Source organism: Arthrobacter sp. 05L417 (assembly GCF_056397865.1).
In genome coordinates this window covers 111,681-225,410 of sequence record NZ_JBFTOG010000003.1, presented here as the reverse complement: position 1 = coordinate 225,410, position 113,730 = coordinate 111,681, and the positions used below count along the sequence as shown (strand labels likewise).

Here is a 113,730-nt window from a genome sequence, read left to right as displayed (position 1 = left end):
TGATCGGTGGCGTGGCCCTGGTGCTGGGACTCCTGTTGCCGTTGGCGATCCCGGGCTTCGAGCGAGGGACGTTTCCGGTGGGTTCGCGGCTGAATCCCTGGGGCGTCTCCAACGGCCTGAACCCCATGATCACGCTCGGCAACAGCCTGCGGAATCCCACCGGCGATGGCAGCATCACCTATGCCACGAGTTCCACGGCCCCGGTGTACCTGCGCTCCGTCACCATTGACAAGTTCGACGGCGATACTTGGGCACCGGACGACCGCGAAGCCTCCCGGCGCATAGGACCGGGCCGCATGGCGCCGGACTACCCACTCCCCTCTGAGCTGGTGCGCCAATTGACGGTGATCGATACCGGGCAGTTCACCAGTCCGTACCTGCCGGTCCCGTATGCCCCAACCGCCGTCAACGGCCTGAGCGGACGCTGGTCGTGGGATCCCGAGACGCTTAGCATCCGCGGCGAGGACGGCACCACGAGGAACCAGCAGTACACGGTGTATTCCGCACTGCCCGCCCTGACGACCGCAACGTTGAGCCAGGACAACGCCAAGCCCACCTCCATCTCGCAGGATTTCATCCAACTGCCGAGCAATGTTCCGGACATCGTGAAGAACACCGCCAAGACAGTGACGGCCGGAGCCAACGGAAACTATGCCAAGGCGATGGCAATCCAGGACTACCTGCGCTCGTCCCAGTTCAGCTACTCACTGCAGGCTCCCGTCCAGGGCGGTTATGACGGCAACGGCATGTCGGTGCTGGCGGATTTCCTACAGCAGAAGAGCGGCTATTGCGTGCACTTCGCCTCCGCGATGGCCGTCATGGCGCGGCTCGAGGGAATCCCGAGCCGCATCGCTGTGGGCTATGCGCCGGGTCACGCCACAGGGGCGACAGTTGCCGTGGCGGGACAAGAACCCTTGCCGGAGTACCAGGTGGATGCACGTGACGCCCATGCCTGGCCCGAACTCTATTTCGAGGGAGTCGGTTGGGTCGCCTTCGAGCCAACCCCTTCCCGCGGCGTGGTTCCGCCCTATGCTGCCGAGCCTGTTGCAGCGGGCGGCCCGAGCACCAACCTGCATGACGAGAACCTGGTCCCGGGCCCCTCGACTCCCGCACCGAGCACGGCTGCAGTGCCTCCGCTTGCCGGTCCAGGGGCTGGATCGGGCACGGGCACCGTCTCCGCAACCGTTCTCTACGTCACCGCAGCCGCGCTTTTGTTGGCAGTGTTGGCGGCCTCCCCGCGGCTGGTCCGCTCCGGCATCCGGGCGCGGCGACTGAGGCCGGGTGGTCCGGTCCTTGCATGGGCTGAGCTCCAGGACCTCGCCACGGATTACGGTGTACCGCCCGTGCCCAGCGAGACCCCGCGGCATTTCGCGGCCCGGTTGAGCAACTCGACTGCACTCGGAGCGCCGGCGGCGGCAGCATCGCCGTCGGGAGCCGACGACGACGCCGGGCAGCGCGCGGTCGCTTCACTCACCGGCGACTTCGAACGGCAGCGTTATGGTCCCCCGGCGGGCGTCCCGGCGAATACCGCGGCGGAGCACGCGATCGCGGCCACGGTCCGGATCGCCGCAGTCCGTGCCGCGTTCCGGCACAATGCCTCGTGGTTCGCGGTCTTCCGTGCTGAGTGGTTCCCGCCGTCCTTGATGTCCAGGTGGTTCCAGCTGCTATGGTCGCCCTTCCGCCGGCTGGGTGGCATTTTCGCGGCGGCAGCACGCCGGGCGGCAGCATCGGTCCAGAGACTCTTCGAAGCCATCCGCTGGCGGCGCTGACCCAACTCACTAGCAGTTGTTGTCGTTATGGGCGCCTAAACGACAGTGAGGGGCCACGCCGCCAGGGTTCCCTGGCCGTGGGGCCCCACCGGCGAGGGCCCCGGCCTGAGCTTGCGAAGGCTGGGAGCCGGTGGGGACTTGCGAGGCGAGGGTGGCGGTGGGGATCAGTTGGGCTTGGAACGGCAAAGGCAGGGCACCGGAACCCGAAGGTTCGGTGCCCTGCCTTTCACTCAACGGCAGTTCCCCGTTGCGAGAGGTCCGCCGAAGTCCTGCTAGTCGGCGTAAGGGTCCGCGATGCCGACGTACTGCGTGGTGAGGTATTCCTCGATGCCTTCGAAACCGCCTTCACGGCCCAGGCCGGACTGCTTTACCCCACCGAAAGGTGCTGCGGCGTTGGAGATGACGCCGGCGTTGAGGCCGAGCATGCCGGTCTCGATCCGTTCGCTGACGCGCAGTCCGCGGTTCAGGTCCCTGGTGTAGACATAGGCAACCAGCCCGTATTCGGTGTTGTTGGCGAGGTTGATGGCCTCGTCTTCGCTCTTGAAGGTGATGATCGGTGCCACGGGTCCGAAGATTTCTTCCTTGAGGATGCGGGCGTCCGCGGATACGTTCTTGAGCACGGTGGGCTGGTAGAAGTAGCCCGGGCCGTCCACCGGGGCACCGCCGGTGACGGCGACCGCGCCGTTGGCAACGGCGTCGGACACGAGGGCGTGCACGCCGTTGCGGGCCTTGCCGTCGATCAGGGGGCCGACCGTGGAGTCCGGCTCGGTACCTCGGGCGGTGTTCAGTGCCGAGATCTTGGCGGCGAACTTGTCGGCGAAGGCGTCGGCGATGGAGTCGTGCACGATGAAGCGGTTGGCGGCGGTGCACGCCTCGCCCATGTTGCGCATCTTGGCTGCGACGGCGCCTTCGACGGCTTTGTCCAGGTCGGCGTCTTCGAAGACCACGAACGGGGCGTTGCCGCCGAGCTCCATGGAGCTGCGCAGGACCTTGTCCGCGGCTTCGCGCATGAGGGCCTGCCCGACGGCGGTGGAGCCCGTGAAGGAGATCTTGCGCAGCCGGCTGTCCTTGATGAGGGGCCCGGTGACGGCTCCGGCCGTGGAGGTCTGGATCACGTTGAGCACGCCCGCGGGCAGGCCGGCTTCCTGCATGACCTGGGCGAAGAGCAAGCTGGTCAGCGGGGTCAGGTTGGCGGGCTTGAGCACCATGGTGCAGCCGGCGGCAACCGCGGGGGCAATCTTGCGGGTAGCCATGGCCAGCGGGAAGTTCCACGGGGTGATCAGAAGGCACGGACCAACCGGCTTCTTCTGGACCAGGATGCGGTTCTTGCCGTCCGGGGCTGCGGAGTAGCGGCCGCTGACGCGGACGGCTTCCTCGGAGAACCAACGCAGGAACTCGGCGCCGTAGGCTACTTCGCCGCGGGCTTCGGCCAGGGGCTTGCCCATTTCCAAGGTCATGAGCAGCGCGAAGTCTTCGGCGCGTGCCGTGACGAGTTCGAACGCGCGGCGCAGGATTTCGCCACGCTCGCGCGGAGCGGTACGGGCCCAGGAGGCCTGCGCGGCGGCAGCAGCGTCCAGTGCCGCGGCGCCGTCCTCTGCTCCGGCGTCGGCGATGCTCATGAGCACCTTGCCCGTGGCGGGGTCCTCGACGTCGAAGGTCTTGCCGGATGCCGCAGGCAGCCACTGGCCGTTGATGAGCAGCCCCGTGGGAACGGAGGCGAGAAGTTCGCTTTCGCGATCGGCGGTAACAGTCACAGTGACTCCTTCGTCAGTCGGTGCACGTTGTAGAGATGCACCAACACTTGATTTTTGTGGAATTACTGTCACGGTACTGCCCGCCGCGAAGCAGTGTCTACGCCTTCACGCACTGCCGCGGGAGCAAGAGTTTGTGCAGTTGCACAGCCCCCGGGTTGGGCCTGAAGCTACCGCGATGCGAGCACGGCCCTACCGCGCCGCGAGCACGGCAGAGTACAGTTCGCGCTTGCTGATGCGGGCGTCTTCGGCCACTGCGGCCACGGCTTCCTTGAGCCTGACGCCCTTGGCGATGAGTTCATTGACAGCGGCAACGTGGTCTTCGGGCTTGCCCGGCGCCTGCTCGGGGGCGCCCGCCACGACGACGGCAATCTCGCCGCGAACCTCGTTGTTTTCAGCCCACTCGAGCAGTTCCCGGACGGTTCCCCGGATGACTTCCTCGTAGGTCTTCGTCAATTCGCGGCAAACGGCGATGCGGCGGTCCGGGCCGAACCGCTCGTGCAAGGCACGGAGCATTGGCTCAAGCCTGTGCGGGGCCTCGAAGAACACCATCGTCCGGCGTTCATTGGCAAGATCAGCAAGCCGGGAGCTGCGTTCTCCGGCCTTGCGGGGCAGGAATCCTTCGAAGCAGAACCGGTCAGTGGGCAGGCCCGATAGCGCCAAGGCAGTCAACACGGCGGACGGGCCGGGGAAGGCGGTGACGAAGAGCCCGGCTGCCACGGCTCCCTCCACGAGGCGGAAGCCGGGATCGGACACTGCGGGCATGCCGGCGTCGCTCACCATGATGATGGTCTTGCCGGACCGGACGTGATCCAGCAGTTCCTCGGTCTTGGCGGCTTCGTTGTGCTCGTGGTAGCTGATGACCCGGCCCGACACGGTGATGCCGAGCGACTGGACCAGCCGATGCAGGCGCCGGGTGTCCTCCGCGGCAACAATGTCGGCTGTCTGCAACAACTCGATGAGCCGGCTGGAGGCATCGCCTACGTTCCCGATGGGAGTGGCAGCCAGCACTATCCGGCCTACGCCATCGGGCAGGGCAGGAAGCGCCTGCGCCTCAAGGGCCTCCGCCGAGTCAGTAACGGTGGTTTCATCCGGGGAGCTCAGCTGTTCAGTCACCCAACAAGCCTAATGCCCCCGCTAGGGCTTTAAGGGAGCTCCCGGAGGCAAAAGGTAGCATGGGCTGAGTGACCGATACCTCCGTGCGCCCCGCCCCGCAAACCTGGCTGATACGGCCCCGGGAGGCTTTCACGGCCGAGGCCCTGCGGACGCGGCTCATTGGCAGCATCCAAAGCTGGCGCGATTATCCGCCGTCCTTGAGGCTGTGGTTCTGGCTGATCCCCACCGTCACGGCGGTCATCGGCGGGATCCTGCGTTTTGTCCGCCTCGATGACCCTCATAGCCTCGTCTTCGACGAGACGTATTACGTCAAGGATGCCTACTCGTTCCTGGTCAGCGGATACGAGCGGGCCTGGCCGGACAAGGCCAACGATGCCTTCAATGCAGGCAACCCCAACGTCCTGCTCAACTCTCCCGAGTACGTGGTGCATCCCCCGGTCGGGAAATGGATGATCGCCTTCGGGATGTGGCTCTTCGGTTCGGACAACTCCTTCGGCTGGAGGTTTTCCGCGGCCCTGACGGGCACTCTTTCCATCTTCCTGATCGCCTTGATCGCCCTGAAGCTGTTCCGTTCCCACATCCTGGGTGCGGCCGCGGGTCTGTTGCTCGCCGTCGACGGCCACCACTTGGTCCTGTCGCGGACCTCCCTGCTGGACATCTTCCTGATGTTTTGGCTGCTCGCAGCCTTTGGTGCCCTGCTGATGGACCGCGACGACGGACGGCGCCGTCTGGCGGCACGGCTTGCTGCCCTGGCTGGCGCCTCCAAGGACGGCCGACCGACGGCGTTGCACCTCGCCTCAGGGCCGTGGCTCGGATTCCGGTGGTGGCGGCTGGCGGCCGGTGTCTGCCTTGGCCTGGCGGTTGGAACCAAGTGGTCGGCACTGTTCTTCGTGGCAGGTTTCGGCCTTATGACGGTGTTCTGGGACATGAGCGCGAGGCGCATTGCGGGCATCCGGAGTTGGCCCAGCGCCGCGGTCATCAAGGACGGCATTCCGGCGTTCTTCACCATGATCCCTGTGGCAAGTGCCGTGTATCTGTCCACGTGGACGGGCTGGTTCCTTTCCAAGGACGCCTATTACCGGCATTGGGCCGATACGAATCCCTCTGCCGCGTGGGGATGGATTCCCGGGCCGTTGCGCTCCCTGGCGTACTACCACGTGCAGGCCTACAACTTCCATCAGGGCCTCAGCTCTCCGCACCCGTATTCGGCGAGTCCGTGGACCTGGCTCATCATGGGGCGGCCCACGTCGTTCTACTATGAGTCCCCCAAGCAGGGAACTTCCGGCTGCGATCTGCCCAACTGCACTTCGGCGATCCTGTCGGTCGGCAACCCGGTGGTCTGGTGGGGTGCCACGATTGCGCTCTTCGTGGTGCTGTTCTGGTGGGCAGGACGGCGCGACTGGCGGGCAGGAGCAATCTTGGCCGGGGTCGCCGCCGGGTATTTGCCGTGGTTCATGTATCCGGAACGCACCATGTTCTACTTCTATGCGCTTTCCTTCGAGCCCTTCCTGATCTTGGCTCTCGTCTATGGATTGGGACTAGTGCTCGGTAGGAGCGACGCTCCGCCGTGGCGCCGCCGCTCCGGCCTGTACCTGGTCGGCCTTGTGGTGGTCCTTGCCGTCCTGCTGTCGGCGTTCTTCTATCCGGTGTGGACAGCGGAAGTGATCAGCTACCAGGACTGGCGCATGCGCATGTGGATGCCGTCCTGGATCTAAGGCGCCTGCCCGGAAGGTCGGGACAGCACCCACACAAAAAGCGGCCCACCTCGGAATTGGAAATTCCCAGGCGGGCCGCTTTTTCCGTTGTAGGCGAAGCGTTACTTCTCGGGCGCACCGGCCTCCGCGCGGGCCTCTGCGTCTGCATCCTCAGCCTTCGCGGCGCCTTCCGCTGCGGCCTCGTTCTTCGGAGAAAGTCCGCGACGACGGCGGGTAGGCCAGGTGAAGATGAGCGTCAGCAGGGCAGTGATGAAGACCAGGGCACCGATCGCAATCCCGGAGTCCATCCAGTACTGTCCCGGGAACAATCGGATCAACGTGTCGTCGAGCGCGAATGTCCAGGTGCCGTTGGCGAAGAAGATGTGGTGAAAGTCCGTGAAGAACTGCTGCCAGCCCAGTGCGGCAAGCGTGCCCAGTCCCAGGATGAGCACCAAGGTGACGATCGAACCGGCAAACAGGCCGCGGCGGATCCCGCCCGTGCTTCGCTTGCGCAGATAGATCATTGCGATGATGCCGATGATGATCATGAGGGCCCCGGCACCGAACGCGGAGAGCATCACGGTCTTGACGTCGGCCATGTGCGAAACTTCGCCCTCCTTGAACAGCTTCTCGCCGTTCTGGTTGACAAGGTCCCCCAAGTAGCGTGGCCCGGACCAGTTGCTGAGATAGTCCAGGGCATAGGAACCATAGGTCATCCGGTCGTCGGCGTTGAAACCATAGCCGTCGCCGGGGAATCCCGGCCGGTAATACTCGACCCACAAAAACAGCGGACTAGCCACGGCGCGGATTGCCAGCACCAGGAGGACCACCGGGTAGAAAACGGCCAGCAGGACTTGGAAAATACGCGGCGCCACAGGCTTGGCGTTGGCGGCCTGCTCCCGCTCATGGTTTCGACGTTCCACCTCGGCCTCCGGCGGGCGGACCTGAAGGGCCGACGTCGGCAGAGGTTCCGCGAAGAGGGCCGGTTCCGGCCCGGCCTCCGCTGCTTCAGCGGCTTTGCGGTCTGCCCGGCTCTCCGGCTGTTGTCCTCCCGCAGGCTGTCCATCCACGGGCCGTGCGGCCCCGTCTGCAACTGCCCCTGAGGCGGACCCGGCTCCCGGCCTGCCCTCTTGGGGCATCCGCTTCGCCGAAGTGTCCTGGTCTCCGTCAGCAGCCCGTGCCGGGCGTGCGTCAGCGGCCGTGGACTTGGGAGCAGGCTTCATCCATTCGAAGGCCGGCTCATCGCCGTCGTCGTGGATATCCGCGTCCGGGTCTTTGGGGATGGGGCTCTTCTCGGTCACTTGGATTTCACTTCCGTAGGATTCACATGCCGGAGCAGGAACGGTCCGCTGGCAATCTTCTCTGCCTTCGAGCCTACCGTCAGCCCTCGCAGACAGACGATGAGCCACCCCGGCGAACGCCGGATTGCGGCCGGACCCGGGAGCCGTCAGGCGGCGATCTCCCGATAACCGGCGTCGTTTGCGTCCAGGTCGCCTGTAGCGCCGGCACGGAATGCCCGCCCGCCCAGCACCAAGGCATAGACCCAGTATGCCGCGAGAACGAGCGAACCGATCAGGATCTTGGCCCAAACCGGAAGCGGGCTGGGCGTCACAAAGGCCTCGACGAGTCCGGAAACGAACAGGACAAGCACCAGGCCGAGGGCCACCGTGATCAGCGAACGCCCCTCGTCCGCCACTGCCTGCATCCTGCGGCGCGGGCCTGGGGAAACCAGGGCCCAGAAAATGCGGAGACCGCCGGCGGAGGCGATGAAGACGGCCGTCAGCTCCATGAGGCCGTGCGGGAGGATGTAGCTGAAAAACACATCCATCTTGCCGGTGGCGGCAAAGACTCCCGCAGCGACTCCCACGCCCTGTGCATTCGAGAACAGCATGTACGGCACCCAGAAGCCGGTGATGCCCAAGGCCACGGCCTGCGCCCCGATCCAGGCATTGTTGGTCCAGACAGCACCTGCGAAGGACGCAGCAGGGTTCTCGGAGTAGTAGCCGACGAAGTCATGCTCGACGTACTGCTTCACGGCATCGTTGCTTCCCAAGGCCCTCAGGGCGTCCGGGGACGATCCGATCCAGAGCGTATAAGCCGCCGCCACAAGGCAGAAGAAAACCCCGCAGCAGACCGTGAGCCACCGCAAGCGGTAGAACGCGGCCGGCAGGGACACCACAAAAAAGCGGGCGAGGTCTTCCATGAAATTCGACCGTGCCCCGGTGAAGCGGGTACGGGCCTGGGCGAGGGCCGCCGACAACGAGGCGGAGAGTGCGCTCTCCGGGGCCACGGAGCGGATGAGGGACAAGTGTGATGACACCACTTGGTACAAACGCAGAAGCTCGTCGGCTTCGCCGCCGTCAAGGCGTCGTTTGTACGCGAGCTCGTACAAGCGGGACCATTTGGTCCCGTTCACGACAGAGAAGGCATCCATGTCCACGGCTCTACCCTAATCCCAACTCTCCCCAACAGTCCCGACATCCGAGCAACCCCTGCTCCGCATCCGTGGCCGCGGCTAGACTCGATCCAGCGGGAGCCGTCCGGTCCTGCAGACATCGTGGCAATGCTTGGGGGCGGGCTTGAGTTCGATCATTACCGGCGAGGCCGTGGTCCTTGAACTGCGGCCGGCATCGTTCGGGGCGAGGGCCCTTGGGCTCATGCTCGACGTCCTGGTTCAGATTGTTTTGCTGTTGGGTCTGTTGTTCCTGCTCAGTGCGGTGGCTCCGGATGTGGACGCGGCCGCGGGCCGTGCCATGGCCTTGTCCAGCGTGGTGTTGTGCCTCGTGGTGGTCCCCGTGGCGGTGGAGACGCTGAGCCGCGGCCGCTCGCTGGGCAAGCTGGCTACCGGGCTCAGGATCGTGCGCGACGACGGCGGATCCATCCGTTTCCGGCACGCGGTGATCCGCGGGTTGATCGGCTTCCTGGAGATCTACGCGACGTTCGGCGGATTGGCGATCGCCGTGGCGCTGTTCAACGACAAGGCGAAGAGGCTCGGAGACGTCGTGGCCGGAACGTATTCGCTCAGACAGCGGGTTCCTGCTGAACCCAAAATCCTCCCCTTCGCGCCCCCGCATTTGCAGGTGTGGGTGGGGCTCGCGGATATCGGCAGGGTTCCGGACGGCACGGCGCGGCGGGCATCACAGTTCATCCAGCAGGCCTCGCGGATGGCTCCCGACTCGCGCGCCCACTTGGCCGCGGCCCTCGCGACCGAACTGGCGGCTTACGTCGCCCCACCACCGCCGCCGGGAACGACGCCGGAAGGCTACCTGCACGCAGTATTGGGTGAGCGGCGAAACCGGGACCTGGAACGGCTGCGCCGCGCAGAACAACGCAGCGCCGTCGTCGGGGATCGACTCAACAGGCTCCCGTTCACGCGCTAGCCAAGCAGCCGGCACGCGAGGTGCGCGCCGCCGTCGGGCACCACTGCGGCAAGTCCCGGCAGCGCTCAGCGCTTCGCATAGCTGGCCCAGGCAATGTTCCAGTCGCCGAAGCCTTCAAGCGGTTCCACCGCGGGGGCTCCGGTGTTCAGGACCTGGACCACATCCCCCGTCCGCATGTTGTTGAAGAACCAGGCGGCGTCGGCCGGGAGCAAGCCAACGCAGCCGTGCGAGACGTTGTCTACGCCGACGGCCCCGTAGGCAGATGGAAGCGCTTGGTGCACATACACGCCGGAGTTCGTGAGCCGGTTGGCGTGCTCGACGACGAGCGGCGCGTAGTAGCCCTTGTCACCGGGTTTGAGGCCGATGCTGCCGGCGTTGAACTTGGAGTGGCGTTCCTGCTCCATGATCACGGCGTAGCCGGTGGGCGAGAGCCAGTCCAGGCTGCCGAGTGTGACAGGAGCGGTCTTGACGAGTGCGCCGTCGAAATACACGTTCATGGTCTTGGTGGCGTCGTCCACCACCGCAATCCGCCGCGGACCGGTCTTGAACGTGGCCTTGGTGTTGGAGTTGCCGATCATTCCGTTGCCGAAGTCCCTGCCGAACAAGGGCATGTCCACTGTGACGCTCGTGCCGGCGGCCCAGAATGCCTGCGGGCGGATCCGCACTTTCCGGTCCGAGTACCAGCGCCAGGCCACTTCCTGGCCCGAGGAAACACTGATCTTCACCGCCTGTTCCATGGCGGCTTTATCCGCCACAGGCTCGCTGAAGTTGATTTCGATGGGTTGCCCCGAACCCATGATGGAACCGTCGTTGGGGAACACTACGGCATTGGCCTCATTGGGCGTGGACACCGTGGTGAAGGATTGTGTCTTCCGGGTTACCCGGCCCGCGCCGTCAACAACGGAAAACCCGTAACGGTACTCAGTGTTGAAAGCCAAGGGACCCAGCGTGGACCAGGTGCTGCCGTCAGCGCTCATGGTTCCCCTGATGGCCTGGCCGCCCTTGGCCGGGACGAGTTCGACGTCCTTCAGCGTGCCGTGTACGGCTTTCACGGAAGGCCCGACGGCCGGATTCACTTCGCGCGCACCGTCAAGGGGCGTGATTCCCAGTTCCACTGCCTTCACAACCGCGGACGCCAGCCCGGCGTCGGTGCGCTGCGGCGATCGCGATTCGGACTCCACAGCTGTGCCCAGCCAATTCGGGGCGGTTGCAACACCGATTCCTCCGGCCGCAACGCCGGTAAACATCCCCATGATTCCGAGAATCTTCCCGGTCTTGCGTTTCCTTTGCGACGCCATAGTGCAACTCCACATCCCCGCCAGCCCCCAAGACTGACCCGCCAAGTCTACCGGGGTACTGATGCGTCCCGGGCCGTGCGGCTAGGCGCGCCCTATCAGTTGGCGTATTGCGCCCAGGGGATGTTCCAGTCGCCAAAACCGTCGTCGTAGTTGGCGTAGTCACCCTCGGTGTTGACCACTTGGACGACGTCTCCGGTTGTCATGTTGTCGTACACCCATTTCGCCCCGTCCGCTCCCAAACCGATGCAACCATGCGAGAGGTTCGTGACACCGACGTATGGCATAGCCGTGTCCGTGGCCTGGTGGATGAACTCGCCGCTCGGCGTCAGGCGCGTGGCGTAGTTGACATCAAGCTGTCCGTAGTAGGCCGGATCCCCCGGCTTGAGGCCAATGGTGGAGGCATCCATGTGTTCTACCCGGTACTTTTCCATGAGCACCAAGTAGCCGCGCGCGGAAGGGAACCTGGTGTCGCCCATAGTGTCCGGCCACTGGCCCACTTGCTGGTCGTTGACACTGACCGTGAACGTGTGGGCAACCGCGTCGGCCACCGCCACCTTCTTATCGCCGATCTTGAAGGTGTTCGTCTTGTTGAAGTTGCCGATCTGGCCGTTGCCGAAGTCCACCCCGAACAGCTTGAGGTCCACTGTCACAGTGCTGTTCGCTGCCCAGAAGTTTTCCGGACGGTAGCGCACCATTGTGTCGCTGAACCAGTGGAAGGCCCCGGCCTGGCCCGAGGTGGACGTGACCTTGATGGCCTTCTCGACGGCTGCTTTGTTGACCACGGGTTCACTGAACGTGAGCTGGAGGGGCTGCGCCACGCCTACCTTGGACCCGTCCAGGGGGTACATGGCGGCGTCTGCCTCGTTCTGGGTGGAAACCGTCGTGAAGGATCCGGTCTTCGACGTTGCGCGGCCGGCAGCATCCGCGACGGTGTAATTGAAGGTGTAGGAGGAGTTGAATTCGAGGGGCGTGGACGCGGTCCAGCTCAGCCCATCCGGGGTCAACGCACCGTCAACGGTCTTGCCTTGGGAACTCGTCAAGGAGACCCTGTCCAGGGTTCCGTCCTTGACGCTGATGGTGACGGGCGCAGCCGGGTTCACTTGCTTGGCCCCGCTAGCAGGCGATGCAACCACCGTGGCGGGCTTCACGACGGGCAGCACGGCTGCGGCCTCGCTGCGTTCACCTGAGGATCCCTCGGACTCGATGGCCGCACTGGCCGCATGCGGAGCCACTGCGGCGAACGTGCCACTGAGCGCGGCAATGAGGCAGACAACCACGATCCAGGCGACCTTGCGGAACCTGCTTCGCTTCGTCGGCGCACCATCCACATGCTCGAAAGTGTCCGCTTGCTCGCCGTCGGGATTAAGACCCATTCCTGTTTTCTCCAAAACTCACGCCCCCCAAGAAACCCACGCCCCCCAAAAAAACTCATGTCACAGCCGCATCCTAGAGGGTGCGGCTTGATATTGGCTGGGAGCCCGCCTGCAGGCGTGCTCCCAGCCGGTGCTCTCAGTACCGGTAGTGTTCCGGCTTGTATGGACCGGCCACGTCAAGGTCCAGGTATTCCGCCTGTTCCTTGCTGAGCTCGGTCAATTCCACGCCCAAAGCATCCAGGTGCAGCCGGGCGACCTTCTCGTCGAGGATCTTGGGCAGCACGTAAACCTGGTTCGAGTATTCGCGCTCGGCCTCGGGCTGGTCCTTCTTGGTCCACAGCTCGATCTGGGCGATCGTCTGGTTGGCGAAGGAGTTGCTCATGACGAACGAAGGGTGGCCTGTCGCGTTGCCCAGGTTCAGGAGGCGGCCTTCGGAAAGCACGATGATCGATCGCTCTTCGCGGCCGTCGGCTGCGGCGAACACCCACTCGTGCACTTGCGGCTTGATTTCGACCTTCCGAACGCCGGGAATTTTTGCCAGTCCGGCCATGTCGATCTCATTGTCGAAGTGGCCGATATTGCCCACGATCGCTTTGTTCTTCATGCGGAGCATGTCGGAGGCCATGATGACGTCCTTGTTGCCCGTAGTGGTGATGAAGATGTCGCCCTGTTCCAACACCGATTCCAGCTTGGCCACCTGGTAGCCGTCCATGGCTGCCTGGAGTGCGCAGATGGGGTCGATCTCCGTCACGATCACGCGCGAACCCTGGCCGCGGAGCGCCTCGGCGGCGCCCTTGCCGACGTCGCCGTAGCCGCAGACGACCGCAACCTTGCCGCCCATGAGGACATCCGTCGCGCGGTTGATGCCGTCCGGCAGGGAGTGGCGGATGCCGTACTTGTTGTCGAATTTGCTCTTGGTCACCGAGTCGTTGACGTTGATGGCCGGGAAAAGGAGCTTGCCCTGTTCGGCGAGCTGGTAGAGACGGTGCACGCCCGTGGTGGTTTCCTCGCTCACGCCACGGATGCCGGCGGCGATGCGGGTCCACTTCTTCGGATCGGCGGCAAGGCTCTTGCGCAGCACGTCAAGGACGAGTGCATACTCTTCGGGATCGTTTTCCGCGGCGGCCGGCACCGCGCCCGCAGCTTCGAACTCGACGCCCTTGTGGACCAGCAGCGTGGCGTCGCCGCCGTCGTCGAGGATCATGTTGGGACCCAACTCCGGGTTGGCGTCAGCGCCCGGCCAGCTGAGGATCTGCTCGGCAGTCCACCAGTATTCGTCGAGGGTCTCGCCCTTCCAAGCGAACACCGGAACGCCTTGGGGATCCTCGACAGTACCCTTGCCGACCACGACGGCGGCAGCGGCCTCGTCCTGCGTGGAGAAGATGTTGCACGAGGCCCAGCGCACCTCGGCGCCGAGGGCTGTCAGCGTCTCGATGAGCACCGCGGTCTGTACGGTCATGTGCAGGGATCCCGCAATGCGCGCGCCCTTGAGCGGCTGGCTCGGACCGAACTCGGCGCGCAACGACATGAGTCCCGGCATTTCGTGCTCGGCCAGGCGAATCTGGTGGCGGCCGGCTTCAGCCAGGGAGATGTCTGCAACCTTGTAGTCGAAAGTCATGGAAGTCCTTTGGAAGTACCGAATGGTCAAGTCAGGTGGGGCTCAGGCGTGGAGGGGGCCGTCGTGCTGGGCTCCGTCATGTTGGTCTGGGGCAGCGGCGTTGGCGGCGGCCAGCAGCTCCGGGGGCAGGAGCAAGGGGATTCCGTCCTGGATGGCATAGCGGAGCTTTTCGCCCGAGGCAGCCGCGGCCGTCGAGACAAGTTCCTCGCCGTCCTGCTCCAGCGGGGACCCGGTGACGGGGCACCGCAGGATGGACAACAATTCAGGACTGACCTTTGGCATGGTTGAAGCTCCCTGGATGGCATCTCGCGGACGCCGCTTTGGACAGATATGGCAGCTTCCAGAGTACAACCCGGCGGCGCAGGGAACGGTGTCACACAGCTTGTCACACAGGGAGCGTCGACACACGGCGTCAGACGACGCGGTTCCCGTTGCCCCGGGAGTCAGGAGGGATCGCGCAGGATGCGCAGGTGGCGCCTGGTTCCTTCTACGGGGGCCGGTCCGTCAAAGGGTGCGCGGACAGTGCGCTGTTCCGGTGCGGCCGGGGCGGACGCGGCTTCGCGCACGGCGTTGGCCAGGGCAAGGAGATCGTCCGGTCCGGGCTGTGGGGGCGAGGACGGCATGGCGAGCCGCATGACTTCCCAGCCCCGCGGGACGGTGAGCGACTCGGCATGCTGGGCGCACAGATCGTAGGAATGCGGCTCGGCGTACGTAGCCAACGGACCAAGCACCGCCGTGGATTCGGCGTAGACGTACGTCAAAGTAGCTACCGCGGATTGGCGGCAGGCTGATCTGGAACACTGACGAATGGCACCCACAACATCCCAGATTAGCCGCACTTGGCCGCGACGCGGTGCATTGCCTCTTTACGGGCATTATGTCGCGTTGGCGGAATCACGGGTCTAGAGTCGATATATGCAGTCACAGCACCACGTTCCGGGCTTCACAGTCCATTTGTCCGACACCGGGGACAGCCCGGAAACGACGACGGCGGGCACGTCCGCACGCGGCTTCAGGGAGCGCCGCAGGAACCGCCACGGGCGGGGCTTGCGCGGTGAAATCATCCTTCCCAACCTTCCCGGCTACCGGACGCGCGCCGAAAGGTTCGACGACCTCGTGCTCGATTCCGCGGAACGGCTGCAGGATATGTGGGGCAAACGGCTCGACGGCGTAGCGTTCGCCGTCGACGAGATCCCGCCGAACCTTGAGCAACTGGTGGCTGAGGGAACCGCGGCCCCGCTGGGCTCATACACTCCGGCGGCCCGCGGCGCAGGACCCGTCATCACCATCTATCGGCGCGTCGTCGAGCACACCACCGGCGGACGCGAGGACCTCCAGGACCTGGTGCACGACGTCGTCGTCGAGTACACCGCCGAAATGCTTGGAGTGCCTCCGGAGACCCTGGACCCCGTTTACCGCCGTCGTTATCAGTAACCCAGCGTGACCTGTACTTTTTCATGCCCCGCTGCGCCATCCTGGATGGTCAGGACCGAAACCCCGGGCTGATCGGCCTCGCCAAGCACGAGCGCGCCGTAGGCCGCGTCCCCTGCCGCCGACACGATGTAGCCGGAGACTGTGGCGCCGTCGGACTTATCCGGCACGCCGATGACCGAGGTGGTCCCCCCGGCGATGTCGACGGTTTCCGTCTTGTGGACCTTGCCGTCCGAAGTGACCGGCGTGTAACTGACCGTGGCCCGGCCCGTCGGCACGCCGAAGCTCAGGAAACGGGTGCCGCCTTGGGGCACCGCCATCACATGCTGGCTGCCCAAACGGACCGCGGCCGGAGACCAGGCGAAATCAACAGGATCCCCGGCTTTGAGCCCACGCGTTACGCGGGAGGACGCGGCGAAGGAAACATCCGAAGTAGCACTGACGGTATACATGCCGGCCGGGATGCCGGTGAGCGGCACTTCGGTAACCGAACCCGCTTTGGCAGTCACCGCTCCCCCACCGGGCAAGGCGCGCTGGCCGTTCGGCCCGTACAAGCGCACATCCACCACGGCGTCCACAGGACCGGGGACGGTAATCTGCAAGGCCGGAACGACGTCGGCAAACCCGGGCTTGTCCGCGAGTGACTTCACGGCGGCCGGATCCTGGACGTCCACCCCGGTCATGACCTGGGAATCAGCGGCGCCGGCACCGGGAGTAATGAGCTCGACGCCACCTGCGGTGAGGCCCCGGAGAACGCTCTGCTGGATGGTTGCCGCGACCGGGCCGCCGCTGCTGCGCAGATGCACCGAGAGCTGGCCCTCGTTCGGGGCCAGTCCGGCCAAGTTGATGGACCGCGTCGCTCCCGGCGAAACGAGCAAGCCACGGCTGTCCGGGGCTTGGATCTGTCCACGGGCACCGAACAGCTCAAGGTTGACGGTGGCCGGCGTGCCTGAGGCGTTGCTGATGTTCAAAACCGCTGTCCGCCCCAGTGCGGTGTTCGCTCCCAGGAGCCATGCATCGTTGACCGGCTGCTGGCAGGGTGCCGCCGCCAGTCCGCGGAGATCGCCGTCGCTGGCGGTGTAGCTCATCAAGCCCGCTACCGCCGCCTTCTGGCCGCTGATGGGATCGGCGCCCACGACGGTGACCTCGCCCGCGGGCCTCTGGGCCACGACGCCGGCGTTAAGCACCGGCGGCCCGGACGCAGGGGCTTGGGTGGTCGCGGGAGGCTTGGCAATGTCTGCGATAGCGGAGCCACCGAGCGAGGCCAGGTTGCTCCCCGGAACGGATCCGCTAGCGTCGCTGAGCACCACGGCATCCAGGAAGCTCTTTGCCGAACGTGAAACCGGGTTGAACTGGGTGTCGGTGCCCGCGGCGATTCCTTCGGGGAGGCGGGGAGGAGCCGGACACACCGCGGTTGTCCTGCCTGCGGGGACATCCGCAAGGGACATGTCCACCGTTTTGCTTCCCGACGGGGACGGCACGATCGATGCTGCCGACACCATCCCGGCCCCGGCAGCAAGGAGCAACGTTGCGGAAAGTGCTCCCAACACGACGGCCTTGTTCTTGTTTCCGGCTTTGCGCTGGCTGCGCTTCCTTGACCCCGCGCTGACCTTGGGTGCCGGGTCTTGGTTGTCAGACACTGCTGTACTCCTTACGGAGAGAGTTTTGTTCCTTCAGGAGGCCGGCCTTCGGCCTGCGGGCGGGCATGGGGATGGCCAGCACCGCGGTCAATCCGATGACGACGGCCTGCAGGATGCTGAGCCAAGGCTCCCAGACGGTGGTGTAGCGGATCTCGATCTGGCCGCCTGCGGAAGGCAACGTGAATGCCTGGGCCCATCCGGACGTCGTCGGGCTCAGTGGGCGGCCATCCAACCAAGCGCTCCAGCCGGCGTCTGCCCGCTCGGCGAGCACTACAAGGCGTCCGTCCCCGCCTGCCGGAATGTTGCCGGCGGCAGTGGTTCCAAGGGAGGGCAAGAGGGCAACAACGGCACCCTTGGCATCCACCACCCTGACACGGTGCGCCGTCTCGGCGTCGGCTGCGGCGGCCTGGTTGAGCGGAGTGACCCGCCACAGCCACCCGGAATCGGTCTTGCCCACTGCCACCAGGCCGGGAACGGAATCGATCCGGTTGGCCGTCAACTGGGCAGCGGTGTCGGCCGACTTCAGAACCACGAATCCGGCGCCGAGCTGCTCAAGGCCGGGCCGGGGGTCTACGCCTGATCCCGCGACAATCGTGGCCACGGCGTTCCGGATGGAGGCGGTGGCGTCGTCGTCGGCCACAAGGCGTTCCTGTCCGGGTGATCCCACGATGGAACGTCCCGCAGCGACAGTGGAGAGCGAGTCCAATGTAGTTCCGGCTCCGCGCATGAGGGATGACGTGTAGCCACCGTTCTCACCGGCGGTGATGACCAGCGTACGGGTCTGTTCCGGCCCCTGGCCGTGGTCGACGGCGGTGGCCGGCAATGTGCCCGGCCCTGAGGGCTGGACCAGGCGCGGCGTGCCAAGCGCGCCGCTGCTCGAAGTCGAGGTGTCTGCGCTGGCCAGGACATTCTGGGTTGCCCAGAGGCCCATGCTTGCAAGGGGTCCGGCAATGAGGAGAAGCGTCGCTACTGCGGAGACGATCCGCACTGCCGCGCGCTGGACCGGGCGGCCGTCTTCTGCCTTGGCCTTCAGCTGGAGGAGGTTGTCGGCGCCGATCAACGCCGCTCCCAGGAAGGCGAACCCGGCGGCGGAAACAGCCGGCCCGGTGAAGGGTGCGACTAGCACGTTGCCGTCGACGCCGGTTGCCACGTGTCCGGCAAGCCATGCCCATGCGAGGAACAAGAGGGCCCCGGCCCAGAGGAAACGCGTGACGCGGGACCGCCGTCCGGGCACAAAGAGTGCGGCAATGGACAGGAGCAGGACCGGCGCGCCGAGCAGCAGGGCAAGCGCCAGCGCCCACGGAATACCCGACGGGCCGAATAGCGCCAAGCCGGCCAAACCGCCGTTGGCATCGAATTTCAAGGGTTGGCCAAGCAGTTGCTGCCACAACGGTGCGGCTTCGAAACCCAGCGGCAGGCCCGGATCGGCCAGCATGGCGCGGGGCCGTTCCAGGACGGAGAGGACATATGGCGCAAAGAGCGCAGCGCTCGGAAGCAGCGACCACCAAATGGTCCGCCCCCGCCGCCCCAAGGCGATGCCGCAAAAAACAATGAGGACGGCAAAGGGAGGAAGCAGGGATGGCGCAGAGGCCGCTACGACTGCCAGCGCCAGGCCCGCCGCGGCAGCAGCCGTCCACGACGGAGTGCCGTTGACGCCCGGCTTGCCCGGCAACGGCTTGGCTGCGGCGTGGCCGGACGGCTGGATCTGGTCCAAGGTAGTGCCCCGCCCCAGCGCCGATCCCGTGGCTCGAAAGAGGGCCAGCACCAGCAAGGGCATCGCGACGTGGGCGAGAAGGGCGCCGGCCCTTCCTTGGTTCAAGGCGACTTGGAGGGCTGGTGCTCCGGCCCAGACCAAGGCCGCAATAAAACGGTAACGGCGCAGCGTGGTCATCGCGCCAGCGGCGAACCAGGCGCCCAGGCCAGACAGTGGCATGGCCAGCAACAACAGCCAAACGACGGCTGTGCTGGAGTCGCCTCCCCCGAGCAATGACACAAGCCACAGGAGGTAGGCGAATGGATCCCCGTGTCCGGGCAAGCCAGCGCCTAAGCTGATCCACCAACTGGACGCGGACCGCCAAATGTCTCCGGCGGCGGACAACGGCAACAGGCCTCCGCCCGTCACCCCGCTTGCCCCCAGGAGCCCCAGCAACCCGACGATGGAAGCGGCCAGCGCAACAAATCCGGCGGCGACTGCGCCCGTCCCTATCCAGCCTCGTTCATTCGTTTCGAGGGCCACGAAATCGTCACCGGCGTCACCGCTCGGTTCCGGAGCCAGGGAATCGGTCTCCTGGAATTCGTCCGCGCCAATCGCCTCGACGAGGGAGCGGCGGTGGGCCCAGACCTCGCGCCGCGGAGTCTGCAGGCCCTTGACCATCGAACGTCGCACGCGCCGCGTCCGGGCGGCGTTCTGCCTGGAACGCCAGATCGCGCGGGGACGGCCAATCGCCGCAAGGGTGGCGCCAAGTTGGGAGATCCCGTAACCCGGCTCCTTAACGAGGATGCTCAAGACGAGCCTGACCGTGCTCCCGAGCAACGCGCCGAGCGCGTGCAGCGGAACCTTCCACGGCGAAGCGTGTGTGAGCCTCAAGTGGATTTGGCTCTTGCGTGCGGCGGCGGGTGTCGCCAAGCCGTTGGGACGGTGCTCTACGTGGAACATGCGCGCCGCCGGAACCACCACAACCCGGTTGCCCGCGAGCCAGTTGCGCCAGCAGAAATCGACGTCGTCTCCCACGCCGGGAAGCGCCGGATCGAAACCGCCCAGCTGCTCCCAGGCGTCGCGGCGGATGAGCATGCCCGCGGAATTCACCGCGAAAGTGTCTGTGCGCCCGTCGTACTGGCCCTGGTCCAGTTCGTCGGCTTCAATGAGGGTCAGCCGTTCGGCCCAGCGGCTCGTGGACAGGCCGGCGTCGATGAGCCTGCGTTCCGCATCCCAGGCCAGCTGCTTGCAACCGGCCACAGTGACCGAAGGAGCGCGCTCGACTGCCAGAAGCAACTCGGCGAGGGCATCCGGGGCGGGAGCGGCGTCGTCGTGCAACAACCAGATCCATTCGACCGTGCCCGGCTCCTGCGAGGGGGTCGAACGGGCCAGGCCAGCCATCACGGCCGCGCCGAAACCCACTTTGTGTTCGCCTGTGCTGGTGACATTGGCCTTACTAAGAGCCCGCTGCAGCAACGCCGCTGACTTGTCGCGGGAGCCCGTATCAATGCCAATGGCGGCATCTGCCGGACGCGTCTGGTCCAGCAGAGCCGCCAGGGTTCTGGGGAGATAGCTACCGCCGTCGTGCGAGACGACGACGGCGGTAACGTGTACTGCCTTGAGAATCAGACCGCTCGCTTCCTCAGCCTGCGGCGTTCACGCTCGGAGAGCCCGCCCCAGATACCAAAACGTTCATCGTTGGCGAGTGCGTATTCAAGGCACTGCGAACGGACATTGCACGCACCGCAAACCTTCTTGGCATCCCGCGTGGAGCCGCCCTTCTCGGGGAAGAACGCCTCCGGGTCCGTCTGGGCGCACAAGGCGTCCGTCTGCCAACCAAGTTCGCCTTCGTCATCGAAGTCGCTTTGGCCCGGAAGCCCGATCCACACCGGCTGGGCCGGGTTGTCGAGCGGACGGCGCAGCTCCATGGGAGGATCGTCGAGATCGTCCTCCGGATCTGCCGGCGTGTCCCCCGCAAGAGCCTCGTGTGCAGCAAGAAAGGCTGTTGCCTGATCTTCCAGCGACTCCCGAGTGGTCTCGATATAGCGGTCCGCCGCCTGCGGATCTGCCGGGTCCACATACCAATCCCCCGGAACTTCGCGCGAGCGGTACTTCACCGACGCATATTCCGCGACGACTGCATCTTCCTGGATACGCAACGCTTGCCCCATGGCGTCCCTCCTGATGTTTGCAGCTGCTGCCGTGCTCATTCGGTACTCGGTTATGTACCCGATACTCCCGCAGCGGCGTTCGATATCTAATTACACGTGTGTAACTACCAAGCCGTCAAGCCGCGCCGGGATAATAATCAACTTTCCGCACTAACTCCCGCCGCGCCACGCCCGGGATTTTTTCGCCCCGCCCGCGCGACACCGCGAAAAACGGAAGCCTGACATCACTTAAGATGCATTTTCATTGAATTTCAGGGAAATCGCCCAGCCCTTCAAGAACCGCGGTAGTGCCGCCCCACAGCCCAATGTGGTGCAATTCACACGTTTTATACGGACCAATGCCGGCCGGGGCGCCCCGTGGCAAGATGTAGCCATGAACACCCCAGCGATGAACCTGATGGCAGCCCTGCGTTCCGGACACGCCACGTCCCCCCGGCTGACCTGGTACGGGCCGGACGCCGAACGGGTGGAGCTCTCGGGCCGGGTCCTGGACAATTGGGTGGCCAAGACCAGCAACCTGCTTCAGGACGAGTTCGACGCTGAACCAGGCATGAGCCTTCGCCTGGACCTGCCGGCCCATTGGAAGTCCCTCGTGTGGGCGCTGGCGGGATGGCAACTGGGCATGGAGTTGGTGCTCGACGGTGGAAGCGCCGACCTGCTTGTCACAGACACCCCCGACGTCGGTGCGGGAGCCGGCTTTGACGCCGTCGTCGCCGTGCCGCTCGCGGCACTCGCGATGCGCTGGCCGGGAGAACTGCCGGTCGGCGTCGTGGACTACGCGGCTGAGGTCCGCTCCCACGGCGACGTGTTCATGGCGCACGCCGAACCGGACGCCGCACTGCCGGCCCTGCGCCGCCCTGAAGCCGGACACTCGCACGGCGAACTGCTGGACGGCTTCGCCAAGGAACATGATGCCGGCGTACGCCTTCTGGTCCGCGCGGCCGACGGTTTGGAGTCGGCCCTCGCGGACGCATTGGGCGCGTGGAACAAAGACGGTTCAGTAGTCCTGGTGCACCCGGACGTTGACGTCACCCGGCACCTGCTGGACAACGAGCGCGTCAGCGGCGCTTGACCGCGTCTTCGCCTTGATCGGAGTCAGTCTCAACGCTGGCTGCATGCATGGCTTTGGCCTTGGCCCTGTGGTGGGCTTCGATGATCTCGTGGTCATGCGAGAAGGCCGGCTCTTCGTCGAGCTCCTTGTTGAACACCAGGAAGCGGTAGGCGAAGAAGCGCACCACGGTGGCCACGAGGATGCCGACGACTCCGGCAGCGAAGAGGACGTTCTTGTCCTGGATGTTCATGCCGTATTTTGCGATGGCAGTCAGACCCGTGGAGATTCCGATACCAATGCCGTTGATGATGATGAACATCACGAACTCGCGCACCACGTTCGCCTGGCGGCGGTGGCGGAAGGTCCAGAAGCGGTTGGCGATCCAAGAGAACACGGTGGCTACGGTGGCGCCGACGAAACGGGCCTTGGCCTCACTGTCCGACATCGGGCCGTGCATGAGGTAGTAGGTCAAGCCGTTATCTATGACGAACGCAACACCGCCTACAGCGCCGAACTTCGCTACTTCGCGCCAAAAGAGCGAGGCGAGCCCGCGCATGCGATCTGCAAGTGTGTTGATCATGACCCTCCATGGCCGTTGTTCTAGGGGGCCGATGGGCCGAAGGTTCCATTTTAGCTCCGATTCCTAGGAGCTTGCCGAATCATTCCGCGCTGACAGCCTCCCACCGACGCTGTACGGGACCGGGCAGGGAGCAGAATCTAAGAACCAGCTGCTGGTTCGGTAGGCTGATCCTTGTGACTTTTCCTGTAATTGGCGTGGTGGGCGGCGGCCAGCTCGCACGAATGATGGCCCCGGCCGCAACCGCCCTTGGCTTTGAACTCCGCGTCCTTGCCGAAGGTGAGGACGTTTCCGCGGTCCAGGCCGTGGCAACAGCCCCCGTTGGCGACTACAAGGACCTCGCTGCCCTCCTTGAGTTCTCGGAAGGCTTGGACGTCATGACGTTCGACCACGAGCACGTCCCCACCGAGCACCTGAGGGCACTGATCGAGGCCGGAGTCAACGTCCAGCCTGGCCCTGATGCCTTGGTGCACGCGCAGGACAAACTCGTGATGCGCGCCGCGATCGACCGCCTGGGACTCCCCAATCCAGCGTGGGCTGCAGTCCACGGCGTCGAAGACCTGGTCGCTTTCGGCGAGCAGACCGGCTGGCCGGTCGTCTTGAAGACCCCCCGTGGGGGCTACGACGGCAAGGGTGTGCGCATCATTCACTCCGCCGACGAAGCCCGTACCACCTCGGATTGGTTCGAAGCCATGAGCCCGCTATTGGCCGAAGAGAAGGTTGAGTTCAGCCGCGAGCTTTCCGCGCTCGTTGCAAGGACCCCCGACGGCGAATCCCGCGCCTGGCCGGTCGTCCACACCGTCCAGGTGGACGGTGTCTGCGACGAAGTGATTGCGCCGGCCCAAGACATTCCCGTGGAGGTCGCTGCGGCGGCCGAAGAGGCTGCGCTGCGGATCGCCAATGAACTCGGAGTCACGGGCGTCATGGCGGCCGAACTCTTCGAAACTCCCGGCGTCGGAGTCGGGTTCCTGGTCAACGAGCTCGCCATGCGGCCGCACAACACCGGTCACTGGACGCAAGACGGCTCGGTCACGAGCCAGTTTGAACAGCACCTGCGCGCAGTCCTCAACCTCCCGCTCGGTGCCACCGACGCCCTCGGCGCGGTGGTTGTCATGAAGAACTTCCTGGGCGGCGACAACGAGGATCTCTTCAGCGCCTACCCGAAGGCCCTCGCCTACGAACCGGCCGCAAAGGTCCACTGCTACGGCAAGTCCGTGCGGGCCGGCCGCAAGATCGGGCACGTCAACCTCGTCGGCAACTCGACAGCGGACGTCGATTCCATCCGACACCGTGCCACCGTAGTGGCCGACATCATCCGTGACGGCCGCATGCCGGCCGAGACCACCTCCGAGGAGACCGCATGAGCACAGAAACGATGGATGCCGACAACGCGGGCGCGGCTGTCGCAGCCCCGATCGTGGGCCTCGTCATGGGCTCCGACTCCGACTGGCCCGTCATGGAAGCCGCAGCGGACGCCCTGGCCGAATTCGGCATCCCCTTCGAAGCCGACGTCGTCTCCGCGCACCGCATGCCCACGGAAATGATCCGCTACGGCCAGACTGCCCACGAGCGCGGCCTCCGCGTCATCATCGCCGGAGCAGGCGGCGCAGCCCACTTGCCGGGCATGCTCGCCTCCGTCACCCCGCTGCCCGTCATCGGCGTCCCGGTCCCGTTGAAGACCCTGGACGGCATGGATTCCCTCTTGTCCATCGTGCAGATGCCCGCCGGCGTTCCCGTAGCCACGGTTTCCATCGGCGGCGCCCGCAACGCAGGCCTCCTGGCGGTGCGCATGCTGGCGTCCGGAACCGATGAGCTGGCCGTCCGGCTTCGCGGCGAGCTGCTCGAATTCGCCCAGGAGCTCAACAACACCGCCACCGAAAAAGGCGCCAGGCTCCGCGACAAGGTCGCCGAAGTCTTCTCCACGGCGAACGTCTCCGCCCGGAGCAGCCGCTAGGAGCCCGGGCAGCCGCTAAGAGGTCATCCCCGGCATTTTCGAATGAACCGTCCCGCAATGACAAGGATCCCCTGCCGTGTACCAGCTTGAGAATGTTCTCCGCCCCTATGCATGGGGATCGACGACGGCGATCGCCGCTCTGCTGGGAAGGCCCGCCTCGGGTGGTCCGGAGGCGGAGTTGTGGATCGGAGCGCATCCGGACTCGCCGTCCGTAGCCACCCGTCCGGATGGGTCTTCCGTCGCCCTGGACGCCCTGATCAGCGTGGATCCGGTGCACTTCCTTGGTGAAACGAGCGTGGCCGAATTCGGTCCCCGCTTGCCGTTCCTCACCAAGCTCCTTGCAGCGGACAAGCCCCTGTCCTTGCAGGTCCACCCTCGCCTGCAGCAAGCCAGGGACGGTTTCGCGAAGGAAAATGCCGCAGGCATGGCGGCGGACGCACCCGAGCGCAACTATCGCGACGACAACCACAAGCCGGAGATGATCTTCGCGCTGACCCCGTTTCACGCCCTTTGCGGTTTCCGTCCGGCCGCCGATTCGCAGCGTGTCTTCGAGCACCTCGCGAGCCTCCTGGACCTTGCCGCCGTCGACGTTCCGGACGTCATTACCGGCGTCATCGCGGACCTCTCCGGGTCCGATGAGCCGACAGCACTCAAAACTGCGTTCACCCGCCTGATTACCGGCGGGGATGCCGTCTCAGCTGCCACCGATCAGGTGGTTTCCATCCTGAGATCAGGCGCGCCGATGGGTCAGCACGCCGCGGAACTGTCCACCTTGGTGGACATCAACAGTGAGTTCCCGGGAGATCCCGGTGTCCTGATTTCCCTGCTCTTGAATCTTGTCTTCCTGTCCCCGGGCGAATCGGTGTACCTGCCGGGTGGAAACGTCCACGCCTACCTGAAAGGCCTCGGTGTTGAGGTGATGGCGGCTTCGGACAATGTGCTCCGTGGCGGCCTCACACCCAAGCACGTCGATGTCCCCGAACTCCTGAAGACCATCGAATTCGCTTCCCTCGGCGTACCGCGCATCGAGCCGAGGACCTCCGGATTCGGCCAGGATCTGTATGTGCCGCCGTTCAAGGAATTCCAGCTCCAGCGCATCGAGTTGGCTCCCGGAGCCGAACCGGTGCCGATGGCGCAAGCCGGCCCCGCCGTCGTCGTCGTGGTTTCGGGTTCCGTCGTGCTCGACTCCCCCAAGAGCGAGCTCGCCGTGGAGCGCGGCGGGAGTGCGTTCATCCCGGCATCCGAAGAACCCGTCATGGTGCACCCGGTCGCCGGTGCAAGCGGAACGAGCGTTGCCTTCGCCGTCACAACGGGCCTGGGGAACTAGAGGGTGGAGTACTTCCTGCAGACGCCCGCCTGGGCGGCCTTCCAGCGATCCCTCGGCCGTACCGTGCACGAGGAGTCCGGTCAGGGTTGGCGTTTCCTCGCCGTCGAGGAAAAGAACCCTGCGGGCAAGGTCATCTACACGCCTTACGGACCCGTGGCCGATTCGCTGGAGGCCTTCGACGATGCCGTAGCCGCACTTGTGGCGATCGCGCGCCGCAGCCGCGCGGTGTTTGTCCGGATGGAACCCGTCACCGCCGGGTTCGAAGCCGCCGACGCCGGTGCGGTGCTGAGGGAACGCGGACTGCAGCCGGCGCCGTCCAACCAGCAGCCGGAGTTGAGCTGGATTGTGGATCTGGACGGCGACTTCAAGGACGTCCTTGCGGGCATGAAACCCACCAATCGGAACCTGTACCGCAACATCCACAAGAAGGGTGTCACCTTCCGGTCCTCGCAGGATCCTGAAGAGATCTCGGTGCTTCTCGACTTCCTGCACATGACCGCCGCGCGCAACGGTTTCAAGCCCCAGAGCGATGACTACTTGAGCTCGGTGGCCCGCTCCCTCATGCCGGCCGGTGCCGGCACCCTGTTCATCGCCGAACTCGAGGGCGAGCCCATAGCGGCCGCCCTGGCGTACGACTCCGCCGACACACGCACCTACGCCCACGCAGCTCTCGATGACACGCACCGCAAGCTCAGCGCGGGCATTCCGTTGCTCGTGACGCTCATGGCGGATGCCAAGGACAAGGGACTCAAGCACGTCGACCTGTGGGGCGTGGCTCCGGAAGACGAGCCTGACCACAAGTGGGCCGGATTCACCGCCTTCAAGAAGTCCTTCGGGGGCCGCGAAATCGCCTACCCCGGCACATGGGACCTTCCCGTCAACAAGTTCCGGTACGGTGCCTACCAAGTGGCCCGGAAGCTGCGCGAAAAGCTCCGCTGAGTTTCCTCGGCGCGAACTGGCAGCAGATACCCTCAAATTCCGATTCTGCGGGCATTTGCTGCCAACTCGCGGCCTGTCCAGAGCGCCCGGCGAACCTTATCCACCACTTCCGGCCGGGGCCCGAGCAAATCGTCATGGTGGACCCGGACTTCGCGCCAACCCAGCCGTTCTGTCAGCGCCTGTCGTCTGATGTCTCTCTTGTATTGCTCAGCCTCCCCGTGATGGCCGCCTTCGTATTGGAGCGAGATCCGCTCCTTCACGTAAGCGGCATCGGGCCAAAGGGCAGGGGCACCCCACTCATTGAAGATGACGTGGTTTAGCGTGGGTTCGGGCAGCCCTGCATGCAGCACTATGAGGCGCATCTGCGTTTCCCGCGGCGAATCCGCTCCGACTCGAACCAGGTCCAGGGCCAGCCGGGCCTTGCGGACCCCTCGCATACCGGGGTGGGCTGCGACCATTGCCTTCAATTCGTCAACGGTCGCCAACGCCTGACGCGGCCTGGGATGGTTTTCGTCGTGCTCGACGACGATCGAGTCGCCCGCCGAGATAATGTCGTCGATACTCATCACATGGGCCAAGTCCAGCCACGTACGCGCAGGCGAGGTAAGCCGGACGCCGTCGAGCTCTATCACTTCACCCGGTTTGAACGTCAGTTGGTGTCCAACAACGTTGCGTCTCCGCGGTTTCCATTTCTCGCCAGGGCGGGCAAGGTGAATCCGCCAGTCCCCTTCAAGTGCTTTGGACAAACTGATGCCATGGACCCGCGCCGCGGATCCATGGCTAAGGCAGCACTCTGGATCGAGCTCGGTGTAACCCCGTAAATGCTCCGCCACCGTCCCTGTGCTGTGCAGCGGCAGGCGCAGTCCCCTCGACAACGTGACAATGCCGTCGCGGCGCAGTTGCTTCTGGCTCAGTCCGAGGCTCTCAGCGGCCGACGCCGGAAAGGAACCGTTTGGAAGCTGAGGGGGCATCGGAGTCCGGGACATGCTCAATTCTTGCCCGGCTTCGAGCCCTAAATTGAGTTATCCACAGGACGGATTCCGCTGCTTAACGCGAACTGGCAGCAAATGCCTCCAAATCTCGATTCAGAGGGCATTTGCTGCCAGTTCGCGCGGGAGCCTGGTCCTACTTGCGGGCGTAGCCCTCCCACTTGCTGGCCTGGTGCTCGCCTTCGACGAAGCGGATGGTGCCGGACTTGGAGCGCATCACGATGGACTGGGTCAGGACCTTGTCCTTGGAGTAGCGCACGCCCTTGAGGAGGTCGCCGTCGGTGATGCCGGTAGCTGCGAAGTAGCAGTTGTCGCTCGTGACGAGGTCGTTCGTGGAGAGGACGCGCTCGAGGTCGTGTCCGGCGTCGATGGCCTTCTGCTTCTCATCGTCGCTCGTGGGCCACAGGCGGCCCTGGATGACACCGCCGAGGGACTTGATGGCACAAGCGGCCACGATGCCTTCCGGGGTACCGCCGATGCCCATCAGGGCGTCGACGCCGGTGCCCGAACGTGCGGCGGCAATGGCGCCTGCAACGTCGCCGTCCATGATGAACTTGGTGCGCGCACCGGCTTCGCGGATTTCCTCCACCAGCGGGCGGTGGCGGTCGCGGTCCAGGATCATGACGTTGAGCTGGTTGACCTTGACGCCCTTGGCCTTGGCGATCAGGTGCAGGTTCTGCTTCACCGGCAGGCGCAGGTCCACCATGTCGGCGGCTTCGGGACCCGTGACGAGCTTCTCCATGTAGAACACGGCTGAGGGATCGAACATGGTGCCGCGTTCGGCCACTGCCAGCACGGCGAGGGCGTTGTTGATGCCCAGCGCGGTCAGGCGGGTTCCGTCGATGGGGTCGACGGCGACGTCGCACTCGGGTCCGGTGCCGTCACCGACGTGCTCGCCGTTGAAGAGCATGGGGGCTTCGTCCTTTTCACCCTCGCCAATGACAACGACGCCGTTGAAATGGACGGTGTGGAGGAAGGAGCGCATGGCGTCAACGGCGGCGCCGTCTGCCTTGTTCTTGTCGCCGAAACCAACCCAGTGGCCGCCGGCAATGGCGGCGGCTTCTGTAACGCGGACTAGTTCGAGGGCCAGGTTGCGGTCCGGCTCATCGGTCCCGACGGCGAGCGCCGGCGAAATCGTGGAATACTTCTGGGACATTGGCGCTGGAGACACGTGAACCTCTTCTTCGATGACGCGATTCGTGGGACCAGGAATGGCTGGGCTTGGCGGCCTGAATGATTCCTCTAGAACAGATCATAGTCGGGGCGGGGCGGCGCGGTCATGGGATGACCAACTCCCGGGACGCCCCTTGCGCGGACCGGCCGATGTGTATTAGCCGCTTGGATAGGAGACTATTGAAGCGTGAGTGAAACGCAAGACAAAGCAATTGCCGCCGCCCCCTCCGCCAGCGGAGGCACGGGCGCAGCTGGCGCCGACGACGCCGGTCAGCCTGCGGTGAAGCCCGTTATCGCGGCGAAAGCAGCCAAAAGGGCGAATGCGTCGGTGATCGGCATGCTCATCGCGTTGCTCCTCTGCGTGCTCGCGTTCCTGCCGATTGTCCTCATGAATCCTGCTCCAAAGAGCAACGGTTACAAGCCCAACGTCGATGTGGCGGCAACCGCAGCCAACGCGAAAGATGTGGCGGGTTTCACACCAGTGGCGCCGGATACCGGCGACACATTCAGTCCGAACTACGCTCGCTGGTCATCCGGAACCGGCGATGGCGTACCCACGTGGGAGGTCGGATACGTCACTCCCAAGCAGGCGTTCATCGGAATTGTCCAGACCCGCAAGGCCAATCCGACCTGGATTTTCCAGCAGACCGGCAGCGCTCCGGTGACCGGAACGCGCAGCGCCGGCGGCCACGACTGGGAGCTCCATGACACGGCAAAGGGCAACCGCAGCATGGTCCTCAGCTACCGCGGCACCACGATCATCCTGAGCGGCAGCGCAGGACTGGACGAGTTCTCCACCTTGGCCGCAGCCGTCGTGAAGGCAGCGGACGCAGCTCCGGTCGCTTCCGCGGACCCGAGCACGAAGCCGGGCGACACAGTTTCGCAGCCTGCAACCTCAAAGCCGTAAAGTAGCGCCGTGGCTACCTATCTGACTCCTGCACTTGCCTGGCGCCGCTTGCGCGAAGGAAACGAACGCTTCGTCGCCGGGGAATCCTTGCACCCCAACCAGGACGCATCCCGGCGGCATTCCTTGGTCGAGGACCAGCACCCCTTTGCCGTGATCTTCGGATGCTCGGATTCCCGCCTGGCCGCGGAAATCATCTTCGACCTCGGCCTGGGCGATGCCTTCGTGGTCCGCACCGCCGGTCAGGTGATCGACGACGCGGTCCTCGGTTCGCTGGAATACAGCATCTCCCAACTGCATGTCCCCCTCATCGTGATCCTGGGCCACGACAGCTGCGGCGCAGTGACCGCGACCAAGAGTGCCGTGGAGACCGGTGAAATGCCTGCAGGTTTCATCCGTTCACTCGTGGAGCGCATCACGCCTTCCGTGCTCACCGCGATGCGCAACGAGCAGACGGACGTCAACGAGATGGTCGTGGAGCACGTCAAGCAGACGGCCCGCCGCCTGGCCGACAGTTCCCGTGTGATTTCCGACGCGATCGACGACGGCCGGGCCGCCGTCGTCGGGCTTTCCTACAAACTGGACGAAGGCCGCGCGGCGCTGGTTTCCGGGATCGGCAAGCTCTAGGCCGGATGCCGGGCCGCCCCCAAAGGGCGGCAACCAGCGGCCGTAGCTTTGCTCCACCGGTTTTCGGTCAAGCGGCTGCTCGCCATAAGCTAGCCCCATGACTTCCACTCAAGAATCCAACACGGCCGAGTTCCGTATTGAACATGACACGATGGGCGAAGTTCGCGTTCCTGTGAACGCCCTGTACCGCGCCCAGACGCAGCGCGCCGTGGAGAACTTCCCGATCTCCGGCAAGACGCTTGAGCGCGCGCACATCGCGGCCTTGGCCCGCGTCAAGAAGGCTGCGGCCTTGGCAAACGCTGAACTTGGGGTGCTCGACGGCGAGCTCGCCGCGGCTATTGCCAACGCTGCCGATGAGGTTGCCACCGGGAAGTACGACGGCGACTTCCCCATCGACGTCTTCCAGACCGGTTCGGGTACGTCCTCCAACATGAACACCAACGAGGTCATCGCTGAACTGGCGACGCGTGCCCTCGCGGCGGCCGGGAGCGACAAAGTTGTCCACCCGAACGACCACGTCAACGCTTCCCAGTCCTCGAACGACGTCTTCCCGACGTCCGTCCACGTCGCCGCGACGTCGGCCCTGATCAACGACCTGATCCCGGCCCTTGAGTACCTGGCTGCTTCCCTGGACCGCAAGGCCGCGGAGTTCAAGGACGTCGTCAAGTCCGGCCGCACCCACCTCATGGACGCCACTCCGGTGACTTTGGGCCAGGAGTTCGGCGGCTACGCCGCGCAGGTCCGCTACGGCATCGAGCGCATCAACGCCGCCCTCCCCCGCGTCGCCGAAGTTCCCCTGGGCGGCACCGCGGTCGGCACCGGCATCAACACCCCGGAAGGCTTCCCGGAGCGCGTTATCGAACTCCTCGCGGCCGACACCGGCCTGCCCCTGACCGAGGCACGCGACCACTTCGAAGCGCAGGCCAACCGCGACGGGCTCATCGAGGGCTCCAGCCAGCTGCGCAACATCGCCATCTCCTTCATGAAGATCAACAACGACCTCCGCTGGATGGGCTCCGGCCCCAACACGGGACTTGGCGAGATCTCCATCCCGGACCTCCAGCCCGGCTCGTCGATCATGCCGGGCAAGGTCAACCCGGTCATCTGCGAAGCCTCGATCATGGTCTGCGCCCAGGTCATCGGCAACGACACCGCCATTGCCTGGTCCGGTACCAACGGCGCCTTCGAGCTCAACGTCGGCATCCCCGTGATGGCTGCCAACCTGCTCGAATCCATCCGCCTCCTGGCCAACACCAGCCGCGTCATGGCCGACAAGATGATCGACGGCATCACGGCCAACGTGGAGCGCGCCCGCTTCCTTGCCGAGGCTTCCCCGTCCATCGTGACCCCTCTGAACAAGTTCATCGGCTACGAAGCGGCGGCAAAGATCGCCAAGAAGGCTGTTGCCGAGGGTTTGACCATCCGCGAAGCCGTGATCTCACTTGGTTACCTTGAGCGCGGCGAACTGAGCGAAGAGCAGCTCGACAAGGCTCTCGACGTCACCACCATGACCCGCCCGGCCCACAAGGCCTAGTTTCCCGCCAGCCCGACTGGCCAGCCCGACGGCGGCCGGCACCTTCCCCACGGAAGGTGCCGGCCGCCGTCGTCGTTCCTGGCCGTGGAAGCTTTCTTGCACTACAAGACAAAAAGTGCAAAACTTTACTTTGTGGAAAATAGTGCAACTAACGACGGCGGACTCCGGGAGCGCAAACGCGCACAGACCCGCGCGGCGATCACCGCCGTCGCACGGTCCCTGACGTCCCAACGCGGACTCAACGGATTTACCGTCGAGGAGGCCTGCGAACAGGCGGGGATATCGCGGCGGACGTTCTTCAACTACTTCCACACCAAGGAAGACGCGGTGATCGGCTCATTCTCCGACGAGCTTCCCGAGGACGCTTTGGAGGGCTTCAGCCGCAATCCCGCCCGTGCCGACGGCACGATCTCCGACTCGCTGCTGTCCGCACTGCGGCACTTCACCCTGGCGGTCCTCGAGCGGTCCACCGTCAGCCCTTCGGAGATCCGCCAGCTCATCGCCGCTGTCACAGCCGAGCCCCAGCTCCTGGGCCGGTTGACCCGCGAAGGCGAAGTCCGCGAGCGCCAATTCGCCGAGCTGATCGCCGCCCGTGAAGGCCTCGCCGCGGACCACGCCGAGATCATCATGGCCGCCGCGGTCTTCGGCGCTGTCACCAAGAAGACAAGCCAACAGTTCTTTTCGGAGGAGAACACCGAGCCCTACCGGGAACTGCTGGATAGGAACCTCAACGCAGCCCGCACGCTCTTCGCCCAACCGCTGGACGCCAACCCCGTCGAACCCCAGAAGGATCAACCGTGAGTACAACTCTCAAGACCAAAGCAGCCGCACCGCTGCTCTTGACCCAGAAACGGATCTGGATCATTTTCTCGGCGTTGATCGCCGGAATGCTGCTCTCGAGCCTCGACCAGACCATCGTGTCCACGGCCATGCCCACGATCGTCGGCAAGCTTGGCGGCGTGGAGAACCAGGCCTGGATCACCACGGCCTATTTGCTCGCGACCACCATCGTCATGCCGATCTACGGCAAGTTCGGTGACATCCTGGGCCGGCGGAACCTGTTCCTTATTGCCATCGGTCTGTTCACCGCAGCTTCCATCGCTTGCGCCTTCGCCACCGACTTCTGGGGCTTCGTGATCTTCCGCGCCATCCAGGGCCTGGGCGGCGGCGGCCTGATGATCCTGTCGCAGGCCATCATCGCGGACATCGTGCCGGCCAAGGAACGCGGCAAATACATGGGCCCCCTCGGCGCCATCTTCGGCCTCTCCGCCGTGGCCGGTCCCCTCCTGGGCGGCTTCTTCGTCGATCACCTGACCTGGGAATGGGCCTTCTACATCAACATCCCCGTCGGCATTGCGGCGTTCACCATCGCCTGGTTCACGCTCACTCTGCCGAATAAGAAGGCCGAAAAGCGCATCGACATCCTGGGCGTGCTGCTGCTGTCCGCTGCCACGGCCTGCCTGATCTTCTTCACCGACTTCGGCGGCAAGAAGGACCAAGGCTGGGACTCCCCGCTCACCTGGGCCTTCGGCGCCGGCATGGTGCTTGCCGCCTTCCTCTTCGTCCTCGTGGAGCGCAAGGCCGAAGACCCCATCATTCCGCTGAGCCTGTTCAAGAACCGGATTTTCATCAACGCAACGGCCATCGGCTTCACCTTGGGCTTGGGCATGTTCGCCGCCATCGCCTTCGTGCCGACGTTCCTGCAGATGTCCTCCGGTACTTCAGCCGCCGTCTCCGGCTTGCTCATGCTGCCGATGATGGTGGGGCTCATGGGCACGTCCATCTACTCCGGTATCCGCATCTCCAAGACCGGCAAGTACAAGATGTTCCCGATCCTCGGAGCGAGCCTCACGATCGTTGCCATGTTGTGGCTCACCACGCTCACCGCAGCAACTCCGATCTGGGTCATCTGCATCCAGCTGTTCATCTTCGGCGCAGGTCTGGGCTTGATCATGCAGGTCATCGTCCTGGTGGTCCAGAACGCGGTTCCGGCCGAGCAGATCGGCACGGCAACGAGCACCAACAACTACTTCCGCGAGGTCGGGGCTTCGTTGGGCGTTGCCGTCTTCGGCTCGATCTTCACCACGCGGCTCGCCGAGTCCCTCACCAAGGCATTCACAGGCGCCGGTGCTTCCGCTTCACAGGCTGCTCAATCCACGAGCAAGCTCGATCCGCAGACGCTGGCCCAACTGCCGGCCCAGATCAAGGACGCCATCGTCAACGCCTATGCCGATTCGCTGGCACCCGTGTTCTGGTACCTCATCCCGTTCATCGCGGCCGCCCTTCTGCTCGCCGTCACCCTCAAGCAGATCCCGCTCTCCGACACCGCCGGAATGGTGGCCCGAGGTGAGGCTGTCGGAGGCGAGGAGGCCGAACGCCTCGAAGCCGAACGCCTCGGATCCGCGGACGGGTCCGTCGAAGGATCCGCCGGCGCAGACACTGAGCCGCACTCCTGTCCGGTGGGCGACAACGACGGCGAGCTCGCCCGGCGCTGAGCCCGGGACATGCCCGGCCTTGGCTCGGACCAGTGGACATATCAGGAATATGCCCAGTGCCTGGATGCAAAGCAGGGCATGTCCACCGGGCCTTGGGTTGTCCGGCCCAAGGGCGTCTGGCCTAGGCTGGAACCCATGAGTTCAGAGCCCGAAGAATCCGCGAACATCAGCCCGGCCGTTCGATGGGGATTAGGGGCAGTCCTTTTCGGCCTTCTGGCCGTCTCCATTGCCTCCGCCAGGGGCGAATGGTGGACCATCCTAGGCGCTATTGCCTGCGGTGCCGCCGCGTGCCTCTTCGCTGCCCGCGCGATCCTCGCGGCCCGTCAATCACGCTGATACGCGACGGCGGAGCCTGGCTCCAGAGCGAGCCGGATGGTTTCGCGGTGGCCGGCACTGATCTCAGGCAACTCGTCGAGGGCGAACCAGCCGACGGCGATTGATTCGTCGTCGTTGACGCGGGCCTCCCCTGAGACATAGCGGCATTTGAAGGCAATATCCAGGAAGTCGCACACGTCTCCGTTGGGATACGTGACCGGGCCGATCACTCCCACCACCAGGATCCGCTCGGTTTCGGCCACCACGGCAGTCTCCTCGAAGATCTCTCGGAGCAAACCGGGGGCGGGGTGCTCCCCGGGTTCCAGCATTCCCGTGATCAGGGTCCAACGGCCATTGTCGGCCCGTTGGCACAGCAGGACCCGGTTCTCGTCGTCCAGGACCACGCCGCGCACGCCGGGTAGCCACAACGGGTCGTTGCCGATCTTCTCGCGGATTTGCAGGATGAATTCCGGGACCGCCACTGCCTAGCCCGCTTTCGAATCGATCATCACCAACAAGAGCACTGCCTCCGCTTCAGGATCGGATCCGCCAGTAGGGCGAGTATCCCACCGGCGATGCCCGATTGACAGCGGCAGGCTGCTCGAACGGCCGTCTCTCGCGCCGCCTTGCTCGCTGCCGTCCTCACGCGGGCAGGGCGAACATCGCCGCAGCGGCACCCGCGAGCATGAACGGCCCGAAGGGTATTGATGATTTCAGGGTTCCCCGCCGGGCAGCCAGGACTCCCAGGCTCCACAGTCCGCCGAAGAGGAACGCAGCAAACGTTCCGGCGAAAATATGCGCCCAACCCAGATAGCCAAGGTAGAGGCCGAGGACACCTGCCAATTTGACGTCCCCGAAGCCCATCCCGGGCGGGTACACCAATCGCAGGATGAAGTAGAACACCCATAGAGTGGCTCCCCCGGCCACGATTCCCAGGGCGGGCACCCCGAGGAAGGAGGCACCGCCGTCGGGCGTGGACCCTGCCGCTCCGCCGCTGAGGTTCGTTGCCGCTCGGCCGGCCAGGGTGACAGATACTGCTGCGCCGAGCAGGAGCACACCGGCGATGGCATAAGACGGGAAGACGATCCGGTTGGGCAAGAGGTGGTGACGGACGTCGATGATCGTGAGGCGGGCAGCCATGATCGCAAAGTACACACAAGCTGCGAGCAAGAGCCAGAAGGCCGGGAAACTGGTCCCCCACAATTCGCCGAGTCGTCGGATCACTCTCGGATGCTATCGGTTTTCTCAAACCTGCGCCGGTCACGCACGCTTAGACTGTGGATATGGGGCGCTACAGTGCAGAAATCCAAGGCAATCCGGACGCCGACATGTCCTCCACCTTCCGAAACCTCTGCCGTTCCTCCCCGTGGAAATGGACCAGCCTGAGGTTCGAATACCTGGATCGGCCCGGCAACACGGACACCACAGTGCGGGCCTGGCTGCGTCGCCCGGGAGCGCTTCGACTCGAAACCATGGACGGCGCGTTGCTACATAGCACCACCGGCATCAACGATTCCCGCGATGGGCTTTACCTCGGTTCCAAGCGCAAGTCCTGGCTGTTGCCGGCCCACTTGGTGACCCCCGTTTACGACTCCGCAGGCTTGGTCCGCCGGCGTCCCGAGGCTGCTTACGGTGAACCGTCCTTCGGGAACGGTCGGCTCGCGGCAGCCCTCGATCCTGTGGAGCTCGCCGGGAATGCGCCGGTGCCGATGGAATTTCCCGAGTCCAACCGGGTGTCGTTCGGCCCCATTCGGGAAGTGGACCACGAGGGGCGTCCGGCGTTGGAAACCATCGCGACGCCGGGACACAGTTACGTGGCGTCTGATGCGGCAACACCGCTGTGCTTCCCCGGACGCACGCTCTTGCGGGTGGACTCAGGAACGGGCGTGTGCGTTTCCAGCCAATCGCTCGACGGCGATACCACTGGCCAGGGGCATTGGATGCGGATCCTGGGGGTGGACGAATACATGCTGGACGATCTGTTCCTCGCCGAATCGATGAACCTCACCGACGTCCGCAAGCACATCAGCTGGGACATCGGCCCCCGCGCGTAAGAGCCGTCCCGCCGCCCCCCCACCCCCCAAACGCCCGCTCACATGCAGCCCCCGTTGGCCAAACGCCCGCTCACTTATAGGCACCCTCCCGCCAAACGCTCGCTCACATACTGATGAGAAAGCGGTCCGGGCCGACACATGACAAGCTACCCCGGGCCGTCCGCTAGGCTTCCCGGATGAACGAGCTAAGCGCCATCTGGCCCCTCTTCGGCCTCACCCTGAGCACACCCCGTTTGCAGTTGCGCCCAATCCTGGACGCTGACATCCCCGCAGCGGTCAATGCGGCCCTCAGCGGCATTCACGAGCCTGGGAAATCGCCCTTCAGCAACCCCTGGACGGAAGTTCCCGAAGATGAGTTGGGTGCCAACATGGCCCGATGGTATTGGCGCTGCCGAGCAGGAATGACCCCCGAATCGTGGACGCTCCTCCTCGGTATCTGGCACAACAACGAGTTCATTGGCTGCCAAGATGTGGAGGCGAAGAACTTCGCATCGTTGAAGACTGTCTCCACCGGTTCCTGGCTCAAGAAGGGCGCGCAAGGCCGAGGCCTCGGCAAAGAGATGCGCGCGGCCGCCCTCAGCTACGCCTTCGATTACCTGGACGCAGAAATAGCAACCTCCGAGGCTGCCATTTGGAACAAGCAATCCCTGGGCGTTTCCACCAGCCTCGGCTATGAGTTCAACGGTGTCTATCGCGACCAATGGGGCGCCGACGTTGTGGAAGTCCAACGCGTCCGACTCATTCCGGAATCGTTCATCAGACCGGACTGGAAGCTAAAGGTAGAGGGCCACGAGACTACAGCCAACTTCCTAGGTACGTGAGCGAGCGTCAGCGGGAAAGCCGACAAACGTGAGCGAGCGTCAGCAGGAAACCCGACAAATGTGAGCGAGCGTCAGTGACGGAGGCACGAGGGCCGTGGCCCGGCGAACCCGGCCACGGCCCTCCGCGCACATGGAGCTTTAGATTTCCGCCCCTTCAAGCAATTCCGTCACGAGGGCCGCGATCGGCGAGCGTTCGGAGCGGGTCAGGGTGATGTGGCCGAACAGCGGGTGCCCTTTGAGGGTCTCGACGACGGCGGCGACGCCGTCGTGCCGGCCGACACGGAGGTTGTCCCGCTGGGCGACGTCGTGGGTCAGGACGATCTTGGAGTTCTGGCCGATACGGCTCATGACCGTGAGGAGCACGTTCTTTTCGAGCGACTGTGCCTCGTCCACGATCACGAAGGCGTCATGGAGCGAGCGTCCGCGGATGTGGGTCAGCGGCATGACTTCGAGCATGCCCCGGTCCATGACTTCTTCCACGACTTCCTGGCTGACGAGTGCACCGAGAGTGTCGAAGACCGCCTGCGCCCAGGGGTTCATCTTCTCCGCCTCGGAACCGGGCAGGTAGCCAAGTTCCTGTCCACCCACCGCGTACAGGGGGCGGAAGACGATCACCTTGCGGTGTTCCCGGCGCTCGAGGACGGCCTCGAGTCCCGCACACAAGGCGAGTGCCGACTTTCCAGTGCCCGCCCGGCCGCCGATCGACACGATTCCGACGCTGGGATCCATGAGCAGGTCGATCGCAAGCCGCTGCTCCGCTGAGCGGCCGTGGAGTCCGAAGACATCACGGTCACCCTTGACCAGCCGAACCTGTTTGTCCGCACCCACGCGGCCCAGGGCGGAGCCCCGGTTCGAGAGCAGCACCAGGCCCGTGTTGACGGGCAGCTCGGCTGCTGCCGGAATGAAAACCGGTTCGTGCCCGTACAGGGTGGTGATTTCGTCCTCGCTGGCTTCGATCTCCGCCATGCCGGTCCAGCCGGAGTCCTTGACGAGTTCATTGCGGTATTCGTCCGCGAACAGCCCCATCGCGGAGGCTTTGACGCGCATGGGGAGGTCCTTGGAGACGACCGTGACGTTGTGGCCTTCGTTGGCGAGGTTCTTGGCGACGGCCAGGATGCGGCTGTCGTTGTCCGGGCCGCGGAATCCTGCCGGCAGCACTTCGGTGGACACATGGTTCATCTCGACACGCAGCGTGCCACCGTCGGATCCGATCGGGATGGCTTGATTCAAGCCACCGTGCTCGATGCGCAAGTCGTCCAGGAGCCTGAGGGCCTTGCGGGCGAAGTAGCCCAACTCGGGATCGTGGCGTTTGCCTTCCAATTCTGTGATGACCACGATCGGGACAATGACTTCGTGCTCCGCGAAGCGCAACAGGGCGTGCGGATCGGAAAGCAATACGGAAGTGTCAATCACATAGCTTCGACCTGTCGGGGTCGCGGACTTTGCCGTCCGTCCACCGTTGGCCCGCTTGGTGCGAGAGGTAGCTGAACTTTCCCCGTCGGAAACGACTACGGGCAGTTGCTCAGAAATAGCCACATCGACTCCAGCCCCGGGCGAACCCGGCTTATTCGTGAGGCGGCTCGGCCGGAAGGCCGGGCGCGGCCCCCCACGTAACTGGTGCGATGATTCGCTCCATCTACTGGCCTCCCCGATCAGCAGGCGGTTTGCCTACTGATGGGATTAACGTATTCCCGTGCGATTACATTTCCGGTTAGCCCAAACGGCGATTCGTGTAGACAACATGTGAACTTCCCGTAAACGGGTGCTCACCGGGAAGTCACATGTCAGGAACCGAAACGGCGCTGGCGGCCTGCGTAATCCCGCAGGGCCCGCAGGAAGTCAACCTTGCGGAACGCGGGCCAGAGTGCCTCGCAAAAGTAGAACTCGCTGTAGGCGCTTTGCCACATGAGGAAACCTGACAAGCGCTGCTCGCCTGACGTGCGGATCACCAGATCGGGGTCCGGCTGGCCGCGCGTGTAGAGGAAACGAGAGATGTCGTCCACCGAAAGTTCATCGGCCAGTTCGGTGATGTTGCGGCCGTGCGCGACGGCGTCGTGCAGCAGTTCCCGCACGGCGTCAACGATTTCGCGGCGTCCGCCGTAGCCGACGGCGACGTTCACGTGCAGCCGCGAGCGGATCGGGGTGCGGGCCGTGAGCTTGTTCAGCCGCTCGGCGAGGTAGTCCGGAAGGAGCTCGGGCGCACCCATGGCGTGGACCGAGATGTTGGCGTCGTCATCCAAGCGATCGAGGGTGTTGGCGATGATTCCCATGAGCAGTTCGAGCTCTTCGCCGGAGCGGTTCATGTTGTCCGTCGAGAGCATGTACAGCGTGACGACTTTGACTCCAAGTTCCTGGCACCAGCCGAGGAATTCGTGGATCTTGTCCGCGCCTGCTTGATGGCCTTCGCTCGTGGGAGCGTTGAATTGCCGCGCCCAGCGGCGGTTGCCATCCACCATGACGCCGATGTGCCGGGGAATCTTCTCCTGCTCGAGCGAACGGAGCAGTTTGCGCTCGTAGAAGCCGTAGAGGAAGCCGGGCCACTCCATCCGGACACTCACCTGACTTCCTTTGAACAAAACGTGAAAAGCGAAACAAACAACGACGGCGGCTGGCCCGTTGGCAGCAGACCTTCCGCCGAACAACTATCGACGCCTCCGGACTGCTGCCGTAGGCGCACCACCAAGGCTACCTTCCCGAACTGGCCAGTCGGCACACCTGAGCAGCAGAAAACGATCGCAAAACTCATTACTCCGCAGTAACTTATCCGCGGCCGGGTTACGCTTTAACGATGTCGGAGCTGCTCACAATCAAGCCAAGGTGGCGCGGCTGGATACATGCTGTGGCCACGCCTTTCGCCGTCGCGGCAGGGATCGTCCTGGTGACATTGGCGCCAACGACAGATCGCAAAATCGCTTCCGCCATCTACGCTTTGACGGGTGTACTGCTCTTCGGCGTGTCCGCGGTCTACCACCGTGGCAATTGGGAGCCGAAGACCCGGATGGTCCTCAAGCGCCTGGACCACACGAACATCATGTTGGTGATCGCGGGCAGCTACACGCCCCTCGCTTGGTCGCTGCTGGAGCGCCCCAAGGCCGTGCTCCTGCTGTGGGTGATCTGGTCCGGAGCACTGCTGGGAGTACTCTTCCGGGTTCTTTGGACGGGCGCTCCACGTTGGCTCTATGTGCCCATCTACGTTGCACTGGGCTGCGGGGCGTTGTTCTACTTGCCGGAGTTCTTCGCGGCGAACGTTCCAGCCGCGATCCTGATCTGTGTCGGCGGGGCACTTTACATCGCGGGGGCGGTCTTCTACGGGATCAAGAAGCCCAACTTAAGTCCGTTGAACTTCGGCTTCCATGAACTCTTCCATGCCCTCACGGTGCTGGCCTTCGCTGCACATTTCGCCGCAATCATGATTGCCGTGCTGAGCTAGCCTGCGGCACCCGTCATGGCGTCCAGGCGCTGCACGAGTTCCTCGACAGAGCCAAGCGGCAGGTCACACACCATCCCCCGGCACAAATACACCTGTGGTGAGCCGTCCGCAGCAGCCGTGCGGGCCTCGAGCAGCGGCACCTCCGGTTCCGTGGCGCGGGACCCGGGCGGCGCGCCGTCGTCGGGCGCTTGTTCGACGGCCACACCGAGCTGGACCGCAACCACCATTCCCGGGCTCGACGACGCCAACAGCGCGCGGTGGAGTTCCCGTTGTTCGGGGCCTGGTGGGCCGGATACGGCGGCTTCTATGGGACCAGCCGCGGCTGCCTGGGCGGTCGCAAGCAGCCATCCCGCTACCCGTGGTGCCCGCCCGGCTATGGACGGCAGGAGCGAGAGGATGTTGCTTGCCATGGCCCTGTGCTCGTGCGAACCGGAGTAGGCCGCATAGCTCAGCAACACTCCGGCAAAGGCCGCTGCCCCGCTGGGGGCGGCATTGTCAAAGGGGTCCAGGCCCGCGTGCTGGCCCTGAGCGTTGAATACCTGGGCCGACTCCCCCACGGAGTCCGACAACCTGCCGTCCACCACGAAACGCGCGCAGGCACCGCTGATCAGCTCCTCCGCGAAGCCGTACCAACGCCGCTCGCCGGTCACAGCGTAGAGGGCCAGGAAGCCTTCCGCGCAAAACGCATAGTCTTCCAACAGGCCGCTGATCCCTCGCGCAACGCCATCGTGCGAAACCCTGATCAGCACCCCCGCGCCGGTTTTTGAGCCCGGCCGCCAATGCACCCGCGCTATGTACTCGGCGAGGCTTTCCGCTGCGGTCACCAGTTCCGGCCTGTCCAGGACCGCACCGGCTTCGGCAAGCGCCGCGATGGCCAGGCCATTCCACCCTGCCACGACCTTATCGTCCCGGGCCGGCCGGGGGCGCGCCGAGCGCGCGGCGCGCAAGGCGGGCCTGACGCGGTTCCACAACCGCGATTCCGCGCCGGACAGCTGGCGTCCGGGATGGAGCGGAGATCCAAGCTCCGAGACCGTCCCGGACGGCCCCACGTTCATCAGCCTGGCCACGGCCGCGCCGTCTCCCGGGCCGAGCACGGCTTCGAGGCTCGCGGGAGTCCACAGGTACGACGCCCCTTCGTGATGCACTCCGTCCACTACGGTATCGGCGTCCAGCGAGGAAGCGAGTCCGTCCGGGATTGCGGGATCGCCCACCCCGAGAGAGTCCAGCATCCAGTCCGCGACCCGCGACGCCACACTTGCGGCCTCGCCCGCCGACAGGACCCAATCGCCGCGGAGCCGGACCCAGTGGACATAGACCCGGAGGAGCTGGGCGTTGTCGTAAAGCATCTTCTCGAAATGCGGCACGGACCAATCCGCGGTCACGGAATACCGGGCGAAGCCGCCGTCGAGCTGGTCGCACAGTGCGGAACGGGCCATCGCGGCGAGCGTGCGGCCGGCCATGTCGCGGGCGGCGTCCGAGGTATCCGACGGCACGGCAGCGTGCCGTATCAGGAACTCAAGGACCGCCGACGGCGGGAACTTGGGAGCGCCGCCGAAGCCGCCGCCGTCGGGGTCTTCAGAGCGGGCGAGAAGTCGCACTGCCTCCGGCAGCAGGCTTCGGTCCACGCTTTCAGGCGGCCGGTCCAGGAACACTGCCGCGGCGAGCTGGGCATTGGCCATGCCGACGGCGAGCATCCGGGCATTCTGCTCGACGGCGTCCCGGCGTTCCAGCCACGCCTCGTGGACCGCTTCAAGCACTTGGCGGAAGGACGGCCTCCCGGGCTGGGCCGTTGGCGGGAAATAGGTTCCTGCGTGGAAGGCCAGGCCATCGGGCGTCAGGAAGACGGACATCGGCCAGCCGCCTTCTCCGCTGATGGCCTGGGTGGCTGCCATGTAGATCGAATCCACGTCGGGGCGTTCTTCGCGGTCCACCTTGATGGCCACGAACCGGGCGTTCAGGTAGTCGGCGGTGTCCGGGTCTTCGAAGGACTCGTGGGCCATGACGTGGCACCAGTGGCACGCGGCGTAACCAATGGAAAGAAATACGGGAACATCGCGAGCCGTCGCGAACGCAAAGGCCTCATCGCCGAACGGCCGCCAGTGCACCGGATTGTCGGCGTGCTGGCGAAGATAGGCGGACGGTTCCGAGCCGAGGGCGTTGGACGCCCCCGGCCATTGCCGGGTGTTGCCCGGGTCAGCGGGCTCCGGAGCCGGCATCGCCGTCGGAGTCTTCTGCGCCCGGCTTGCCCGAGACTATTTCATCAGTCTCAGCGCCGTCGGTCTCGCCGACCAAGGCTTCTTCAACCTGGGCGCGGTAGCGTACCCGCCGGATCCGGCGGACCATGTCAACGATCAGGAAGGTCGTGAGCACCACGATGAAGGCAGTCAGGACGAAACCCCAGGTCCCCGGGGTCACCTGGTCTTCCGACAAGCCGGGGCGCAGCGACGGGGTCGGGGTAGGCGACGGGGTCGTGGCCAGGGCGATGAGAAAGTGGTGCACGGTTCAAACCTTCTATGGGAGTTTCCAGCCGGTTGGCGACTTCTACGCTTGATAGAAATCGCCGGCGATCCTATCTTAGCCCTGCGAACAGGTCCTTTTCCGGCAGTTCGGCCGGGATCCGGGAGTGGACCAGCGTGTAGTCCTCCCACGGCCAGGCCCTGCGCTGCATGTCCGGGGACACAGCGAAGAAGAAGCCAAGCGGATCAATCTGCGTCCGATGCGCCCTCAGTGCGTCGTCACGGGCCTCAAAGTAGTCTCCGCAATCCACCTGCGTGGTGGTCTGGTGCATGGGCCTCGGCGGAGTATGGCCTTCGGCATCGGCTTCCAGCCAGGAAGCCAAGCGTTCGGCGTAAGGCGATTGCAGTCCTGCCTCTTCGAGGGCGAAATGCAAGGCGCGGAAACGGTCGGGGCTGAAGGCGCGGTCGTAGTACAGCTTGCTGGGCGCCCAGCTTTCGCCCGTCCCGGGGTAGCGCTCCGGGTCACCGGCAGCATGGAAGGCTTCGACGGCAACCTTGTGGGCCATGATGTGGTCAGGATGCGGATAGCCGCCGTTTTCGTCGTAGCTCACTATGACGTGCGGCTTGAAGTCGCGGACCAAGCGGACGAGCGGTGCCGCCGCCCGCTCAAGGGGCTGAAGCGCAAAGCAGCCGCTGGGCAGGGGTGGCAACGGATCGCCGTCGGGCAGTCCGGAATCCACGAAACCCAACCAACGCTGCTTGATTCCCAGGACTGCGGCAGCTTGCTTCATTTCCAAGCGGCGCGCGCCTGCCATGTCCCTCTTCGGGTGCGGAGCCGACTCCATGGCCGGGTTCTGGATGTCCCCGCGGGAACCGTCAGTGCACGTAGCCACCATGACCTCCACGCCGGAAGCCGCATACATCGCCATGGTTGCCGCGCCCTTGCTTGACTCGTCGTCCGGGTGTGCGTGGACGGCGAGCAGCCGGAGCTGCGTGTCGGGGCTGGTGGATGTGCTCATCCGGTACGGTTCCTCTTTCTGGGTCATACTGTTCTGGCTGTTCTGGGTTTGCTGACGGCCGGGTGTTGATCAGGCATTTCTAACGCGTGCGACTCCACTGTGTGCGAGGAGGCGCCGGTAGCCCACTAAACTAGGTGGGTGACTTCGGAAGACCCATCGGGCACGGCGCTGCCGGCAACTACCAGCCTAGCCAATCGCTACGGCAGCCAAAAGCGCGCCTTCGGGGGGAAAACCAAACGGAACATCGTCATCGCCGTCCTCCTCGTGGTCATCGGTCTCTTGTTTTGGGTCACCACCTCTTCCTCGCAGTCGTCTGTGACTTTCAAGGACATCGGCTACAGCGCCACCGACGCCACTCAGCTTTCGGTCGATTTCCAGGTCACCAAGAACCCCGGCGCTACTGCCAAATGTGCCATCAAGGCAATGGACTCCGGGTTCGCGGTGGTCGGCTGGAAAGTCGTCCAGATCGGCCCGAATGCCCCCAAGGACGGCGCTGACGGCGGCCAGACAACCGCCCAGAGGACCGTACTGCGGACCGAGTCCGCGGCCGTGTCCGCCGTCGTGGACAACTGCTGGATTGTCGACAGCGGCAAATAACAAACGTGTGACCCGCGACTCAGTGAGCTTGGGTTTGTCCACAGGATTGACTACACTGGATCAATACCTTAACCCCGCTGAGTTGGTTGCTGAGTTCCACGAGTGGCCTGCACCGGCGGGGTCTTTGCTTGTCAGATCCATAAGGAGAAGTCCGTGTCGACCACCAACAGCGCGCCTGCAGCTTGGCTTACCCAGGACGCATTTGACCGCCTGAAGGCAGAGCTGGACCACCTTTCCGGCCCTGGCCGTGCGGAGATCGTACAGAAGATCGAAGCCGCCCGTCAGGAAGGCGACCTCAAGGAAAACGGCGGATACCATGCCGCAAAGGAAGAGCAGGGCAAGATCGAGGCCCGCATCCGCCAGCTGACCGTGCTCCTGCGCGATGCCCAGGTTGGCGAAGCTCCGGCCGATGACGGAATCGTCGAGCCCGGCATGCTCGTCGTCGCGCGCATCGCCGGTGACGAAGAGACCTTCCTGCTCGGATCCCGCGAAATCGCCGGCGATTCCGATCTCAACGTCTTCAGTGAGAAGTCCCCGCTGGGCGTGGCGATCATGGGCCACAAGGAAGGCGACAAGATCAGCTACGTCGCCCCCAACGGCAAGGAAATCCCGGTGGAGATTGTCTCCGCCAAGCCGTTCGCTGGCTAATAATCCCCACAGCCACCCTCGCCTCGCAAGTCCCCACCGGCTCCCAGCCTTCGCAAGCTCAGGCCGGGGCCCTCGCCGGTGTGGCCCCACGGCCAGGGAACCCTGGCGGCGTGGGCCCATGCGGTGTTGTCGTTTCGCCGGCCCACCCCTTCGCGGGGCGGGCCGGCGTTTCGCTTTTGGTCCCCCAACTAGCTCGCAGTTGTTGTCGTTATGAGCGCTCATAACGACAACAAATGCGAGTCAGTTGGGCTGGGCCACGGCGTCAGTTGGGCTGGGCTACGGCGCGGGGGCGGGGGCGCGGGCGCAGCAGCACTGCGGCCACCACTCCCCCGACGGCGCCGCCAAGGTGAGCCTGCCACGAGACGAAACCCATCATGGTGGGCAACACACCGAGCAAGATGCCGCCGTAAGCCAGGAAAAGCACCACGGACAGCAGGATTTGCCACCAGCTGCGGTTGAAGAAGCCACGCACCAGCAGGAACGCGAAGAGCCCGAAAACCAGGCCCGAAGCGCCCACTGTCACACCTCCCCCGCCGATGAGCCACACGGCAAGGCCTGAGCCTAGCCAGCTGAACGCCAGTGCCGTCAGGAACACCCGGAGACCGGACAGGAACACCAGGAAGCCGAAGATGACCAGCGGCAGCGCGTTGGACAGGAGATGCCCGAAATTGGCGTGGAGCAAGGGAAACGTCAGGATGTCGAAAACTCCGTCCACGCTCCGCGGCCGCAGCCCGAAGATGACGTTGAGGCTGTGCGACATCAAGGTGTTGACCAGCTCAATGACCGCCAACAGCCCCACGAAGCCACCCATGAACAGCAATCCGCCCCTGGCGCGGATGGCCAGTGACTCCTTGGCCGTTATCCGCCGGTCCCCGTTGCCGTAAAGCGCCATGGTCAGCAGCCCGTCAGTGCACCACGATCGGGTGGAAGCCCTCGGCGCGAAGGGCTGCCAGGACCTGCTCGCTGTGCTCGTGGCCTTTGGTTTCGAGGTTGACGGTGATGGAGACGTCGCCCATGCTGATCGCGCCGCCCACCCGGGTGTGGTCCAGGCCGGTCACATTGGCATCGTTTTCGGCGATGATGCGGGCGATGGTGGCCAAGGAACCGGGCCGGTCATCCAGCATCATGCGCACGGTCATGTAGCGTCCCGCCGCCGAGAGGCCGCGCTGAATCACCTTGAGCATCAGCATGGGGTCGATGTTGCCGCCGGACAGGATCACGGCGGTGGTCCCCGGGTTTTCGATCTTGCCGTCCATGAGGGCGGCGACGCCGACGGCACCGGCCGGCTCAACCACCATCTTGGCGCGCTCCAGCAGGAAGATGAGCGCCCGGGCCAAGGAGTCTTCGCTCACGGTCACGACGTCGTCCACGAGTTCGCGGATGATGCTGAACGGAAGCTGGCCGGGGCGTCCGACGGCGATGCCGTCCGCCATGGTGGAAACCTTCTTGAGCGGCACCAAGGCATCCGCGGCGAGCGACGGCGGGTAGGCGGCAGCATTCTCCGCCTGCACGCCGATGATCCGGATCTCGCGTCCCAGTTCCCTGGCCCTCGCTTTGATTGCGACGGCGACTCCTGCCAGCAGGCCACCGCCACCGACGCCCATCAGGACAGTGTCGACATTGGGGACCTGGTCGAGGATTTCGAGCCCGACGGTGCCCTGACCCGCCACGACGTCGACGTTGTCGAAGGGGTGGACGAAGACGGCGCCTGTTTCGTTCGCGTAGCGCTGCGCCTCGGCCAGGGCCTCATCGACGTTGTGTCCATGCAGGACAACTTCGGCTCCGTGGCTGCGGGTCGCGGCAAGCTTCGGAAGCGCTACACCGAGCGGCATGTAGATGCGTGCCTTGATTCCCAGGCTTTTTGCCGCCACCGCAACGCCTTGTGCGTGGTTGCCGGCCGAAGCCGCGACCACGCCGCGCTTCTTCTCCTCGGGAGAAAGGCGTGCCATCCGCACGTAGGCACCACGGACCTTGAAGGAACCTGCCCGTTGGAGGTTCTCGCATTTGAAGAAGACCTCTCCGCCTACCATCGCTCCCAGGGCCCGCGAGGACTCGATGGGGGTCTTGGTAATAATGCCCTCGAGCAGCTCCCGCGCCTTAAGGACATCGTCCAGGGTGACGGGCAGGGTATCGAGGGTATTCACGGGTTATTCTCCTTTGTTGGTGTGCTCTGCGGCATCCTTGGCGAATGTCCGTTCCGCAGCCGCGTGCTGACCTGCGGCATCTTCGCCGCTGTTGGACCGTGCGCCCGCGTTGGCGCCGGGACGGTGGATTTCCTCGATGGTGATTGGTTCCTCGTCGGAGTCCGGTGGTGCAATCCCTGCGCCGGCGTACGCCGTCATCAGTCCTTCATCATGTTCCCACGTCCGCGCGGCAATATAGCGAACCGCCGTATTTGCTACGGCCAGGAGCGGGACGGCAAAGAGCGCTCCCGGTATTCCGGCCAGGTAGGAACCGGCTGCGACCGACAAGATCACGGCGACAGGGTGCAGCGATACGGCTTTGCCCATGATGAGCGGCTGGAGGATATGGCTTTCGAGCTGCTGCACGAACAGCACGATGGCCAACATGACGAGCGCGTTGACGGGACCATTGGCTACCAATGCCAGGAGCACTGCGATAGCTCCCGTCACGAGGGCACCAACCACGGGGATGAATGAACCGATGAACACGAGGACACCCAGGGGCAAGGCGAGGGGAACTTGGATAATCGCTGCGCCGACGCCGATCCCCACCGCGTCCACGAACGCCACAAACATCTGGATGCGCACGTAGCTGACCATGGACGACCATCCGCGCTTGCCCGCGCCGTAAGCCGCCGGGCGTGCAGTCCGGGGCAGGAGCCCGACAATGAACCGCCAGATCCTGGACCCCTCGAGAAGGAAGAAGATCAGGATAAAGAGGGCCAGGACCATGCCCGCGGCAAAATGCCCGGCGGTACTACCAAATGACAGGGCACCGCTGAGGATGCTGCTGCTGTTGTTCTGCAGGGCCGAGGTGGCGCTCTGGATGTAGGTGTCGATCTGGTCCGCGGTCAGATGCAACGGCCCGTCAGCGAGCCACCCCTGGATTTGCTGGACGCCCGTAAGCGCCTCCTGCCACAGCTCGCCGAATCCCACCGCAAGTTGCCGTCCCACCAACGCCAGGGCTCCCGTAATGACCCCGAGGAACCCCACCACCGTGATGGCGACGGCCGCCCCTTGCGGCATCTTGAGCTTCCTGAGCCACTCCGTGACGGGGTAGAGCAGGCCGGCCAGGAGGGAGGCGACCATGAGGGGGATGATCAGGAAGCTGACCTTCCCCAACAACCAGATGAGGGCTCCCACAACCACCATGATGAGCCCCACCCGCCAGGACCAAGCAGCAGCAATCCGGACTCCGTACGGAATGTCCTGCGCGATGTGATGCTCCGACACCGGGCGGGGCGCGGCCGAAACGGGGTCACTTGATGGCGTGGCGTCCTGTGCTGGCGTCATTCCCCCATAATTCCGCAGGGACTGCCGGATGGGAAACCCATCTACAGCGCGCCCACGATTCCCCACCTCATGGTGAAGGTCTCCCCCGGTTCAAGCCACCGGAGGCCCTCCCCCGAGTTGAAGGCGTTCGCCGGACCGGTCATGGGCTCGATCGCGACGGCTTTCGAGCGGCCCGGAAAAGTATCCGTGACGAAGACATGGACGTAGGCGCAGTTTTCGTCCTGCTCCAGGGAGACGCTCCGGCCATCCGGCGCCGACAGCGTTTGGCGGGCGATGCCGCCGTCGAACTGCAGGTCCGTGAACGCCACATCGATATCCAAACCGCCCACACTCCGGCCGCCACCGAGATCAAAATCACCGTCGACGGGCACCGAACTACGCGGGATCAGCCGCTCGTCGGCCACGAGCCTTGTGCCGGCCTGGACAGTCAGGACCATCTCTTCCGGCGGAACGTCCCCCACGCGCAAGTATGGGTGCGCCCCGAGCACGAAGGGCGCGGGGGCCGCCGAATCATTGATGAAACTCTGGGAGACCCGCAGCGCGAGCCCGGCGTCGATCTCGTACCGTACCTGGTGCCGGGCCAGGAAGGGGTAGCCATGCTGTGGGAAGATCACGGCTTCGAGGGTCACGGAAAACTCGTCTTCCGCCACGAGGCCGTAGGACGAGTTGCGCAGGAGCCCGTGGCTCGCGTTGTTGCGGGACACCTCGGTGATGTCCAATTGCTGCTTCTTGCCGTCGAGGTACCAGATCCCGTCCTCGATCCGGTTGGCCCACGGGGCCAAGGTAATCCCGGTGGCGCCCGGTGGTAGTTGCCCGTCGCCGTAGCTCTCGGTGAGCTGGACGCCGTCGCGACTGAACAACCGCAGGCCCGCAGCGAGTTCGGTGACGACGGCGAGCGCGTCGCCGCGGCGGATCTCGAATTGGCGTCCGCTGGCAAAGCGGCGGGATACGGTCTCTTCGCCCGGTGCGGAGGACGGTGTTGTGGGAGGCATGGCACCACCGTACTGCATCCCGAGTGTTGCTTGACTCCACCCTTAATGTTCTTTTTTGTTAGATATTTTGCCTTTTTGAGCACTCTGTGGCACCATAAATCCATGACTCGCCTTACCAGCACACGCCTCGCCGATGGCCGGGAGCTGATCTATTTCGACGACGCCGGCTCGCCGGAGCGCGATCCCGGCTCGCTGACGGATCACCGTGAGCTGCCGCCGCGCGCCGATCCGGGCGAGGTGCGCTACGACGCGTTGAGCGGCGAATGGGTCGCCGTCGCGGCACACCGCCAAAGCCGCACCCATCTGCCACCTGCGGACCAATGTCCGATCTGCCCCACCACGCCCGCGAACCCTTCCGAAATCCCGGCGCCGGACTACGACGTCGTGGTCTTCGAGAACCGCTTCCCCTCACTGGGGCCGGCCGTCGGCACGATTCCCGGCATGCCCGCCTGGGGAACCTCAGGCCCGGCCTACGGCCGCTGCGAAGTTGTCTCCTTCACGCCCAGCCACACCGGATCCTTCGCCGAGCTTGGCGAAACCAGGGCACGCACGGTCATTGAAGCCTGGGCGCACAGGACCAAGGCGCTCAGCGCGCTCCCTGGAATCCAGCAGGTGTTTCCGTTCGAAAACCGGGGTGCGGACATCGGGGTAACGCTCCACCACCCGCACGGACAGATCTATGCCTACCCCTACGTCACGCCGAGGGCGGCAAGCCTTGGCGCCGCCGCCGGCCGGTACTTCGACGACTCCAAGGGCCGGGAATCGCTGACATCCTCGATCCTCAAGGCCGAGCGCTTGGACGGGAGCCGCATGGTGCTCGAAGCCGAGCATTTCAGCGCCTACGTGCCGTTCGCCGCCCGCTGGCCGCTGGAGGTCCACCTCGTCCCCCATCGGCAAGTTCCGGACCTCGCCGCTTTGAGTGGCGAAGAACGCGACGAGCTAGCCAGCGTTTACCTTGAGTTGCTCAAGCGCATGGATGCCCTGTATCCAACTCCCACGCCGTACATTTCCGCTTGGCACCAGGCACCCCTGGATCCCGTCTTGAGGCCGTCCGGCCACCTGCACCTGCAACTCACCTCCCCGCGCCGCGCCGCTGACAAGCTCAAGTACCTTGCCGGTTCCGAGGCCGCCATGGGAGCTTTCATCAACGACACCACGCCCGAATCCGTAGCAGAACGGCTGCGCGCAGTCGCCAGCGATTCGCAGCGCGCTATTCCAGAAGGGGCCCAAGCATGACCTCCACTCCCGACGCCCCCGCCCTGAGCGTCCTCTCCGGGCTTTTCGAGTCGACTTTCGGTTCAGCCCCCGACGGCGTGTGGCAGGCACCGGGACGCGTGAACCTGATCGGCGAGCACACCGATTACAACGAGGGTTTCGTGTTGCCATTCGCGATCGACAAGACCGCGAAGGTTGCAGTCCGGATCCGCCATGATTCACGCGTCCGCCTGCTGTCCACTTTCGGCGGGCAGGGCCTGGTCGAGGCCGACGTGGACATGTTGGTTCCGGATGAAGCCAAGGGCTGGACGAAGTATCCGCTCGGCGTGGCCTGGGCCCTGCAACAGCGGGGCATCCTTGTCCCGGGCTTCGATCTCCTCATGGATTCGGATGTCCCCCTTGGCGCGGGGCTGTCCTCCTCGCACGCCATCGAATGCGCCGTCATCTCGGCCCTCAACGAACTGACGGGTGCGGGACTGGGCGCCGAAGACATGGTCCTCGCAACCCAGAGGGCCGAAAACGACTTCGTGGGCGCCCCCACCGGAATCATGGACCAGTCGGCGTCGCTTCGCGGGTCAAAGGGCCATGCCGTCTTCCTGGACTGCCGCGATCAGAGCGTACAACTGGTCCCCTTCGACGCCCAGGAAGCCGGCCTCGTGCTGCTGGTCATCGACACCAAGGTCTCCCATTCGCATGCGGATGGCGGCTATGCCTCCCGTCGGGCTTCCTGCGAACTCGGCGCCCAAGTACTGGGGGTCCCGGCGCTCCGCGACGTCGGCATCGGCGACCTGGAGGAAGCCAGCGGACTCCTGGACAGCACCACTTTCCGGCGAGTCCGGCACATCGTCACCGAGAACGACCGCGTGCTGCAGACCGTGGAACGCCTCACCACGGAGGGACCCGCCCACATCGGCAGGCTCCTCGATGCGAGCCATGCGTCCATGCGCGATGACTTCGAGATCTCCTGCCCGGAACTGGATCTCGCGGTGGAAACCTCCCGCGCCCACGGCGCCATCGGCGCCCGGATGACGGGCGGCGGCTTCGGCGGCTCGGCTATCGCCCTCACCCCGGTGGGCCACGAGCAGGAGGTGCGTGACGCCGTCGTACGCGCCTTCGAGGCTGCCGGTTTCACGACGCCGGACATCTTCACCGTGACCCCGGCCGCCGGGGCCGCACGCCTCGCCTGAGGTCCGCGCATCCGCCGCCTTTCGGCGAGCTGGCCCCGGCGTAAGCTGGGGGCATGACTGAGGCCGTCATCGTTTCCACCGCCAGAAGCCCGATTGGACGGGCCTTCAAAGGGTCCCTCAAGGACGAACGTCCTGACGACCTCGCGGCGGCCATGGTGACTGCCGCGCTGGCGAAGATTCCGGCTTTCGATCCAGGAGCACTGGACGGCCGCGGGCTCGATGACCTCTACCTTGGCTGCGCCGAGCCCAGCGGCGAAGCCGGTTCGAACATGGCCCGGGTGGTGACCGTCCTGGCCGGCCTGGACACCGTCCCCGCGGCCACCATCAACCGCTTCTGCGCCTCGAGCCTGCAGACCCTGCGGATGGCCTTCCACGCCATCAGCTCCGGGGAAGGCCATGCCTTCGTCTCGGCGGGGGTCGAGTCGGTGTCCCGCTACCAGAACTGGGTCGGGGCAGGGGAAACGGACACCAGCCTGCACAACCCCCTGTTTGAAGCCGCGCGTGCCCGCACGGCCGCCCGGGCCGCGTCCAACACCCCATGGACGGATCCCCGCATGGGTGGACGGATGCCGGACGTCTACATCGCGATGGGACAGACCGCGGAAAACGTCGCCACGAGCCACGGAATCAGCCGGGCTGAGCAGGATCTGTGGGCGGTCCAGAGCCAGAACCGTGCCGAGGCGGCCATTGCCTCCGGTTTCTACGCCCGGGAGATCACGCCGTATACCCGCAAAGACGGGACCGTCGTCGAGCGCGACGATTCACCCCGCTCCGGCGTCACCCTCGAAGCCGTCAGCGCCTTGGAACCGGTCTTCCGCAAGGAAGGGACAGTGACTGCCGGCAACGCATGCCCGCTCAACGATGGCGCCGCCGCCGTGGTGGTCATGAGCGATTTCAGGGCCCGGGAACTTGGCCTCGAGCCGCTGGCACGCATCGTCTCTACAGGCGTCAGCGCCCTTTCCCCGGAACTCATGGGCATGGGACCGGTGGAGTCATCGCGCCGGGCGTTGGCCTTGGCGGGGCTGAGCATGGCAGACATTGACCTCGTGGAACTCAACGAGGCATTCGCCGTCCAGGTGGTGGCGAGCGCCCGTGAACTCGGCATCGATCCGGAGAAGCTCAACGTCCATGGCGGCGCCATCGCCCTTGGGCACCCCTTTGGCATGACGGGCGCCCGCATGACCACCACCTTGCTCAATGGCCTCCGCGAACGGGACGGCACCTTGGGATTGGCGACGCTGTGTGTCGGTGGTGGGCAGGGCATGGCGGTTGTCTTCGAGCGGCTGTCTTAGGCCCCCCGAAAAGGGTCTGTATACCCGTAGTGCCCCTGAAGACGGATCTTCAGGGGCACTACGCTGCATAAACCCGGGGAGGCTAGTCGTCGCCGCGCAGGATCGCCAGCAGGCGGATGATCTCCACGTACAGCCACACGAGCGTGACGGTCAGGCCGAAAGCGGCCGTCCAGGAGTATTTCTCCGGAGCGCCCTGCCGGACACCCTGCTCGATGCTCGTGAAGTCCATGACCAGTGAGAACGCGGCCAGGCCGATAGCCAGGATGCCGATGAAAACGCCCAACGGGATGCCGAAAATGTGCACGCTGCTGCTCAGGCCGAAAGGCGACTGGACGGCGCCGGTCCACACGAGGACCATGTTGATGACTGCGAAGACGAGGTAGCCGAGCATGGCGATCATGAAGAAGCGCACTGCCTTCGGCGTGGCGCGCACCTTGCCGCTCTTGAAGAGAGCCAACGTCACGCCGAACACCGCAAGGGTACCGATGACTGCCTGCAGGCCAACGCCTGGGAACATGCCATCCAGAAGGCGGGTCAGGCCTCCGAGGAACAAGCCCTCAAGGCCGGCGTAAGTCAGGATCAGTGCCGGGGACGGCTGCTTCTTGAAAGAGTTGACCATGCCCAAGGCGAAACCGCCCAGCGCACCGACAACCATGAGGAGGCTTGCCGTGCCGGGCGCAACGAACAACGTGACAGCTGCGCCGAGCAACAGCACCGCGAGGCAGGCCGCAGTCTTGACGATGACGTCGTCGAAAGTCATGCGGCCGGTCTCGGCCGGACCCGCTGCGGGCTGGTTGTACATCTGCTGCAGCTGATCGCTGGTCATCTGCGGTTGTGCCGCCCAGGCGGGCTGGCCGTACTGGTTCTGGCCGTACTGGGTTTGGCCGGGGACGCCGCCCGGAACCTGGCCGTACCGGTTCTGGCCGTGGGAGTAGCTTGGAACAGGCGGAGCCTGTGTGGCTCCACGGAAATTCTTTCCGTTGAAGATCGGGTTGCCGCCGAGTGCCATGGTGGGTGTCCTTCTTGCTTTGGGTGCGAAGTGATAGTTCACGCTACCAATTCCCACGCTTGGTCCGCACCGAAAGTTCCACCGCCGTCGATGCCGGCACCCTGCTTGTTGTGAGGGTGCCGGCATGTGCGGCTATCCGACGCCGAGGTACGCTTCCTTGACCGCCGGGTTGGCGAGCAGTTCCTTGCCGGTGCCCCTGTGCGTAATTGACCCGGTTTCAAGGACAAAAGCACGGTGTGCACGGGCGAGGGCCTGGTTGGCGTTTTGCTCCACCAGAAGCACCGTGGTGCCTTGGTTGTTGATCTCGGTGACAATCTTGAAGATCTGGCGGATGAACTGCGGAGCAAGCCCCATGGAAGGTTCGTCCAGAAGCAACAGCTTGGGATTGGACATCAGCGCCCGGCCGATCGCGAGCATCTGTTGTTCGCCACCGCTCATGGTGCCGCCAAACTGCTTGATACGCTCCTTCAACCGTGGAAACAGGTCGAAGACACGTTCCAAGTCTTCTGCCACCTTGGTCCGGTCCTTGCGGCCGTAGGAACCCATGTCAAGGTTCTCCTCCACCGTCATGCCAGGGAAGATTCCCCGCCCCTCCGGCGCTTGCGAAATACCTTGGACGACGCGGATGTGCGCCTTCATCCTGGTGATGTCCTGGCCGGCGAAGGTGATGGAGCCGGCCGAGGGAGCCAGCAATCCGGAGATGGTCCTCATGGTGGTGGTCTTGCCGGCACCATTGGCGCCGATGAGCGAGACGATTTCGCCCTCTTCCACGCTGAATGACATATCGGAAATTGCCTGGATCCGGCCGTAGTGGACGGATATGTTCTTCAGCTCAAGCAAGGTCATCTTCAGGCTCCCCGAGATAGGCGGAAATAACTTTCGGGTCATCGCGAATAATCTTGGGCAACGCATCCGCAATCTTTTTCCCGAACTCCAGGACCACAATCCGGTCGGTCACGCCCATGACCAACTTCATGTCGTGCTCAATCAGCAGAACCGTGTAGCCGTCGTCACGGATGGTCCGGATCAAGGCCATGAGTTCTTCTTTTTCCGCGGGATTGAACCCGGCGGCGGGCTCGTCCAGGCACAGGACCTTCGGGTCGGTAGCCAATGCCCGCGCGATTTCGAGGCGACGCTGATACCCATATGGAAGGTGCCGCGACAGGAAATGTGCATGATCAGCGATGCCAACGAACTCAAGCAATGCCATGCCGCGTTCAATGGCGGTTTTCTCTTCCCGGACGTGGGTGGGCAGACGCAGGAGTGCCCCGCCCACACTCGTGCGGTGGCGGGCATCGAGACCAACAACGACGTTTTCCAAAGCTGTCATCTCGCCAAAAAGGCGGATGTTCTGGAATGTCCTCGCCAAGCCCCGTCTGGTGATCCGGTGCTGCGGCAACCCGTTGAGCAGTTGTCCTTCCAGCAAGACCTTTCCGGACGTCGGCTTGTACACCCCCGTCATGGCATTGAAACACGTGGTTTTGCCGGCACCGTTAGGGCCGATCAAACCGAGGATTTCGCCTCGGTTGATATCGAACGTGACATTGTCCAAAGCCGTCAGGCCACCGAATTTGATCGTCAGGTCTTGGACCTGGACCAAGGCTTCGCCCACTTTGGTGACGATGTCCCTTTCGGGGGCCACCTTCTCGGCGACCTCGAGGTCCACGCCTTGTTCCTTGAGTGCCTCTACATCAATATCCGGTTCGATCGCTTCGCTCACTTGTCAGCCCCCTTTCCCGGTTCCAGAACGACTTTGCCCGAAGCAGGAATGTCGCCCAGGGCGCCCTTGAGTTTGTTGTAAGCCAAGCGTCCGTATGCGAGGAGGCTCTGGCGTGCCGGGAGAAGGCCACCGGGGCGGAAAATCATGATGACAACCAGCGCCGCGCCGAAGATCAGATACTTGAACTCGGCAATCGCGGTGAAACGGAGTGGAATATATGCCACCAACGCGCCGCCAAGAATCGCCCCGACCTTGTTTCCAGTGCCACCCATGACAACAGCCGCGACGAACAAGATGGATGTGGCGATGTCAAACTTCTGGTTGTTCACAAAGCCCACTTGGCCGGCAAACAAGGCACCCGAGAGTCCGCCTACAGAAGCACCGATCGCAAACGCCCACACCTTGTACTTGAATGTGGGCACGCCCATGATTTCCGCAGCGTCTTCATCCTCGCGGATGGCAATCCACGCGCGCCCCACCCGGCTGCGCTCGAGGTTTCCGGCGGCCAGGAGGACGAGGATGATGATAGTCAGCGTCAGCCAGTACCAGGGGGTTCCGTTCGAGTTCTGGAAGATTGTTTGCCCGCTCGAATCCGTTCCCGGAGGGTGGCCAACGTTCTGGAAGCCAACCTGGCCTTTCATCGCCGGAATGATAGTGGCCAAGATACGAACGATCTCACCGAAGCCGAGCGTGACGATAGCCAAGTAGTCGCCGCGGAGGCGAAGCGTAGGCACACCCAGGACCACGCCAAAGAACATGGCGACAGCCATCGCCAGCGGCAGCGTCCACAGGTAGGGAATGTGCACATACGGCGAATCCGGGCTGGTAAACATTGCAGCCGTGTAGGAACCCAGGGCAAAGAATGCCACATAGCCCAAGTCGAGGAGGCCCGCATAGCCGACCACCACGTTCAAGCCAACAGCCACCAGGGCATAAACAGACATTTGCGCGAGTGCGATTTGCCAATTGTTTCCCGGTTCCGTCGTGATCAACGGCGGATTGAGGATGGGAAGCAAATAGGCAATGACAACGACGACGATCAGGATCAGCCATTGTGTTTGGCGCGGGAGCGCATTCCATTTGTCGCTGAGCCCCGGGAACCAGCCTTTGCGGCGCCGCATCCTGGCTTCGCGGTCGGCAATCTCCTGTGCTGAGGCATCATCGGGAATAAGTGTGGGGCCGTCTGTTGTGCTCATGCCTTACTCTTTCCAAGCGAGCTACCCAAGACACCCTCGGGTCGCACAATCAATACCAACACCAGGACCACGAACGCGACAACGTCCGTCCATTGGGAACTCCCCAGGAGCACCTGGCCATAGTTGCCAATCAAACCGATCAGCAGGCCGCCCAGCAAAGCACCGCGCACATTGCCGATGCCTCCGAGGACGGCGGCGGCGAAGGCTTTGACGCCGAGGATGAATCCGCCGTTGTATTGCACGCCGGACGGGATCTTCATGACGTAGAACAAAGCAGCCGCTCCGGCCAAGATACCGCCGATGATAAAGGTGGTCACGATGATCTTTTCCTTGTTGACACCCATCAAGGTTGCGGTATCCGGGTCCTGTGCCACGGCACGGATGCCTCGGCCGGTCCGCGACCGCCTAATGAACTGATCGGTGGCGATCATGAGGATGATCGCGGCGATGACAATAACCACCTGCTGCGAATCGACGATGGTTCCGAAGACGTCGAAAATTGCGAGCGGCCGGAACATCGTCAGCGCAGCTTCCGGGCTCGGTCCGCGCCACCAGTAGATGGTGTACTGAATGGCGAAGGAAACACCGATGGCGGTAATCAGGAATGCCAGGCGAGGCGCCTTGCGCTGGCGCAAAGGTTTATAAGCCACCCGTTCCACGATCACTGCCATCAAGGCCGAGGCGATAATGGCGACGATGAGGGCGAGGACAAGGTTTCCCACGATGGCCCAGAAACCCAGCCGCGGAGCAGAGGGGCCGAAATTGAGGGCGCTGAGGGTAAAGAACACTCCGTAACAGCCCGTGATGAACACTTCGGAGTGGGCAAAGTTGATGAGGTTGAGAACGCCGTAGACGAGGGTATATCCGAGGGCAACCAAAGCGTAAATAGCCCCGAAGGTCAGCCCGTCAAAGGTGGAACTCCAGAAGTTCTGGGTAAATGAGTTTACGTCGAAGGTGATCCACGTGTCGTCCACGGGAACCGAGTGGAGCAGAGTGGGAATTACTTCACTGATCATGGCACTTCCTGATGTAATCAAAAGAAATGCTGGGGGTCGGCATGGATGCTAACCCCCAGCATTCATCTGGGCTCGGTGTTATTTTCCGATGACGCCGATGGGAACGATCTTGCCGTTCTCAACTTTGTAGCCGTAAACATCAGGCGTTGCCAGTTCGCCGGTTGAGTCCCACTTGTAGTGCTTCGACAGGCCATCTGCATCGTAGGACTTGACCCAGGAAAGGAGGTCCGCGCGGGACTGCTTGCCCTTGTCGATGCCCGAGAGCAGGACCGTGACGGCGTCGTAACCTTCAATGGAGTAGGTTCCGGGTTCCGCGTTGGCCAGTTTCTTGTACTCGCTCTCGAAGCTCGGGATCAGTTCGCCCGGGATGCAGGGGCAGGTGAAGTACGAGTTGGACGACGCATCGCCTGCCAGCTTGATGAACTGGTCATCCTTCACTCCATCCGGGCCCACGAAGGATCCGGTGAATCCCTTTGCAACCAGCTGCTGGTCGAAGGGTGCACCCTCTGCGTAGTAGCCGGCGTAGTAGACGGTGTCTGCCTTGGCGTTCATGATCTTGGAAATCACTGCCGAGAAGTCCTTCTGGCCAGTGACGACCTTGTCGGACCCCACCATCGCGGAGCCAAGAGCCTGGGACGTTGTGGTTCCCAGGCCGATGCCGTAGTCAGAGTCGTCCTGGACCAGGTAGACCTTCTTTGCCTGCAGCTTGTCCGTGAGGAACTTTGCTGCCGCCGGGCCCTGGACGGCGTCATTGCCGAGGGCGCGGAAGAAAGTGGTCCATCCGTTCTTGGTCAGGCTCGGGTTGGTAGCGGAAGGCGTGATGTGCACCAAGCCCTTCTGCTCGAAGATGTTGCCGGTGGCCTTGGACTCACCGGAGAACGGCAAGCCCACCACGCCGACGATGTCCGGCTCGGAAACAATCTGCGTGACAGGGCCTGTGGCCTTGTTCGGATCGCCTTCAGTGTCGAATTTCTTGAACTGGACCTGGCAGCCCGGGTTCGCGGCGTTGTGCTGGTTGATGGCCAGTTGGATGCCGTTGAAGATGTTGATACCCAACTGGGCGTTGGGTCCAGTCTCGGCACCGGCATAAGCAATGGTTGTCGTCGACGGACATGTTCCCTTGCCATCGCCTGCAGGCAAAACAGCTCCGGCAGGAACGTCGACTTTGGAAATCGCAGGGATATTGATCCTGCCGCCACCACCCGAGGTTTCGGTGCCGCTAGGGGCGGTCTGGTTCGCACAGCCCGCCACCAGCATGCCAAGGGTGGCCGCTGCTGCGATCGCCGAAATGACTTTCTTCCTGTACATAAATAGCCTCCGCGGTGCGTCTGATTCGTGGTCATTCGCCCGAAGTCACTTTCACTTCGAACATGTTCCATGAGAGTACTACCAAATATGTGTCCTAGAACACATATACGCAGGTCAGGATCTAATAACGGTGGATCTCCGTGCTGCCCCGGACAGCTCTTCGGATGAACGCGGGGTTAAATTCTTGTCACGGCACAGCTTGGCGCAAAGAAGGGGCCGGCACGGCCCGCAATTCGCGCGCGTGCCCCAGGTGGGACTCGAACCCACAACACGCGGATTTTAAGTCCGCTGCCTCTGCCAATTGGGCTACTGGGGCGCCCGGATAATGGTAACCCAGCGCACTCCCCCTCCTTGACCTCCTAGGGCGCTTGGAACGGCGCGGCGTAGCGAAAGGTTCCGCTGGCGCCGTCGGGCCATGCTTTGAGACGCAACAGCTGGAAATGGTCTCCCCACCCGGCGTCGGGGGCCATCACACCAAGCGCGCGTGCGGGAAGAAACCCGAAGCGGGGATAGTATCCGGTGCTTCCCAGCAGGGCGATGCCCGGCTCGCCGGCATCTTCGGCCCGTCGGGCGGTTTCCCGCAAGAGCGCGGATCCGATGCCACGCCGCTGCAGGTGCGGCTGGACGCTGATGGGGCCCAGTCCCAAAAGCCGGAGCTCCCCGACCCAGCCGCGGGTACTGATGACGTGGCCCACGATCTCACCGGCGATCTCTGCAACGATGCTGAATTCCGGCAGGTACTCATCGCAGTCGAAGAGTTCCCGCAGCAGCCTTACTTCGGCCGGGACTCCTTCACCGGGCAACCCGGTGACCGGGCTGGTTGAAAAGGCGGCAGCCGTGAGCGCAAGCACGGACTCGCGGTCCGCCTCCCTCTCCGTTCGCAGCACCACACCTTGGCCCAGCAGTCGAAGCACTTCCATGGCGTGCCCTCGCTCGGCCGATGGAACCAACAGGTGGTCGTGATGGAACCCGGCCAGGACGTTGCAACTGATCCCGGCTGCCGTGAGGGCGGAGCTGACGGCCGCGGTGAGCCCCACAGCGTCCAACGCAGAGTGGATTTGAAGAGTGATCCACGCCGCCACAAAGTCGTAGGACAGTCCCAGGCGTCCGGCTTCCTCGCGGTGCAGGACCACCGTGAGGCCTTCCGCTTCGCGGACAGCGGCTTCGATATTGCCCTCAAGCGGTTTGCCGTGCGGCCACAACGCGTACACGTAGTCACCGTCCCGAAGCACGGGATGCATGGATGTCAGGAGGGTCGTAAGATCGCTTTCGCCAGCCATGCTGCAAGTCTAGGACCCGCCGTCGCGGACCATAACGCCCCAGCCGCCGCGGACAGGAGCCGGGAGTAAAACGACGACGGCGGCCGCCTCCGCGTGGGAGACGGCCGCCGTCGGCGGGACTGCTTGGGTGCTGCTACTTGGCGTCGGCCGTGACCGGAGCCTTGGCTTCGGCGGGCTCAGCCGCCGGCGCGGGTGCGGCGGCCGGCTTGGGAGCCGGGGTTGCCGCGGCCACGAAGGCTCCACGCGGGTTGTCGAGGTCGAGCAGCTGGGTGGTGTCCCGGCCCATGGTCATGCCCAGGAGCCAGTTGAAGATCACGCGGACCTTGCGCTCACCGGTGGGGATGGCCAGGCCGTGGTAGCCGCGGTGGGCCAGCCAGGCGAGTCCGCCCTTGAGGCCGATACGGCCCAGAAGGTTGATGTTGGCAACGCCCTTCCATTCGCCGAAGCCGGCAACCGCACCGAGGTTCTTGTGCTTGTAGTCGCCCATGGGCTTGTCCCAGCGGGATGCCCACAGGTTCTTGGCGAGGCGCTTGGCCTGGCGCAGTGCGTGCTGGGCGTTCGGGACGCAGGTGCCGTCCGGCAGGCCGCTGCCCGTGAGGTCCGGAACGGCAGCGATATCGCCAGCGGCCCAGGCGTTGTCGATGATGCCTTCGTCGCCGGCAATGCGGAGGTCCGGAAGGACACGGACACGTCCGCGCGGCTCGAGCGGGAAGTCAGTGGAACGGATCATCGGGTTGGCCTGCACGCCTGCAGTCCACACGAGGGTGTCGGCTTCGAACTCCTGGGCAGGGGTCTTGTCCGGCAGGTTGATGAGCTTGAGGCTACCCTCTGCGTTGTCCAGGGAGGTGTTGAGCAGGACCTCGATGCCGCGGCTGCGCAGGTGTTCAACAACCCACTCGGCCTGGGCTGCGGTGACCTCGGGCATGATGCGGCCCATGGCTTCGACCAGAACGAAGCGGACTTCTTCCTGGCGGATGCGCGAGTTGTTCTTGACGGCGGCGCGGGCGAGGTCTTCCATCTCGGTGATGCACTCAATACCGGCGAAACCGCCACCCACGACAACGAAGGTCAGGGCTTTGGCGCGCTCGGCGGCGTCCGTCATGGTGGAGGCGACCTCGATGCGCTCAAGGACCTTGTTTCGCAGGGCGACCGCTTCTTCGATGGTCTTCAGGCCGATGCCTTCGTCCGCGAGTCCCTTGATGGGGAAGGTGCGGGTAATGGCGCCGGCGGCAACCACGACGTCGAAGTAGGGGATCTCGAAAGGCTCTCCACCGTCGGCCGGAGCAACAACGGCGGTGCGGTTTTTGTGGTCGATGCTGGTAACGCGGCCCTGGATGAGTTCCGTCTGCTTGAGGTGCTGGCGGTGCGAGACGACGGCGTGGCGTGCCTCGATGTTGCCGCCGGCCACCTCGGGGAGGAAGGGCTGGTAGGTCATGTAGGGAAGGGGATCAACGACGGTGACGATTCCGCCGGCGTTCGCGATCTTCTTCTGCAGCTTGAGTGCTACGTACAGGCCGACGTATCCGCCGCCGACAACGAGAACACGGGGACGGTCAATGAGCTCAGGGGTGGTTGCCATAACAATAGAGTACAGCACCTTGTGAAAATCTTCACTAACTATTTCCCCGAAGCTACGCACGGGCGTCGGAGGCTATTTCGGGCCGCTCGGTTCCACGATGTCCACCACGCCGGTAGCGGGCTCGTCGGGCAGTTCCGGGGAGGTCCGGTAGGCACGCCTTAATTGCACGGAGGCGCCCGCAACGATCGCCACGAAAAGCGAACCAAAGCCGATGACCACAGCCGCAGGAATCGCCGTGTCGGACTGCGAGGGTGCCTTGGCCGCCGGAACTGTGGGATCGGCCAAGGTGGCCGCGGGGATGCTCGGTTTGGACGTTGGCTGAGGTGTAGGGCTGCTGAGGTCCCCGCGCCGATGGACCCGGATCCAGTCCGCAATGGATCCCAGCGGATTGCTCGTCACCTCGGGCACATCGGCTTTCAGGGCCGCCTCGGCGTTGAGGATGCCGTAGCCGTAGATGGGGTCCTTGCCGGGCGCCCCTGCATCCTCGGCCGTGGACACGATCCTGTTGATGACCTGATTGGCGCTCATATCCGGCCATTTCGAGCGGATGAGGGCCGCGACGCCGGAGACAATCGGCGCCGAGCCGGACGTGCCCGCCCAATCTTCATAGCTCCCCCCGGGCAGGCCACCCACCAGCTTTTCCGCGGGCGCCGAGACGCCGATGCTGATTCCCTGCGAGGAAGCGTCGACGCTGGCCGCGCGGTTCCGGTCGAGTCCTGCCACGGTCAGTACGCCCGGAATCGTGGCGGGCGCGCCCACCTGGACATTTCCACCGATCCGGTTGCCCGCCGCGGCGACGATCACCACGTCCTTTTGTTCGGCATAGAGGAACGCCGCGTCCCAGCTTTGGGGCCAATCAGGGGAGGTGCTGCCGAGGGAAATATTGATGACCTTGGCGCCGTTGTCCACTGCCCATCGGACAGCTGCGGGGATCTGTTCCTGGTCCGTCTTGCCCGCGGGATTCGGCGAACCGAGCCAGGCGGAAACAGCCAAGATCTGGGCCTCGGGGGCGACGCCGACGATTCCGTCGGGGCCGACACTGGAACCGGGCGAGGGAGACGACGCCGGCGACGGAGGCCCTGACGGGCTGGGCGAAGCGTGTCCACGCCCTGCCAGGAGCGTGGCCACGAGGGTCCCGTGCTCAGGCTTGGCCCCGATACTCTTCTGTCCGTTCGGATCTCCCGCACCCGATGCGTCGGTTCCCCCGACTACCACGCCCTTGAGGTCAGGGTGTTGCCCGTCCACCCCGCTGTCGATGATGGCCACTTTCACCCCCGCGCCCTTGGACACCTGCCAGGCTGCGGAAATGCCGTACTCGTTGAGCCAGTATTCCTTGTCCCGCCAAGAGTCGGCGAACGCCGAAGGCGCAGTCAGCAGGGCCCCTGCAAGGCTTCCCCCGGCCAGCATGGCGGCCAGGGCGGCCGATGCTGTCCGGCGGCGCCAACCGTGTGGCAACGTCATCAGCGAATACCCACTCTTACCGAGTACTCGGCATACTCAGAATACTCAGCGCGATGCCGTCGAGGATATCGTGCTCGCTGGAGGTGGCAGCAGTGATGGAGCCCCCTCCGAGCTCAGCCAAGCGCTGGAGGATTCGGCGCCAGACGAGGGCTCCGGCTCCGATGACGTCAACGCGCCCCGGATGCATGTAGGGCAGCCGGGCACGCTCTTCGCGGCTCAGTTCCAACAGGCTTGTGGCGGCGTCGCTGATGGTCTCCAGGTCCAGGCTGGCACCGTGGATGAGTGCGGGATCGTACTCGTTCAAGCCCAGGGCATGTGCCGTGATGGTGGTGATGGAGCCGGCAACTCCCACGACGGCGGTGGCCCGCTCCAGCGGGACCGTACGGGCTACGAGGTCAATGGCTGCGTCGACGTCGGCTTCCGCTGCGGCGATCTGCTCCGGCGTCGGAGGATCGCTGCGGAGGTGCCGTTCGGTCAGCCGCACGCAGCCAATGTCGACGGATTTGGCGGCAATCACGCCGTCGGAGTCTCCGAGGACGAACTCGGTGCTCCCGCCGCCAAGGTCCACCACAAGCACCGGGTCCTTGCCGCGCGAAGGCAGCACGCTGCTTGCACCGGCGAAGGAAAGGGCTGCTTCTTCATCGCCGGAAATGACCTCGGGTTCGACGCCGAGCAGCTCACGGATCCCGTCAACAAAGACGTCCCGGTTGCGGGCGTCGCGGCTGGCAGAGGTCGCCACGAAACGGACGCCCCGGGCACCATGATGGCGGATCAGCCCGGCGTAGTCGGCGGTTGCCGCGAAGGTGCGTTCGAGCGCCTCCGGGGCAAGTTCGCCTGTAGCGTCTACACCCTGGCCGAGGCGCACCACGCGCATCTCGCGGACAACGTCCCGCAAGGGAGACCCCGCGTCAGCGCCGTTGGAATCCGCGATCAGGAGGCGAATCGAATTGGTGCCGCAATCGATGGCAGCTACCCGGTTCATACGTTGAGCTCCCCTGCGGCTGGCTCTCCCGATGGCTCTGTTGCGTGGGAGGACTTGGATTTGCGGACGGGGGCGGGACGGCCCACGATGTCCGGCAAGCCCTGCGGTCCGTGGCGGCTGAGGTCCCTGGACGGGGCCTCCCCCGCACTGTCCCACGCGCCGTCGCAATAGCAGCGGTCCGCGGTCCACCATTCGCTGATCGCCTCGATGGCCTCGTCGCCGAGCGGATTGATCCCGGGACCGGCTGCCAGGGACTGGCCGACCAGCACGTGCAGGCATTTGACGCGGGTGGGCATGCCGCCGGCCGACACTCCGGCGATCTCCGGAACATCCCCTGTACCGGCACGTCCGGCAATCTCGTCACGCGCCCGGAGATAGGCTTCGTGGGCGCTCCTGTAAGCCGCAGCCAAAGGCTCGTCAGCCGTGAGCCGCTCGTTCATCTCATTCATGAGCCCGCCGGCTTCCAACCGCGACACGGCGGCGGTGATGACGGGGTGCGTCAAGTAGAACGTCGTGGGAAACGGGGTGCCGTTGCTCAAGCGCGGAGCGGTTGCAGCGACCAGCGGGTTGCCGCAGACGCAGCGCGCCGGGATTTCGACGACGTCGCGCACCGGCCGTCCGAGCTGGCGGCTGAGGATTTCGAGATCATGTGCTGATGGCTTGCGGGATTCCTGCGATGCAGGTGCCGAGTTGTCTTCCACTGGCGCTGCCATCCTTCCTGCCCTTTTTTGCCGCTCCCATCAGGGCGCGACGGCGGCGGGCACCGCGTCTAGTCTGTTGCCGAGCGCCTGATGGATTCCCACAGGCCGTCCACCCATGGCAGGTTGGACGGGCTTCCGGAAGCTCCTGAACTGGTGCTCCCACCCGGCGTGCCGGCGGGAACATCTCCACCAAACACCCAGTAGCCAGCTTCACCCGGCATAACCATGTTAATGCGGTCCCGGGCTTGTTGTTTCACGTAGTTCGGGTCCTGCCACCGCGTGATCTGCTTCTGGAGGCTGGCCTGCTCGGCCTGTTTGCTCGCGATGTCGGCTTCCAGGCCGGAGATTTCCGCCTTTTTCTCCAACCAGATCTTGACCGTCGGCGCGAGCATGATGGTGATCGCTATCATCACCACGGCCAGGGCAAGCATGCGGCCGGAGAACGCCTTCGCGGGCACGGGTCGCGCGCTGTGGTCCTTCTCGGGGTGGGCGGAGCCCGCACCCGACGTTTTGTTGGATGCCTTGCCGACAACCGGGGTGTTGCCCGGCCCGCCCGGAAGCGAACGTCCCGATTTCGCGGCAGAACCAGTCTTGGAGCCAGGCTGGCCCTTGCTTTGGGTGCTGCCTTCGGCTTTGGAATTGGACGGCGCCCTGGACCCGACTTGAACTTGGGTCTCTTGCTGGGCGGTTGCCTTGCGGGACTCGCCGAAGTCGGCACGGATGACATGGCCGCCGTCGGGGTTCTTTTGGGGCGAGCGGCCCAGGGCATCTGCCCGTGGGACCTTGGGGCGGCGGGTGGCCATGACACTCCTGTAATGCCTGGTGCTTGCCTGGCGGGTTGCTGCGCGTTGCGTGCCTCACGGAGCCTGCGGTTTGCCCGAAGTGCTCGCACATTTCGTTAAACAGAACCGGTGGCTATGGTCTTTCCACCATAGCCACCGGTCAGCTGTTTCAGCGGATACTAGCCCTTGAAACGCGGGAAGGCGCTGCGGCCGGCGTAGCGAGCGGCGTCGTCGAGTTCCTCTTCGATGCGCAGGAGCTGGTTGTACTTGGCGACGCGCTCGGAGCGGGCCGGGGCACCGGTCTTGATCTGGCCCGCGTTGGTGGCAACGGCGATGTCAGCAATGGTGGTGTCCTCGGTTTCGCCGGAGCGGTGCGAGGTGATGGTGGTGTAACCGGAGCGCTGGGCCAGGGAAACGGCGTCCAGGGTTTCGGTCAGGGAACCGATCTGGTTGACCTTGACGAGCAGGGAGTTGGCAGTGGCGGCGTCGATGCCCTGCTGCAGGCGGACCGGGTTGGTGACGAAGAGGTCGTCGCCAACCAGCTGGACCTTGTCGCCGATCGTCTCGGTGAGGGTCTTCCAGCCTTCCCAGTCGTTTTCGTCCAGCGGGTCTTCAATCGAGACCAGCGGGTAGTCCGCGACGAGTTCGGCATAATAGGCGCTCATCTCGGTGGCCGAGAGTGCCTTGCCTTCGAACTGGTAGGCGCCGTCCTTGTAGAACTCGGAGGAGGCGACGTCCAGCGCGAGGGCGATGTCCTTGCCCGGGGTGTAGCCGGCGTTCTTGATGGCTTCCTGGATCAGGTCCAGTGCGGCGCGGTTGGACGGCAGGTTCGGCGCGAAGCCGCCTTCGTCGCCGAGACCGGTGGAGAGGCCCTTGGCCTGCAGGACGGACTTGAGGTTGTGGTAGACCTCAACGCCCCAGCGCAGGCCTTCGGAGAAGGTCTCGGCGCCGATGGGGGCGATCATGAATTCCTGGATGTCGACGTCGGAGTCGGCGTGGGAGCCACCGTTGAGGATGTTCATCAGCGGGACGGGCAGGACGTGGGCGTTCGGGCCGCCCAGGTACTTGTACAGCGGCAGGTCCGCGGAGGCGGCGGCTGCGTTGGCTACGGCGAGGGAAACACCGAGGATGGCGTTCGCGCCGAGCTTGCCCTTGTTCGGGGTGCCGTCGAGGTCGATCATGGCCTGGTCGATGCTGCGCTGGTCCGTGGCGTCGAAGCCGATCAGGGCCGGGGCGATTTCGTCGATGACCGCGTCAACGGCCTTCTGGACGCCCTTGCCGAGGTAACGGCCCTTGTCGCCGTCGCGCAGTTCAACGGCTTCGTGCTCGCCGGTGGAAGCACCGGAGGGAACTGCCGCGCGGCCGATCTGGCCATCGGAAAGCAGAACTTCAACTTCTACTGTCGGGTTTCCGCGGGAATCAAGGATCTCGCGGGCGTGGATGGCATCGATAAGCGCCATGGACTGCTCCTTATGGTGAAGCGATTTACTGGGAATCTTGAGGGAAATTCTCGACGTCCTCGTCGCCACTAGCCTAGTCGAGACAGGCCAACGTTACGGAACAGCGTCGGGCTCCTCACGTTTTGTGGCTTCGCCGTCCCGCCCCTGGTAGCGGCGGACGGCACCGCGCAAGGCCCTTTCGGCGTCGAAACCCTTCTCCCGCGAGCCCGCGACGACGGCAAGCAGCAAGTCTCCAAGCGCAGCTTCGGAGTCGGGAACCTCCACCGCCGCGACTGGACGGCTGCTGCGTTCCGGGCCGCCCGCGCGCTCCGCGCGCTCGGCACGGTCAAGCGACTTTTGCGCGAGCGCGAGGGCAGGAAGGTGGGGTGGAATGCCTTCGAAGGGATCCGAACGCCCGGGTTTTTCGGCCTTCTTCACGGCATCCCACTTTTCGACGATCTCCTCCACGGTGGCCGGGAAGGAATCCTGCAAGGATCCGTCCGGCTTGAAGACATGCGGATTGCGCCGCACCATCTTCTCTGTGATGGTGCGGGCGACGTCGTCGAAGGTGAACTGTCCTTGCTCCTCGGCGAGCCGGGCGTGGAGTACCACTTGAAGCAGCACGTCGCCCAGCTCGCCGCGGAGTTCGTCGGCAGTATCGGAACCGGACGCACCGGCTTCGATCGAATCGACCACTTCGTACGCTTCCTCGATCAGGTACTCGACGAGCGATTCGTGGGTCAACGCACCCATCCACGGACAGTGCTCGCGCAAAGAGGCAATTCTCCCCAGCAGCTCCCCAACCTCGCAAGCTCGGCCGGGGACCCCGGCTGCCGTTGGCCCACCGAGCACTGTCATGGGACTTTCAGAGGCTGCGCCTGCGGGAGTTTGTTTAGCCAAGGTTGGCGTAGGCGTCGTTGATGTACTCCACCAACGCTTCTTTTTCGTCCAACGGCAGGAACGAGGACTCGGCAGCGTTGAGGGTCAGTTCGAGGAGGTCGTCGAGGTCGTAGTCGAAGGTCTCCACGAGAAGCTCGAATTCATCGGTCAGCGTCACGCCGCTCATGAGCCGGTTGTCCGTGTTGATGGTGACGTTGAAGCCCAGCTGGTACAGCATGTCCAGCGGGTGGTTCTCGATGCCTTCGCCGAAGTTCGCGATTGCGCCGGTCTGCAGGTTGGACGAGGGGCAGATCTCCAGCGCGATTCCGCGGTCGCGGACCCAGCCGGCCACCTCACCCAAGGTGACCATGCCAACGGTGTCCTCGGCGTCGTCGTCGGCTTCTTCGCCCTCGGCATCCTCGAATTCAACGGTGATGTCCTCGGCGATGCGCACGCCGTGGCCCAAGCGCAGGGCACGGCCGTCCACGAGGGCGGACTGGATGCTGTCCAGGCCCGCGGCTTCGCCGGCGTGGACGGTAGCCGGAAAATTGTGCTCGGCCAGGTAGGTGAAGGCGTCCTTGAAACGGGAAGGCAGGAAGCCGTCTTCGGCTCCGGCGATGTCGAAGCCGACAGCACCGTTGTAGCGGTGTCGTACGGCGAGTTCGGCAATTTCCTGGCCGCGGTCCGTGTGCCGCATCGCCGTGATGAGCTGGCCCACCTGGATCTGGCGGCCGGACTCCTCAACGGCGTCGACGCCGGCGTCGAGCCCTTCCTGGACCGCGTCCACAACCTCGTCGAGGGTGAGGCCCTTCTGCAGGTGCTGTTCAGGTGCCCAACGGATCTCGCCGTAGACGACGCCGTCGTCAGCCAGGTCCTCAACGAACTCCTTGGCGACGCGCGCCAGGCCTTCTTTGGTCTGCATGACAGCGATCGTGTGGTCGAAGGTTTCAAGGTATCGGACCAAAGAACCGGAGTCCGCGGACTCACGGAACCATTGGCCCAGCGCTACGGGATCCGTGGAAGGCAAGGTGTGGCCGACGGCCTCCGCCAGCTCGATGATGGTGGCCGGGCGCAGTCCCCCGTCCAAGTGGTCGTGAAGGGAAACCTTCGGCAGGCTCTTCAGGTCGAAGTCAAGGGCAGGGGCGGCATCAACAATGGGCTCAGTCACCACTCAACTCTAGGGGGACGGAAGAAGCTTAGCCAGCAGGGTTTGAGCGGTCGACGCCGGCCGTCGCGTTAACCGCGGTGGCTGCGTCGGCTGCGGCTGCTTCCGCGGAAGCTGCCTCCCTCTTCTCGCCGTCCTTCTTTTCGAGGTGCTTGTGCCACCAACGCAAGGTGTGGTCCACAATGACGCCGAGCACCACGGCGAATGCCACGGCAATCCCGACGCCCAGGAGCGGGTTGTTGTGCACCCAGTGGCCGGCAAGGGATCCAACGCCGATCGAATAGCCTACCCAGGTGAAGCAGGCGAAGGCATCCAGCCAGAAGAAGGTCTTGTGTCGGAATCCAGTCTGTCCGGCGACGTAGTTCACCGCCACACGGCCCCAGGGTATGTACCGGGCGGTGAAGATGAGGACTGCGCCGCGCTTGTCCAGCTCGTAGTGTGCCCAGGCGAACATCTTCTGGACCTTCGGCTTGCGCATCCATTTCCAGCGGTCCAAGCCGATCTTGCGGCCCAGCATGTAGGCCGTGTTGTCGCCGGCCATAGCACCGACCAAGGCCGTAGCGCCGAGGAGCCACAGATTGGGCTCGCCCCGGTGCATTGCCAAAGCCGAGAGCCCGACAATCGCGGTCTCACTGGGAAGGATCGTGGCAAAGCCGTCGATGAAAAAGAAAACCAGGAGCACCGGGTAGATCCACGGTTGCCCGGCGGCATGCTCGAGCATGTGGTTCATGAATTCCACGCAGGCATTGCTCCTCAAGGAAAGTCACACGGTTGCGTGACACAGATCGCTATCCAGTGTCCCACGGCCGGAGCGTCGTTCGCTACGCCCCAGCCGCGGAGAACACAATTTAAGGCTAGCTCCAAAGGTGGAATGGAAGCATCCCCCCGTGGAGGGATCTTCCGGAGCCAAGCGGGTCATACTCAAGGAGGAGATCCGCCACCTTGGCTCCGCCTCGCTATATTCCGCCTCGCTATATGACGGGTTCCTCTTCGGGCTCTCCGGTTTCTTCGTCCTCTTCGGTGGCGGGCGTGGCACCGCGGACTTTGCTGATGACCCGGTCCACGATGATTCCCAGGATGACGGCCGCGATGATCGCGATGATCGCTCCGAGCAGGTGGTTGTGTTCGAACCACTGGCCGAAGAACAAACCGATAGCCACCGAGTAACTGGCCCACAGAACGGCAGACATAGCCGTGAGTGCCACGAACATGCCGTGCGAGAAATGGGTTGCACCGGCTGTGAGGTTGACCGCCACCCGGCCGATGGGGATGAACCGGGCCACCATGATCAGAGACGCTGCCCGGCGTCGAAGTTCCCGCCCAGCCCAACGGAAGGCGCCCTGCATCCTTTGGGAACGCATCCACCGCCAGCGGCGAACACCTATCTTGCGGCCGATCAAGTAGGCGATGTTGTCGCCCGTGAAAGCCCCGAGGGCGCCCACGAGGATCAGCAGCCATGCGTTAGGTACCCCTGCGGTCGCGGAGACGGCCGCGAGTCCCACCACCACCGACTCGCTGGGAATGGGCGGGAAGAATCCGTCGATCACGCAGCAGGCAAGCACGAGAAGCAAAACCCAGGGCTGCCCGGCTGCCGCGAGGATGAAGTCGTTGATGGCTTGCACGGTCTTCCTAACGAATGGCCGCAGGGATTGTCTCCCGGGCATCCCAAAAATGCCCGGGAGACCAGCCTAGGAGATCCGGTCGATGATGAGCCGCTGCGCGGGCCGTGAGCCTTCCGGCGCGATGAGTACGGCTCCTTCCAAGGCTTCCTTGGCCCTTTCGAACTTCTCCGGGGTGTCGGTCAGGAGGGTCATGAGTGGCTCCCCCGCCCGGACCAAGGCACCCGGTTTGGCGTGCATCCGCACCCCTGCACCGGCCTGGACGACGTCCTCCTTCCGGGCACGTCCGGAGCCGAGGCGCCACGCCGCCACGCCCACGGACAAAGCGTCGAGCTCCACCAGGACGCCGTCGGCCGGCGCCGGGATGACCTCGGATTCCTTGGCCACCGGCAGTGCGGCACGCGGATCGCCGCCTTGGGCTTCGATCATGCGGTTCCAGACGTCCATCGCGCGGCCGTCCTTGAGGGCGGCCGCGGGGTCGGCGTCGTGCACTCCGGCGCAGGCAAGCATCTCCTCGGCGAGCCTGATGGTCAGCTCGACGACGTCTTCCGGGCCGCCGCCCGCAAGCACCTCCACCGATTCCTCCACCTCGATTGCATTGCCCGCAGTCAAGCCCAGCGGGGTGCCCATGTTGGTCAGGAGGGCCACCGTATTGACGCCCGCGTCCTTGCCCAGGGCCACCATGGTTTCGGCCAGCTCGCGGGCACGGGCTTCATCCTTCATGAACGCGCCGGAACCCACCTTCACGTCGAGCACCAGGGACCCCGTGCCCTCGGCGATCTTCTTGCTCATGATGGACGAGGCAATCAGGGGAATGGCTTCCACCGTGCCCGTGACGTCGCGCAGGGCATAGAGCTTCTTGTCCGCCGGCGCCAAACCCGTGCCGGCGGCGCAGATGACGGCACCAACGTCCTGCAGCTGGGCCAGGATTTCCTCGTTGCTCAGGTTCGCCCGCCAACCTGGGATTGCTTCGAGCTTGTCGAGGGTGCCTCCCGTGTGGCCCAGTCCCCTGCCGGAAAGCTGGGGAACCGCCACTCCAAAGACCGCCACCAACGGCGCCAGCGGAAGCGTGATTTTGTCCCCGACACCCCCGGTGGAGTGTTTGTCCGTGGTGGCTTTCATGCCGCCGTCGGGACGCCGGAGGCTGGAGAAGTCCATCCGCTCGCCCGAGGCGATCATCGCCTCGGTCCAGCGTGAGATTTCGGCGCGGTCCATCCCGTTGAGCAGGATCGCCATGTTCAGGGCCGCCATCTGCTCGTCGGCAATGACGCCGCGGGTGTAGGCATCGATGGTCCAGTCAATCTGTTCCGGGCTCAGGGTGCCCTTGTCCCGCTTGATGCTGATGATCTGGACGGCATCAAACGCTTCAGTCTGTGTCACCGGTTCTCCTCCAGGTTGTCGGGACCGAAGGCATCCGGCAGCACTTGGTCCATGGTCTTGATGCCTTGCGTTGTCATGAGTTGCATGCCGGGTGCCCGGAATTCATACAGCAATTGCCTGCAACGGCCACACGGCATGAGGACATTGCCCTTGGCGTCGACGCAATAGAACGCCCGTAATCTGCCGCCGCCACCCATATGGAGGTCTCCCACCAAGGCGCACTCGGCGCACAATGTGAGTCCGTAGCTGGCGTTCTCGACGTTGCAGCCGCTGACGATCCGCCCGTCCTCGGTGAGGGCAGCGGCCCCCACCGGGAACTTCGAATACGGAGCGTAGGCCTTCCCCATGGCGGCGACCGCGGCGGCCTCGAGGGCCGCCCAGTCCACTTCGGTATCCGTGACCGCCACGGTCAGCCCTTGACGTACGGTATGCCGCTAGCCGCCGGCGGCCGGGACCTGCCCACCAATCCAGCGACGGCGAAGACCGTCAAGGCGTAAGGCAGCATGGCCATGAACTGGCTCGGCACGGGCGATCCGATGATGGTGATGACGCTCTGGAGGTTGTCCGCGAAACCGAAAAGCAACGCGGCCAGGAAGGCGCCGATCGGGTTCCAGCGCCCGAAGATCAGCGCCGCCAGGGCGATGTACCCGCGGCCCCCGGACATGTCCTTGCTGAACGCGTCCACGGATACCAGCGTGAAGAACGAGCCGCCAATGCCCGCGATCGCACCGCCCATGAGGACGTTCCAGAAACGGGTCCGGTTGACGTTGATGCCCACGGTGTCGGCCGCCTGCGGGTGCTCGCCGACGGCCCGCACGCGCAGTCCCCACTTCGTGTGGAACAAGCCGAGGTAGACCACGATCACGGCGATGTACATCAAATAGCCCACGAGGGACTGGTGGAACAGGATGGGGCCGATGACGGGGATATCGGACAGGAAGGGAATGTCCACCGGAGGCAAGCGCCCAGGCTTGTTGAGCCCATCCGGGTCGGCCGTCAGCAGCGTCGAGAAGAGGAAGCTCGTCAGTCCACTGATGAGGACGTTGAGAACGACGCCGACGATGATCTGGTTGACGAGGTACTTGATGCTGACCACGGCCAGGACCAAGGAAACCAGCGCTCCGGCGACGGCGGCCGCGACCAGCCCGGCGTAGACATTGTGCGTCACCGTGGCAACAACGGCCGCGGAAAACGCTCCCAGGAGGAGCTGCCCTTCAATGGCAATGTTGACCACACCGACGCGTTCGCACAGGACGCCGGAAAGGGATCCGAAGACCAGGGGCACGGCCAAGGTTACGGATCCTGCGATCAGTCCGGCGAGGGAGATCGACGGCTCATCGCCGTTTCCGCCGGCCACGATCCAGACCATGAACCCGATGAGGAACACTGCGGCAAACGTACCGCCCACCCAGCGGGGCGTGGCCTTCTTCGCCTGGGTGAGGTACACCGTGTAGCCGGCCAGGCCCAGGAGAATCACCGAAGCGATCCAGCCAATGGCCGCGGAAGGAAGCGTGATCTTGGAAACCTTCGCCACTCCCAGCGCGGCCAGGCCGAGGACCACCACGGCGGCGACGGTGGACGGGGGCAACCAACCCGGTACCGTTCCTGAACCCGACACTGCGCCTGAACCTGATGCCAGGCCCGAACGACGGCGGACGAACCACAGGTATCCGAGTCCGACGGAAAGCAGGAGGGCGAGGACGAACGTGACCAACGCGGCAACACTCGAGGCGGCTTCATTGGCCGCCTCGGCAATGCCGAAGCCTGCCGATTTCGAATTGGACATGAACCCGAACAGCACGGTTCCCAGGATTGCGAGCAGGGATAGCCCGATTCCGGCCTTCCAGCTCACCAGTTCGGTGGCAGCCGTTTTTCCGGGGCTCGCTGGGGCGCTACCGGCGGGTGTGCCACCGCCGGGCTGAGTTGTGGTGGTGCTCATGCTGTTGCAGCTCCGCTCTCGATTTTTCCGGAGGGGATGGTTCCGGAGCCGGGGCCGCCAGTGGCCTTCTTCTTTTTCCGCGGGTTCAGTCCGAAGATCGCGCGCACCAGCGGCGGTGCCGCAATGAAGAGGACGATCAAGGACTGGATGACCAAAACGATGTCGATGGGGGTCTGGGTCTCAGCCTGCATCGCGACGCCTCCCGCACGGAACGCGCCGAACAGAAGCCCTGCGAAGAAGGTTCCCCACGGCGTCGAACGCCCCAGCAAGGCGACGGTAATGGCATCGAATCCGATGGAGGCCGCGACGCCTCCGGAGAGGTATTTCTCCGTTCCGGATACCTGCGCAATGCCGGCCAGGCCTGCAAGCGCCCCCGCAATCGCCATCACGAGGATCACGGCGCGGGGAACGTTGATTCCAGCGGTGCGTGCCGCGCTCTGGTTGGCGCCCACGGCCCGGAATTCAAAGCCGAGCGTGGAGCGCTTCAGGAGCCACCAGACGAAAACCGTTGCCAGCACTGCCAGGAGGAAGCCGGCATGGAGCCTGAACTGCGGCCCGAGCAACTCCGGGAACAGTGCCGACTGGTCCAGGAAGGGCGAGATCGGGTTGGTCGAACCCTTGCGCTGGAATGCAGGGGTGGTCAGGAGGAACAGGAGCAGGAAGTTCGCGATGTAGTTCAGCATGATGGTCACGATGACCTCATGCGCACCGGTCCGGGCCTTGAGGAGGCCGACGACGCCTCCCCACACCGCGCCGCCGATGAATCCGGCAACGATGACGAGCAGCAAGTGAACCAGGAACGGCAAGTGCCAAGTGAATCCTACGTAGGCGCCGAACAGGGCGCCAAAGATGATTTGGCCTTGCGCACCGATGTTGAACAGTCCCGCGCGGAAGGCCAAGGCCACGCCGAGTCCTGCCAGGATCAGCGGCGTGGACACCGTCAGGGTTTCAGTGATCGGGTACAGCTGGGCTGCGGCGTCGGCCCCGGCCCAGTTGAATATCGAACCCTGGACGAGTGCCACATAGGGCCTGAAGACCTCGGTGAGCATGTCCCCCGGCTGCGCGAAGAAATAGCCTGCCGTTTCAGCCACTTTGGGATTCGTCACGGCCATCAGGATTCCGCCGAGCACAATCGCGAGGATCACGGACAACACCGAGACCATGGCGTTTCCGGTCACGATCTGCCGGAAGACCGAGCCACCGGGGGCGTGGGGGATCTGTCCGCCTTGGCTGGTAGCCGGGATGACTGACGGGGCCATTGCACCGTCTGCCGTGTCCAGCGCGACATCGAGGACGACCTCGTCATTCAAAGTTTCCGGGCGCTCCGGCTCGACCTCGTTTTCCTGTCGAGGGGTGTTGGACTCAGACATGTGTTCCTCCCTCGAGGGTCTTGTGCGCAGTCAGTTCTGCTTCGTGTTCCGGAACGCCTGCCATCATCAAGCCCAGCACATCGCGGGAGGTACCGGCGGGAACGATCCCGACGAGTTTTCCGCGGTAGAGAACGGCGATCCTGTCAGCGAGTTCGAGCACTTCATCGAGCTCCGTGGACACGATCATGACGGGAGTACCGTTGTCACGTTCGGCAATGACCCGCTTGTGCACGAATTCGATGGATCCGACGTCAAGGCCGCGGGTGGGTTGCGATGCGATGAAGAGCCTCAGTGGCCTGGACAGCTCCCTTGCGAGGACCACCTTTTGCTGGTTGCCTCCGGAGAGCGTACCCACCGCGACGTCGATCGACGGCGTCCGCACATCGAACTCTTCGACCTTTTTCTCCGCGTGGGAAGCAATCAAGGCCGGTTTCATGCCGATGCCTTGGGCAAAAGGCGGCTTGTCGTACAGGTCCAGGATCATGTTCTCGGAAATCGAGAACGTGCCTACCAGGCCGTCGATCTTGCGGTCCTCGGGGACGAACCCGACGCCGGCGGATAGGACCTGCTTGACGGTCTTGCCGAGCAGTTCGACGTCGTCGAGGACGATGGACCCGGTGACGTGGGGCTGGACGCCGAGGATGGCTTCCGTGAGCTCCGTCTGGCCGTTTCCTTGGACACCGGCGATGGCAAGCACTTCACCCTTGGCGATGTCGAAGCTCAGCCCGTCCACGACTTGCTGGCCATTGTGGTCGACCACCGTCAGGTCCCGGACCTTGAAGGTTGCCTCGCCCGGTTGGGCGGGCTTCTTTTCCAGGGTCAGGCTGACCGCCCGGCCAACCATCGCCGAAGCGAGTTCCGTCGGGGACGCGGAAGGATCAGCCGAGCCCACCACTTTGCCCCGCCGGATCACCGTGATGATGTCCGAAATTTCCTTGACCTCACGCAGTTTGTGGGAGATGAAGACAATTGATTTTCCTGCGGTCTTGAGCTGCCGGATAATGTCCAGGAGTTCGTCGGTTTCCTGCGGAGTGAGAACCGCGGTCGGTTCGTCGAGAATCAGGACTTCGGCGTCGCGCACGAGCGCCTTGATAATCTCGACCCGCTGCTGCACGCCCACGGGAAGGTCTTCCACGAGGGCATCGGGGTCCACGTGGAATCCGTACTGCTTGGAAATCTCGGAGATCTTGCGGCGGGTTTCGTCCAGGTTCAGGAAACCGGCCGCTTTGGTGGCTTCGTTTCCCAATGCGACGTTTTCGGCGACGGTGAATACCGGAATCAGCATGAAGTGCTGGTGGACCATTCCGATCCCTGCCGCCATGGCATCGCCGGGACCCTTGAAAACGACCGGCTTTCCGTCGACCAGGATTTCGCCGTCACTTGGGTCGTAGAGTCCGTAAAGGACATTCATCAGGGTGGATTTACCGGCGCCGTTTTCGCCCAAGAGGCAATGGACTTGGCCCGGCTCAACCACGAGATCGATGTGGTCATTGGCTACGAGGGATCCGAAGCGCTTCGTGATCCCTTTCAGTTCGAGTTTCAAAACTCCAACCCATCTATAAAGGATGGCTCCTCGTCATCACCGTGCTCCCAGCATAGTGCTCGGCAAAGGAGTGTCGAAGAGCAAATTGAAGGCAACGCAGAACGCGCTGCCCTTCTGCCAAAACTCGGCTGAAGGGCAGCGCGACGCGGTTTAGCCCGGATGATTACTTGGGGCTGGACTTCGATTCGACCTTGACTGCGCCGGAGATGATGTCCTTCTTCAACTGGTCAAGATCGCTCTTCATGTCGGCCGGCACTGCGGAGTCGAGGTCGTGGAACGGGGCAAGCGCCACGCCCCCGTTGTCGAGCGTGCCAACGTAGGGGCTGGGGTCGAACTTGCCGTCCTTGTCGGCCTTGATGACCGTTTCGACGGCGGTCGCCATGGTCTTCTGGACCGAGGTCAGGATGACCGACTTGTAGGCGGGTGCGGTCAGGTAGCCGTCCGAGTCGACCCAGATCAGCTTTGCGTCCGTGCCCTTTGCCTTGGCGTCAAGGATGGCGCTTCCGGCGCCCGCTCCAACCGGACCAGCGACGGGAAGGACCACGTCGGCTCCCTGGTCCAGGAATCCCTGGGTGAGGACCTTGCCCTTGTCGACCTGCTTGAAGTCGCCGACGAACGTTCCGTCCTGCTTGTCCTTGTCCCAGCCAAGCAACTGGACGGACTTGCCCTTCTTCTGGTTGTAGTACTTCACTCCGTCAGAGAAGCCGTCCATGAAGATGCTCACGGTGGGGATATTGAGACCACCGAAGGTGGCAACCTTGCCCGTCTTGGACGTGCCGGCGGCGAGGTACCCGGCCAGGAAGGCGGCCTGGGCCGTGTCATAGACGATCGGCTTGACGTTCTTCGGGAAGGTGGGGTCCGAGTAGTCGATGATGGCGAAGTGGCTGTTCGGGTTCGCCGTCGCAATGTTCTTCGTGGCGTCGCCCAGGAGGAAGCCGACCGTAACCGTCAGCTTGCAGCCTTGCTGGACCATGGAACGAAGGTTTGGGTCGTAGTCCGTGTCGGCCTTGGACTGGACGTGCTTCTCCTGGATGCTCAGGTCCTTGGCTGCCGCCTGAAGGCCCTCGAAGCCTGACTGGTTGAACGACTTGTCATCGAAGCCGCCGGAGTCGGACACCATGCATGCGGTGTAGTCCGACTTGGTGGCGCTGCCCGAGCTCGAAGCAGACGGTGCGCTACCGCAGCCTGCCAGCAAAAGTGCAGCGGCGCCCGCAGTTGCGACGCCCGCAAATGAACCGCGCTTTAGTGTGGCACGCAGTGATTGCTTCAATTTTCCTCCAGGAAGAAAGTGATTGATGCTACGACAGTTGGTCAATGAGTGTCCGTTTCGAAAACTCGAGTCTGAAATTCTGTTTTCACTGATGCTTCGCAGCACTGCGCCTAGGGCGCACTGATGGCACAACTTTAGTGGGATTGAACACACCCGGGTAACACAAAAGCCCAACAACCCGAAGATTGTTGAGCTTTTGTTACCAAGCAGTAGTGGTACTCCCAGCCAACGGTTCTAGGATGCCCGTTCCCAAGCGCGCGAACTGGCAGCAGATGACCCAAAAATCGCCTTTTGCGGGCATCTGCCGCCAGTTCGCGCCGGGAATCCCTCAGGACAGGCGGACCAGCATCTTGCCGGTGTTGGCTCCGTCCAGGAGGTCGATGAAGGCCTGCGGCGCGTTTTCCAGCCCGTCGACGATCGTCTCGTCGTAGCGGACCGTTCCGTCGGCCAGCCATCCGGCCATCCTCCCGGCGAACTCGGCGGCGTGCTGGCGCTGGCCGCCTACGAGGAAGCCACGCAGGGTCAATTGCTTTCCGATAGCCACGGCCAGGTTGCGCGGGCCCGGTGTGGGCTCTGTGGAGTTGTATTGCGAAATGGCGCCGCACATTGCTACGCGTCCGCCCACAGTGAGGACTGCGAGGGCAGCCTCGAGGTGTTCGCCGCCAACGTTGTCGAAGTAGACATCGATGCCCCGCTCCCCCGCCGCCTCATGGAGTTGCTTCGCCACCGGTCCGTCATGGTAGTCGAAGGCCACGTCGAAGCCGAGTTCCAGCAAGCGCGCCACCTTCTCCGGGGAACCGGCGCTGCCGATCACCTTGGAGGCGCCCATGGCTTTGGCGATCTGGCCGACAATCGAGCCTACTGCGCCTGCGGCACCGGAAACGAAGACGACGTCCCCGGCTTTGAACTCGGCCACCTTGAGCAGTCCGGCGTACGCGGTCAGGCCTGTCATGCCGAGCGCCCCGAGGAATGCCGACGTCGGTGCCAGGCCGGCCGGAACCGGCGTCGCGCTTGCCGCATCCACCACGGAATATTCGCGCCAGCCGAGCGGGTGCACGACGACGTCGCCCACCTTGAGAGCCTCGGAACGGGACGCGATCACCTCGCCCACCGCACCGCCGTCGAGCGCTGCGTCGAGCCGGAAAGGTGCCGAATAGGACTTCGCGTCGTTCATGCGGCCGCGCATGTAGGGGTCGACCGACATGAACTCGTTGCGGACCAGGACCTGGCCGTCCTGAAGCTCCGGCAGATCGCTCTCCGCCAGGCGGAAGTTTTCCTTGACAGGGCGTCCTTGCGGGCGGGATGCCAGCCGGATTTCGCGGGTGCTCTTGGGAAGTACCGTGCTCATGCCGCCACCTCCACAAGCTTGATGTCGACGGCGATGTTCCCGCGGGTCGCGTTGGAGTAGGGGCAGATCTGGTGGGCCTTGGCCACGAGTTGCTCCGCTGTTTCCCGGTCGAGGGCGGGCAGCGCGATCTCGAGTTCGGCGGCGAGCCCATACCCTTCGCGGTCCTCCAGGGCTCCGAAGTGGATCTTGGCGGCCACGGCGGAATCACTGAGATCCACGCGGGCCTTGCGTCCCACCATCCTGAGCGCCGAGTGGAAGCATGCCGCGTATCCGGCGGCGAAGAGTTGCTCAGGGTTGGTGCCTTGGCCATTCCCGCCCAGTTCCACCGGGCTGGCGAGAGCGACGTCCAGCTTGCCGTCATTGGTGCGTGCGTTGCCTTCGCGGCCTTCACCGGAGGCAAGCGCCTCGGCTACGTACAGAGTCTTCACTGTGGTTCCTTTTCCTTCTATGGGATGGACGATCAGATGGCTGAGTGGAGGGCGGCCGTAAGCCGGCCCAAGGTGTCGTGAAGCTGAGCAAGCTCGGCGGCGCTCAAGCCCGCGGCGTCGGCGAGCCGTTGCGGAACAGCCCCGGCCCGGGCGCTGAGGTCCCGCCCGGCATCGCTCAGGTGGATTTCGACGCGGCGCTCGTCCTCGGCTGAACGCAGGCGCTCCACGAGGCCCAAAGCTTCAAGCCTCTTGAGCAGCGGCGACAGGGTTCCCGAATCGAGTCCCAGCTCAGCACCCAGTTCCCGGACGCTTCGAGGCTCGTTCTCCCAGAGCACCAGCATCACGAGATACTGCGGATACGTCAGTCCAAGCTCGTCCAGCACCGGCCGGTAGACCGCCGTGGCGGCCTTCGAGGCGGAGTAGAGCGCGAAACAGACCTGGCGGTCGAGGCGGGGGGCTTCACTCATGGGAATAACGATAGCTCACAATTAAATTGTGCACAACTCAATTGACTCCAGTGCGACGCTCGCTCACAAACAAGCCCACCCCCCGGCAACCCCCGCTCACAAACAAGCCCAAACGACAGGATCCTCCTGCAGATAATCCGCAGGAGGATCCCCGGTCTTTCAACCAAGAGTGAGCGAGCGTCCGGCCAAAACCCGGCGTTAGTGAGCGAGCGCCCGCCGATCGACCCCACAAGAGTGAGGGAGCGTCCGGCCAAAACCCGGCGTTAGTGAGCGAGCGTCCGGCCAAAACCCCACGTTAGTGAGCGAGCGTCCGGGTCTTAGAGATCCCGGATGGTTCGCAATGCGGCGGCGGCCAGGACTTGGATTGCGAAGCCGAGGGCACGCTCGTCCACGATGAAGTCACCGCGATGGAGATCGTATTCCTCGCCGCCGGGGGTGTGGGTTCCGAGCCGCATCATGGCACCCGGCAGGTCGGCCAGGAACCAGGCGAAGTCCTCGCCGCCCATGGACTGGGGCGTCAGGACGACGGCGTGCTCGCCGAGTTCCGCGCGGGCCGCGGCCTCGATGAGGGCAGTCTCGTGTTCCGAGTTGACCACGGGAGGGACGCCGCGGGTGTGCTCGAGGTGCACGTCCACCCCGTACGGCGCGGCAACTTGCTGGACCACGTCGTCGAGCAACTCCCCTGCGCTATGCCACGCGTCCCGGTCCAGGCAACGCATAGTGCCGGCCATGTAGCCATTGGCGGGGATGGCGTTGGGCGCGGAACCTGCCGCAATCTGGCCCCACACCACCGAGACCCCGCTGCGCACATCCACGCGACGGGACAGGACGGCCGGCACGTTGACGGCGATCTGGGCCAGCGCGAAGACCAGGTCCTCGGTCAAATGCGGACGGGAAGTGTGGCCGCCACGTCCGGTCAATTCGATTTTGATGGTGTCCGACGCCGAGGTGATGGCGCCGATGCGGGTGCCGATCTTGCCGACGTTGATCCGCGGATCACAGTGCAGCGCAAGAATCCGCGGGACACCCTGGAGCACACCCTGCTCGATGCAGGACAGCGCACCGCCCGGCATGGTTTCCTCCGCTGGCTGGAAGATGATGCGCACCGTGCCGCCCAAGGGGGATTCCTGGTGCATGGCATGCAGTACCAAGGCAATGCCGAGCATGCTGGTGGTGTGGACGTCATGCCCGCACGCGTGGGTGACACCGTGGTTCTTCGACGCGAACGGAAGGCCCGTCTCCTCGATGATGGGGAGGGCGTCGATGTCTCCGCGCAGGGCGGTGGCGATGGGCCCCTCGCCGACGTCGACCGTCAGCCCCGATCCTTCCAGCCGACGGGGTTCAAGGCCGGCCGCCTCGAGCCGTTCAACCAACTTGTCCGTGGTGCGAAATTCCTTGAAGGAAAGTTCGGGGTGCGCATGCAGGTCCCTCCGGAATTCAATGAGTTCCGGCAAGAGATCGTCAAGCCATGGCTTCACCACAGGGGTCGGCTCGGTTTCGGTAGTGAAATTGCGCACCTCACAACTCTAGCCATCCGCACCCTCCGAATAGCGAAAGGGGTCTCTTGGTTACGAACGGCGCCACCGGACAGCGCGGCACGGGAGCTAGAGAACGTCGGTGTCCCCGCTGGCCTTGAGCGCGTCCACCGCACCCTTGACCCGCTGGGCGTGCTCCTTCGTGGTGACAAGCAGCGCGTCCGGCGTATCGACGATCACGACGTCCTTGATTCCGATAAGCGCAATCACGCGCTTGGTGTCGGAGACCACCACGCCGCTGGCGTTCTCAGTGAACACGCGGGCGCCTTCACCGAGGACGGTCACCTCGTCGACGTCGCCGGCGTTGTTGAGGCGACCGATCGCGGCGAAGTCTCCGACGTCGTCCCAGCGGAAAGTACCGGGTACGACGGCGACATCCCCCGCCGCTGCGGCGGGTTCCGCCACGGCATAGTCGATGGCAATCTTCGGCAGCGTGGGCCACACCCGGGCGGTCACTTCATCGCGTTCCGGAGTGTCCCAGGCGTCGGCGATTTCCTGCAGCCCGGCAAACAAGACCGGCTGGTTTGCCTCCAGGTGCTTGAGCATGAGCGCAACCGGGGCGACGAACATACCGGCATTCCAGACGTAGTCGCCGGTCTCAAGGTACTTCTTGGCGATGTCTTCACTCGGCTTCTCGACGAATTCGACCACGGCATGCGCGTTCGGCGCGTTGTCGATATTGAGCAGGTCGCCGGTGCGGATGTAACCGAACCCGGTTGAGGGATGCGTGGGCTTGATGCCGATAGTGACGATTTTTCCGGCAGCCGCAGTGTGGATGGCCTCGCGGACCGTTTCCTGGAAGAGGTTGTCCGGGCTGATGACATGGTCCGCGGCGAAGGAACCCATGATGGTGTCAGGGTCGCGGCGGTGCAGGATGGCGGCGGCGAGGCCGATCGCCGCGCCTGAGTCCTTGGGTTCGCTTTCGAGGACCAGCTCGTCGTCGCCCACTTCGGGAAGCTGGCGGCAGACTGCGGTGCGGTGCGCCACACCCGTAACCACCAGCACGCGGTTGCCCGCAAGCGGCTCGAGGCGGTCGTACGTTGCCCGCAGGAGGGTGCTTCCCGAACCCGTGAGGTCGTGCAGGAATTTGGGCGCAGCAGCACGCGAAAGCGGCCACAGGCGCGTGCCCACTCCGCCGGCCGGAATAACCGCGTGGAAGTGGCGCAATGGCGATTCGAGGCTTGCAGCGTTTTCTATACTCACCGCAACACCATATCGAACATGCGCGCAAGTCCCGCTTTGTGGTCTTCGTCTCACCCTTGTGGCGAAAAGGCCGGAATTCAGGCGAACACCCGCACTCTCGTTACAAGAAGGGGCGCCTAAATTGAATAAGCTGTGAGCGAAGCCTAGATTTAGGCTGAGCTACGAGTGCTCTCGCAGCTGGCGTTTCCCCCGCATGGATCCCGTGCCAGCGCCGCTGTGTTGCAGGAAGGTTTATTCAGTGCCGACAAAACCAGCTGGCACCTTGTACCGCGGCCGTGAAGGCATGTGGTCCTGGGTTGGACACCGCATTACCGGTGTTGTGATCTTTTTCTTCTTGTTGGTCCATGTGCTGGACACCTCATTGGTGCGTGTGTCCCCGGAGGCCTACACGGCCGTTATCGGCGCCTACAAGAACCCCCTCATGGCCCTGGGCGAGACGGGCCTCGTCGCAGCGATCGTTTTCCACGCCTTCAATGGCCTGCGCGTGATCGCCATTGACTTCTGGAAGAAGGGCGCAAAATACCAGCGCCAGATGTTGTGGACCGTTCTGGTATTGTGGCTGGTCGTTTTCGGGGCCTTCGCCATCCGCCACCTGTCCCTCGCACTGGGAGGCCACTAAGCCATGAGTACTGATATTCAGACCCCACGCAGTGGAAAAAACAGTAGCGGGAAGATTGCTCCGCAGTACCGTCGCGGCACCGGTTCCAAGGGGAACTTCGAGATGTTCGCATGGCTGTTCATGCGGCTCTCCGGCGTCGTGCTTGTGGTTCTGATCTTCGGCCACCTCTTCGTGAACCTCTTGGTGGGCGAAGGCATCCACGGCATCGACTTCGGCTTCGTGGCCGGCAAGTGGGCCGACCCGTTCTGGCAGTTCTGGGACCTTGCCATGCTGTGGCTCGCCATGCTGCACGGCACCAACGGTGTCCGCACCATCATCAACGACTACGCCGAGAAGGACGCCACCCGCTTCTGGCTCAAGGTGGTCCTTTACGCGGCTACAGTCGTCATCGTCGTCCTGGGCACACTGGTGATTTTCACTTTCAACCCGTGCCCTGTCGCCAACGGCGTTCAGCTGCCGGGCGGGTTCTGCCCGGCGCCGTAGCGGCTCCGCTGCACCACCGGCTTGCCGGCTGTGCACAATTCGCGGAGCAGGCTCCGCCGACCATCTGACTTAGAGAGAAAGAGCATCTGGTATGCAGGTCCATAAGTACGACGTCGTTATTGTCGGTGCCGGCGGCGCCGGCATGCGCGCCGCGATCGAATCCGGCCAGCGCGCACGCACCGCAGTACTGACCAAGCTCTACCCCACCCGTTCCCACACTGGCGCAGCCCAGGGCGGCATGTGCGCAGCCCTGGCCAACGTCGAAGAGGACAACTGGGAGTGGCACACGTTCGACACCATCAAGGGTGGCGACTACCTGGTTGACCAGGACGCGGCCGAGGTCATGGCGAAGGAAGCCATCGACGCCGTGCTGGACCTGGAAAAGATGGGCTTGCCGTTCAACCGCACGCCCGAAGGCCGCATTGACCAGCGCCGATTCGGTGGCCACACCCGTGACCACGGCAAGGCTCCGGTCCGCCGCGCCTGCTACGCAGCAGACCGCACGGGCCACATGATCCTGCAGACGCTGTACCAAAATTGCGTCAAGCACAACGTTGAGTTCTACAACGAGTACTACGTCCTGGACCTGCTGCTCGTCGAAGAAGACGCAGTGCGCGAGGACGGCACGCCGTACAAGCAGAAGCGCGTTGCCGGCGTGGTCTCCTACGACCTCGCTTCCGGCGAACTGCACGTCTTCCAGGCCAAGTCCGTGGTCTTCGCCTCCGGCGGCGCGGGCAAGGTCTTCAAGACCACCTCCAACGCCCACACCCTGACCGGTGACGGCATGGGCATCGCATTCCGCCGCGGTATCCCGCTGGAAGACATGGAGTTCTTCCAGTTCCACCCGACCGGCCTTGCAGGCCTGGGCATCCTCCTCACCGAAGGTGCACGCGGAGAGGGCGCTATCCTCCGTAACTCGGAGGGTGAACGCTTCATGGAGCGCTACGCCCCCACCATCAAGGACCTCGCGCCCCGTGACATCGTGGCCCGCGCCATGGCCAACGAAGTCCGTGAGGGCCGTGGTTGTGGTCCGAACAAGGACTACGTCCTCCTGGACCTGACCCACCTCGAGCCCGCGCACATCGAGGCCAAGCTGCCGGACATCACCGAGTTCGCCCGCACCTACTTGGGTGTGGAACCGTTCACGGAGCCGGTTCCGGTGTTCCCGACGGCGCACTACGCCATGGGCGGCATCCCCACGAACATCACCACGGAGGTGCTGCAGGACAACGACACGATCGTTCCCGGCCTGTACGCCGCCGGCGAGGTCGCCTGCGTTTCGGTGCACGGCTCCAACCGCCTCGGCACCAACTCGCTCCTCGACATCAACGTCTTCGGAAAGCGCGCCGGCGTGGCTGCTGCGGAATACTCCAAGACTGCGGACTTCGTCGAACTCCCGGAAGATCCCGAGGCACACACCCGCACTATGCTGTCCGGGCTGCTGGACGGCAACGGGACCGAGCGTGTGGCGCAGATCCGCAAGGAACTGCAGGAAACCATGGACACCAACATGCAGGTGTTCCGCACCAAGGAATCCCTGGACCAGGTCCTCAGCGACATCGCCGGGTTCGAGGAGCGCTACAAGAACGTGGTTGTCCAGGACAAGGGCAAGCGCTTCAACCTGGATCTGCTGGAGGCCGTTGAACTCGGCTTCCTCCTCGACATGGCGAAGGTCATGACGGTCGGTGCGCTGCACCGTGAAGAGTCCCGCGGCGGCCACTACCGCGAGGACTTCCCGGACCGCGACGACGAGAAATTCATGAAGCACTCCATGGCTTACAAGGACATCTCGGTCACCACCGAATCGTCAGCCGAATCCGTAGCGGGCATCCGTCTCGAGACCAAGCCCGTTGTCTTTACCCGTTACGAGCCAATGGAGCGTAAGTACTAATGACGACCGAAATGGCTGAGCCGGCCTCCAAGATCGAGCTTCCCGCAGGTATCGGTGGAGGCGGGGAGATCCCCACCTTCAACATCACGCTGCGCGTGCGCCGCTACAACCCTGAGGTCTCGGAAGAGCCCGTATGGCAGGACCACCAGCTGACGATGTACGGCACCGACCGCGTGCTGGACGCCCTGCACAAGGTCAAGTGGGAGATCGACGGTTCGCTGTCCTTCCGCCGCTCCTGTGCCCACGGCATTTGCGGCTCCGATGCCATGCGCATCAACGGCCGCAACCGCCTCGCCTGCAAGACCTTGCTGAAGGACCTGGACACGTCCAAGCCCATCACTGTTGAGCCGATCAAGGGCCTTCCTGTGGAGAAGGACCTGATCGTGGACATGGAGCCGTTCTTCCAGTCCTTCCGCGAGGTCATGCCGTTCCTGATCAACAAGGGCCACGAGCCCACCAAGGAGCGCCTGCAGTCGGTTGAGGACCGTGAGCGCTTCGACGACACCACCAAGTGCATCCTGTGTGCCGCCTGCACGTCGTCCTGCCCCGTGTTCTGGACGGACGGCCAGTACTTCGGCCCCGCAGCCATCGTCAACGCGCACCGCTTCATCTTCGATTCCCGCGACGATGCCGGCGACATGCGCTTGGAGATCCTCAACGACAAGGAAGGCGTGTGGCGCTGCCGCACCACCTTCAACTGCTCGGAGGCTTGCCCGCGTGGCATCCAGGTGACCCAGGCCATCGCCGAAGTCAAGCAGGCCATCCTGGCACGCAAGATCTAGTTTCTGAACCTAAAGTACGACGACGGCGCCGCCCCTTAACAGGGCCCACCAACGCAAGGTTCCCTGCCCGTGGAGCCACCCCGGCGAGGGTCCCAGCCTGAGCTTGCGAAGGCCGGGAGCCGGTGTGGACTTGCGAGGGTAGGGAGTGTTGGGGGATTCGGCGCCGTCGTCGTTTAAAGTGGAAGGCAACACATGACAACGTCCGTTAAAGTCACCTTCGAGGGCACCACCGGGGACATGCTTTCGGGGTTGCTGGACCTGCCTGACGGCCCGGTGCGCGGCTGGGGTGTGTTCTCCCACGGTTTCACCCTGGGGAAGGACAGTCCTGCCGCTGCGCGCATCTGCAAGGGCCTGGCAGCGGCCGGCGTAGGCATGCTCCGCTTCGACAATCTCGGGCTGGGCGGCTCGGGCGGAGAATGGTCGCAGGGATCATTCACGCACAAGGTGGCCGACACCGTACGAGCCGCCGAATTCATGCGGTCCGAAGGCAAGACGATCTCCCTGCTCGTGGGACATTCCTTCGGCGGTGCTGCGGTCCTCGCGGCGGCACGCGATATCCCGGATCTCCGCGCAGTGGCGACGGTCGGCGCGCCGTTCTCGCCCAAGCACGTGGAGCACGTCTTCGATTCGGCGATGGACAAGATCCTCAGCGAAGGAAGCGCCGAGGTGGACCTGGGCGGCAAGCGCGTCGAGATCCGCCGCCACTTCGTGGAGGACCTCCAGAACGCGGACCTCAGCGATTGCATCCGGACGCTGCACAAGCCGCTCATGGTTCTTCACTCCCCCACCGACAACACGGTAGGGATCGACAACGCCAGCACCATTTTCCAGACGGCGCGGCACCCACGTAGCTTCGTATCCCTCGAAGGCAGCGACCATCTCCTGACCGGCAAGGGACAGGCCGCTCGGGTGGCGAAAATCATCTCTGCGTGGGCAGACCAGTACCTCGGCGACTAGCACGAGACTCAGCCCAACTGACTCGCAGTTGTTGTCGTTAAGACGGCGCATAACGACAACAACTGCGAGTCAGTTGGGGCTCTCGCTGCGCCTCAGGAGCCTTTTGCGTGGAACGTGCGCGGCGAAGGGTGTCGTGATCCGAGGGCCGGTTTGGGGTGCCCTTGTGCGCCCGTGTCCGCTTCCCTGATGGCCGCCCACGCGCCGGATACCAAATAGACCTGGCTGACCAGGTTGAACCAAATGAGAAGCCCGATGATGATGGCGAATGAGGCCAGAATGGGATTCCGTCCGGCATTCGCCAGCAGCTCGGTGCTGAAGATCTGGAGGATGGTGGTCCCGATACCGGCGAGCACCGTTCCTTCCAGGAACGCTCGGCGGCGAAGCTTCAGGCGGCCCGCGAAGCGGAACATGATCACCGCCGTCGCCCAGTTGAGGACCAGTGGAACAGCCGTGCGGACGAGCCAGGTAACAGGGCCGGCCACCGCGTCAGCCAAGCCGAGCCGTTCGATGATCCATCCGGCGGCCGTCCCGAATACGAGCGAAACACCGGCGCTGACCACCAGGGCCGCGCCGAGCAGCAGGAGGGTACCGGCGTCGCGGGCCTTCATCAGGAGCGGGTTCTCTTGGACGGGGTCCAGTCCGATAACCCCGCGAAGTCCCTCCCGAATCCCGGCGATCCAGCCGAGCGCGGTAAACACCGTGACGACGGCGGCTATGGCAGCCGTCCAGCCAAGGCCTGTGGGATTCAGGAGATCATGCGGATCTACCAGGCCGTTGCCTCCGTTCGTTTTCAGGAGTCCAGGGGCCGCCGTGGCGACGCTCGAGACAATTGAATCAACCAGTTGGGGCTGTCCGTTGAGGACCAGGCCGGTCACGGCGAATCCCGTTGCCAGCAAGCCTGTTATGGAGAAGAACATCGTGAAGCCTATGCCGGCGCTCAACAACGGACCATGGCGCAGGTTGTAGAGGTTAAACGCGCGCATGGGCCGGAAGTTGCTGAGCCGGGCGAGGGCCAGGTTGATGAAGGCCGGTATTGTGGCGCCTCTATTGCCCGAGCGCCGGGCTTTACCCCATTCGACTTGCCGGTGAATGAGCTGCAGCCTCAGCTGCGCTCCTTCAGTCGGTAGCGGGGGCCTCTCCGCCTGTTGCCGATCGTTGTGCTGTGCTTTCCCGTGATTGGTCTGCGTCGCCGCCAAAGTCGAGCTCTTCCCGTAGCTGCCAGATGCCGTTGTCGTCGTGCTCGTAGAGTCCCATGCTAACCACAGGGAAGGTGGCGGTGTAGTTCTTGAGCACCGTTTCGGCCTCGTCCAGGCTTTCGGGGGCGACGTCGTGGGCAACTGTCACGTGCGGGTGGTAGGGGAAAGGAAGATCGCGTTCCAGCGGGCCGGTCTGCAGTTGTTCGTGCAGGCCCACGCACTCCTCGAAACCGTCTTCTACCTTCAGGAACACCACCGGGGATACCGGACGGAAGGAGCCCGTGCCGGAAATCGTGATCTTGAATGGTGCCTGGCGACGTGCGACGTCGCGAACATGCTCGCGAGTGGCTTCCCAGTCCTGGGCAGGCGTGGTGGTCACGAGGGTGATGTGGGCCGGGATCACTTCCGCCATGGGATCACCGAAGGAAGCACGCCATTGCTGCAGTTCCCGGGCGACATCCTGGGGGAACCCCAGGATGACCCCCACGCACAGGCTCTCCCCGCACGCACTGGCAGGCTGGCGTGCAGCCGTGTCCAGGCGGGCATCAGTGGCCTGGCCGGCTCCCCTTGAAAGGGAGCCGGCCTGGACGCTGAGCTTGCCAGCTGCGCACATGGCTTTAGCGGATTCCTTGTGCTCCGCCGTAAGGCAGGAAGCCCACCTTGGCGTAGACGTCGGCGAGCGTGGCCGAGGCGATCTCGCGGGCTTTGTCCGCCCCGTGGGCCAGGAGCCGGTCGAGTTCGGCCGGATCGGCCAGCAACTCGTTGGCGCGGTCCCGGATTGGACCGAGGTGGGCTGCAACGAGTTCAGCGAGATCGACCTTTAGGTGGCCGTACATCTTGCCTTCGTAGTCCGCGACGATCTTCTCCACCGGCTGGCCGCTGATGGACGAGTAGATGCTCAGCAGGTTGGACACCCCGGGCTTGGCTTCGCGGTCGAAGCGGATTTCCGTCTCGGTGTCCGTGACTGCCGACTTGATGCGTTTGGCCGTGATCTTCGGGTCATCGAGCAGGTTGATCAGGCCGGCCGGCGACTCCGCGGACTTGGACATCTTTGCCGTGGGGTTCTGGAGATCGTAGATCTTGGCCGTTTCCTTCTGAATGAAGGCCTGCGGTACCTGGAACGTCTCGCCGTAGCGGCTGTTGAAACGCTGGGCGAGGTCGCGGCTGAGTTCAATGTGCTGCCGCTGGTCTTCACCTACGGGCACCCCGTGTGGCTGATACAGCAGAATGTCGGCTGCCTGCAGGATCGGGTACGTGAAGAGCCCGACGCTCGCGTGGTCCGAACCGTGTTGCAGGGACTTGTCCTTGAACTGGATCATGCGCGAGGCCTCGCCGAAGCCCGTGATGCAGCCGAGGACCCACGCCAGCTGGGCGTGTTCAGGAACCTGGGACTGGACGAACAGCGTGCACTTGTTGACGTCTACGCCGCCTGCGATGTATTGCGCAGCGGTGACGCGCGTCCGGCGGGCCAGCTCAGCGGGATCCTGCGGCACCGTAATGGCATGCAGGTCCGGGATGAAGAAGATGGCGTCGTACTCGTCCTGCATGCGGACCCAGTTGACCAGGGCACCAAGGTAGTTGCCCAGGTGGAGGGAGTCAGCGGAGGGCTGCATGCCGGAGAGCACACGGTGCTTGGCCCCGGCGGCCAGTTTGGTGGATGTTGCCTTGGCTGCGGCTGCAGCGGGTTCAGTCGTGGTGGAACTGGTCATGAGGAAACTTTCGAAAGCCTAGAGCTGGTAGTCGACTACCAGCGGTGCGTGGTCGGAAAAACGGGTGTCCCACGACGGCGCCCGGTCAACGACGGCCGAAAGTGCGGCTGCCGCGAGTCCAGGAGTGGCCATGTGGTAGTCGATGCGCCAGCCTGTGTCAGTGTCAAAGGCCTTACCGCGCTGGGACCACCAGGTGTAGGGGCCATCGACATTTCCTGCCAGGCCCCTGTGGACATCCCTCCATCCGATCTCGTCGCCGAAGAAGCGGTCGAAGTACGCGCGCTCCTCAGGAAGGAACCCGGCACGCTTGGTGTTGCCCTTCCAATTCTTGATGTCGAGCTCGGTGTGGCCCACGTTGAGGTCGCCGACCACCAGGGCGTGCTCGCTGTGCTTGGCAAGTTCAGGAAGCCTTGTGGTCATGACGTCCAGGAAGCGGTACTTGTCCACCTGCTTGGGTGTGTCCGCTTCGCCCGAGTGCACATAGGCGCTGACGACCGTCAGGGTAGTGTCCTTGCCGCCGCCGTCCCGAACAACGTAGTCCGCCTCGACCCAGCGACCAGTGGTGGCGAAATAGTCGTCGCCGATACCCACGCGGGTGGCCACGGGTTCCTGCCGGGAGGCAATCGCGACGCCGGCGCGGCCCTTTGCCTCGGCTTCGGCGTGGAGGATGTGCCAGCCTTCGCCGATGAGCTGGTGGACCACCTCATCGGGCGCGCGGACTTCCTGCAGACACAGGATGTCGACGTCGCGCGGTTCCAGCCACTCCGCCATGCCCTTCTTGTAGGCGGCACGAATGCCGTTGACGTTGACCGTTGCGATGCGAAGGAAGTCCTTCTTCAATGCCGAGCTCACCCCGCCTACTCTAGTCGATGATGGTGCCCGAGACGGGCTCGTCGCCGCCGGAGGACTTGATCATGTCCCGGGCATTGCTTGATGTGATGGCGATGGTTTCCAAGGCGCGGTTGATGGTGTCCTGGTCGGCGGCGTCGCCCTTGGCGCGCTCGTCCTCCACCACGCGTACTTGCACCTGGACAATCTTGAAAGAGTGGTCCAGTTTGAGGTCCCGCATTTCGTCAGCTTCGCTCCGTTCCGAGACCACCCGGGTGCCACCGTGGTCGGCGCTCGACGACGACGGCGCCCGGCCGGTTGCCGCGTTGAACGCGTTCTGCGCTTCGGTGAGTTTTTCACCGGCCCGCTTGGCGGCCTTCTGGATGCTGAAGACCACGAAAGCGGCGAGCGCGAGCCAGCCGAAGGAGACAACGGCAACGATCCAACCGACGACGTCGTTATGGTTGGCGGCGAAGATCACGGCCACCAGGAAAGCGATGAGCACCACCGTCATGCCCAGTCCACCGATGCGGAAGCCTTTGAAAGGGCTCCTGGCGGAAGCGGACGAGGGAACAGATGACGGGGAGTCGCCGAGGGATCGCATGCACCCATTGTCGCAAACTCCGCACGGCGAACTGCCCGCTTCCACCCCCGGCGAACAGCCCGTGCCGCTATTTCAGGAAGAGCTTGCGCAACCTTCCGGTAGTGAGCGTGATGCCGAGGGCGATCATCACGAGGTAGTAGGCGATATGGACTGCCGTGGCCGGGCTGAAGGAACCAATGCTGATCTGCCGCAGGAGTTCCACGCCATGCCAGAGCGGCATCGCTTGGATGAGCCACTGGATGTATTGCGGATAGACGCTCAACGGGTAGAAGGTAGCGCTGAAAAGAAACATGGGCAGCATGAAGAAGTTGATCCAGTCCATCTGTTGGAAAGTCTTCATGAAGCTGGTGATGCCCATGCCGAAACTCGCGAAGCCAAAAGCGATCAGCACTGAGGCGGGGATGACCAGGACCGCCCATGGCGTGGTGATGAGTCCCATGACGGCCATGACGGCCGTGAACCCCGTGGCGTACAGGAGTCCGCGCAACAGGGCCAGGAAGATCTCCCCGATGGCTACGTCCAATGGTCCGAGCGAGGTGTAGAGCATTCCCTGGTACAGCTTGGCGAAGTTCATCTTGAAGAAGACATTCCACGTGGAGTCATAGACGGCGCCGTTCATGGCGGACACGGCTAGGAGCGCGGGCGCGATGTAGGCCGCATAACTGATTTCCTGGCCGCCCGGTCCCGCCACGGTACCCACAATCGGGCCGAGTCCCACGCCCATCGAAATCAGGTAAAGCACCGGCTCGAAGAACCCGGAAACCAGGATCAACCACGTGCTGCTTTTCGCTGCCATGAGGCCCCGCGACACCACAGCAAGCGCGTTGCGGGAGTACAGCGGGCCGAAGGTACGTTCACGGGCGGCGTCGGTGGCGCTGTGCGGTCCTGTCTGGCCTTCGGCCAGGGCGCTCATGCCCCCATCCTCCGGGCGAACTGGCGCCGCGTGAGCGTCCAACCTGCAGCGGCGGCGCCCACGAGGAACAGGACGTGGGTCAGGGTCAACAAGGGATTCTCCTCGAGTCCATAGGTGAAGACGCGGCCCAGTTGCGTTCCGTGCCACACCGGGGAGATCCAACCGATCCAGCGCACTGCGAGCGGCAGCGAATCCAGTGGGAAGAACGTGCCCGAAAACAGGAACAGCGGTACCACGATGAATCGCTGCACCAACGCGAACTGGCCGGAGTCTTTGGTGATGGTCGAGGCGTAGGCCATGAGTGGCAGCCCGAAGGAGAGCCCGGCCACCGTGGCAACAATCGCCGACACCCAGCCCCACGGACTCGGCGAGGCACCGAACATGGCCACGATGGCGAAGTAGACCAGCGATTGCACGAGGAACTTCAAGGCACTTGCCATGATGTGGCCCGCAGCGATCTGCTGCGGCACCAGCGGGGAGGCGTGCGGGCCATAGAACACGCGACGCCATTTGAAGCCGTCCATGATCGGGTAGGAAAAGTCCCCCGACGCTGTCATGACCGCGGATGAAACCAGCAGCGCCGGCGCGATGAAGGTCAAATAGTTCACTCCGCCAAACACTGCCGCGCTGTTCGCATCCACCAGGCTCGCCAACCCGATGCCCATCGCGAACAGATACGCCACCGGCTGCCCCACGCTGTACAGGAACACGGACCAGCCGTAGCCACGCATCACACGCAGGACCTGCTCGGCGTAGAAGAAAGATCCCCAGCGCTTCGCCCGGCTGGCTGAAACGGCAGGCGAGTGTGCGCTAATCAACGAGGCTCCGTCCGGTGAGCCGGAGGAAGACGTCCTCCAGCGAAGAACGCCGCACCAGCGAGGTCAGGGGACGGAGCCGGCGTGCGGAGACCTGCTCCAGCGCCGATTCGCCGTCGTCCGCATAGATGAGCACCCGGTCCGGAAGCGTCTCGACGCGTTCGCCGACGCCCGCGAGTTCGACGCCGATGGTGGCGTTGCGTTCCGAACCGAAGCGGAGTTCCAGGACCTCCCGCGTGGAATATTCGCGGATCAGGCTGGCCGGCGAGCCTTCGGCCATGATCCGGCCCTTGTCCACCACAATCAGCCGGTCGCAAAGCTGTTCGGCCTCGTCCATGTAGTGCGTGGTGAGGATCAGGGTGACGCCTTGCTCCTTGAGCCTGAACAGCCGGTCCCAGAGGATGTGGCGGGCCTGCGGGTCCAGCCCCGTGGTGGGCTCGTCCAGGAGCAGGATCTTGGGCTCGTTGATGAGCGAGCGCGCAATCGTGAGACGCCGTTTCATGCCGCCGGAGAGGGCATCAACCCTGGACTTGGCCTTGTCCGTCAGCTGGGCGAACTCGAGCAGCTCATCGGCCTTGGGACGCAAGTAGCTCAAGGGCAGGCCGAAGTAGCGGCCGTAGACAATCAGGTTTTCGCGGACCTTCAGTTCCTCGTCGAGGTTGTCCTGCTGTGGCACAACTCCGAGGTGCGCACGGACTTCCGGCCCATGCGTTTCCGGGTCCAGGCCCATGATGCTCAGCTTCCCGGACGTGCGCTGGGAGACTCCGCCGATCATTTTCATGGTGGTCGATTTGCCGGCGCCGTTGGGGCCAAGCAGGCCGAAGGACTCCCCCGCCGGCACCTCGAAGGAGATACCGTCGACGGCGACAAGCTCGCCGTAGCTCTTGGTGAGGTTTTCGGCTGTGATGACTGCGGGTGGGTTCATCTGGAAGCTGGCTGACATGGAGAAAGAGCGGGTGGCTTCATTGTGCACCCCAGCAGACTAGTAGAGCCAAGGAATACGTGAAAGAGGTATTCCGCAATTTTCTGGAGTAACCCCGGAACCACAGCGGGACATTCTGCTGGATCACTCCAAACCTCAGGCCCTGGAACCGCGTGATTCCAAGGCCTGATGGTTTATCCAGACGAGTGATCCAGCAGGATCCGCCGGTTCGTCACTTTGTGGGATGTGCCCGCAGCACTTCCAGGCGTTGGCGGTACTCGGTCTCGTCGATTTCGCCCCGTGCGTAGCGCTCCCTCAGCACGCTTTCAGCACCCTGTGTTGCTGCCCAGTAGTGGTTCCGGCGCCACATCCGGCGGCCGAAAAAGATGAAGAATCCGATCACGAGGATCCAAAACAGCGGGATCAAGAGGAAAAACGGCCAGAAGACGAATCCGTCCCCGGGTCCGTGAACGACGTCGGCGGGCAGCTGGGCGGCCGCGGCGCCGATGGCGGTGCTCAATGATGTCAACATGTCCAGTCCAAACTCTCAACAGGCCGTATCTCGGCTCTGGTTCCAGTCTGGTTTTTGGCCCATCGAAAGACGTCGGCCACCGGGAGTCACTTACGGTTCGCCGCCTACTCCCCCGGGAGACTGCAGGGCAGGGCTAGCTGCTCCAGCCCGGCCGCACCAAGCCGGATTCGTAGGCCAACACCACCAGTTGCGCACGATCCCGGACCAGAAGTTTGGTCATGATCCGTGAAACGTGCGTCTTCGCTGTCAGCGGGGTGATGAACAGCCGCTCGGCGATCTCTGCGTTGTTCAGTCCTTCGCCTACAAGCGCCAGGACTTCCCGTTCTCGCTCGGTGATTTGCTCCAAGGGCACTATCTTCGACGCAGCCTTGCTGTGCAGGGCGAGCTGGGCCATGATGCGGCGCGTCACGGACGGCGAAAGGAGGGCGTCGCCGTCGTGCACTACCCGCACGGCGCGGATCAGTTCCTCCGGTTCGGTGTCCTTGACGAGGAAACCGGCGGCACCCGCGCGCACGGCTTCGGCGATGTATTCGCCCAGCTCGAACGTGGTGAGGATGATGATTCGGGTGTGCGCGAGGCGCGGGTTGGCCAGGATTTCCCGGGTCGCGGCCAGCCCGTCGCCATCCGGCATACGTATGTCCATGAGGACGACGTCGGGAGCCTCACGCTCGGCCAGCCTGACGGCATCCCGCCCAGTACCGGCTTCCGCCACCACTTCCATGTCCGGTTCGGCGTCCAAGAGGGCCCGGAAGCCCGCCCTGATGAGGTTCTGGTCGTCCGCGAGCAGCAAGCGGATCATGGTTGGAGTCCTCCCTCGCGTGGGTTCAGCGGGAGGTTCGCTTCCACGCGCAGTCCGGGTTCCAGCGCCGTCAGCCCAAGGGTGCCGCCGAGGGCCTCGACGCGCTCCCGCATGCCCCTCAGCCCGTTCCCGGCGGGCGCTCCCCGGAGGCCTCCGCCGTCGTCGTCGATACTCACCCGCAGCGCGTTCCCCGCCAATTCCAGAAGTATGACGGCGGACGCCGCGCCGGAGTGCCGGCGGACGTTGCTCAGACCTTCCTGGACGATCCGGTAGGCGGCTTCCTGCTGTGTTGTACCAATTAGACCAGGGCCCACGGAATTTTCGAACCGCACCTCCAGGCCGCCTCGCCGCGCGTCGTCCACGAGTTCCGGGATCCGCACCAGACTTAGCGGCGCCGCGGGACTCAGCGGGGCGTCGTCGCGCAGTACACCGAGGAGCTGACGGACCTCGGCCAACGACTCCTTGCTCGCGGCTTTGATGGCCTCCAGCGCCGGGCGGAGCTTCTCAGGATCGTTCGTGCCTAGGTGGAGCGCCACCGAGGCCTGGACGTTGATCATCGACAGCGAGTGCGCCACAACATCGTGGATATCGCGGGCGAGCGTGAGGCGGTATTCGTCCCGTTCGGCCTGTTTCGCAGCCTCCCGCCGTCGCCGGTATTCGGCCATCCGTTCGCCCCGCCGTCGGAAGCCTTCACCGATCAGGACAAGGATCGCAGCCCAGGCAACACCGGCAGAGGCCCGGACAAGCCCCGTCTCATCTCCGGCGAGGACGGCCATCAGCACGACGGCGGCGGCGGAAATCCCAGCCCCGAGCCAGGCCTGCCAGCGCAGTCCCGCGGCTGCGGTCAGGATGATCGAGAGAGCCAGGGACAGCACAATCGGGCCCCAGGCGTAACCGAGGAGCAAATAGATGGACGTGGCCGCGAGGGTGATCGGCAGCATGACGGCGGGCCGGCGGATCCGGAAAGCCAAGGCCGCGGGGCCCGCCAACAACAGGATGAAGGCGAGCGGGTCCAAGGGACGCAGGCCTACTCCCGAGGGAGTAGGCGCCCTACATGGCGGTGGGGAGCAAAATCAGGCGACGCCGGAGACGCTTCCCGCTGCCACTTGGCGTTCCGCGGCTTCGACCACGTTGGTCATGAGCAGCGCCACGGTCATGGGACCCACGCCGCCGGGGTTCGGCGAAATCCAGCCGGCTACATCGGCAACGGCGGGATCGATGTCGCCGTGGACCTTGCTCTTGCCCGTCTCGGGGTCGGTTTCACGGGTGACACCGACGTCGAGCACGGCCGCGCCCGGCTTCACGTCCGCAGGCTTGACGATGTGCTTGGCACCCGCCGCGCCTACAATCACGTCCGCCTGCCGCAGCAGCTCCGAGAGGTTCTTGGTGCCGGTGTGCGTCAGCGTCACGGTGGCGTTCACGGCCCGCCGGGTGAGCAGCAGGCCGATCGAGCGGCCGATCGTAACGCCGCGGCCGACCACCACAACGTGCTTGCCGGCCAGGCTGTAGCCGTTGCGCTCCAGGAGCTCGATGACGCCGCGGGGTGTGCACGGCAGCGGCGAGGTGATCTCTCCGTTGACGTTGAGCACCAGCCGGCCCAGGTTGGTCGGGTGCAGGCCATCGGCATCCTTGGCGGGGTCGATTCGCTCGAGGATGGCATCGGTGTCCAGGTGCTTGGGCAGCGGCAGTTGCACGATGTAACCGTGGCAGGCGGGGTCCGCATTGAGTTCGTCGATGAGGGCCTCAACCTGCGCCTGGGTGGCATCCGCCGGAAGCTCACGCTGGATCGAGTTCATCCCGATCTCCACAGACTGCTTGTGCTTCATGGACACGTAAAGCTGCGAGGCGGGGTCCGCACCTACGAGCACAGTGGCAATGCCCGGAGTTACGCCGCGGGCCTTCAGGGCAGCGACTCGCTCAGTCAGCTCAGATTTGATGGCGGCGGCGGCGGCCTTGCCGTCAAGGATCTTCGCGGTCTGCGCCATGGACGGGGTCACCACTGCTCGTGCTGCGGGTACAGCGGGAAATCGGCGGCGAGCTTGTCGACGCGGGCCTGCAAGGCTTCAACGTCGGCAGCGGACCCGGCCTTCAGCGCCGAAGCGATGATCTCGGCAACCTCGGTGAATTCAGTGGCACCGAAGCCGCGGGTAGCCAGGGCCGGCGTACCGATGCGCAGGCCGGAGGTGACCATCGGCGGGCGGGGGTCGAACGGAACGGCGTTGCGGTTGACGGTGATGCCCACGGAGTGCAGGAGGTCTTCGGCCTGCTGGCCGTCCAGCTGCGAGTTGCGCAGGTCCACGAGGACCAGGTGGACGTCGGTGCCGCCGGTGAGCACGGAAACACCGGCTTCAGCGACGTCGGCCTGGTTGAGGCGATCTGCGATGATCTTGGCGCCTTCGAGGACGCGCTCCTGGCGCTCCTTGAATTCCTCGCCGGCTGCGATCTTGAACGCAACAGCCTTGGCGGCGATCACGTGCATGAGCGGGCCGCCCTGCTGGCCCGGGAATACGTTTGAGTTGAGCTTCTTAGCCCATTCCTGCTTGGCGAGGATCACGCCGGAACGGGGTCCGGCCAGCGTCTTGTGCACCGTGGAGGTCACGACGTCGGAGTGCGGCACCGGGCTCGGGTGCAGGCCTGCTGCGACGAGGCCGGCAAAGTGGGCCATGTCCGTCCAGAGGAGCGCGCCAACCTCGTCGGCGATGGAACGGAAGGCTGCAAAGTCGAGGTGGCGCGGGTAAGCGGACCAGCCGGCGATGATGACCTGCGGCTTCTCGGCAATGGCCTGTTCGCGGAGCTTGTCCATGTCCACGCGGAAGGTGTCTTCTTCGACCTGGTAGGCAGCTACGTTGTAGAGCTTTCCGGAGAAGTTGAGCTTCATGCCGTGGGTCAAGTGGCCGCCGTGGGCCAGGGAAAGGCCGAGGATCTTGTCACCGGGAGTGATCATGGCGGACAGGGCTGCGGCATTGGCCTGCGCACCCGAGTGCGGCTGCACGTTGGCGTACTCAGCGCCGAAGAGCTCCTTCACCCGGTCGATGGCCAGCTGCTCGGCAATGTCGACGTATTCGCAGCCACCGTAGTAGCGGCGGCCCGGGTAGCCTTCGGCGTACTTGTTGGTCAGGACGGAGCCCTGGGCCTCCATGACGGCGCGGGGCGCAAAGTTCTCGGAAGCGATCATTTCCAGGGTGCCGCGCTGGCGGCCGAGTTCCTGTTCCAGAACCGCGGCGATCTCGGGGTCGAGCTCGGAAAGCGGCTGGTTGCTGATGGTCGCGGAGGTGATGGTGGAGGTGGTCACGAAGATCTCCTGGATAGGCAACGGGTATTTCTACAGGTCAGGCTACCGGCTGGGTTTTTTCCATGCCTTTGATTACGGGGCGTGGCACAGCGACAGTAAAACGTGACCCTCGGCCCAGGCGTACGATCCGTGGTCTTCAACAATGCCGCTCCCTGGTGGTACACCACCCAACGCCAGTCGCGACGACTTAAACAGTACAACAGGTGCGCAACGGTAGGCTTTACGTGTGACTGATTCCACCCTGCCTACGTCTTTTGTTGTAACCCTGTCCTGCCCGGACCGGCCCGGAATTGTGCACGCCGTTGCTGGCGCTTTGTTGGAGGCTGGCTGCAACATCGCCGATTCCCAGCAATACGGCAGCCCCAGCACGGGAAACTTCTTCATGCGGGTGGAAGCCACAACGTCCTCGACCCAGGCTGAACTGAGTTCGGAGCTGGCCCCGGTGGCCGAAGAATTCGGCATGAAGTGGCAAATCAACCCGGTGGGCCAGAAGGTCCGTACCCTGATCCTGGGTTCAAAGGACGCGCACTGCCTCAACGATCTGCTCTTCCAGCAACGCTCCGGAACCCTCCCCATCGAGGTGCCCGCCATCGTATCCAACCACCGGGACCTCGAAGGCCTGGCGGAGTTCTACGGGATCCCCTTCCACCACATCCCGGTCACTCCGGACACCAAGCCCCAGGCCGAGGCGAAGCTGCTCGCACTCATCCATGAGCACGGCATCGAGCTGACGGTCCTGGCGCGCTACATGCAGGTCCTCTCCAACGAGCTCTGCACCGAGCTCAACGGCAAGGCCATCAACATCCACCACTCCTTCCTGCCGTCCTTCAAGGGCGCCAAGCCCTACCACCAGGCGCATGCCCGGGGCGTGAAGATCATCGGGGCCACTGCCCACTACGTCACGGCGGACCTCGACGAGGGCCCGATCATCGAGCAGGAAGTCATCCGGGTGGACCACGCCCGCACCGCCGAGCAATTCGTGCAGATGGGCCGCGACGTCGAAGGCCGCACGCTCGCCCAAGCTGTGCAGTGGCACGCCGAACACCGCGTTCTGCTCGACGGCACCCGCACGGTGGTGTTCAACTAACGCTGCGGGCTCCCCCACCCAACTAGCTCGCATTTAATGCCGTTTTGACGCCTCATAACGGCATCTACTGCTAGCTAGTTGGGTGTTCTACGCTGGGTCCATGGACGGGACCCCGAGGGCCTTCAGCGACGAAACCGACAATCACGAGGCGAACCTGGCGGTTTACTACGACCGGCAGGCCGGCATCCAGAACACCCGCGCCATGACACCACCTCGGACGGAATGCCGCGACTGGTTTATCCGCCTGCTCAAGGAAGAACACAGGCACTCGCTGTTCGAACTAGGCTGCGGCACAGGCGTCGAAGGCTTGGAATTCGTGCGGGCCGGATTGCACTACACCGGCGTCGACCTGTCCGAGGAGAGCATCCACGTTGCCCGTGCCAAAGGGCTCGACGCCAGCGTTGCCAGCGGCCGGTCCCTGCCGTTCGCCGATGCTACTTTCCCGGCCGTGTGGACTATGAGCACCCTCCTGCACGTGCCCAACGTGGTAATCCACGACGTCGTCAGTGAACTCGTGCGGGTCAGCGCGGCTGGCGCGCCAATCGCCGTCGGGCTCTGGTCCGGTGACGATGAGGAAGTCCTCAACCCCGAGGACCAGGACGAGCCGCGGCGGTTCTTCAGCCGGCGGAGCGATGACACTCTGCGCCGCATCTTTGGCGCGCACGGCGAAGTGGAGCGCTTTGAGACCTGGCCCGAGGGCACAGGAGTCGAGTCGGGACCCGGCGCCGGGAACTGGACGCAGCATTACCAGTTCCTGGTCCTCCGGACTCCTTCGTTTGGGCCCACGCCGCCAGGGTGACCTGGCCGAGCGAAGCGAGGTTAGGGAGGCGCCGTCATCTAGGCTTGCCCCATGGCTCCCATTTACACCTTCGCCGGGGATACCCCGGCCATCCATGACACCGCCTTCGTGGCACCCACGGCTTCCATCATCGGCAAGGCAACCCTCGGCCAGGACTCGAGCGCCTTCTATGGTGTGTCAGTCCGTGCCGACACCGCCGCCATCAGCGTCGGCACGGGCTCGAACCTCCAGGACAATGTGGTCCTGCATGCCGACCCCGGCTTCCCCTGCACCGTCGGCGCGCGGGTCAGCGTCGGTCACAGCGCCGTCGTCCACGGGTGCACCGTGGAGGACGACTGCCTCATCGGCATGAGCGCCACTATCCTGAACGGCGCCGTCATCGGTACCGGTTCGCTTGTGGCCGCCGGCGCCGTCGTGCTTGAGGGAACTGTCATCCCGCCGCGGTCCCTGGTTGCCGGGGTGCCCGCCAAAGTGCGCCGCGAACTGAGCGAGGAAGAGCTCGACGGCGTGAAGCGCAACGCGGCGCACTACAGGGAACTGGCGGCAGCGCACCGCGACATGCACGCGCAGGCCTAGTCCAGGCTGATCGGCCCCAGTTCGTCCAACAGGTCACCGGGACCGGGGTTGCCTGCCACGGATGAACCGCCAAGATGGTTCACGACGCTCCACACAGCGTTCAGCCCTGTGGTGACGGCGCCTTCGGCCCAGCCTGCGGTGAACGAGACGTCGTCGCCCGCCAGGAAGATGCCCCGTTGGCTCTCCGGCAGCTTGTCCTGTTTGAAGTGCGTGAACAAGCGCTGCTGGTAGCGGTAGTGGCCGGGCAGGTTGGCCTTGAAGGCACCCATGAAGTTGGGGTCGGCCTCCCAGGAAACGGTGATGGGCTGGCCAACGATGTGGCTCGCAATGTCCACGCCCGGATAGATCTGCTCAAGCGAGTGCAACATGAGCTTGACGCGTTCCTCGGCGCTGAGCGAGAGCCACTTCAGGGCGTCGTCGTTCCACGTGTAGGAAAGCAGGATGACTGCAGGCTTGTCCGGACCGTCGTCGAGCAGGTACGTTGCGCGGTTGAGCCGGTCGGTCAGGGTCATGGACAACACTTCGCGGCCCGTTTCGGGGTCGATGTCCTTCCAGAACGGCCGGTCCACCATCACGAAGGTCTTGGACGACTGCATGTAGTGCGAGCGCTCGATCGCGGTCCACAGTTCCGACGGGAACAACGATTCCTGGGTGTGGATCCGCGTGGACAACAGCCAGGACTGGCATGTGGTCACGACGGCGGGGTACCCGGTTTCGCGGCCCCACCGTTCGCGCACCATAAGGTCGCCGTTCTCTCCACGCTCGATGCGGTCCACGGCTCCGCGCGGGGAACCGGAATGCAACGATGCGAGCGAGGTGCCCTCGGGCCAGTGGGCCATGCCCGACGGCGCGTGGTGCCACAGTGCCTCGGGGAGCCGCTGCGCGCCCCCAGTGATGAGCCGGTGCTGGTCATCGGCGTCTGTGTAGACGACGCGCAGGATCTCGAGGATGGAGTTGGGGAAGTCGGTGTCCCAGCCGCCGGTACCGAAACCTACCTGCCCGAAGGCCTCGCGATGCGCGAATCCGGCCTCTTTGAAGGACTTGCTTGCGGCGATGAAGCCGTAGAAGGTCTGCTCATCCAGGAGCGGGAGCAGTTCGTTCCAGAGTTCCTTGATGCGGGTGGTGTCCCGGGCCCGGATGGCTTCCTGCATTTCCTGGAACGCCGCGCCGTCATTGACGGCGGCCTTCCAGGCTGCGGCAACTTCGTGGAAGAACTCCGGGAGGTCAGCCGACGTGGCCGCATAGTGTTTCTGCCCGGCCAACTCGATCACCGTGCTCGATGTTGCGGGCGCGAGCGGGTTGGGGAATTCCTGGGTGTCCAGGCCGAGCAGGTCCACATAGTGGTAGAACGCCTTGCCGGACACCGGGAACCGCATGCCGCCAAGATCTGCCACCACTCCAGGAGCCGAGGGGAAGCCCGCGGTGCGGAGCCGCCCGCCGATCTGGTCAGCCTCGTAGACCACGGGCCGCAGTCCGAGTTTCATGAGCTCGTAGGCCGTGACGAGTCCCGAGAGGCCGGCGCCGATCACTGCGACCTCCGTGCCGTACAGTTCCGGCGGAACAACCGCCAGACCGTCGGGGTGGGCGAGGTAGTGGTCGTAGCTGAACGGGAAGTCGGGGTTCAGCATGGTGATGGGAGCGTCGGCCGGCGTTGCCTTGGAATTCCCCGCGTCCCCCGCGCGGGGTGTGGGTTCCGTGGGCAATTCGGTGGCGATGGTCATGAAAGTTCTGCCTTCACAGTTTCCGGGTCGGGGACCCTTGCGGATAGTTCACGGTAATCCTGTTCGGTCAGGGCCGCTACCTTGGAATTCCGGCGTCCATAGCCGAAGTAAAGGGCGATCCCCACGAGCATCCAGCCACCGAACACCACCCAGGTGTCTGCGCCCAGGTTGGCCATGAGGTAGGCGCACATCAGGGTGCCGAGAACGGGGGTGATCGGGTAAAGCGGCACGCGGAAGCTGCGCTTGAGTTCCGGGCGGTTGCGCCGCAGGTAGATGACGGCAACGTTCACCAGCGCGAACGCGAAGAGGGTGCCGATGCTGGTGGCGTCAGCCAGCGCGCCGAGCGGGACAAGCCCTGCGGTGAGTGCGACGGCGGTGCCCACGATGAGCGTTCCGGCCACCGGGGTGCCGGTGCGCGGGGAAATACGGCCGAAGACCTCGGGGACCAGTCCGTCGCGGGACATGGAGAGCAGGATCCGGGTCTGGCCGTAGAGCACGGTCAGGACGATGCTGGCGATGGCGAGCACGGCTCCGATGGAGAAGACGAGCGCGATCCAGGGCTGCTGGGTGGTTTCCTCGAGGATCTGGACCAGGGCTGCCTCGGTGCCGCCGAACCATTCCCAGGGCCGCGCGCCGATGGCCGCCACGGCGACCAGGACGTAAATGCTGGTCACGATCACCATGGAGAGCAGGATGGCCCGGGGCAGGTCGCGCTTGGGGTTGCGGGCTTCCTCTCCGGCAGTGGAGGCGGCGTCGAAGCCGATGTAGGAGAAGAAGACGCGGGATGCAGCGGCCGAAACACCTGCGGCACCCATCGGCATGAGGGGTTCGAAGTTGCCGGCGTTGAACGCGGTGAAGGCAACGGCGCAGAAGAACAGCAGAATGACAATCTTGATGGTCACGATCGCGGTGTTGATCCACGCGCTCTCCTTGGCGCCCCGCACCAGCAGGATCATCGCGAGGACAACAATCGCCATGGCGGGGATGTTGACCACGCCACCGCTGCCCGGTGGCTGGGACATCGCGTCGGGGAGGAACTGCCCGAACGCTGCCAGGGTTTCGTTTACGTATTGCCCTGCGCCGACGGCCACGGCAGCTACTGAGACGGCGTATTCGAGGACGAGGCACCAACCACAGATCCAGGCCATGCCCTCGCCCATGGTGGCGTAGGAGTAGGAGTAGCTCGAGCCGGCTACGGGTACGAGGCCCGCCATTTCCGCGTAGGACACCGCGGAGAACAGGGCAGCGAGACCCGCCACCACAAAGGAAATCCAGACCGCGGGTCCGGCCAGCGGCACGGATTCACCCAGGATCACCAGGATGCCGGTGCCAAGTGTCGCGCCGACACTGATCATCGTCAGTTGGAGCACACCGAAGCTGCGGACCAGCGGCGTACCGCTTTCGCTGCTTCCGGCTTCGCTGACCATCTGCCCGATCGGCTTGCGGCGGAGCAGCTGCGAACCGAGCCCCGGGCGGCGGGCGGTGTTGCCGGCATCCGTATTCGCGGCGTGCGTTGGCTTGGTCTGGGTGGAGGTAGGCACAGTCACCGTTGACGTCCCTTCAGAGTAGTTGGCGGTTTCCCCTGACAACCGTAAGCCTGTGAGCCAGCTCTCACGGCGGTGCAAAATGACCTATAGTGATCAACCATGAGACGTATTGCACAATCAGAAACTACGCCGGAAGCGGCACTTTCCGGGCAGGTCAGCGTCGATCTGTCTGCGATTTCAGACAACATCAAAGCTCTCAAGCAGCGCACCGCCGCGCCACATTTCATGGCCGTCATCAAGGGGAACGGCTACGGCCACGGCCTCGTGGATGTTGCCCGCACGGCCGTGGCGGCAGGAGCCGATTGGCTGGGAACGGCCCAATTGAACGAAGCCATCGCATTGCGCCAGGCGGGCATCACCGTGCCGGTCCTGTCGTGGTTATATCTGGCATCCCAGACCAGCGCGACCATTCGCGAGGCACTCGAGTACGACGTCGACGTTTCGCTTGGGAGCGTCGGTCAACTTGAAGTCCTAGCCGGGATCGCGAGGCAATTGGGTCGCCCCGCCGTCGTGCACCTCGAGCTGGACAGCGGCCTCAGCCGCGGCGGTGCGCGCAAGGAAGACTGGCCCGAGCTGGTGGCTCAGGCGCGCAAGGCGGAGCAGGACGGCACGGTTCTGGTCCGCGGCATCTGGACCCACTTGGCGTGGGCCGACGTTCCCGCCCACCCCGGCAACGCCGCCGCCGTGGCGGAGTTCGAAGAAGCCGTTCGCGAAGCCCAAGCTGCCGGCCTGGACCCGCAATTGCGGCACGTGTCGAGCTCGGCAAACATCCTGGACCGGCCCGAATTCCACTTCGATATGGTCCGCGCCGGACTGGCCATCTATGGATTGGCACCCGCTGACCACCTGGATCCCGCCGACTTCGGACTGCGCCCCGCCTTGAGCGTCACGGCACCACTCGTCATGGTCAAGAAGGTACCCGCGGGAACCGGTGTCAGTTACGAGCACCAAGCCATCACGCATGAGCCGCGCTACCTCGGCCTCATCCCCCTGGGTTACGCCGACGGCATCCCCAAGGGCATCAGCGGCCGAACCCTGGTCCAGATCGCTGGACGGAAGGTCCCGGTGATCGGCAAGGTGTGCATGGACCAGTTCATGGTGGACCTCGGCCCGGATGGGACTGGAATCGAGGTCGGACACACCGCGGTCCTGTTCGGCGATCCGGCCGGAGGGGCCGCGAGCGCCGACGATTGGGGCGCCGCCATCGGAAGCCACGGCGACGAGATCATCAACCGGATCGCACCGCGACTGCCCCGAGTCTACGAATCCGGCGCCTACGAGTGCCCCGATTACCAGGAGGCAGCGAGCGATGTCGCCTGAGCCCGCCGCCGGCCGCCTGAGTTTCGTCACGCTTGAGCAGTTCCTGAAGCAGCTGCCGCCCGAGTTGGAGATACTCCACGACGGCGGCAGCGGCGGGGAACTGCTGCGCTGGGTTGAACCCAGCGAACTGGACGACCCCACGCCCTACCTGCCGGAAGGGGAGTTCCTGCTGACCGCGGGGCTCCCTTTCCTGGGTGATGGCGGGTCCAGGGAGAGCGTGGATGCTTACGTGAAGCGGCTGGTGGGGGCCAAGGTGGCGGCGCTGGGCTTCGGGATCAGGCCGTATTTCGACGCAGTCCCGGCCGAGCTGCTCAAGGCCTGCAGGCGGCACAAGCTCACCTTGATCGAGATTCCGGAATCCATACCGTTCGCCGCGATCGGGCTTGAGTTCTCCCAGCTCCTGGAATCGGACAACGCGAAGGTCTTCCGCCAGCTCGCGGACACCAACCGGCAACTCATGCGGGCCGTCCTCTCCCCCCGGCCTGAACACGAACTGCTCGCCGCTTTGGTACAGAAGGTTCCCGTGTGGGCGCTTCTGGTCGGCGCGGACGGGCGGGTACGTGCACGCGCCCACGCTGCCGGCGGCAGCACCGGCGTCGAGCATTCACTGCTGGAGCCCATGCTGGAGCGACTCCTTTCGGGCAGCGGGCCGCGGGTTGAGGTGGACGGCTTTGGGCAGCCTGGCTCCGAGATGGTTTTCGGCCACCCGCTGCGGAGCACCAAGGACGCCAATCTGGGCGCCCTGATACTGGGCTCAGACGCTGCGCTGACTCCTGCCCAGAACAGCGTGGTGCAGTCCGTCGTGGGGTTGCTGGAGTTACTCGTCCGCCAACGGACCAGCGGCTCCCTCGCGCCAAGCCAATTGGCGACGGCGTTGCTGCTGCACCCGGAAAGCCTTGCGACCGGTGGCACCCGGCACGTCAACGGACTCAAGGACCTCCTGGCGCAGAGCCTGTCCTCCACGCGATCCGCTCCCCTGCGCGTAGTCCAAGGCATCAAGGTGGACTCTCCCGAATGGCCCGCCGGCGACAGCCCGGTGCGAGAGCTATTGCAATGGCGGCGCCTCTTCGACACCAAACTGGTGGAAATCACCGATTACGGATTCGCTGCGATCACTCGTTTGAAGGTGGACGACGCGCTCCTGGCGGACGTCGAAAAGCTAGGTTGGCGGCTCGTCATTGGAGACCCGACGGAACTGACCGGGCTCGCCGCAGCGCATCAGCGGGTGACGTCGCTCCGTTCACGCGTCCAGTCCAGCGGACGGAGCGCCCGTGTCGACGAGGTGACCTGGTCCGTCACCGGACTCCTGGGCCGCGAGGCCGGGTCCATGCTGGCGGCGAGGCTTCTTGAACCGGTGCTTGCCCTGGAAGCTGATCGGCGCGATCCCCTCTTGGCAGTGCTCCGGGGCTGGCTGAGCGAAAACGGCAGCTGGGATGCCTCCGCAAAGCTGCTGGGGTTGCACCGCAACAGCGTGCGCCGCCAGATCGGCCTGCTCGCCGAACTGCTCGACACCGACTTGAACCAGGCCCAAGTGCGCGCGGAACTTTGGATCGCGCTCCAGTACACGGACGGGTTGGTGGGCGGAGGGGGCGCTTAGTCTTCGGCACTTCCTGGCCGGGGTCTGTCTACGTGTTGTGCTGCTTAAAACACGTAGACGGGGCCGCAGGCACACTGAGAAACGCGAATTTTGCACGTATTTTGCCCGGTTCCACCACTTAATTTCGCCGTTTGACCACTGAGACGGGGTTTTCCGGGCCTAGCATTCGACTGCCGGCTACACGGCGTCCGCCAGTAGCTCAAATCGAAGTGGAGGAACGAAATGCTCACTACGACCGCATTGAATGCAAGCAGCACGATGGCAGCGGCACGAACCAAGATTGACGAAATGATTGTTCGTTACGATGGCTGGTTTCTCGTGTTTCTCGCCGTCCTGATGGCGCTTGCTTTTGTATTGCTCGCAGCGATGGCCATCTGGTGCTTGACGCAGGGACGAGGCCGGTTCACTGGCAACTGGAGTTGGAGCCAATGGGGCGTCTCAGTGTTCGTTGAATGCAGGTAACCAGCTGCAAGCCAACCGTCGTGGTGGCACTGACAAGCTGCCACCAGGACCAGAGCATCGGAATTCGCCTCATGACTCTCAGCGTTGCCAACGTCAACTACGCCTACAACTCCAGAAGCCAAGTGCTCAATGATGTTTCGTTCACGATCGCAGAGGACCAGATCATGGGCCTCATTGGTCCCAACGGGTCCGGGAAGTCCACCCTGATAAAGGTCATCCTGGATCTGCTCCAACTTCAAAGCGGCCGCATCCGCATCGGGTCTGAAAGCAGTCAGAGCCGCAGCGCCAAGATGTCTTCGATCTACCTGTCCAGCAATGATTACCTCCCTGAGTTCCTCACAGGCGAGGAATACCTGCGCTTTATGCACGGCCTCTACCGAGAACCCATGGATCACGCGGCACTGAGGACTCAATTCGTCAGGTACTCCATGCGCGACAGGCACCGCGATTTGATCGAAGACTACTCGCACGGCATGAGGAAGAAATTGCAACTCATCGCCGCGTTCATGCTCCGACGAAGGTTTACCGTCATCGATGAAACCCTCAATGGCGTCGACATCGATGCCATCAACCTCTTCGAACGGGACATCCGGAAACTTGCCACAGAAGGCCGGTCAGTTCTACTGTGCAGTCATGACTTCGCCATGTTGGAACACGTCGCTGACGAGCTGGCGCTTCTAATCCAAGGGGCCCTGGTGGTTCAGGCTCCGGTCCGGAAAATTATCCAAGATCATGGCACGATAGCTGACCTTGCCAACGAATTCATCCAGGCAATGGAACCATCATAAATGCGCCTCAAGAGCGTTGTCCTGCTGTTTCGACTGTTCTGGCTCTTCATCGTGAGACGCGTCCTGGGACGAGGACTGCTGGCCAGCCCGGCTGCTCGGCTTTCTGCCATTTTCCTACTCGTTGTCGCGTTCGCCGGATTCAACGCGTTGAGCTATGTGGTCATCCGCCAGTATCTCAGTGGAACCGGCCTACTTGATCCTGTTCTTCAAGTAGCCAACGCATCCGTCGGATTCTGGGTACTTATTGCGTACACACTAATCCGGGTGCTGTTTATGAAGGCCGACGAGCTTCTAAAACTCTCCTTCAATCTGCCGGTGACCAACAGGGAAAGGACCATGGCATTTGCGCTCTTTGAGTCGTCCCTCGTCCTCCTCGTGACTGTGTTCATTTTCGGTGCTTTCTCCATTTCAACCGTGCTGATCGAGGGGACGGATTACATTCCGAGGGTTCTGGCGTCCATCTGGTTCCCCGCTATTTCAACGTACCTGCTTCTGAGCCTCGGCTACTACCTGCTTGAACGTGCTCTACAGGCCCTCAGGATAGCTCGACTTCGCGGCCTGATAGTCCCGATGGTGCTTGCTTTCGGGCTGGCGGTCGCCTTTCCGCAAACCAACGAGCAGGGCAATCAGATCACCGAAAGCTACCTCAACGGGCGGGACTACTTCGCGCCTGCTTTACTATACGCAAAGCTGCAGGAAGACGTCGGGCTCTTGTTTTCCACTTTAGTTCTGCTTGCGACATCAGCAGCACTAATTCCGGCAATCGTCGCCATCGCACCCAGGAACTACGTTCCGATGCGTCGCTTCTTCGTCTTCCTGCCTTCACGCTTGGCAGATCGCAAGTTCGGCGTTTACATTCTCGTCTTGTTTCGAAGTTTCGAAACAATGGTGGCCGCCTCTTTTGTCACCATCTATTCAGTATTCGCCTGGCTCGAGCATTTGGTGTTGCCGCCCTACGCACTTGCCCTCATAACGTTTCAGGGAGTTTATGCATTTTCAAACTCGGAGCCCCTGCGACGCATGGTCACCTATCCAGGCAGCACCGTCGCGAACTACTTACGGCTCATAGGCTCGCAAGGCATCCTCCTGCTGGTTGTCGGCATTCCAGCCATCGCAATTTCCTTGGCACAGGGAGTTGCCATCGAAGCGTGCCTGCCCGTGGCGGGATTCTGCTTGAGCAACGTTCTCATATCAACCTTGGTTGGCATCGCTTTCCCTCCCGAGAAGGGAAACCCATTCACCGTCATCGTCGGCGTCCTGCTCACGGTGATAGTCGTCATGATTGTGGCGCTTGGCTTGAACGTCTTTAACTTTGATCCAATAATCAGTGCGGGAATTTTCACCGCGCTTAACATGCTCGTCGTCTTTTACAGCATCCTGGGTATGCGAAGAATGGAAAGGATTGCACGCCATGAAGTGGTTGCTTAGATTCATCGTCGGGCTGACAGTCTCTTTTGTTGTCACCATGATCGTCGTCGTCGCAAGTTTCATCACCACGATGTTCTCGGCGTCGGAATTAGGAGTCAGGAAATTTGGCCTGTTCGGCGCACTCTTCTTCGAGCCCCATGCAAAGCCCGACGGGGCGACCGCATTGGAAATCGGGGTGTCGAACGGCACGCCCATCGCTTTTGTCTTCGCGGCATCGCTGGTCTTTTATGTTGCCGTTGCATCCGTCCTGGAACGCCTAAAGCTCCACAAGAAGCGACTCCTGCAAGCGGACCCGGATTGACCGTTCGAAAGTTCGCCCTCCGGGATGTGACTGCCGGGCTGATAGCCAAGCAACTCATATGGTCATGTAGATTGCCTTTTGCCGCCGCGGCTCTCGGCTTCACAGCGTGCACCTTCCTGGCCGCCATGACCACTGACCCGATACTTTTCCAGGCTGGCCTGTGGCTTCTTGTGCATGTGCTTTGCCTGCTGTGCGGTTTTCTGGTGCATGAGTGGTCTCACGTTGCGGGCATGAGGCTGTTTCACGGGATTTCCGACGTCGTAGTATCTTCCGGCATCCTTTGCTTCTCCGTCATTCCCGTCGGGCATCTCTACGGGTGGCAGATCGCAATCGTGGCGATACTCGGTCCGGGTGCTTCATGCTTGGTGGGGGCGCTTGTTGCACTACTGGCACCCGGTTCATTCCTGCAGTACTGGTTCCTGTTGCATGCAGTCTTCCTTCTGCCATTCTTTGGCGATGGACGCAGCCTCATTCTCGGATTCCGCAAGTGGGCGCGCCCGATTGAATTACGCGTGCCCGTAATCAACCGCTGAGCTACTCATCCACCCATCCATTCGGACCTCAACCTTCTGGAGCAGAAGCTTCCCACTCGCGGTACAGCTCGGGGCGGCGTTCGCGCAGGTAGGGCACCTGTTCCCGTGCTGCTTTGACGCTTTCCGTGGAAATCTCGGCGAACAGCAATGCCGCGCCATCCCCCGCGGCAGTGAGCAATGAGCCGTCCGGACCGGCGACCACGCTTCCGCCAAGGAAGTCACAGCCCTCCTCATGGCCGCTGTGGTTCGCGTAGGCCACGTTGAGCTGGCTCTCCAGCGCCCGGGCCCGGATCAGGACTTGCGGTACCGTGTCGAAGCCCGCGGACAGGGCTGTGGGAACCAGCAGAAGCTCAGCGCCCCGCATGGCCGCAGCGCGGACGCTTTCGGGAAACTCGACGTCGTAGCAAATCAGCAGCGACGTTTTGATCCCGTTGAAGTCCACAACGCCGGGAGCTGCTCGGGCGGCGGAGAACGCCTTTCGCTCCTCCTCGCCGAAGAGGTGCACTTTGCGGTAGTCCAGGAGCACGGTTCCGTACGCGTCCAAAAGAGTGGCCGAGATATGCCAGCCCCCATCGGCAGCCTGTGCGGGAAGGCTGGACAC

Annotated in this window: 108 protein-coding genes, 1 tRNA gene and 1 riboswitch (2 of these 110 running past the window's edge); of the genes, 38 read left to right on the top strand and 71 right to left on the bottom strand. The window is 64.1% G+C overall.

Features of this window, described 5'->3' with window-relative positions; translation table 11 throughout:
* Positions 1–1,769, top strand: the 3' portion of a protein-coding gene (locus tag AC1DJW_RS04420; RefSeq protein ID WP_476900814.1) for a transglutaminase TgpA family protein. It extends 607 nt beyond the left edge of the window; only the last 1,769 of its 2,376 coding nucleotides appear in the window; the start codon falls outside the window, past its left edge; the stop codon is at positions 1,767–1,769.
* A 272-nt stretch (positions 1,770–2,041) separates the two neighbouring features.
* Here AC1DJW_RS04420 and AC1DJW_RS04415 read toward each other — a convergent pair whose 3' ends face one another.
* Positions 2,042–3,523 (bottom strand): NAD-dependent succinate-semialdehyde dehydrogenase, encoded by a 1,482-nt coding sequence (locus AC1DJW_RS04415; RefSeq protein WP_476900813.1) that lies wholly within the window; start codon positions 3,521–3,523, stop codon positions 2,042–2,044.
* 189 nt (positions 3,524–3,712) lie between these two features.
* Positions 3,713–4,555 carry a 16S rRNA (cytidine(1402)-2'-O)-methyltransferase gene (rsmI, locus tag AC1DJW_RS04410; RefSeq protein ID WP_476900862.1) on the bottom strand — a complete coding sequence of 281 codons (843 nt, stop codon included), beginning with the start codon at positions 4,553–4,555 and terminating at the stop codon, positions 3,713–3,715.
* Positions 4,556–4,704: 149 nt separating this feature from the next.
* Between rsmI and AC1DJW_RS04405 the strand changes: the two genes are divergently transcribed.
* A complete protein-coding gene (locus AC1DJW_RS04405; protein WP_390279643.1) occupies positions 4,705–6,351 on the top strand; it encodes a dolichyl-phosphate-mannose--protein mannosyltransferase in 1,647 nt (548 codons plus the stop codon).
* Between the two features lie 101 nt (positions 6,352–6,452).
* On the opposite strand, the gene AC1DJW_RS04400 is transcribed toward AC1DJW_RS04405, so the two are convergent.
* Complete coding sequence (locus AC1DJW_RS04400; protein ID WP_476900812.1) at positions 6,453–7,631, bottom strand: TIGR01906 family membrane protein; 1,179 nt, start codon at positions 7,629–7,631, stop codon at positions 6,453–6,455.
* 146 nt (positions 7,632–7,777) lie between these two features.
* A complete protein-coding gene (locus tag AC1DJW_RS04395) occupies positions 7,778–8,770 on the bottom strand; it encodes a stage II sporulation protein M (RefSeq protein WP_390279639.1) in 993 nt (330 codons plus the stop codon).
* Positions 8,771–8,909: 139 nt separating this feature from the next.
* On the opposite strand from AC1DJW_RS04395, the gene AC1DJW_RS04390 reads away from it, so the two are divergent.
* The gene (locus tag AC1DJW_RS04390; RefSeq protein WP_459340615.1) at positions 8,910–9,710 is read left to right on the top strand and encodes an RDD family protein; all 801 of its coding nucleotides are present in this window, start codon (positions 8,910–8,912) and stop codon (positions 9,708–9,710) included.
* 65 nt (positions 9,711–9,775) lie between these two features.
* Here the strand turns inward: AC1DJW_RS04390 and AC1DJW_RS04385 are convergent, their stop codons facing one another.
* The 5 genes from AC1DJW_RS04385 to AC1DJW_RS04365 form a co-directional block, all read right to left on the bottom strand.
* Positions 9,776–11,008: a L,D-transpeptidase gene (locus AC1DJW_RS04385; RefSeq protein WP_284752503.1), complete on the bottom strand. Its 1,233-nt coding sequence runs from the start codon at positions 11,006–11,008 to the stop codon at positions 9,776–9,778.
* A gap of 95 nt (positions 11,009–11,103) precedes the next feature.
* On the bottom strand, positions 11,104–12,381 hold the full coding sequence (locus tag AC1DJW_RS04380; RefSeq protein WP_284752502.1) for a L,D-transpeptidase: 1,278 nt from the start codon (positions 12,379–12,381) through the stop codon (positions 11,104–11,106).
* 136 nt (positions 12,382–12,517) lie between these two features.
* The gene (ahcY, locus tag AC1DJW_RS04375; protein WP_284752501.1) at positions 12,518–13,999 is read right to left on the bottom strand and encodes an adenosylhomocysteinase; all 1,482 of its coding nucleotides are present in this window, start codon (positions 13,997–13,999) and stop codon (positions 12,518–12,520) included.
* A 42-nt stretch (positions 14,000–14,041) separates the two neighbouring features.
* Positions 14,042–14,281: a Trm112 family protein gene (locus AC1DJW_RS04370; protein WP_284752500.1), complete on the bottom strand. Its 240-nt coding sequence runs from the start codon at positions 14,279–14,281 to the stop codon at positions 14,042–14,044.
* 161 nt (positions 14,282–14,442) lie between these two features.
* Positions 14,443–14,817, bottom strand: coding sequence for a DUF3499 domain-containing protein (locus AC1DJW_RS04365; RefSeq protein ID WP_284752499.1), 375 nt, complete (start codon positions 14,815–14,817; stop codon positions 14,443–14,445).
* A 97-nt stretch (positions 14,818–14,914) separates the two neighbouring features.
* Here AC1DJW_RS04365 and AC1DJW_RS04360 point away from each other — a divergent pair, with 97 nt between their 5' ends.
* The gene (locus AC1DJW_RS04360) at positions 14,915–15,433 is read left to right on the top strand and encodes a metallopeptidase family protein (protein ID WP_284752498.1); all 519 of its coding nucleotides are present in this window, start codon (positions 14,915–14,917) and stop codon (positions 15,431–15,433) included.
* Here AC1DJW_RS04360 and AC1DJW_RS04355 read toward each other — a convergent pair.
* From AC1DJW_RS04355 to AC1DJW_RS04345, 3 genes are read right to left on the bottom strand one after another with little or no spacing between them, the layout of a single operon-like run.
* The gene (locus AC1DJW_RS04355; RefSeq protein ID WP_284752497.1) at positions 15,427–17,070 is read right to left on the bottom strand and encodes a DUF5719 family protein; all 1,644 of its coding nucleotides are present in this window, start codon (positions 17,068–17,070) and stop codon (positions 15,427–15,429) included. The genes AC1DJW_RS04360 and AC1DJW_RS04355 overlap by 7 nt on opposite strands.
* A complete protein-coding gene (locus AC1DJW_RS04350; protein ID WP_476900861.1) occupies positions 17,063–20,392 on the bottom strand; it encodes a glycosyltransferase in 3,330 nt (1,109 codons plus the stop codon). Before AC1DJW_RS04350 ends, AC1DJW_RS04355 begins: the two co-directional genes overlap by 8 nt.
* The gene (locus tag AC1DJW_RS04345; RefSeq protein ID WP_284752571.1) at positions 20,392–20,937 is read right to left on the bottom strand and encodes a WhiB family transcriptional regulator; all 546 of its coding nucleotides are present in this window, start codon (positions 20,935–20,937) and stop codon (positions 20,392–20,394) included. Before AC1DJW_RS04345 ends, AC1DJW_RS04350 begins: the two co-directional genes overlap by 1 nt.
* Before the next feature lie 373 nt (positions 20,938–21,310).
* Here AC1DJW_RS04345 and AC1DJW_RS04340 point away from each other — a divergent pair, with 373 nt between their 5' ends.
* Complete coding sequence (locus AC1DJW_RS04340) at positions 21,311–22,009, top strand: TIGR03089 family protein (protein WP_390279631.1); 699 nt, start codon at positions 21,311–21,313, stop codon at positions 22,007–22,009.
* Here the strand turns inward: AC1DJW_RS04340 and AC1DJW_RS04335 are convergent.
* On the bottom strand, positions 21,996–22,568 hold the full coding sequence (locus AC1DJW_RS04335) for a GtrA family protein (RefSeq protein ID WP_284752495.1): 573 nt from the start codon (positions 22,566–22,568) through the stop codon (positions 21,996–21,998). The genes AC1DJW_RS04340 and AC1DJW_RS04335 overlap by 14 nt on opposite strands.
* Before the next feature lie 173 nt (positions 22,569–22,741).
* On the opposite strand from AC1DJW_RS04335, the gene AC1DJW_RS04330 reads away from it, so the two are divergent.
* The 4 genes from AC1DJW_RS04330 (at position 22,742) to AC1DJW_RS04315 (ending at position 26,785) form a co-directional block, all read left to right on the top strand.
* A complete protein-coding gene (locus AC1DJW_RS04330; protein ID WP_459340618.1) occupies positions 22,742–23,929 on the top strand; it encodes a 5-(carboxyamino)imidazole ribonucleotide synthase in 1,188 nt (395 codons plus the stop codon).
* Positions 23,926–24,519, top strand: a complete 594-nt coding sequence (purE, locus tag AC1DJW_RS04325; RefSeq protein ID WP_476900811.1) for a 5-(carboxyamino)imidazole ribonucleotide mutase — start codon at positions 23,926–23,928, stop codon at positions 24,517–24,519. Before AC1DJW_RS04330 ends, purE begins: the two co-directional genes overlap by 4 nt.
* Positions 24,520–24,595: 76 nt before the next feature.
* Entirely contained in the window at positions 24,596–25,846 is a 1,251-nt protein-coding gene (gene manA / locus AC1DJW_RS04320) for a mannose-6-phosphate isomerase, class I (protein ID WP_476900810.1), read from the top strand.
* 3 nt (positions 25,847–25,849) lie between these two features.
* Positions 25,850–26,785: a lipid II:glycine glycyltransferase FemX gene (locus AC1DJW_RS04315; RefSeq protein WP_284752491.1), complete on the top strand. Its 936-nt coding sequence runs from the start codon at positions 25,850–25,852 to the stop codon at positions 26,783–26,785.
* Between the two features lie 32 nt (positions 26,786–26,817).
* Here the strand turns inward: AC1DJW_RS04315 and AC1DJW_RS04310 are convergent, their stop codons facing one another.
* Together AC1DJW_RS04310 and glpX are read right to left on the bottom strand one after the other, a co-directional pair.
* Positions 26,818–27,771: a hypothetical protein gene (locus AC1DJW_RS04310; protein ID WP_476900809.1), complete on the bottom strand. Its 954-nt coding sequence runs from the start codon at positions 27,769–27,771 to the stop codon at positions 26,818–26,820.
* A gap of 139 nt (positions 27,772–27,910) precedes the next feature.
* Positions 27,911–28,930 carry a class II fructose-bisphosphatase gene (gene glpX / locus AC1DJW_RS04305; protein ID WP_184736742.1) on the bottom strand — a complete coding sequence of 340 codons (1,020 nt, stop codon included), beginning with the start codon at positions 28,928–28,930 and terminating at the stop codon, positions 27,911–27,913.
* 204 nt (positions 28,931–29,134) lie between these two features.
* Here glpX and AC1DJW_RS04300 point away from each other — a divergent pair, with 204 nt between their 5' ends.
* The 6 genes from AC1DJW_RS04300 to AC1DJW_RS04275 all read left to right on the top strand — a co-directional run bounded on the left by AC1DJW_RS04300 (position 29,135) and on the right by AC1DJW_RS04275 (position 34,843).
* The gene (locus tag AC1DJW_RS04300; protein ID WP_476900808.1) at positions 29,135–29,854 is read left to right on the top strand and encodes a DUF4245 domain-containing protein; all 720 of its coding nucleotides are present in this window, start codon (positions 29,135–29,137) and stop codon (positions 29,852–29,854) included.
* Between the two features lie 9 nt (positions 29,855–29,863).
* Positions 29,864–30,478: a carbonic anhydrase gene (locus AC1DJW_RS04295; protein WP_078105935.1), complete on the top strand. Its 615-nt coding sequence runs from the start codon at positions 29,864–29,866 to the stop codon at positions 30,476–30,478.
* A 97-nt stretch (positions 30,479–30,575) separates the two neighbouring features.
* A complete protein-coding gene (locus AC1DJW_RS04290; RefSeq protein WP_284752488.1) occupies positions 30,576–32,012 on the top strand; it encodes a class II fumarate hydratase in 1,437 nt (478 codons plus the stop codon).
* Positions 32,013–32,144: 132 nt separating this feature from the next.
* Positions 32,145–32,813, top strand: a complete 669-nt coding sequence (locus tag AC1DJW_RS04285; protein WP_284752487.1) for a TetR/AcrR family transcriptional regulator — start codon at positions 32,145–32,147, stop codon at positions 32,811–32,813.
* Positions 32,810–34,507, top strand: coding sequence for an MDR family MFS transporter (locus AC1DJW_RS04280; protein ID WP_476900807.1), 1,698 nt, complete (start codon positions 32,810–32,812; stop codon positions 34,505–34,507). Before AC1DJW_RS04285 ends, AC1DJW_RS04280 begins: the two co-directional genes overlap by 4 nt.
* A gap of 135 nt (positions 34,508–34,642) precedes the next feature.
* On the top strand, positions 34,643–34,843 hold the full coding sequence (locus AC1DJW_RS04275) for a hypothetical protein (RefSeq protein WP_284752485.1): 201 nt from the start codon (positions 34,643–34,645) through the stop codon (positions 34,841–34,843).
* Here the strand turns inward: AC1DJW_RS04275 and AC1DJW_RS04270 are convergent.
* Positions 34,831–35,304: an NUDIX hydrolase gene (locus tag AC1DJW_RS04270; protein WP_476900806.1), complete on the bottom strand. Its 474-nt coding sequence runs from the start codon at positions 35,302–35,304 to the stop codon at positions 34,831–34,833. The two genes, AC1DJW_RS04275 and AC1DJW_RS04270, sit on opposite strands and share 13 nt — an antisense overlap.
* Positions 35,305–35,464: 160 nt before the next feature.
* The gene (locus AC1DJW_RS04265; RefSeq protein WP_390279614.1) at positions 35,465–36,046 is read right to left on the bottom strand and encodes a prepilin peptidase; all 582 of its coding nucleotides are present in this window, start codon (positions 36,044–36,046) and stop codon (positions 35,465–35,467) included.
* A gap of 59 nt (positions 36,047–36,105) precedes the next feature.
* On the opposite strand from AC1DJW_RS04265, the gene AC1DJW_RS04260 reads away from it, so the two are divergent.
* Both AC1DJW_RS04260 and AC1DJW_RS04255 read left to right on the top strand, forming a co-directional pair.
* Entirely contained in the window at positions 36,106–36,876 is a 771-nt protein-coding gene (locus AC1DJW_RS04260) for a hypothetical protein (RefSeq protein WP_476900805.1), read from the top strand.
* 176 nt (positions 36,877–37,052) lie between these two features.
* A complete protein-coding gene (locus AC1DJW_RS04255; protein ID WP_476900804.1) occupies positions 37,053–37,697 on the top strand; it encodes a GNAT family N-acetyltransferase in 645 nt (214 codons plus the stop codon).
* Positions 37,698–37,835: 138 nt separating this feature from the next.
* Here AC1DJW_RS04255 and AC1DJW_RS04250 read toward each other — a convergent pair whose 3' ends face one another.
* Both AC1DJW_RS04250 and AC1DJW_RS04245 read right to left on the bottom strand, forming a co-directional pair.
* Positions 37,836–39,110, bottom strand: a complete 1,275-nt coding sequence (locus AC1DJW_RS04250; RefSeq protein ID WP_390279610.1) for a PhoH family protein — start codon at positions 39,108–39,110, stop codon at positions 37,836–37,838.
* A gap of 371 nt (positions 39,111–39,481) precedes the next feature.
* Positions 39,482–40,243 carry an isoprenyl transferase gene (locus AC1DJW_RS04245; RefSeq protein WP_284752570.1) on the bottom strand — a complete coding sequence of 254 codons (762 nt, stop codon included), beginning with the start codon at positions 40,241–40,243 and terminating at the stop codon, positions 39,482–39,484.
* A 242-nt stretch (positions 40,244–40,485) separates the two neighbouring features.
* Between AC1DJW_RS04245 and trhA the strand changes: the two genes are divergently transcribed.
* Entirely contained in the window at positions 40,486–41,127 is a 642-nt protein-coding gene (gene trhA / locus AC1DJW_RS04240) for a PAQR family membrane homeostasis protein TrhA (RefSeq protein ID WP_476900803.1), read from the top strand.
* Here the strand turns inward: trhA and AC1DJW_RS04235 are convergent.
* The 3 genes from AC1DJW_RS04235 to mca form a co-directional block, all read right to left on the bottom strand.
* Positions 41,124–43,343, bottom strand: coding sequence for a thioredoxin domain-containing protein (locus tag AC1DJW_RS04235; RefSeq protein ID WP_476900802.1), 2,220 nt, complete (start codon positions 43,341–43,343; stop codon positions 41,124–41,126). The genes trhA and AC1DJW_RS04235 overlap by 4 nt on opposite strands.
* Positions 43,321–43,626: a hypothetical protein gene (locus tag AC1DJW_RS04230; RefSeq protein WP_284752477.1), complete on the bottom strand. Its 306-nt coding sequence runs from the start codon at positions 43,624–43,626 to the stop codon at positions 43,321–43,323. Before AC1DJW_RS04230 ends, AC1DJW_RS04235 begins: the two co-directional genes overlap by 23 nt.
* 70 nt (positions 43,627–43,696) lie before the next feature.
* Positions 43,697–44,602 carry a mycothiol conjugate amidase Mca gene (gene mca / locus AC1DJW_RS04225; RefSeq protein WP_284752569.1) on the bottom strand — a complete coding sequence of 302 codons (906 nt, stop codon included), beginning with the start codon at positions 44,600–44,602 and terminating at the stop codon, positions 43,697–43,699.
* A gap of 138 nt (positions 44,603–44,740) precedes the next feature.
* Between mca and AC1DJW_RS04220 the strand changes: the two genes are divergently transcribed.
* Positions 44,741–45,199, top strand: a complete 459-nt coding sequence (locus AC1DJW_RS04220; RefSeq protein WP_390279603.1) for a DUF4307 domain-containing protein — start codon at positions 44,741–44,743, stop codon at positions 45,197–45,199.
* A 153-nt stretch (positions 45,200–45,352) separates the two neighbouring features.
* On the top strand, positions 45,353–45,847 hold the full coding sequence (gene greA, locus AC1DJW_RS04215) for a transcription elongation factor GreA (RefSeq protein ID WP_184736437.1): 495 nt from the start codon (positions 45,353–45,355) through the stop codon (positions 45,845–45,847).
* Between the two features lie 262 nt (positions 45,848–46,109).
* Here the strand turns inward: greA and AC1DJW_RS04210 are convergent, their stop codons facing one another.
* The 4 genes from AC1DJW_RS04210 to AC1DJW_RS04195 are packed head-to-tail and all read right to left on the bottom strand — an operon-like array spanning position 46,110 to position 50,315.
* A complete protein-coding gene (locus tag AC1DJW_RS04210; RefSeq protein WP_459340626.1) occupies positions 46,110–46,739 on the bottom strand; it encodes a rhomboid family intramembrane serine protease in 630 nt (209 codons plus the stop codon).
* Between the two features lie 13 nt (positions 46,740–46,752).
* The gene (gene ilvA / locus AC1DJW_RS04205; protein WP_284752474.1) at positions 46,753–47,991 is read right to left on the bottom strand and encodes a threonine ammonia-lyase; all 1,239 of its coding nucleotides are present in this window, start codon (positions 47,989–47,991) and stop codon (positions 46,753–46,755) included.
* 3 nt (positions 47,992–47,994) lie between these two features.
* The gene (locus tag AC1DJW_RS04200; RefSeq protein ID WP_390279598.1) at positions 47,995–49,323 is read right to left on the bottom strand and encodes an AI-2E family transporter; all 1,329 of its coding nucleotides are present in this window, start codon (positions 49,321–49,323) and stop codon (positions 47,995–47,997) included.
* A 41-nt stretch (positions 49,324–49,364) separates the two neighbouring features.
* Complete coding sequence (locus AC1DJW_RS04195) at positions 49,365–50,315, bottom strand: aldose 1-epimerase family protein (RefSeq protein WP_459340628.1); 951 nt, start codon at positions 50,313–50,315, stop codon at positions 49,365–49,367.
* 102 nt (positions 50,316–50,417) lie between these two features.
* On the opposite strand from AC1DJW_RS04195, the gene galT reads away from it, so the two are divergent.
* Genes galT through AC1DJW_RS04180 form a run of 3 tightly spaced genes read left to right on the top strand, consistent with a single transcriptional unit; the run spans position 50,418 to position 54,009 of the window.
* Positions 50,418–51,551, top strand: coding sequence for a galactose-1-phosphate uridylyltransferase (galT, locus tag AC1DJW_RS04190; protein ID WP_284752471.1), 1,134 nt, complete (start codon positions 50,418–50,420; stop codon positions 51,549–51,551).
* Complete coding sequence (galK, locus tag AC1DJW_RS04185; protein ID WP_459340629.1) at positions 51,548–52,717, top strand: galactokinase; 1,170 nt, start codon at positions 51,548–51,550, stop codon at positions 52,715–52,717. Before galT ends, galK begins: the two co-directional genes overlap by 4 nt.
* 53 nt (positions 52,718–52,770) lie before the next feature.
* Complete coding sequence (locus tag AC1DJW_RS04180; protein ID WP_284752469.1) at positions 52,771–54,009, top strand: acetyl-CoA C-acetyltransferase; 1,239 nt, start codon at positions 52,771–52,773, stop codon at positions 54,007–54,009.
* 82 nt (positions 54,010–54,091) lie between these two features.
* Here AC1DJW_RS04180 and AC1DJW_RS04175 read toward each other — a convergent pair whose 3' ends face one another.
* The 29 genes from AC1DJW_RS04175 to AC1DJW_RS04035 all read right to left on the bottom strand — a co-directional run bounded on the left by AC1DJW_RS04175 (position 54,092) and on the right by AC1DJW_RS04035 (position 84,628).
* Positions 54,092–55,018 (bottom strand): Bax inhibitor-1/YccA family protein, encoded by a 927-nt coding sequence (locus AC1DJW_RS04175; RefSeq protein WP_476900801.1) that lies wholly within the window; start codon positions 55,016–55,018, stop codon positions 54,092–54,094.
* A 132-nt stretch (positions 55,019–55,150) separates the two neighbouring features.
* The gene (locus tag AC1DJW_RS04170; protein ID WP_284752467.1) at positions 55,151–55,864 is read right to left on the bottom strand and encodes an ABC transporter ATP-binding protein; all 714 of its coding nucleotides are present in this window, start codon (positions 55,862–55,864) and stop codon (positions 55,151–55,153) included.
* Positions 55,851–56,738, bottom strand: a complete 888-nt coding sequence (locus AC1DJW_RS04165; RefSeq protein WP_284752466.1) for an ABC transporter ATP-binding protein — start codon at positions 56,736–56,738, stop codon at positions 55,851–55,853. The genes AC1DJW_RS04170 and AC1DJW_RS04165 overlap by 14 nt, the downstream gene beginning before the upstream one ends.
* The gene (locus AC1DJW_RS04160) at positions 56,735–57,934 is read right to left on the bottom strand and encodes a branched-chain amino acid ABC transporter permease (protein ID WP_284752465.1); all 1,200 of its coding nucleotides are present in this window, start codon (positions 57,932–57,934) and stop codon (positions 56,735–56,737) included. The genes AC1DJW_RS04165 and AC1DJW_RS04160 overlap by 4 nt, the downstream gene beginning before the upstream one ends.
* Positions 57,931–58,950: a branched-chain amino acid ABC transporter permease gene (locus AC1DJW_RS04155; RefSeq protein WP_284752464.1), complete on the bottom strand. Its 1,020-nt coding sequence runs from the start codon at positions 58,948–58,950 to the stop codon at positions 57,931–57,933. The genes AC1DJW_RS04160 and AC1DJW_RS04155 overlap by 4 nt, the downstream gene beginning before the upstream one ends.
* Positions 58,951–59,028: 78 nt before the next feature.
* Positions 59,029–60,258: a branched-chain amino acid ABC transporter substrate-binding protein gene (locus tag AC1DJW_RS04150; RefSeq protein ID WP_284752463.1), complete on the bottom strand. Its 1,230-nt coding sequence runs from the start codon at positions 60,256–60,258 to the stop codon at positions 59,029–59,031.
* Between the two features lie 242 nt (positions 60,259–60,500).
* Positions 60,501–60,574, bottom strand: a tRNA-Leu gene (locus AC1DJW_RS04145).
* A gap of 43 nt (positions 60,575–60,617) precedes the next feature.
* Complete coding sequence (locus tag AC1DJW_RS04140; RefSeq protein WP_476900800.1) at positions 60,618–61,538, bottom strand: N-acetyltransferase; 921 nt, start codon at positions 61,536–61,538, stop codon at positions 60,618–60,620.
* Positions 61,539–61,671: 133 nt separating this feature from the next.
* Entirely contained in the window at positions 61,672–63,117 is a 1,446-nt protein-coding gene (locus AC1DJW_RS04135) for an NAD(P)/FAD-dependent oxidoreductase (protein ID WP_284752461.1), read from the bottom strand.
* A gap of 72 nt (positions 63,118–63,189) precedes the next feature.
* A complete protein-coding gene (locus AC1DJW_RS04130) occupies positions 63,190–64,578 on the bottom strand; it encodes a S8 family serine peptidase (RefSeq protein WP_284752460.1) in 1,389 nt (462 codons plus the stop codon).
* Between the two features lie 16 nt (positions 64,579–64,594).
* On the bottom strand, positions 64,595–65,560 hold the full coding sequence (locus AC1DJW_RS04125; protein WP_390279583.1) for a Ppx/GppA phosphatase family protein: 966 nt from the start codon (positions 65,558–65,560) through the stop codon (positions 64,595–64,597).
* Positions 65,557–66,273 carry a DUF501 domain-containing protein gene (locus AC1DJW_RS04120; RefSeq protein WP_390279581.1) on the bottom strand — a complete coding sequence of 239 codons (717 nt, stop codon included), beginning with the start codon at positions 66,271–66,273 and terminating at the stop codon, positions 65,557–65,559. Before AC1DJW_RS04120 ends, AC1DJW_RS04125 begins: the two co-directional genes overlap by 4 nt.
* Before the next feature lie 56 nt (positions 66,274–66,329).
* Positions 66,330–67,064 carry an FtsB family cell division protein gene (locus tag AC1DJW_RS04115; protein ID WP_284752458.1) on the bottom strand — a complete coding sequence of 245 codons (735 nt, stop codon included), beginning with the start codon at positions 67,062–67,064 and terminating at the stop codon, positions 66,330–66,332.
* Positions 67,065–67,222: 158 nt separating this feature from the next.
* The gene (gene eno / locus AC1DJW_RS04110; protein ID WP_390279579.1) at positions 67,223–68,503 is read right to left on the bottom strand and encodes a phosphopyruvate hydratase; all 1,281 of its coding nucleotides are present in this window, start codon (positions 68,501–68,503) and stop codon (positions 67,223–67,225) included.
* A gap of 93 nt (positions 68,504–68,596) precedes the next feature.
* Entirely contained in the window at positions 68,597–69,235 is a 639-nt protein-coding gene (locus AC1DJW_RS04105; protein ID WP_390279577.1) for a MazG nucleotide pyrophosphohydrolase domain-containing protein, read from the bottom strand.
* Between the two features lie 139 nt (positions 69,236–69,374).
* Positions 69,375–70,529, bottom strand: a complete 1,155-nt coding sequence (locus tag AC1DJW_RS04100) for an adenosine deaminase (RefSeq protein ID WP_476900799.1) — start codon at positions 70,527–70,529, stop codon at positions 69,375–69,377.
* A 28-nt stretch (positions 70,530–70,557) separates the two neighbouring features.
* Positions 70,558–71,247: a DedA family protein gene (locus AC1DJW_RS04095; RefSeq protein ID WP_284752567.1), complete on the bottom strand. Its 690-nt coding sequence runs from the start codon at positions 71,245–71,247 to the stop codon at positions 70,558–70,560.
* A gap of 250 nt (positions 71,248–71,497) precedes the next feature.
* Positions 71,498–72,148 (bottom strand): DedA family protein, encoded by a 651-nt coding sequence (locus AC1DJW_RS04090; RefSeq protein ID WP_284752454.1) that lies wholly within the window; start codon positions 72,146–72,148, stop codon positions 71,498–71,500.
* A gap of 66 nt (positions 72,149–72,214) precedes the next feature.
* Positions 72,215–73,525 carry a thymidine phosphorylase gene (locus AC1DJW_RS04085; protein ID WP_476900798.1) on the bottom strand — a complete coding sequence of 437 codons (1,311 nt, stop codon included), beginning with the start codon at positions 73,523–73,525 and terminating at the stop codon, positions 72,215–72,217.
* On the bottom strand, positions 73,522–73,932 hold the full coding sequence (locus tag AC1DJW_RS04080; RefSeq protein WP_269993192.1) for a cytidine deaminase: 411 nt from the start codon (positions 73,930–73,932) through the stop codon (positions 73,522–73,524). Before AC1DJW_RS04080 ends, AC1DJW_RS04085 begins: the two co-directional genes overlap by 4 nt.
* 2 nt (positions 73,933–73,934) lie before the next feature.
* On the bottom strand, positions 73,935–75,464 hold the full coding sequence (locus tag AC1DJW_RS04075; RefSeq protein ID WP_390279571.1) for an ABC transporter permease: 1,530 nt from the start codon (positions 75,462–75,464) through the stop codon (positions 73,935–73,937).
* On the bottom strand, positions 75,461–76,834 hold the full coding sequence (locus tag AC1DJW_RS04070) for an ABC transporter permease (RefSeq protein ID WP_459340636.1): 1,374 nt from the start codon (positions 76,832–76,834) through the stop codon (positions 75,461–75,463). Before AC1DJW_RS04070 ends, AC1DJW_RS04075 begins: the two co-directional genes overlap by 4 nt.
* Positions 76,827–78,377 carry an ABC transporter ATP-binding protein gene (locus tag AC1DJW_RS04065; protein WP_476900797.1) on the bottom strand — a complete coding sequence of 517 codons (1,551 nt, stop codon included), beginning with the start codon at positions 78,375–78,377 and terminating at the stop codon, positions 76,827–76,829. The genes AC1DJW_RS04070 and AC1DJW_RS04065 overlap by 8 nt, the downstream gene beginning before the upstream one ends.
* 163 nt (positions 78,378–78,540) lie before the next feature.
* Positions 78,541–79,647, bottom strand: a complete 1,107-nt coding sequence (locus AC1DJW_RS04060; protein WP_284752450.1) for a BMP family lipoprotein — start codon at positions 79,645–79,647, stop codon at positions 78,541–78,543.
* Positions 79,648–79,975: 328 nt separating this feature from the next.
* Complete coding sequence (locus AC1DJW_RS04055) at positions 79,976–80,995, bottom strand: NADP-dependent oxidoreductase (protein ID WP_459340639.1); 1,020 nt, start codon at positions 80,993–80,995, stop codon at positions 79,976–79,978.
* Positions 80,992–81,423: an organic hydroperoxide resistance protein gene (locus AC1DJW_RS04050; protein WP_390279563.1), complete on the bottom strand. Its 432-nt coding sequence runs from the start codon at positions 81,421–81,423 to the stop codon at positions 80,992–80,994. The genes AC1DJW_RS04055 and AC1DJW_RS04050 overlap by 4 nt, the downstream gene beginning before the upstream one ends.
* 32 nt (positions 81,424–81,455) lie before the next feature.
* Entirely contained in the window at positions 81,456–81,890 is a 435-nt protein-coding gene (locus tag AC1DJW_RS04045; protein ID WP_390279561.1) for a MarR family winged helix-turn-helix transcriptional regulator, read from the bottom strand.
* Positions 81,891–82,207: 317 nt separating this feature from the next.
* Positions 82,208–83,407: an amidohydrolase gene (locus AC1DJW_RS04040; RefSeq protein WP_236816172.1), complete on the bottom strand. Its 1,200-nt coding sequence runs from the start codon at positions 83,405–83,407 to the stop codon at positions 82,208–82,210.
* 87 nt (positions 83,408–83,494) lie between these two features.
* Positions 83,495–84,628: a mannose-1-phosphate guanylyltransferase gene (locus AC1DJW_RS04035; RefSeq protein ID WP_476900796.1), complete on the bottom strand. Its 1,134-nt coding sequence runs from the start codon at positions 84,626–84,628 to the stop codon at positions 83,495–83,497.
* A gap of 238 nt (positions 84,629–84,866) precedes the next feature.
* On the opposite strand from AC1DJW_RS04035, the gene sdhC reads away from it, so the two are divergent.
* The 5 genes from sdhC to AC1DJW_RS04010 all read left to right on the top strand — a co-directional run bounded on the left by sdhC (position 84,867) and on the right by AC1DJW_RS04010 (position 89,360).
* Positions 84,867–85,247 (top strand): succinate dehydrogenase, cytochrome b556 subunit, encoded by a 381-nt coding sequence (gene sdhC, locus AC1DJW_RS04030; protein ID WP_078105987.1) that lies wholly within the window; start codon positions 84,867–84,869, stop codon positions 85,245–85,247.
* 3 nt (positions 85,248–85,250) lie between these two features.
* A complete protein-coding gene (locus AC1DJW_RS04025; protein WP_476900795.1) occupies positions 85,251–85,730 on the top strand; it encodes a succinate dehydrogenase hydrophobic membrane anchor subunit in 480 nt (159 codons plus the stop codon).
* 91 nt (positions 85,731–85,821) lie between these two features.
* Positions 85,822–87,621, top strand: coding sequence for a succinate dehydrogenase flavoprotein subunit (gene sdhA / locus AC1DJW_RS04020; protein ID WP_284751913.1), 1,800 nt, complete (start codon positions 85,822–85,824; stop codon positions 87,619–87,621).
* A complete protein-coding gene (locus tag AC1DJW_RS04015) occupies positions 87,621–88,403 on the top strand; it encodes a succinate dehydrogenase iron-sulfur subunit (RefSeq protein ID WP_284751912.1) in 783 nt (260 codons plus the stop codon). Before sdhA ends, AC1DJW_RS04015 begins: the two co-directional genes overlap by 1 nt.
* Before the next feature lie 192 nt (positions 88,404–88,595).
* A complete protein-coding gene (locus AC1DJW_RS04010; protein ID WP_459340640.1) occupies positions 88,596–89,360 on the top strand; it encodes an alpha/beta hydrolase in 765 nt (254 codons plus the stop codon).
* Between the two features lie 92 nt (positions 89,361–89,452).
* Here the strand turns inward: AC1DJW_RS04010 and AC1DJW_RS04005 are convergent, their stop codons facing one another.
* The 13 genes from AC1DJW_RS04005 to glyA all read right to left on the bottom strand — a co-directional run bounded on the left by AC1DJW_RS04005 (position 89,453) and on the right by glyA (position 100,970).
* Positions 89,453–90,343: a YihY/virulence factor BrkB family protein gene (locus AC1DJW_RS04005; RefSeq protein WP_476900794.1), complete on the bottom strand. Its 891-nt coding sequence runs from the start codon at positions 90,341–90,343 to the stop codon at positions 89,453–89,455.
* Positions 90,344–90,476: 133 nt separating this feature from the next.
* Positions 90,477–91,169 (bottom strand): 2'-5' RNA ligase family protein, encoded by a 693-nt coding sequence (locus AC1DJW_RS04000; RefSeq protein ID WP_390279552.1) that lies wholly within the window; start codon positions 91,167–91,169, stop codon positions 90,477–90,479.
* Positions 91,170–91,173: 4 nt separating this feature from the next.
* Positions 91,174–92,265, bottom strand: coding sequence for a tryptophan--tRNA ligase (gene trpS, locus AC1DJW_RS03995; RefSeq protein WP_241709461.1), 1,092 nt, complete (start codon positions 92,263–92,265; stop codon positions 91,174–91,176).
* An 18-nt stretch (positions 92,266–92,283) separates the two neighbouring features.
* The gene (locus AC1DJW_RS03990) at positions 92,284–93,117 is read right to left on the bottom strand and encodes an exodeoxyribonuclease III (protein ID WP_284751908.1); all 834 of its coding nucleotides are present in this window, start codon (positions 93,115–93,117) and stop codon (positions 92,284–92,286) included.
* A gap of 10 nt (positions 93,118–93,127) precedes the next feature.
* On the bottom strand, positions 93,128–93,697 hold the full coding sequence (locus AC1DJW_RS03985) for a hypothetical protein (RefSeq protein WP_284751907.1): 570 nt from the start codon (positions 93,695–93,697) through the stop codon (positions 93,128–93,130).
* A gap of 67 nt (positions 93,698–93,764) precedes the next feature.
* Positions 93,765–94,610 (bottom strand): ABC transporter permease, encoded by an 846-nt coding sequence (locus AC1DJW_RS03980; protein ID WP_390279549.1) that lies wholly within the window; start codon positions 94,608–94,610, stop codon positions 93,765–93,767.
* Positions 94,607–95,428 carry an ABC transporter permease gene (locus AC1DJW_RS03975; RefSeq protein WP_284751905.1) on the bottom strand — a complete coding sequence of 274 codons (822 nt, stop codon included), beginning with the start codon at positions 95,426–95,428 and terminating at the stop codon, positions 94,607–94,609. The genes AC1DJW_RS03980 and AC1DJW_RS03975 overlap by 4 nt, the downstream gene beginning before the upstream one ends.
* Complete coding sequence (locus AC1DJW_RS03970) at positions 95,421–96,350, bottom strand: ABC transporter ATP-binding protein (RefSeq protein ID WP_284751920.1); 930 nt, start codon at positions 96,348–96,350, stop codon at positions 95,421–95,423. Before AC1DJW_RS03970 ends, AC1DJW_RS03975 begins: the two co-directional genes overlap by 8 nt.
* A 229-nt stretch (positions 96,351–96,579) precedes the next feature.
* Positions 96,580–96,879, bottom strand: a complete 300-nt coding sequence (locus AC1DJW_RS03965) for an SHOCT domain-containing protein (RefSeq protein WP_390279547.1) — start codon at positions 96,877–96,879, stop codon at positions 96,580–96,582.
* Between the two features lie 133 nt (positions 96,880–97,012).
* Positions 97,013–97,678, bottom strand: coding sequence for a response regulator transcription factor (locus AC1DJW_RS03960; RefSeq protein WP_476900793.1), 666 nt, complete (start codon positions 97,676–97,678; stop codon positions 97,013–97,015).
* Positions 97,675–98,694 carry a sensor histidine kinase gene (locus AC1DJW_RS03955; RefSeq protein WP_476900792.1) on the bottom strand — a complete coding sequence of 340 codons (1,020 nt, stop codon included), beginning with the start codon at positions 98,692–98,694 and terminating at the stop codon, positions 97,675–97,677. The genes AC1DJW_RS03960 and AC1DJW_RS03955 overlap by 4 nt, the downstream gene beginning before the upstream one ends.
* A gap of 57 nt (positions 98,695–98,751) precedes the next feature.
* The gene (locus AC1DJW_RS03950; RefSeq protein WP_390279541.1) at positions 98,752–99,663 is read right to left on the bottom strand and encodes a bifunctional methylenetetrahydrofolate dehydrogenase/methenyltetrahydrofolate cyclohydrolase; all 912 of its coding nucleotides are present in this window, start codon (positions 99,661–99,663) and stop codon (positions 98,752–98,754) included.
* Positions 99,664–99,671: 8 nt separating this feature from the next.
* Positions 99,672–100,970: a serine hydroxymethyltransferase gene (glyA, locus tag AC1DJW_RS03945; RefSeq protein ID WP_284751900.1), complete on the bottom strand. Its 1,299-nt coding sequence runs from the start codon at positions 100,968–100,970 to the stop codon at positions 99,672–99,674.
* Positions 100,971–101,075: 105 nt separating this feature from the next.
* A riboswitch (ZMP/ZTP riboswitch) is annotated at positions 101,076–101,161 on the bottom strand.
* A 35-nt stretch (positions 101,162–101,196) separates the two neighbouring features.
* Here glyA and purU point away from each other — a divergent pair.
* The 3 genes from purU to AC1DJW_RS03930 all read left to right on the top strand — a co-directional run bounded on the left by purU (position 101,197) and on the right by AC1DJW_RS03930 (position 103,432).
* Positions 101,197–102,057: a formyltetrahydrofolate deformylase gene (purU, locus tag AC1DJW_RS03940; protein WP_459340646.1), complete on the top strand. Its 861-nt coding sequence runs from the start codon at positions 101,197–101,199 to the stop codon at positions 102,055–102,057.
* Positions 102,058–102,157: 100 nt separating this feature from the next.
* Positions 102,158–102,856 carry a class I SAM-dependent methyltransferase gene (locus AC1DJW_RS03935; RefSeq protein WP_476900791.1) on the top strand — a complete coding sequence of 233 codons (699 nt, stop codon included), beginning with the start codon at positions 102,158–102,160 and terminating at the stop codon, positions 102,854–102,856.
* 51 nt (positions 102,857–102,907) lie between these two features.
* Positions 102,908–103,432, top strand: coding sequence for a gamma carbonic anhydrase family protein (locus AC1DJW_RS03930; RefSeq protein WP_476900790.1), 525 nt, complete (start codon positions 102,908–102,910; stop codon positions 103,430–103,432).
* On the opposite strand, the gene AC1DJW_RS03925 is transcribed toward AC1DJW_RS03930, so the two are convergent.
* Both AC1DJW_RS03925 and AC1DJW_RS03920 read right to left on the bottom strand, forming a co-directional pair.
* Positions 103,429–105,153 (bottom strand): flavin monoamine oxidase family protein, encoded by a 1,725-nt coding sequence (locus tag AC1DJW_RS03925; RefSeq protein WP_476900789.1) that lies wholly within the window; start codon positions 105,151–105,153, stop codon positions 103,429–103,431. The two genes, AC1DJW_RS03930 and AC1DJW_RS03925, sit on opposite strands and share 4 nt — an antisense overlap.
* A complete protein-coding gene (locus AC1DJW_RS03920) occupies positions 105,150–106,580 on the bottom strand; it encodes an amino acid permease (protein ID WP_476900860.1) in 1,431 nt (476 codons plus the stop codon). The genes AC1DJW_RS03925 and AC1DJW_RS03920 overlap by 4 nt, the downstream gene beginning before the upstream one ends.
* Before the next feature lie 219 nt (positions 106,581–106,799).
* Between AC1DJW_RS03920 and alr the strand changes: the two genes are divergently transcribed.
* The 7 genes from alr to AC1DJW_RS03885 all read left to right on the top strand — a co-directional run bounded on the left by alr (position 106,800) and on the right by AC1DJW_RS03885 (position 113,129).
* Entirely contained in the window at positions 106,800–108,020 is a 1,221-nt protein-coding gene (gene alr / locus AC1DJW_RS03915; RefSeq protein ID WP_476900788.1) for an alanine racemase, read from the top strand.
* Entirely contained in the window at positions 108,010–109,617 is a 1,608-nt protein-coding gene (locus tag AC1DJW_RS03910) for a PucR family transcriptional regulator (protein WP_476900787.1), read from the top strand. Before alr ends, AC1DJW_RS03910 begins: the two co-directional genes overlap by 11 nt.
* 222 nt (positions 109,618–109,839) lie before the next feature.
* Positions 109,840–110,079 carry a hypothetical protein gene (locus AC1DJW_RS03905; RefSeq protein WP_345450052.1) on the top strand — a complete coding sequence of 80 codons (240 nt, stop codon included), beginning with the start codon at positions 109,840–109,842 and terminating at the stop codon, positions 110,077–110,079.
* Positions 110,070–110,867 (top strand): ATP-binding cassette domain-containing protein, encoded by a 798-nt coding sequence (locus tag AC1DJW_RS03900; protein WP_459340652.1) that lies wholly within the window; start codon positions 110,070–110,072, stop codon positions 110,865–110,867. The genes AC1DJW_RS03905 and AC1DJW_RS03900 overlap by 10 nt, the downstream gene beginning before the upstream one ends.
* Positions 110,868–112,295 carry a hypothetical protein gene (locus AC1DJW_RS03895; RefSeq protein WP_476900786.1) on the top strand — a complete coding sequence of 476 codons (1,428 nt, stop codon included), beginning with the start codon at positions 110,868–110,870 and terminating at the stop codon, positions 112,293–112,295.
* Positions 112,279–112,596 (top strand): hypothetical protein, encoded by a 318-nt coding sequence (locus AC1DJW_RS03890; RefSeq protein ID WP_459340654.1) that lies wholly within the window; start codon positions 112,279–112,281, stop codon positions 112,594–112,596. The genes AC1DJW_RS03895 and AC1DJW_RS03890 overlap by 17 nt, the downstream gene beginning before the upstream one ends.
* Positions 112,597–112,721: 125 nt before the next feature.
* Complete coding sequence (locus tag AC1DJW_RS03885) at positions 112,722–113,129, top strand: hypothetical protein (protein ID WP_390279515.1); 408 nt, start codon at positions 112,722–112,724, stop codon at positions 113,127–113,129.
* Positions 113,130–113,157: 28 nt separating this feature from the next.
* On the opposite strand, the gene AC1DJW_RS03880 is transcribed toward AC1DJW_RS03885, so the two are convergent.
* Positions 113,158–113,730 carry the 3' portion of a carbon-nitrogen hydrolase family protein gene (locus AC1DJW_RS03880; RefSeq protein ID WP_476900859.1) on the bottom strand. It continues 237 nt past the right edge of the window, so the window shows 573 of its 810 coding nt (coding positions 238–810); the start codon falls outside the window, past its right edge — the gene reads right to left on this strand; the stop codon is at positions 113,158–113,160.

Excerpts from the sequence above, each read along its gene's own strand:
- AC1DJW_RS03920 (WP_476900860.1), bottom strand. The coding sequence starts at position 106,580 with ATGGTCAGCGAAGCCGGAAGCAGCGAAAGCGGTACGCCGCTGGTCCGC.
- AC1DJW_RS04130 (WP_284752460.1), bottom strand. The coding sequence starts at position 64,578 with ATGACGTTGCCACACGGTTGGCGCCGCCGGACAGCATCGGCCGCCCTG.
- AC1DJW_RS04095 (WP_284752567.1), bottom strand. The coding sequence starts at position 71,247 with ATGCTCGAGCATGCCGCCGGGCAACCGTGGATCTACCCGGTGCTCCTG.
- AC1DJW_RS04200 (WP_390279598.1), bottom strand. The coding sequence starts at position 49,323 with ATGACGCCAGCACAGGACGCCACGCCATCAAGTGACCCCGTTTCGGCC.
- AC1DJW_RS03895 (WP_476900786.1), top strand. The coding sequence starts at position 110,868 with ATGCGCCTCAAGAGCGTTGTCCTGCTGTTTCGACTGTTCTGGCTCTTC.
- AC1DJW_RS03930 (WP_476900790.1), top strand. The coding sequence starts at position 102,908 with ATGGCTCCCATTTACACCTTCGCCGGGGATACCCCGGCCATCCATGAC.
- AC1DJW_RS04075 (WP_390279571.1), bottom strand. The coding sequence starts at position 75,464 with ATGAGCACCACCACAACTCAGCCCGGCGGTGGCACACCCGCCGGTAGC.
- AC1DJW_RS04005 (WP_476900794.1), bottom strand. The coding sequence starts at position 90,343 with ATGCGCGCGTTTAACCTCTACAACCTGCGCCATGGTCCGTTGTTGAGC.
- AC1DJW_RS04015 (WP_284751912.1), top strand. The coding sequence starts at position 87,621 with ATGACGACCGAAATGGCTGAGCCGGCCTCCAAGATCGAGCTTCCCGCA.
- AC1DJW_RS03910 (WP_476900787.1), top strand. The coding sequence starts at position 108,010 with ATGTCGCCTGAGCCCGCCGCCGGCCGCCTGAGTTTCGTCACGCTTGAG.
- AC1DJW_RS03890 (WP_459340654.1), top strand. The coding sequence starts at position 112,279 with ATGAAGTGGTTGCTTAGATTCATCGTCGGGCTGACAGTCTCTTTTGTT.
- AC1DJW_RS04245 (WP_284752570.1), bottom strand. The coding sequence starts at position 40,243 with ATGGAGTGGCCCGGCTTCCTCTACGGCTTCTACGAGCGCAAACTGCTC.
- AC1DJW_RS04370 (WP_284752500.1), bottom strand. The coding sequence starts at position 14,281 with ATGCCAAAGGTCAGTCCTGAATTGTTGTCCATCCTGCGGTGCCCCGTC.
- AC1DJW_RS04135 (WP_284752461.1), bottom strand. The coding sequence starts at position 63,117 with ATGGCAACCACCCCTGAGCTCATTGACCGTCCCCGTGTTCTCGTTGTC.
- AC1DJW_RS04010 (WP_459340640.1), top strand. The coding sequence starts at position 88,596 with ATGACAACGTCCGTTAAAGTCACCTTCGAGGGCACCACCGGGGACATG.
- AC1DJW_RS04255 (WP_476900804.1), top strand. The coding sequence starts at position 37,053 with ATGAACGAGCTAAGCGCCATCTGGCCCCTCTTCGGCCTCACCCTGAGC.
- eno (WP_390279579.1), bottom strand. The coding sequence starts at position 68,503 with ATGGCGCTTATCGATGCCATCCACGCCCGCGAGATCCTTGATTCCCGC.
- AC1DJW_RS04070 (WP_459340636.1), bottom strand. The coding sequence starts at position 76,834 with ATGTCTGAGTCCAACACCCCTCGACAGGAAAACGAGGTCGAGCCGGAG.
- ahcY (WP_284752501.1), bottom strand. The coding sequence starts at position 13,999 with ATGACTTTCGACTACAAGGTTGCAGACATCTCCCTGGCTGAAGCCGGC.
- mca (WP_284752569.1), bottom strand. The coding sequence starts at position 44,602 with ATGAGCACATCCACCAGCCCCGACACGCAGCTCCGGCTGCTCGCCGTC.
- AC1DJW_RS04340 (WP_390279631.1), top strand. The coding sequence starts at position 21,311 with ATGAACACCCCAGCGATGAACCTGATGGCAGCCCTGCGTTCCGGACAC.
- AC1DJW_RS04380 (WP_284752502.1), bottom strand. The coding sequence starts at position 12,381 with ATGGGTCTTAATCCCGACGGCGAGCAAGCGGACACTTTCGAGCATGTG.
- alr (WP_476900788.1), top strand. The coding sequence starts at position 106,800 with ATGAGACGTATTGCACAATCAGAAACTACGCCGGAAGCGGCACTTTCC.
- AC1DJW_RS04155 (WP_284752464.1), bottom strand. The coding sequence starts at position 58,950 with ATGATCAGTGAAGTAATTCCCACTCTGCTCCACTCGGTTCCCGTGGAC.
- trhA (WP_476900803.1), top strand. The coding sequence starts at position 40,486 with ATGTCGGAGCTGCTCACAATCAAGCCAAGGTGGCGCGGCTGGATACAT.
- AC1DJW_RS03950 (WP_390279541.1), bottom strand. The coding sequence starts at position 99,663 with ATGGCGCAGACCGCGAAGATCCTTGACGGCAAGGCCGCCGCCGCCGCC.
- AC1DJW_RS03980 (WP_390279549.1), bottom strand. The coding sequence starts at position 94,610 with ATGAGCGCCCTGGCCGAAGGCCAGACAGGACCGCACAGCGCCACCGAC.
- AC1DJW_RS04180 (WP_284752469.1), top strand. The coding sequence starts at position 52,771 with ATGACTGAGGCCGTCATCGTTTCCACCGCCAGAAGCCCGATTGGACGG.
- trpS (WP_241709461.1), bottom strand. The coding sequence starts at position 92,265 with ATGACCAGTTCCACCACGACTGAACCCGCTGCAGCCGCAGCCAAGGCA.
- AC1DJW_RS04260 (WP_476900805.1), top strand. The coding sequence starts at position 36,106 with ATGGGGCGCTACAGTGCAGAAATCCAAGGCAATCCGGACGCCGACATG.
- AC1DJW_RS03960 (WP_476900793.1), bottom strand. The coding sequence starts at position 97,678 with ATGATCCGCTTGCTGCTCGCGGACGACCAGAACCTCATCAGGGCGGGC.
- AC1DJW_RS03935 (WP_476900791.1), top strand. The coding sequence starts at position 102,158 with ATGGACGGGACCCCGAGGGCCTTCAGCGACGAAACCGACAATCACGAG.
- AC1DJW_RS04210 (WP_459340626.1), bottom strand. The coding sequence starts at position 46,739 with ATGGCGCTTTACGGCAACGGGGACCGGCGGATAACGGCCAAGGAGTCA.
- AC1DJW_RS04335 (WP_284752495.1), bottom strand. The coding sequence starts at position 22,568 with ATGATCAACACACTTGCAGATCGCATGCGCGGGCTCGCCTCGCTCTTT.
- AC1DJW_RS04235 (WP_476900802.1), bottom strand. The coding sequence starts at position 43,343 with ATGCCGGCTCCGGAGCCCGCTGACCCGGGCAACACCCGGCAATGGCCG.
- AC1DJW_RS04125 (WP_390279583.1), bottom strand. The coding sequence starts at position 65,560 with ATGAACCGGGTAGCTGCCATCGATTGCGGCACCAATTCGATTCGCCTC.
- AC1DJW_RS04290 (WP_284752488.1), top strand. The coding sequence starts at position 30,576 with ATGACTTCCACTCAAGAATCCAACACGGCCGAGTTCCGTATTGAACAT.
- AC1DJW_RS03970 (WP_284751920.1), bottom strand. The coding sequence starts at position 96,350 with ATGAACCCACCCGCAGTCATCACAGCCGAAAACCTCACCAAGAGCTAC.
- AC1DJW_RS03900 (WP_459340652.1), top strand. The coding sequence starts at position 110,070 with ATGCAGGTAACCAGCTGCAAGCCAACCGTCGTGGTGGCACTGACAAGC.
- AC1DJW_RS04275 (WP_284752485.1), top strand. The coding sequence starts at position 34,643 with ATGAGTTCAGAGCCCGAAGAATCCGCGAACATCAGCCCGGCCGTTCGA.
- AC1DJW_RS04175 (WP_476900801.1), bottom strand. The coding sequence starts at position 55,018 with ATGGCACTCGGCGGCAACCCGATCTTCAACGGAAAGAATTTCCGTGGA.
- AC1DJW_RS03905 (WP_345450052.1), top strand. The coding sequence starts at position 109,840 with ATGCTCACTACGACCGCATTGAATGCAAGCAGCACGATGGCAGCGGCA.
- AC1DJW_RS03885 (WP_390279515.1), top strand. The coding sequence starts at position 112,722 with ATGACCACTGACCCGATACTTTTCCAGGCTGGCCTGTGGCTTCTTGTG.
- AC1DJW_RS03965 (WP_390279547.1), bottom strand. The coding sequence starts at position 96,879 with ATGTTGACATCATTGAGCACCGCCATCGGCGCCGCGGCCGCCCAGCTG.
- AC1DJW_RS04170 (WP_284752467.1), bottom strand. The coding sequence starts at position 55,864 with ATGACCTTGCTTGAGCTGAAGAACATATCCGTCCACTACGGCCGGATC.
- AC1DJW_RS04195 (WP_459340628.1), bottom strand. The coding sequence starts at position 50,315 with ATGCCTCCCACAACACCGTCCTCCGCACCGGGCGAAGAGACCGTATCC.
- AC1DJW_RS04150 (WP_284752463.1), bottom strand. The coding sequence starts at position 60,258 with ATGTACAGGAAGAAAGTCATTTCGGCGATCGCAGCAGCGGCCACCCTT.
- AC1DJW_RS04000 (WP_390279552.1), bottom strand. The coding sequence starts at position 91,169 with ATGTGCGCAGCTGGCAAGCTCAGCGTCCAGGCCGGCTCCCTTTCAAGG.
- AC1DJW_RS04360 (WP_284752498.1), top strand. The coding sequence starts at position 14,915 with ATGCAGTCACAGCACCACGTTCCGGGCTTCACAGTCCATTTGTCCGAC.
- sdhA (WP_284751913.1), top strand. The coding sequence starts at position 85,822 with ATGCAGGTCCATAAGTACGACGTCGTTATTGTCGGTGCCGGCGGCGCC.
- AC1DJW_RS04115 (WP_284752458.1), bottom strand. The coding sequence starts at position 67,064 with ATGGCCACCCGCCGCCCCAAGGTCCCACGGGCAGATGCCCTGGGCCGC.
- galT (WP_284752471.1), top strand. The coding sequence starts at position 50,418 with ATGACTCGCCTTACCAGCACACGCCTCGCCGATGGCCGGGAGCTGATC.
- AC1DJW_RS04385 (WP_284752503.1), bottom strand. The coding sequence starts at position 11,008 with ATGGCGTCGCAAAGGAAACGCAAGACCGGGAAGATTCTCGGAATCATG.
- AC1DJW_RS04045 (WP_390279561.1), bottom strand. The coding sequence starts at position 81,890 with ATGAGTGAAGCCCCCCGCCTCGACCGCCAGGTCTGTTTCGCGCTCTAC.
- AC1DJW_RS04160 (WP_284752465.1), bottom strand. The coding sequence starts at position 57,934 with ATGAGCACAACAGACGGCCCCACACTTATTCCCGATGATGCCTCAGCA.
- AC1DJW_RS03925 (WP_476900789.1), bottom strand. The coding sequence starts at position 105,153 with ATGACCATCGCCACCGAATTGCCCACGGAACCCACACCCCGCGCGGGG.
- AC1DJW_RS04120 (WP_390279581.1), bottom strand. The coding sequence starts at position 66,273 with ATGGCAGCGCCAGTGGAAGACAACTCGGCACCTGCATCGCAGGAATCC.
- AC1DJW_RS04310 (WP_476900809.1), bottom strand. The coding sequence starts at position 27,771 with ATGTCCCGGACTCCGATGCCCCCTCAGCTTCCAAACGGTTCCTTTCCG.
- AC1DJW_RS04055 (WP_459340639.1), bottom strand. The coding sequence starts at position 80,995 with ATGAGCACGGTACTTCCCAAGAGCACCCGCGAAATCCGGCTGGCATCC.
- AC1DJW_RS04105 (WP_390279577.1), bottom strand. The coding sequence starts at position 69,235 with ATGGGTGCGTTGACCCACGAATCGCTCGTCGAGTACCTGATCGAGGAA.
- AC1DJW_RS04345 (WP_284752571.1), bottom strand. The coding sequence starts at position 20,937 with ATGGGGCAAGCGTTGCGTATCCAGGAAGATGCAGTCGTCGCGGAATAT.
- glpX (WP_184736742.1), bottom strand. The coding sequence starts at position 28,930 with ATGTCCCAGAAGTATTCCACGATTTCGCCGGCGCTCGCCGTCGGGACC.
- AC1DJW_RS03985 (WP_284751907.1), bottom strand. The coding sequence starts at position 93,697 with ATGCGATCCCTCGGCGACTCCCCGTCATCTGTTCCCTCGTCCGCTTCC.
- galK (WP_459340629.1), top strand. The coding sequence starts at position 51,548 with ATGACCTCCACTCCCGACGCCCCCGCCCTGAGCGTCCTCTCCGGGCTT.
- purE (WP_476900811.1), top strand. The coding sequence starts at position 23,926 with ATGAGCACAGAAACGATGGATGCCGACAACGCGGGCGCGGCTGTCGCA.
- AC1DJW_RS04025 (WP_476900795.1), top strand. The coding sequence starts at position 85,251 with ATGAGTACTGATATTCAGACCCCACGCAGTGGAAAAAACAGTAGCGGG.
- AC1DJW_RS04140 (WP_476900800.1), bottom strand. The coding sequence starts at position 61,538 with ATGGCTGGCGAAAGCGATCTTACGACCCTCCTGACATCCATGCATCCC.